The organism is Maribacter sp. 6B07 (assembly GCF_002700155.1).
Taxonomy (GTDB): Bacteria; Bacteroidota; Bacteroidia; order Flavobacteriales; family Flavobacteriaceae; genus Maribacter; species Maribacter dokdonensis.
The window spans coordinates 778,122-893,464 of the sequence record NZ_PDUT01000001.1 but is presented as its reverse complement, the minus strand read 5'-3'; the positions used below and the strand labels follow the sequence as shown (position 1 = coordinate 893,464).

Here is a 115,343-nt window from a genome sequence, read left to right as displayed (position 1 = left end):
GTCTGAGGAAACTATGGATCTTATGATCAAGCATAATACTTTTATGGTGCCTACCATTTCTGCCGGTCAAGAGGCTGCTAGGTTAGCCAAAATACCTAACTATTTGCCGCCGGTAGTGGCTAAGAAAGCCTTGGAAATAGGACCTAAACTCAATGAAACTTTTGCAAAAGCTTATAAGAAAGGGGTAAGTATAGCCTTTGGTACAGATTCAGGGGTGTCTCCCCATGGTGATAATGCTAAGGAATTTGTTTATATGAACAAGGCGGGTATGCCCGTTATTGAGACATTACGTTCAGCTACAATAACCAATGCTATGCTTTTAGGCGAGGCTGATTTAGGACAAATTAAAGAAGGGTATATTGCTGATATTGTTGCTGTAAATGAAAACCCTTTAAATAATGTGGAAACCCTTACAGATGTAGTTTTTGTGATGAAAGAAGGGGTCGTTTATAAACAATAATGGTATAGAAGGTTTGGCTAATTCTTGAAAATAAGCTTTGCATGAAAATCAATGTTGATACTAGTAGGCAGTTGGTGCAAATAGCATTAGGTGACTCCCTTTTTGAAAAATTGGTTAAACAAGTGGAGAAAGATTTCATTCTTGCCAATAATCCATTGAAAATCACGAAAACTATAGATGGCGTTAGCTTCATTGCCCTTATTCGTGAAAAGGTCTATTACTTAATGATGGAGCATTTCGCAGAATACCTTAATCTTATGTATATCATAGATATTCCTGAAAAGGAGTTTGAGCATATTCAAATTACGGATACTGTAGATGTAGCTGATCAAATTACTTTTTTGATTTTAAAGAGGGAATATAAAAAAGTGTGGTACCGTAACAGGTATCAATAAGATGATATCAAGATTACACCTTTATATAAATGCCTTTTTTATCCATGATATAACCTACTAACCAACAAGTGAACATTATCCATAAAGCAAAGAATAACGAGCCAAAGTAGTCACCTGCTATTTGTATAAAGATGTTATCTGCAATCCAGTTGTAGGCGGTTGTGCCCTTCATTGATATTTCTGCCAAACTGATGATAAAAAGTTCAGATAATAGGTAGATAAACAGTGTATTTCTGCCAAATACTTCAAAGAAATAAGTCCATTTTCCAGGTTTGGACATATCTAATAAGTAAATAAGAATGGAGATTATAAAAATATCTATTCCAATGGTTAGCAAAACAAAAGAACTGGACCATAGTTTTTTATTGAAAGGGAATGTGAGGTCCCATGCAAATCCTGCTATTATGAGAAGTCCGCTAACCATAATCAATTTGGCAATGGTCTCAAAATTCTGACCGTTCTTTTGAATGAATTTACCAGTAAAGAATCCGGCTATAACATTTACAATGGCAGGCAATGTGCTTAATAATCCTTCTGGGTCAAAAGCAACACCGCCATTTCCGTGGTACATATGGTCTGCTCCAATAATGAATTTGTCAAGTTTTAATACGGCATTCCCGGTTAATGATAAATCTCCGAATACCATTAGGATAATATGATAACCAATAAGAGCAATGGCGCTAAAGATCAAAACAGATTTAGTCTTGAAATAATGTAATAAGATCGATGCAAATAGGTAACAGAGGGCAATACGCTGCAGTACACCAAAAATTCTGGTTTCTGCAATTGGTTTTAAACTCCCATTTTCAAAAAATGGGAACCAATACATTAAAAACCCTAATAGGAAAATAATGGCAAAACGTTTAAAAACCTTTTTTAAGAATTCAGAACTTGCCACATTTTGGTATTTTTTCATGCTAAAGCTCATAGCGTTTCCTACTACGAATAAGAAAGTAGGAAATACTAGATCCGTTAACGTAAATCCGTTCCAGACCGCATGTTTTAAAATGCCAAAACTGGTATCGCCATTTCCGGGGGAATTCACAATGATCATTAAAGCGACATCCATGCCTCTAAAGACATCTAATGAAAGATACCTGTTTTTCAATGTATTCATGTTGGTTAGTTTGGTATTGGTAAGGTAGTAATTTTTAGAAGTACACGCGTACAAATGGCATTAGTGCATTTCCGTATATGCTTTTGTTGTCGTCGTACAGTAAATCATATCGCAATCCCATAGTAACGTTTCGGGTGCTGTAACCCGCACCTATGAAAAATGCAGGTAGCCAGTAGTTATCTTCAATATCTATAGTTGAGGTCGCAATTGTTCTGTTGATCCTAAGTTGTTCAAATTCTGCGGACATTTGAAGTTGGGGAATAGGGTTAAAGAGAGTAAGAACACTCCCACCGTATGCTAGAAATTTGTCTTCATCAAATTTGGCATAGTTGAAACTTAAACTGGCACCAGAAGCAAATTGCTCATTAAATTGATAAATGGCACTTGGGGAAATAGACCCATTGAATCCGTTATTTGTAAATCCTAATCCAATACTTCCACCAAATCTTACGTTATTCCAGAAATCAGAATTGTTCCTAGTGGTTTGGGCCAGTGAAAAGGTGATATTTAATGTGATAAAACCAATGAATATCATTTTTTTTAAGCTCATAGGGCGATTTTGTTTTAAAGTTTCATTTTTTTCAATAATACTTGGCATTCTATCGTTAGATATTGTAAATGTTGTATTTTTGTTAGAAATTTATTCTAAAGATACAGAAAGTAATTCATGGATAAATATTCCTTTTTGAATACCGCTCATACCTCTTTTTTTTCAGAGTTATACGATAAGTATTTAGTAAATCCGGATAGTGTAGAACCAAGTTGGAGAGCCTTTTTTCAAGGATTCGACTTAGGGATGGAAAGTTCATTAGATGAACTTGAAATTGATGAGAACAGAACTACTGTTGTAGTAAACGGTAATAAGAGTGAAATGCCAGAATCCTTGCAAAAAGAGTTTCAGGTAATCAGACTTATTGACGGTTATAGAAGCAGAGGTCACTTATTTACGAAAACAAACCCGGTTCGTGAGCGAAGACATTATGAGCCTTCATTGGAAATAGAAAATTTCGGACTTTCATCGTCTGATCTTGAAACCGTTTTTAATGCAGGTGATATAATTGGTATAGGTCCAAGTGCCCTCAAAGAAATTGTTAGACATTTACAAAGTATCTATTGCGATGCTATTGGTGTTGAGTATATGTATATTCGAAAACCAGAGCGTGTAAAATGGATTCAAGACTGGATTAATGTCAATGACAACCATCCTGATTTTGAGCCGGATAGAAAAAAGCATATTCTTAAAAAGTTGAATCATGCCATTTCTTTCGAGACTTTTTTGCATACAAAATATGTAGGTCAGAAAAGATTCTCCTTAGAAGGGAATGAATCATTGATACCTGCCTTAGATGTAATTGTTGAGCGTGCCGCAGAAATGGGCGTAAAGCAGTTTGTTATGGGTATGGCACACCGTGGAAGATTAAATGTTCTAACCAATATTTTCGGAAAATCGGCTAAAGATATTTTTAGTGAATTCGATGGTAAGGATTATGAGCAGGAGATTTTTGATGGCGATGTTAAGTATCACCTAGGCTGGACTTCAGATAGAAAATCTGATAACGGAAATAAAATTAACATGAGCATTGCACCAAATCCTTCTCACTTAGAGACTGTAGGTGCAGTGGTTGAAGGTATTGCAAGGGCAAAGCAAGATGCGGACTATCAAGATGATATTTCAAAAGTGCTTCCTATTGTAGTACATGGTGACGCCGCCATAGCAGGTCAAGGTTTGGTATATGAAGTTGTGCAAATGGCCGGTCTTGATGGTTACAAAACCGGAGGTACTATACATATTGTAGTAAACAATCAAATTGGATTTACCACTAACTATCTAGATGCTAGAACATCTACCTATTGTACAGATGTAGCCAAAGTTACTTTGAGTCCAGTATTGCATGTTAATGCTGATGATGCCGAGGCTGTGGTACACGCATCACTTTTTGCATTGGAATATAGGATGCAATTTGAGAGCGATGTATTTATAGATTTGTTAGGGTATAGAAAGTATGGGCATAATGAAGGTGATGAGCCAAGATTTACCCAGCCAAAACTATACAAAGCTATTTCCAAGCATAAGAACCCAAGGGATATTTATGCTGAAAGACTAATTCAAGAAGGTGTTATTGACGATACCTATGTTTCTGAATTGGAAAAACAGTATAAAGATTCATTAGAGGAAAAACTTGAAGATTCACGTAAGGAAGATAAAACTGTAATAACCCCGTTCATGGCAGATGAATGGAAAGGTTTTGAAAATGTTCGTGAATGGGAAATGATGGACCCGGTGAATACCAAGTTCACCAAGACCAAATTAGATAAAATTGCCAAAGTAATAACTGCGTTGCCAAAGGGTAAAAAGTTTTTACGCAAAGTAGAAAAACTAGTCAAAGATCGCTACAATATGTATTTTGAAGCGGATAATTTGGACTGGGCCATGGGTGAATTATTGGCATATGGTTCTCTTTTAGAGGAAGGTTATGCTGTGCGTATGTCCGGACAGGATGTTGAACGTGGTACTTTCTCTCACCGTCATGCCGTCATGAAGGTTGAAGAGAGCGAGGAAGAAGTAATCTTGTTGAACCAGCTTTCTGATAAGCAAGCAAAGTTTCAGATTTATAATTCACTTTTATCGGAATATGGTGTTGTAGGTTTTGATTATGGTTATGCCATGGCCAGCCCTAAAACATTGACGATATGGGAAGCTCAGTTTGGGGATTTCAGTAATGGGGCCCAAATTATGATAGACCAATATATTTCTGCCGCAGAAGATAAGTGGAAACTTCAAAATGGTTTGGTAATGCTCTTGCCACATGGTTATGAAGGTCAAGGTGCAGAACACTCTTCCGCTAGAATGGAACGTTACTTGCAATTGTGTGCAAAAGATAATATGTACATAGCAGATGTAACTACACCAGCGCAAATGTTCCATATTTTGCGTAGACAAATGAAGGCTAATTTTAGAAAGCCATTGATCATTTTCACTCCTAAAAGTTTGTTGAGACATCCAAAAGCTGTGTCTAAAATAGCGGATTTAACAGGTGGTGGTTTCCAAGAGGTCATAGATGATGAGACTGCGGATGCTAAAAAAGTAAAATCATTGGTATTCTGTACAGGTAAGTTCTATTATGATCTTTTAGCTGTCAAAGAAGAGAACAGTAGAGATGATGTTGCATTGGTAAGAGTAGAACAATTGTTCCCTATTCCGGAAAAGAAAATGAAGGAAGCCATTGCAAAATATAAGAATGCAGACGATATTGTTTGGGCTCAAGAAGAACCTAGAAATATGGGTGCATGGAGCCATTTATTAATGCATTTTGACGAAGCTAGAACTTTTAGGGTTGCTTCAAGGCGTTTTTATGCAGCTCCGGCAGCAGGTAGTTCTGTGCGTTCAAAAGCACGTCATCAACAAGTTATAGATTACGTTTTTGATAAAACGAAGGACAATATGTCCAAACCAAAAAAATAAAATAACATATCAAATTATAGAAAGAATGATTCTAGAAATGAAGGTCCCATCGCCGGGAGAGTCTATCACAGAGGTGGAAATTGCAGAATGGTTGGTAGAAGATGGTGATTATGTAGAAAAAGATCAAGCGATTGCAGAAGTAGATTCAGATAAAGCTACTTTAGAATTGCCTGCTGAAGCAAGTGGTACAATTACTTTAAAAGCAGAGGAAGGTGATGCTGTTGCAGTAGGTGCCATTGTTTGCTTAATTGATACGGGTGCGGCCAAACCAGATGGTGAAGCCAAAACCGCAAGCGCACCAAAAGAAGAGAAAAAAGAGGAGCCTAAAACAGAAAAAGCTCCGCAGCCAGCTCAAGCTAAAGAAACTTATGCTTCTGGTGTACCATCACCTGCAGCAAAGAAAATCTTAGATGAAAAAGGTGTGGATAGTAGTGCAGTTTCCGGTTCAGGTAGAGATGGCAGAATTACCAAGGAAGATGCTGTAAATGCAGTGCCTTCAATGGGGTCGCCTACAGGTGGTAGTCGTGGGGAATCTAGGTCTAAACTATCAATGTTGCGTAGAAAAGTTGCCGAAAGATTGGTTTCTGCAAAAAATGAAACAGCAATGTTGACCACTTTCAATGAAGTGGATATGTCAGCAATTTTTGAGCTAAGAAATAAGTATAAAGAAGATTTCAAAAGCAAACATGGGGTTGGTTTAGGTTTCATGTCATTTTTCACAAAGGCTGTAGTTAGAGCCTTGGAAATGTACCCTGCCGTAAATTCTATGATTGATGGTAAGGAAATGATTTCTTATGATTTCTGTGATATCAGTATTGCGGTATCGGGTCCTAAAGGTTTAATGGTGCCTGTTATTCGTAACGCTGAAAACTTAACCTTCAGAGGGGTAGAGGCAGAAGTGAAAAGATTGGCTATTAGAGCTCGTGAAGGTGAAATTACCGTTGATGAGATGACTGGTGGTACATTTACTATTACTAATGGTGGTGTATTTGGTTCTATGTTGTCTACCCCTATTATCAATCCACCGCAAAGTGCTATATTGGGTATGCATAATATAGTTGAAAGACCAATTGCACGTGACGGGGCTATTGCTATTGCACCAATTATGTATGTTGCATTGTCATATGATCACCGTATTATTGATGGTAAAGAATCTGTAGGGTTCTTGGTGGCAATTAAAGAAGCAATAGAAAATCCGGAAGAAATATTGATGGACAATAACGTTAAGAAAGCTTTGGAAATGTAATTTGCTAAAACTAGAATAAAGTTAAAAGCGTTGAGGTAACTCAACGCTTTTTCTTTTTTAAATAGATGCATTTTTTACCGTAGTCGATAATTGCTTTGGATTTTTTAAGAATATCGGCACCTATAATTCCGTCTACCGGCTCTGCATTATGTGCGGTAAGGGCTTCGTTTACATGTTTTAAATCGAAAAGTACAATTTCAAGATTGTGAAATTTCCATGAATTTAAATTGATGGTGTTGCTCTTAGAGACTAATGTTTCCATATTCGTGGCTCCGGCACCGGCAGCTTTTATAACAGACTCTTCGGAAATTAATTTAAAATGCTCAATTTTATCCATACCAATACAGGTATTCGATGCGCCTGTGTCCAATATAAATCTGCCTGGCACCGAATTTATTTCGGCATAGATTTCAAAATGATCGGTTGCGGTTAACTCTAAGGGAATGCGTACGTAATCTTTATCCTTCAAAAATTTTTTGAGGGTACTCATAATTCATTTTTTTCAAAGATAAGCCTATTTTTGCCGCATGATTATAACAGATACGCATACGCATTTATATAGTGAGGCTTTTGATGAAGATAGAAAAGAAGCGATTGAGAAAGCAATTGATTTAGGAGTGGAAAGGTTTTTTATTCCCGCTATAGATTCTTCCTATACGGAAAGCATGTTGGCACTTGAAAAGGATTTTCCAGGACGCATGTTTTTGATGTCAGGATTACATCCTACACATGTAAATGAGAATTTTGAGCAAGAGCTCTTACATGTAGAGGAAATGCTTGAAAAACATACCTATTATGCAGTGGGTGAAATTGGTATCGATTTATATTGGGAAAAGAAGTATTTAAAAGAGCAGAAAATTGCTTTTAAAAAGCAGATACAACTGGCTAAAAGAAAGAATTTGCCTATTGTCATACATTGTCGTGATGCTTTTGATGAGGTATTTGAAGTATTGGAGGGGGAAAAGGGTAATGGACTAAGAGGTATTTTTCATTGTTTTACCGGTACGCTTGAACAGGCGAAAAAAGCTATTTCGTATAATATGAAATTGGGTATAGGTGGTGTGGTCACATTTAAGAATGGTAAAATAGATACATTTTTAAAGGAGATAGAATTAAAGCATATTGTACTGGAAACAGATTCACCCTATCTGGCGCCAACTCCATATAGAGGGAAAAGAAATGAAAGTGCGTACATCATCAATGTACTGGAAAAAATGGCTGATGTTTATGGGGTTTCAAATGAAGAAATTGCGTTAGTGACCACTAACAATTCTAGAGAAGTGTTCGGTATTTAAAGTTGAATGAATAATAGGTAGTTGTGATATGGATAAAAGAAGTATTTTATTGATTTATACAGGTGGTACGATCGGAATGATGAAAGATTATTCATCTGGAGCGTTAAAGGCTTTTGATTTCTCGCAATTACAAAAAAATATACCAGAACTTAATCAATTAGATTGTACGATATCAAGCTTTTCGTTTGATTATCCTATAGATTCATCCAATATGAACCCTGGTCATTGGATCGCTATTTCAGATATTATCGCTGATAAATACCATGAATATGATGGTTTTGTAGTGTTACATGGTAGTGATACTATGAGTTATACGGCGTCTGCTTTAAGTTTTTTGTTGGAAAACCTTTCAAAGCCGGTAATTTTAACAGGATCTCAATTGCCTATTGGAGACTTAAGGACAGATGCTAAAGAAAACCTTATTACTGCTATTCAAATTGCAGCTTTGTATGAAAAAGGAAAACCTGTAATACAAGAAGTAGGGTTGTATTTTGAGTATAAATTGTATAGAGGAAATAGAACTACTAAAATAAATGCGGAACATTTTCAAGCTTTTGCTTCTTTGAACTACCCTCATTTAATAGAATCGGGAGTGCATTTATCGGTTTTTAAAGAATATTTACTGCCCCAAAAACGAAAATTGCCGTTAAAATCACATAAAAATATGGATGACAATGTGGCTATTTTAAAAATTTTTCCGGGAATTAATGAAAATATTATCGACGCAATTTTAAACGCCAATAATTTAAAAGCGCTGGTTTTGGAAACTTATGGGTCGGGAAATGCTCCAATGGAAGAATGGTTTTTAAAGAAATTAAATAATGCAATAAATAAAGGAATTCATATAATTAATGTCACCCAGTGTTCTGGTGGTGCGGTTATGATGGGGCATTATGAAACAAGTTCCAGATTAAAGAAAATGCAAGTGGTTAATGGTAAGGATATTACGACTGAAGCTGCTATAACCAAGGCTATGTATCTATTGGGTAGTGGTGTTTCCCATGACCTGTTTAAAACCGTTTTCGAAACCTCTTTGCGTGGAGAAATGCTGTAAATTTAACAGTAGTTTAATTTCGATAACTAATATTTTTTTTGTTATTTGCCCACCCTTAAAAAAGGTAACTTAGAGAGGTGGCCGAGTGGTCGAAGGCGCACGCCTGGAAAGTGTGTATACCCCAAAAGGGTATCGAGGGTTCGAATCCCTTCCTCTCTGCAAGTAAGTTTTACTTTTTTTATATTGTTTTTTTTTTATCTTTAACCCTATTAACTAACTAATTTAAGTTTGAAAAAATGAAAAAATTATTCCCAAGCCTAGCAGTCGCTGGGGCATTTGTAGCAGGTACAAATATTGTAAGTGCAAAAGTAGCAGCAGTAGCGTTGCTAGTTCAAGAAGGAGCTCCTGAAGCGGAAAAAGGATTTACTCAGGTTTTAAAAGAAATGTTTATTACAGGTGGTGCCGGTTTCATGGGTATCGTTCTTTTATGTTTGATCCTTGGTTTGGCAGTTGCTATTGAAAGAATTATTTATTTGAACATGGCAAGTACAAATTCTGCCAAGTTGAAACAACAAGTTGAAGATGCATTGGCGTCAGGTGGTGTTGAGGCTGCAAAAGAGGTTTGTAGAAATACAAAAGGACCTGTTGCTTCTATTTACTATCAAGGTTTGGACAGAGCTGGTGAGAGCATTGAGTCTGCTGAAAAAGCTGTTGTTGCTTACGGTGGTGTTCAAATGGGTCAATTGGAGAAAAACGTTTCTTGGTTGTCTTTATTTATTGCAATTGCACCAATGCTTGGTTTCATGGGTACGGTAATTGGTATGATTCAGGCCTTCCAAAAGATTGCTGCTGTTGGTAACTTAAGTGCATCTCTTATTGCAGGTGATATTCAGGTTGCATTATTAACAACGGTATTCGGTCTTATTACGGCTATTATACTTCAAATTTTCTACAACTATATTATCGCTAAAATTGATAGCATCGTTAATGATATGGAAGATTCTTCTATTACATTGATCGATATGTTGGTAGATCACAAAAAATAAGTTTCACTTTTAATACCTAAAAATTATGCAAAAAATTATTAAAATAGCATTAATTGCTATAGGTGTATTAAGTGCAGTGCTTTGGTACTTGTTACCAAGTGCAGATATGCCGGCAGCTGAAGCTGCTCAAAGTGGAGCTATGAATACTATGTTTATCATTACTTACCTTTTGTTAGGTATTGCTGTTGTGGTTAGTTTAGTGTTTACTTTAAAAAACTTATTTTCTAACCCACAAGGTCTTAAAAAGACATTGTTTGTAGTAGGAGGTTTTTTATTGGTAGTTGGTGTTTCTTATGTCTTGGCAAGTGGAACGGATGTTGATCCTGAATTCTTGGCAATGGAAGATGAGAGTACGATTAAAAAGATTGGAATGGGATTGAATGTATTCTTTATTCTAACTATTATCGCTGTACTTTCTTTGGTTATACCAGCTGTTAAAAATATGTTTAGTAAATAAAAAATAGAAAACTATGGCTAGAAGAGCAGGAGCACCAGAAGTAAGTGCCGGTTCCATGGCGGATATAGCTTTCCTTTTACTTATCTTTTTCTTGGTAACAACTACTATTGAAACGGATGCAGGATTGGATCGTATGCTTCCACCAATTGAACCGCCCGATACGGATGTAGTAATTAAACAAAAGAACATCTTTCAAGTAAACATCAACAAGAACGGTCAATTATTGGCTGATGATGAGTTGATTGAGCTTAAAGACCTAAGATCAAAAGCCATGGCTTTTTTAGATAATGGTGGTGATGGTACATGTTCTTATTGTCAAGGAAGAAAAAATGCTGAATCTTCAGATAATCCTTCTAAAGCGATTATCTCTTTAAAGAACGATCGTGAAACAAAGTATAGTACTTACATAACTGTGCAGAACGAACTTGTAGGAGCTTACAACGATCTAAGAAATAGAGAGGCACAGCGTTTATATAAGAAGAACTTCGTTGATATGGAAGCTGAATATCTTAACCCTGAAACTGATGACGATGTAAAGGAAGAGTTGAAGGAAAAGGTAAAGAAGATTCAAGATTTGTTTCCACAGAAATTGTCTGAGGCCGAAACTTCAAGTGATTAATTAATTAAAATAAAAGTAACACTATGTCAAAATTTGCAAAGAAAAAAGATGGAGAGGTACCTGCGGTATCAACAGCTTCCCTTCCTGACATTGTATTTATGCTTTTGTTTTTCTTTATGACGGTAACCGTGATGAAGGATAGTTCTTTGAAAGTAGAAAATGTACTTCCTAACGCTAGTGAAGTAAAGAAGCTTGAAAAGAAGGATCGTGTAATTTATATTTATGTTGGTAAGCCAACTAAAGAATATGAGAAATTATTTGGTAGTGAGCCAAAGATTCAATTAAACGATAAATTATCTAGTCCATCTGAAGTTGGTGATTACATTTTGATGGAAAGGGCTAAAAAGCCACAAGAACTTCAAAACGTTTTGACCACGGCACTTAAAGTCGATAAGAACGCAAGTATGGGATTAATATCCGATATTAAACAAGAGTTAAGAAAGGTTAATGCTTTAAAGGTAAATTATACTACCTATGAAGGTGATGCTTTCAATAATCTACAATAGTTAGTTAGTAGAATATTACTTATTTTAAAACGCTTCAAATTTATTTGAAGCGTTTTTTATTTCATTAACTTTACTTTATGCGTTTCTGTATTGTTTTATTCTTGGTGGTAATACAATCTAATGCCCAAGAGGTTTTAGATACATTGGATAACCCCCGATATTTTGAGGATCAATTCTATGTTGGTCTTTCGTATAATTTCATTTTAAACCATCCGGAGGGGTCTAATCAACGTAATTTATCATATGGTCTGCAAGGTGGTATTATCAAAGATATACCTTTAAATAAAGCCGGAACTAAGGCTATAGGGGTAGGAGCTGGTTTGGCGTTAAACAGTTATTATTCAAACTTGGTTGCAGATGTTCTAAACGATGATATTAGTTATAGTATCAATGATGATATAACTAGAAGTAAGTTAGAAACACACCTTTTGGAATTCCCATTGGAATTTAGATGGCGGAATTCCACCGCAGATGAATACAAATTCTGGCGTATTTATGGTGGTATCAAGGCCGCTTATATTTTAGGTGCTAGGTCAAAGTATGATCTTGGTGATATAAGTGAGGGTTTTAAGAATACCGATCTTACCAAATTTCAGTATGGACTAACCTTAAGTTTTGGGTACAATACCTTTAATTTACATGCGTATTATGCGCTTACCGAACTATTTAATGGCAATGCATCTGTTAATGGAGAGGTGTTGCAATATAGACCTTTACGTATTGGTCTGATCTTCTATATTCTATAGCCAAAAGCGTACGGTAAGTAACTGAGATAATAAGCCAATTAGTAGACCCATTATGACTTCAATACCTGTATGGGCTTTTAAATAAAGACGCGCTGTTATAATTGCACCTGTTAGTAATATAAAGAAGCTTATTGCCAATATTAAATTGATTTCAAAGTGAATGCTCAAATTCAAAAGGTACATTAAGAGACCGCTTATACCAACGGTATGTAAACTTGTTTTAAAGTTAAAAAACAGTAATAATATACATGCTATCGTAGCTCCTAATAATCCGGTGAAATAGAAATATAGCTCGCTTACATAATTATTGGGTATCACTTTATATAAGATTAACAGCAAGATGCTAGCGTGAATGTAAAGTGGGTATTTGCGTTCTTTAATAGAACTTAACTCTATAGAGTTTACTAAACCTAAATTTTTTAATATCAGATAAGTTACTACTGGAATTATAACAGTAAGAATGAATATAGGCAGTATACTGGCACTTTTTATTTCTATTGGTGTATACTTGGGTGTAATGAGAAAATAAGCTACAGTGCCACCAATGGGTATAAATAGGGGATGAAGTAAGTATGAGGTAAATTGTGAAAAAACCTTCATTAGATTTCTTTTCTCATGCGTGCAACAGGAATATTCAATTGCTCTCTATACTTGGCAACAGTTCTTCTAGCTATGGGATAACCTTTTTCTTTTAAAATAGCCGCTAATTTATCATCGGTAAGCGGTTTCTTTTTGGTTTCGTTTTGAATAACCGTTTCTAAAATTTTCTTGATTTCCCGTGTAGAAACATCTTCTCCTTGTTCGTTTTTCATCGATTCTGAGAAGTATTCTTTAATTAGTTTGGTACCATAAGGTGTATCTACATATTTACTATTGGCAACCCTAGAAACCGTAGAAACATCCATTCCTATTTCATCTGCAATATCCTTAAGGATCATTGGTCTTAAATTACGTTCATCTCCAGTCAGGAAGTATTCTTTTTGATACTGCATGATGGCGTTCATAGTGAAGAATAGGGTTTGTTGTCGTTGTCTTATAGCGTCTATAAACCACTTTGCGGCATCTAATTTCTGCTTTATGAACATAACCGTGTCCTTTTGAGATTTAGATTTGTCCTTGGCTTCTTTATAGCCTTTTAGCATATTGCTGTATTCTCTAGACACATGTAATTCTGGAGCATTTCTACCATTAAGGGTAAGCTCTAGTTCTCCCTCGGTTATTCTTATTGCAAAATCCGGAACTACATGTTCAACTATTCTATTATTTCCGGAATAGGATCCACCTGGTTTAGGGTTTAATTTTTCTATTTCACCGATGGCATCCTTCAATTCCGTTTCGGTGATATTGTGTTTTTGAATTAATTTTTGATAGTGTTTCTTTGTGAAGTGTTCAAAAGACTTTTTTAAGATCTCTGTTGCAAGTTCAATACTTGGAGTGACATCTTTTCGCTCTAACTGTATTATTAAACACTCCTCTAAAGTACGTGCACCTACACCTGGTGGGTCTAACTCTTGTACAATAGATAATATTCTGGTAATGGTTTCTTCGTCAGTATAAACATTTTGGGTAAAAGCCAAATCGTCCATGATATCGGAAATTGGTCTTCTTATATAACCGCTTTCATCTACACTACCTACTAAAAATTCTGCGATGTTCCATTCTTCATCAGAAAGGTAAACAGTATTCAATTGATTTATTAAATGCTGATTGAAGGATATTCCGGCTGCGTAGGGTACACTTTTTTCCTCATCATCAGAACTGTAATTATTAGCTTTGGTTCTGTAATCCGGGATTTCATCATCACTTAAGTAATCATCTATATTGATGTCCTCAGTGTTTATGGTTTCGCTATCGGCATTGTCATCATAAACATCATCATACTCATCAACAACGTTATCCAAATCTTCCTTGCCGGTCTCTAGTGCCGGGTTCTCCTCTAATTCTTGTTTAAGTCGTTGTTCAAACGCCTGTGTAGGCAGCTGAATTAACTTCATCAACTGAATCTGCTGAGGAGATAATTTTTGGGATAATTTAAATTGTAGATGTTGTTTTAGCATTACTTTCTTCTAGTACTTGTAAAAGTAACCAAATCTGCTTAAAATTCGGCATTCTGTGGTGTTCTAGGAAACGGTATTACGTCTCTAATGTTGCCCATGCCTGTAGCAAAAAGTACCAATCTTTCAAATCCAAGACCAAATCCACTATGTTCGGCCGTTCCAAATTTTCTTAAATCTAAATACCACCAAAGTTCTTTTTCGTCAATACCTAAATCTTTTATTTTTTCCTTAAGCACATCTAAACGCTCTTCACGTTGAGATCCTCCTACGATTTCACCAATACCCGGGAATAATATATCCATTGCCCTAACGGTTTTGCCGTCTTCATTTAAACGCATGTAAAAGGCTTTTATCTTGGCAGGGTAATCAAAAAGAATTACCGGACACTTAAAGTGTTTTTCTACCAAGTAACGCTCGTGCTCACTCTGTAAATCTGTACCCCATTCTTCAATTGGATAGGTAAATTGCTTCTTTTTGTTCGGTTTACAATTTTTAAGAATTTCAATTGCTTCGGTATAGCTAACCCTTTTAAAATTATTGTCTACAACAAACTTTAATTTCTCGATCAAGGCCATATCACTACGTTGGGCCTGTGGTTTGCTCTTTTCTTCGTCCAACAATCTTTTCTCTAAAAACTCAAGGTCTTCTTGACAATGGGTCAACGTGTAAGATATTACATTTTTGATGAAGTCTTCGGCAAGATCCATATTTGCATCAAGATCAAAGAACGCCATTTCTGGTTCAATCATCCAAAATTCGGCTAAGTGTCTTGAGGTGTTTGAATTTTCTGCCCTAAAAGTGGGACCAAAAGTGTAAACTTTGCCTAGGGCCATGGCATATGCTTCTGCCTCTAATTGGCCAGATACGGTCAAATTGGTTTCTTTTCCGAAGAAATCTTCTTTATAATTTACATCACCTTCTTCTGTTAGCGGTGGGTTTTTATCATCTAAGGTAGTTACACGAAACATTTCCCCAGCACCTTCCGCATCTGACCCTGTAATTATAGGTGCATGAAAATAATTAAATCCGTTTTCCCTAAAGTAATTATGAATGGCAAAAGATAAGGTTGACCTTACGCGCATTATGGCAGAAAAGGTATTGGTTCTAATTCTTAAGTGAGCTTTCTCCCTTAAAAATTCCAGTGAATGTTTTTTGGGCTGAATTGGGTATTCATCTGGATCAGCTATACCAAGTATTTCTAATTGGCTAACTTGGATTTCAACAGACTGCCCTCTGCCTTGGCTTTCTACCAATGTACCTGATATTTTTAGGGCGGCACCAGTATTCACTTTCTTCAATAATTCTTCATCAAAATTTTCAAAATCAACTACACATTGAATTGTACCTAAAGTTGAACCATCGTTCAAAGCAATAAATCTGTTGCTTCTAAATGTTCGTACCCACCCCTTAACGGTTATTTCCTGTAATAGGTTTTTACTTGAAAGTAGTTCTTTTATTGTGACTAAACGCATGATGTTGAATTGAAAATTAAAGTTCCAAAGATAGGATTTTGTTAAAAAATAAAGAGACTATACCGTTATATAAACTTTGCCTTAAAATGAAAATTGATCAATTGTTGTTTTCTTCTTGAGGCAAGATATCTATTTGTGGTTTTTTAAGTGTCTGTTTGTTAGCTATACTCTTTTCCAGCGATAACAATAACGAGGGTAGTAAAATTAAATTAGCCAACATTGCAAGTAATAAGGTAGCCGATACTAATGAACCCAAGGCTACGGTGCCGCCAAAATTAGAAATAACAAATACTGAAAAACCGAAAAATAATACAATTGATGTATAAAACATACTAACACCTGTTTCTCTAAGTGCATTGTAAACCGATTTTTCAATACGCCATTTATTCGCTGTAAGTTCTTGTCTGTATTTGGCTAGAAAGTGAATGGTGTCATCTACAGAAATACCAAATGCAATACTAAATACCAGAATTGTAGATGGCTTTATAGGTACGCCTACAAATCCCATAATACCCGCCGTAATTACTAAAGGTAAAAGATTAGGGATCAGTGATATAACGATCATTCTGAAAGAACGGAACAAGTAAGCCATAAATAAAGCGATCAACGCAATGGCAAGAGCAAGCGACATGATCAGGTTTTTTACCAAATATTTAGTTCCTTTTAGGAATAAAAGTGCGCTACCGGTCATATAAACATTATAACGTTCTACCGGAAAAATCTTAGTGATATTCTCAAGTAAACGTTGCTCTATTTCTTCCATACGGCTTGTGTTTACATCGCGCATGAATGTAGTTATTCTAGCGGTTTGTCCCGTACTATCCACAAATGACTCTAATAGATTTCCGTTGTCAGATGATTTACGGGCAACGTCCATTATAAAAGTGTTTTCTTGACTTGTAGGTAATTGATAGTATTTTGGTATGCCGTTGTAAAAGGCCTGTTTGGAATATTTTACCAAATTTACTACTGAAACGGGAGAAGAAAGTTCTGGTATTTCATCGATTACTTCTCCAAGTTGATTCATACGCTTAAGTGTAGCGGGCTTTAAAACACCTTTTGGAGTTTTAGTATCCACTACGATTTCAACAGGCATTATTCCTTTAAACTCTTTCTCAAAGAATCTTATATCATGAAAGAATTCTGCATTTTTAGGCATGTCTTCTATAGGACTGCCAGAGATTCTAATTTGGTAAATACCAATTATGCTTAAGACCAATAGTGATATAGAAACTATATAAACCGTAATTCTTCTATGTCTTACGATGCGTTCCATCCAATTAACAAATGCATCTATCCATTTTTTGTTCAAGTGTTTTAAATGCTTTGTTTTTGGTAATGGCATAAAACTGTACACTATAGGAATAATCAAAAGCGATAAAATGAAAATTCCAATGATGTTGATAGAAGCTACAATACCAAACTCTTTTAAAAGAGTACTATCGGTTATGATAAAAGTGGCAAAACCAGAGGCAGTGGTAATGTTGGTCATTAACGTAGCATTTCCTATTTTGGAGATTACACGTTGCAACGAAAGTGCTTGGTTACCATGTTTTTTAACCTCTTGCTGATATTTGTTGATCAAGAATATACAGTTTGGTATACCTATTACAATAATTAGTGGAGGAATAAGGGCGGTAAGTACCGTAATTTCATATTGTAAAAGTCCTAGAAAACCAAAAGCCCACATTACCCCAATGATAACTACACACATTGAAATGAAAGTGGCTCTAACGCTTCTAAAGAAAAAGAAGAAAATTAAGGAGGTAACGCCTAGCGCTGCCAATATAAACTTTCCTATTTCATCTATGATGTTTTGTGAGTTCATGGTCCTCACATAGGGCATACCGGAAATATGAACATCGAGATTGGTTTCCTTTTCAAAATTACGAACCAAGGTGTTGATGTCCTGTAGAATAAAATCTTTTCTAACAGTGGTGTTAACTATATCCTTATCTAAATTGACAATGGTACGTATTGTCTTGCTCTCCTTGTTAAAAAGTAGATTTTCATAGAAAGGTAGATCATTAAAAAGATGATCTGTTATACTATCTATTTCTTTTTTGGTCTTTAATTCACCGTTGATTAACGGCAACATTTCAAATTCTTGCTTGTCGTTATTTTTAACCAACTCTTTTAAATTGTCGGTCGATATAACGAATTCAACTTCTGGAAAAGCGGCAAGTTGTTTGCTGAGCCTATTCCAACGGTTAAAATTAGTAGGTTCAAACAAAGCACTATCCCGTATGGCAAAAACAACAGCATTACCTTCTTCGCCAAATTTGCTTAAAAAATCCTGGTATTGTATGTTAACCGGGTGATCATCTGGTAAAAGGTTGGTTTGTGAGCTAGAAAATCGCATGTATTGCCATTGCCAGCCCATGAAAATGGTAAAACCGGTAATCAATAGTAAAATTAGGATTCTGTTGCGTAGAATTATGTTTGCCGTTTTAGGCCAAAATCCTTTCGTAAGTTTCGCTACCATAACTGTTTTTGCAGGTGGCAAAGGTAACTATTAGCTACAATTGTTCCTAGATTGAAAAGTTTAAATTTTATACAAATAAAAAAAGCTACCTTATTCAGGTAGCTTTGTGATCCTATATTTTGGATAAACTTTAAACTTTCATGATTTCAGCCTCTTTTTTGCTCAAGAAATCATCAATCTTTTTAGTGAATGCATCGGTTAGATCCTGTACATCTGCGGTTGCGTTTTTTTGAAGGTCTTCAGAAATATCCAAATCCTTTATTTCTTTGTTCGCATCTTGTCTTGCACTTCTAACTCCTACTTTTGCATGTTCTGCTTCGGCTTTAGCCTGCTTGGTCAACTGTATTCTACGCTCCTCTGTTAAAGGCGGTACGTTGATGATGATCATGTCGCCATTATTCATAGGATTAAAGCCTAAATTGGCATTCATAATGGCTTTTTCAATTTCTTGAAGCATACCTTTTTCCCATGGTTGAACAGAAATTGTTCTACCATCTGGCGTGTTGATATTGGCTACTTGAGCTAGTGGAGTTTGTGAGCCATAATAATCTACCAATACAGAAGATAACATGGTAGGACTGGCTTTACCTGCTCTAATTTTTAAAAATTCACGTTCTAAATGCGCTATGGCAGCTTCCATACCTTCTTTTGTAGCGTCTAAAACAAATTGTATTTCCTCGTTCATATAATAAGTGTATTACTATCGCAATAACATTAATTGTACCAAAAATTATAGGTTGACCGTGGTACCAATGGTTTGCCCGTCAACAATTTTCAATAGGTTTCCTTTTTTGTTCATATCAAAAACTACGATTGGTAGTTCGTTCTCTTGACTTAGGGTAAAGGCAGTCGTGTCCATTACTTTTAGTCCTTTTGTAAGTACATCTTGAAAAGAAATAGTGTCAAATTTTGTGGCACTTTTATCTTTTTCTGGGTCGGCAGTATATATACCATCTACTCTTGTACCTTTTAAGATAACATCTGCTTCTATTTCAATAGCTCTAAGAACTGCAGCAGAATCTGTTGTAAAATATGGGTTACCTGTACCGCCGCCAAAAATTACAACTCTACCTTTTTCTAAATGCCTCATGGCACGTCTTCTAATGAAAGGCTCGGCTACTTCGTTAATTTTTATAGCAGTTTGCAATCTGGTCTGTACACCACTCATTTCTAAGGCGCTTTGTAAAGCTAACCCGTTGATAACGGTAGCTAACATACCCATGTGGTCTCCTTGTACGCGATCCATACCTGTGGCTGCACCTGTAAGGCCTCTAAATATGTTTCCGCCACCAATAACAATGGCAACTTCAATTCCTTTTTCAACTACCTCTTTTATCTCTTCCGCATATTCATTTAGGCGGTTAGAATCTATTCCATATTGCTTTTCACCCATTAAGGCTTCACCGCTTAATTTTAGAAGAATTCGTTTGTAGTGCATTCTAGTTTTAATTTGCCATCAAAAATAATGAAAATTTTTGATGGGCGTGTTCAATATTTTATTCTGGTAAAAGATAGGTGTCAAGATACTATGGTTACTTATTCTCTATCTTTGATATATCATTATTTTAAAAATTAACAATTGAATATTTTATGAAAAAATACTTATTAATTATTTCAAGTGCTCTTCTATTATATGCTTGTGGAGCCGTTAAGCAATTGGCAGCTATTGAGAAAAGCCCTGTTCTTACTTCAATAGATTTGGTCAATGTGGTAGAAGATAGGGTTCAGGTGATTGTAGATCCTGGTGCTTTTGCTTCTTCAACGGTTATTTTTAGAATTCCTAAAACGGTGCCAGGTACATATAGTAGCGATAACTACGGACAGTATTTGCAGGATTTTGAAGCTTTGGATTATAAAGGTAATCCATTGCAGTTTGTTAAGCTTGATGAAAATTCTTGGAGTATTTCTAATGGAACACAGCTTGATAAAGTAAGTTACTGGGTAAACGATACCTATGACATGGAAAATGAAGTGGTTAATGCAGTATTTTCCCCGGCAGGTACAAATATTGAGAAAGACAGTAATTTTATGCTGAACCTACATGGTTTTGTAGGCTATTTTGATGGGTTTAAAGAGGTTCCTTATGCTATTCATATTAAAAAGCCAGTGGACTTAATTGCAACAACAACCCTTTCTGATCAAATTGACCGTAAGCCTGATCCACTTTGGGACGCTTTTCTTGCCAATAGGTATTTTGAAGTTATTGACAACCCTATAATGTACGCTAAACCTAATACTGAAAGTTTTGAAATTAATGGTATAACGGTAACATTGAGCTTGTTTTCACCAAATAACGTGTACAAGGCTTCTGATTTAAAGAATAGAATGTTAAAAATGATGGAGGCTCAGAAGAAGTTTCTTGGTGATGTAGATAGTACTAAAGAGTATAATATTCTTTTGTATTTGTCTGATGTAAATAAGCCCGATGCTCATGGTTTTGGAGCTTTGGAGCATCATACTTCTACCGTGGTAGTTTTACCTGAAGCTATGGATATTGGTCGTTTGGAGCAAGCTATGGTAGATGTGGTTTCGCACGAATTCTTTCATATTGTAACACCATTGTCCGTTCATTCTAAAGAAATACAATATTTTGATTTTAATGACCCAAAAATGTCACAACATTTATGGATGTACGAAGGTACTACGGAGTATTTTGCCAATTTATTTCAGGTACAGCAAGGTTTAATTTCTGAAGAGGATTTTTATGAGCGCATGTTGGGTAAAATTACCAACTCTAAATTTTATGATGATAGCATGTCTTTCACTGAAATGAGCAAGAATATTTTAGAGCAACCTTATGAGCCTAATTACGCTAACGTATATGAGAAAGGTGCTTTAATAAATATGTGTTTAGATATTATATTAAGAGAAAAGAGCAGCGGCGAAAAGAGTATGCTTTGGTTGATGAAAGAGCTGTCTAAAAAATATGGTTCGGATGTGCCTTTTGAAGATGAAGTTTTATTCGGTGAGATTGTTCAGATGACCTATCGGGAGGTGGATACTTTTTTTAAGGAACATGTTATTGGAGATACACCTATAGATTATGATGTTTATTTTTCAAAGGTAGGTTTAGCTACAAAAGATGTTGAAGAGTCTACAGGTTACTTTTTTGATGGGCAAGTACCTTATATGGATGTTGATGTGCAAAATGATAGTGTTGTTTTTATACGTGAGAATATAGAGTTGAATTCTTTCTTTGATGATTTAAAACTACAGGGAGGTGATATTTTTAAGGTGATAAACGGACAGGAGATTAATCTTGAGTCGCTTAGACCAATTATTGGGGAAAGTTTTAGTTGGACGCCAGAAACTGTAGTAAGTATGACTGTCGAAAGAGATGGTGAATTGGTTTCGGTTGAAGGTAAGGTAGGGCAACCGGTAAAAAAGGTAAAGAAGATTGTTCCTTTAGAAAATGTAGATCAGAAAATTATAGACTTACGTAAGGCTTGGTTAAAAGACTAAGGTTTAATAATGATGCTAAATAAAAAAACCGCCTACTTTGCAGTAAGGCGGTTTTTTATTGAGTTAGTTGTATTGTAATTAACCTAATGCAACTCTTTTAAATCCTGTTACTTCTAAATTAGAATCAACTGATTTTACATATTGAGCAACACTTTGTTTGCTATCTTTAATGAAATCTTGGTTTACTAAAGTATTGTCCTTAAAAAAACGCTTTATTTTACCTTTAGAGATATTGTCTAGCATTGCTTCTGGTTTTCCTTCTTGACGTAATTGATCTTTTGCAATTTCAATTTCTTTGTCGATCACGGATTGGTCAACACCATCTTCGTTTAATGCTACAGGGTTCATAGCGGCAGCTTGCATTGACACATCTTTAGCAACTTCTTCAGCACCTGGTACAGAAGCGGAAAGACCTGTTAAAACAGCTATTTTGTTTCCTGCGTGAATATAAGAACCTACAAAAGGAGCACTTAACGTTTCAAAACCACCTATCTCAATTTTCTCACCGATAACACCTGTTTGCTCAGTAAGTTTTTCTTGAACGGTCATACCTTTATAATCAGCAGCCAAGAAAGCTTCTTTAGAATCAAAGTTGATTGCCAAGTCTGCTAATTCTGTAGCCAATGTTACAAAAGTTTCGTTTTTAGCAACGAAATCGGTCTCACAGTTCAAAGAAATAATAACACCACTAGTGTTGTCATCATTTACTTTAGCGATTGCTGCACCTTCAGAAGAATCTCTGTCAGCTCTTTTTGCTGCAACTTTTTGACCTTTTTTACGAAGAATTTCGATTGCACTTTCAAAATCACCTTCAGCTTCAACCAAGGCTTTTTTGCAATCCATCATTCCTGCACCAGTAGTCTTTCTTAATCTATTAACTTCTGCAGCTGTAATCTTTGCCATTTTTTTTACTTTTAATATACCCGTTTTAAGGGGTCGTTAGATTTATTTTTATAACAAATGTAGTAACTTATTCTACACCACCTTTAACGTTGTCTTGCCATTCTTTAAGCTCGTCCCACTTACCTTCAGCAGCCATTTTAGCTTGCTTTGGCCAAGAAGTTGGATCTAAATGAGCCATTCTAGAACTTGCCTCTGTCAAAATTTCCTTGATTTTTTCAGCATCTCCGTTAGAAAGATCTTCGTAAGTAGCAATACCGGCAGCAACTAAAGCTTCAGCAGCTTTTGGGCCAATACCTTCAACTTTTGTTAAATCATCAGCTTCTGCTTTTGTATCGTTCGCAACAGCTTCTTTAGTAGCTTCAACGTTTACTTCAACATTTGGTACTTTGTCTACAACTGGTGCAGGTTTAGTGTCAACTTTTTCTGGAGTTGGCGCTGGTTTGTCTGCAACTGCTTTTTTCTTGGCACCTTTATCTTTTTTGTCAGATTTACCTTCAGAATCACCTTTTTCAGCTTTACGCTCAGCTAAACCTTCGGCAACTGCATTGGTAACTTCTGTCATGATAATATCAATAGACTTAGAAGCATCATCGTTAGAAGGTATAAGGTAATCTACATCTCTAGGATCACAGTTGGTATCTACCATTGCAAAAATTGGAATATTCAATTTTTGAGCTTCTTTAACTGCAATGTGCTCTCTCATTGTATCAACGATGAACAATGCACCTGGCAAACGTGTCATTTCAGAAATAGAACCTAAGTTCTTTTCTAATTTTGCACGTAAACGGTCAACTTGCAATCTTTCTTTTTTAGAAAGTGTAAGGAAAGTTCCATCTTTTTTCATTCTATCAATAGAAGCCATTTTCTTAACGGCTTTACGAATAGTAACAAAATTGGTTAACATACCACCTGGCCATCTTTCAGTGATGTAAGGCATGTTTACATTTGCTGCTTTTTCTGCAACGATGTCCTTAGCTTGTTTTTTGGTAGCTACGAAAAGTATTTTTCTACCTGACGCTGCAATTTTTTTAAGAGCCTCGTTGGTCTCATCTAATTTTGCAACTGTTTTGTAAAGGTTGATTACGTGAATCCCATTACGCTCCATGTAGATGTAAGGAGCCATGTTCGGATTCCATTTTCTTGTTAGGTGACCAAAATGTACACCTGCTTCTAATAATTGTTTTACTTCGACTCTCGCCATTTTAAATTTAGTTTACGTTCTTTTGAATTAGCAATGACAAAGTGGTATCTCGAATTATAATATCAAGAAGCCTTCATCATTTAGATGCTAAACTAATCTTACCTTCAATTTTTTGGAATTAAAGGATTTTTAATTGTCCTTAACGGACTTTCAATGAACTTGTTAATAATCTGGTTTCCCAGTGTGATAAAATATAAAAATAGGCACCCAAAAAGGGTGCCCTGTACTCTTGTAATCTCGAATTAACGTTTCGAGAATTGGAATTTTTTACGTGCTTTCTTCTGACCGAATTTCTTACGTTCAACCATTCTTGGGTCTCTAGTTAATAGACCTTCTGGTTTTAAGATTGATCTGTTCTCAGCATCTATCTCGCACATTGCTCTAGATAAAGCAAGACGAATAGCTTCTGCTTGTCCAGTAATACCACCACCGTAAACGTTTACTTTTACGTCGTAAGTATCTAAGCTTTCAGTTAAGCTGAAAGGTTGCTTTACTTTGTATTGAAGTGTTGCAGTTGGGAAGTATACGCTTAAATCTTTATTGTTAATGGTAATGTCACCATTTCCATCAGAAAGATATACTCTCGCTACAGCGGTCTTTCTACGACCAATTTTATGAATTACTTCCATCTTATTTAATATCTTTTAAATTAACAACAGTAGGCTTTTGAGCTTCTTGTCCATGCTCCGTACCTGCGTAAACTTTAAGGTTTCTAAAAAGTTCTGCACCCAATCTGTTCTTAGGTAACATTCCTTTTATTGCTTTTTCAAGAATACCTTCTGGATTTTTATCCAACAATTGTTTTACGCTAGTAGTACGTTGTCCACCTGGGTAGCCAGTGTATCTCATATATGATTTATCAGACCACTTGTTTCCTGTAAGAACAATTTTCTCTGCGTTGATAATAACAACATTATCACCACAATCAACATGAGGGGTGAAACTAGGCTTGTGCTTTCCTCTTAACAAATAGGCGACTTTTGAAGCCATGCGTCCTAATGTTTCTCCTTCGGCATCTACCAATAACCACTCTTTGTTTACAGTTGTTCTGTTGGCCGAAACGGTCTTATAACTTAATGTATCCACTACTGCTATTTTTAACTATTATTTTAATCAATCCCGTGAAAGGGGCTGCAAATCTACAATTATTAACTTGAATTGCAAATACTTGTTTCTTATTTTTTTACATTTTTTAATTAAATGTAATTTCTAACCGGTTTATAGCCATCGTAGTACTGTTATTCTTATTGATTTTATTACCGATTCTGTAACAATTTAAAATATTCATTGTCTCTTGTAATAACCGATCAATCAATCAAAGGACATATTATGATGCGTAAATGCTTAGTTACAAGTATTTTATATTTAATAATTTCAGCTACTGCTTTTTCCCAAACAGTTACAACAAAGGTACAAAAAGTATATACTACACAAAAAGTAAATTTAGGTGAGACCATTGCTATTGATGGTTTGCTGACCGATTTGGCTTGGAACAGCGTTCCTTGGGCCAGTGATTTTACCGTATTTGACCCTAATAATGGGGAAAAACCTAGTCAATCAACAAAGTTTAAGATTACATATGATGAAAAATTTCTTTATGTGGGTATTCGTTGTTACGATAGTGTACCTTCTAAGATAGAAAAGAGGCTGGCAAGGCGTGATAATTTTTCGGGTGATTGGATAGAAATTAACATTGATAGCTACAACGATAAAAGAACGGGTTTTTCGTTTAATGTTTCTGCTGCCGGTGTAAAAGGGGATGAATTTATTTCTCAAAATGGTGATTTTTGGGATGCTAGCTGGAATCCTATTTGGTATACCGCTACAAAGATTGATCATGAAGGATGGTCGGCAGAAATGAAAATACCTTTTAGTCAATTAAAATTTGGAGAACAAAAAGAGCAAATTTGGGGGCTTCAATTGAACAGACGTTTCTTTAGGGAAGAAGAACGATCACTTTGGCAACCTGTGTCATTAGATGCTCCTGGTTGGGTTAGTGAGTTTGGAGTGTTAAGAGGGCTTATTGATATTCAGCCTCAAAAACAGTTGGAAATTCAACCATTTTTGGTAAATCAGTATGATGCTTATCCGTCACAAGCGGGCAACCCTTTTCGTGATGGTAGTGATTATGGTTTAAATGTGGGGTTAGACGCCAAAATAGGTTTGACCAATGATCTTACTCTAGATTTAACGGTTAATCCAGATTTTGGACAAGTAGATGCTGATCCAGGAGCTATTGCATTGGACGGATTTCAAATCTTCTTTGAAGAACGTAGGCCGTTCTTTATTGAAAACAAAAATATTTTCGATTTTGAATTTGCCGATGGTAATGATAATATTTTTTACAGTAGAAGAATTGGTAGAAGTCCACAAGGGTTTGCAAACAGTACTGAAACGGAATTTGTAGATCAACCTACAAATTCAACCATACTAGGTGCTGCAAAATTTTCAGGTAAAACCAAAAATGGATGGTCTTTGGGCTTATTGGAAAGTATTACGGGCAACATGTATGCAGATATAGAGGATCTTGCAGGAAATGAAAGATCAGAACTTGTAGAGCCGCTTACAAATTATATTGTGGGTAGGGTACAAAAGGATTTTAACGAACGTAATTCTTTTATTGGAGGAATATTTACTGCAACGAATAGAAATATTCCTGATAATCTCGATTTTTTAAGAAGTAGTGCCTACACAGGTGGGGTAGATTTTAAACATAGTTGGAAAAACAGAAATTATTATGTTGAAGGAAATATTGTAGGTAGTCATATTACGGGCAGTCAACAAGCTATTGAACGAACACAGAATAGTATTACGCACTTATTTCAAAGGGTAGATGCTAGTCATGTTGATGTAGACCCTGATCGTACCTCTTTAACGGGTAGCGGTGGTAAGTTGGCACTCGGAAAAGCAGGAGGTGGGAATTGGCGATATGATGGCGGAGTTATTTGGAGGTCTCCAGAATTGGAACTCAATGATATTGGATTCTTAAGGCAGGCAGATGAAATTAAGCAAACGGCTAACGTTCGTAGGTTGTTCATAAAGCCTACTAATTTTTATAGACGTGCAAACTTAGGGTTAAGTCAATACTCTACGTTTGACTTTGATGGAAATTATAATAGAATTCAATATGAATTCCAGGGTTTTATTAACTATAAAAATAATTGGTGGACAGAGGTTGGTGCTGCCCATAAACCCCGTATTTTTTCAAATACCGTTCTTCGTGGCGGACCTCGTTGGCGTTGGTCTGATGAAAACTTCGCTTATCTTTTCTTTGGCTCGGATAGTAGAAAAAAAATGAGCTTTACTTTAGGGTATGTGAATAGCCAGGCGGCAGAAAATAACTTTTCTTTAAAGCGATATGTGTTTAGATTATACTACCAACCTTATGATGCTTTTAATCTTTCTATCTCTTCTGAGTTTGAAGAAAACCCTAATAAAACGCAATATGTGACGGAAACTAGTTTTGATGGTGATGCAAGGTATGTTACCGGCAATATTGATCAGAAAACATTTAGTACTGCTATCCGCTTTAATTATAGTATAAATCCAAACTTATCCATTCAATATTATGGTGAGCCATTTATTTCTAGGGGAACTTACACTGATTTTAATTATGTAAATAACCCTATTGCTGAGAACTTGAGCGAACGTGTAACGTTATTTTCCGAAAATCAAATATCAGGATCAGCCGACACCAATAATTATTTGATAGATGAAGATATTGATGGTGCCATAGATTATCAAATAGAGAATCCTAACTTTTCGTACGTTCAATTTAGATCAAACCTTGTATTAAGATGGGAATATATACCTGGTTCGGAAATCTTTTTGGTATGGTCTCAAGGTGTTGTGGGTGCAGGTGATCCCAGTGAAACATTGGGTAGAAATTTAGATCGACAAATACTAGGGCAGAAAAAGGATAATACAATTTTGCTCAAAGCAACTTACAGGTTTATTCTATAAAGAATTGGTTCTTGAAGGTATCCATTTATTGGTTTTTGAAATAATACCTAGTTTTTTTCGTTTTTAGGGGTGTACAACCAATAAAACAAAAAGATGTATAAGCATATTTTATGTATTGCAGGAGCAGTGTTAACACTAATTTCCTGCAGTTCGGATAAGGATGAAACACAGAATGAAGCTGAAGTTCAAAGCACGGCCATAATTGGTACATGGGATGCTACTGAGCTAGAAATAGATAATGAGACAGCAAGTGATGATGCAAAATTTGGAAAGCAAATATTGGATTTTCTTACAGCTGATAACTGTTTCATTATAACATTACAGTTTAATGACGATTTAACGGCAAGCGCATCTAATTCTGCTAATTATATTGAAGTAAATGCGACCGCTACAGGTTTGGATATTCCTTGCCCTACAGATTCGGATGTTAATGAAAGTACCTATACCTTTGACGGTGAAACGGTCACAACTATTGATGAAAATGGCGATGAGTTGGCAATAGGTGTTTCTATAGAAGGAAACATTATGACGGTTGATGCCAGTGATTTGGATATTCCAAATTTTTCAGAAGACGGACAATTGATATTTGTAAAACGATAAAAGTTTGCTAAGTATAAAAAAAATAAGACCCTTGTCAATTGACAAGGGTTTTTTATTGCTTGTAGAATTTTGTTTTTATATTCTGATGTTCAGATTGTATGGTAATCATGTACAAACCTTTTTCTAGGTTAAAAACAGGTATGTTCAATGAGTTTCTTTTAATGTCCCATTGGTGAAAGATTACTTGGTTGCCATAGCTATCCCTAACGGTTATAACGGCATTCTTGTCATTTTTTAGACCAAGTACATTGATAACGTTGGTTGCCGGATTAGGAAAAACTTTAACATCTTGTGCCGCTAATTGGGTAGCGCTAAAGATGATAAAAGCTAGAATGATTAAAATCCTTTTCATGAAAAATAGCGTACCTCATGAGAGAAGTACGCTATATGCTAACGTTCTAGAAATGTATTTTCGTCTCCCTTTAAATAAACTTTAACTTTCTAGAAGGTAAAATAGGTTTGGCTAGTAGACGTATTGTCATTACTATCTTTAGAAATTACCTGAACATGATACTGTTCTCCTGCTGTTATGCTATAGTTGATGTTCAGGTTTGTGGTGTTTTCTAGAATTAATTCCAAATTTCCAAAAACGCCAATGTATACATCATAATTAACAATGTCATTATCCAGGTCTTCGCCTATCCATGATACGGTCACAGTACCGTCATTATTTTCGGAAACTGTGATTTCTGCAGGGAACGGTGCAAAATTCTCTGTGCTTGTACCTTCGGAATAGAAATTCCAAGTATCACTTGCTAAAGATTTATCTTCAAGAATTGCTGTAACTTTCCAAGAGAATTGAGTTCCCTTTGGTAGACCTACTTCCAATGAGGTTGCATTTACGGTTCTTGTATCGGTCGAATTGTTTTCTTGGTTCGTGATTTCCAAATCATAAGATGTTGCATTAGAAGAGGCCGACCATTGAAATTCAATATTTACACCATCGGTTCCATTGTCTTCTCCTTCGGTACAAATTAAATTGTTGTCTGGAAAAATTAGATTAAAGGAGCCTAGTTCTTTTTCTATAGGTGGAGTGGTGGTATCATTATCTTTGCCGCCGCAAGAAGCTACTAGAATTCCTGCCAAAATTAATTTTATAGCTAATCTCATTTTTTTACAAATTTTAAGTTGATTTCTTTATCTCCCTCTATAATGGTAAGCATATATATGCCTGGAGATAAGTTAGAAATATTCATTTCTAAAGTGCCGTTGCCAATCAAGCGATATTCTTGTAATAAGGTAACTCCGCTTAAGTTTGATAGAATTAGTTGAGCATTGGTCATCAAATCCAAGCCGTCAACCTTTAATATATCGGCAACCGGGTTAGGTGATAAAATGGCATTACTAATTACAACACTATCATTGAATACTCCTTGGCAAATTTTATCGGTTTCTATGGAGATAACATTCGCCCCTTGATCTAGTGGGAATGATAATTGGTGATTGTCAACATTCTCCACTTGAAAAGAATATGTTTTGTCATTAACCAAAACCTGATAATTTTTACTGCCTGAAACTACAATGCTTGCTTTTTTAGCGGTATAATCTATTACCGTCTTCCCTGAAATGAATTCTTCTGGGGTTTCAATATTCAAACTAAATTCAACATTGGGTGCGCCAACTAGTCGACCGATTTCTGAATTGGCAACAATGGTATAAGAACCTGGTTCTAGATCAGTAACCATAAGTGTACTCCCGTTCTGTTGTGTATAGTTAGCAGAGAAATTATTTGGCCCAGTTATCGCTAGTATATGTGTTTGATTAACTTTAAACTCAACAGTAAGCATCCCGTTTGCGGTGTCTGGGCAAGAAGTGCTCGTAGCTTTTGCAGTAAAATCATCTGGTTTTGGCACTAAAATATCTTGGTAGCTACAACCAGTGCTACCAACTACAGCGCCAATAGGAGTATTTTCACAAACATCAATATCATTAGGTACACCGTCATGGTCATCATCATTATCTGATAATTGACTTTCTGAACAACCATATGCATTTACGTCTTCATCACTTGGAGTATTTGGGCAAATATCATTTGTATTGTCAACCCCATCTTTATCGTCATCTAATTGGCTTTCTGTGCATCCATTAGCATTTACATTATTTCCTATGCTTGTATTTGGGCAAAAATCATTAGAATTCTTAACACCGTCGTTATCATCATCTGCTTCACCATCAACACCATTTATACTTATAGTGATTGTATTTCTATATAACGTTAAGCCAGGTACACTAGAATTGGTAATTACACAATCATAAACCCCAATATCGGTTACTGTTGATGAAAGTATAGAAAATGTAGCACTTGTTTCGTTTGGTAAATTAGTTCCATCTTTTCGCCATTGAAATTGATTGATGGCATGTGATAGACCGGTAACAGCTAAGTTTGCTTCATCACCTAGTTCTAATTCTATTTCTTCTTCATTATTTAAATTACGCTGCGGTTGTATGCTAAACGTAGTATTTATAGAATTTATAACTGAATTGTCTAAATCACTGAATGTTAGGTTGTTGTTTTTAAGAACCACACTTTTTGAAAGGCTTGAACTAAAAATAGGAATGTTTCCAGATAAGCTGCAATTTTCACATCCAAAAGCTCTTAGTTGTGCTAAATTTCCAATTTCCGCAGGTATGCCTCCAGTTATAGAATTATTACTAAAATCTGCGGTGCCTAAACTACTCATGTTACCCATTTCACTTGGAATGGTACCTGTTAATTCATTAGTATTTAGAATTAAAAGTTCTAGTTGGGTAAGGTTTCCTATTTCGGGCGGAATGGAGCCAGAAAAATTGTTGCTGTCAAACCATAAAGTTTTTATTGAACTTAGGTTGCCAATACTTGCAGGTATGCTTCCGCTTATTTGATTGTTAGATAGATAGAAGTTTTCTAAAGATGTAAGATTACCTATCTCAGAGGGTAAACTACCAGAAAGATTGTTTTCTCGCAACCCAATCTCTTTTAGAAGTGTTAAATTTCCAATGCTTGACGGGATACTTCCAGAAAAATTATTGTTATTCAACCTTAATTTTTCAAGTTTTGTTAAGTTGCCAATTTCTTGTGGTAATGGTCCGGAAAAATTGGATCGGAACAGGGCAAGGTCTTCTAATTGAGTTAGATAGCCAATTTCTGGGGGTATACTGCCTGACATTTGCGTGTCACCTAACCTAAGAAAAACTAATTTAGTAAGGTTGCCTATTTCTGTTGGAATTGTACCTGTAATGTTTGTAGAGAATAAATTTAATTCTAAAAGTTCGGTAAGATTATAAATTTGAGATGGTATTTCGCCGGTTAAATCATTATTCCCGAGTACTAAATTTTTAAGATTAGTTAAGTTACCTAGTTCTTGTGGAATAGTGCCTGTTAGTTGATTGCCGTAAAGACTTAAATAGGTCAATGAGGTTAAATTCCCTAAGAATACTGGTATGGGACCAGATAATTGATTTAAGGTAAAATCCATTTGTTGAATTGAGCTTAAATTACCAAGGTCTATTGGTAGAGCACCGGTAAGATTGTTAGAATTTAGAAGTAAAATTTCTAAATTTGATAAATTGCCTAATTCACTAGGAACATTCCCCGTTAATTGATTTGTGCGGAGATTTAGTCTTTTTAATTTTAGTAAATTTCCGAATTGTTCGGGAATTTCCCCTGTAAGGTTATTTCGCCCAAGGTCTATCCATTCTAATTCTGTAAGATTGCCAATTTCACTGGGAATTTCTCCGGTTAAATTACGACTATCTAAAACTAGTGTTCTTACCCTACCTTCTGTATTTAATATTATTCCTGCCCAAGTGCTGATATCTGCATTTAAGTCCCAAGAAACGGTCCAGTTGTCGCCGTCCGTAGCATTGTATAGTGCAATTAAAGCATCGCGGTCAAGATTAGTAGTTGTGTCGTCACCCAAAACTTTTAAATTGTCTACTATTATTGAGCTTGCAGGACTTGTGTTGGCTCTAAACATTAACTCAAACGCATAATCTTCTTCAGTATCCGTATCAAAATCAAAAGTATAGGTATGCCAACCGCCATCACTTTCTAAAGGAATAAATTCATGAATATATTGTATGGTATAACTTCCTTCGTCTTTAACTATATCTAAATAGGCACTTAGATTATTACCTGCTTCTGTACTTACTTTGTAATCAAAGGAAAAGGTATGGTTGGTGTTTGGTTCTAAAACTATACTGCTGGCATTCCAAGTGCTTAGTACGGTTTGGTTTACTAGAGTGTTGTTCAAACCTAGTTCCAGGGAGAAGTTACCTTCTGTGGCATCTGAACTTTTGTTAATGTCATTTTCATTGGTAATACTCCAATTTACTGGTGATTCTGGACTTCCGGACCAACTTTCAAAGCTGGCATTTTGTAAATAATTCGTTTGCGATAATCCTTTAAAGCAAATCAAAAAGAGGGCTGCCAAAAGCAGCCTAGGGTAGATTTTAATCATAAAAATATCTGGTTAGTAAAGCACTAATATAAATATTAGCGTTTTCTTAACAGCATATTTTCGTTAAAATACCGCAGTAACTTTCTTACATTTTCTGGTGTATTAGTGTAGTCCCTGTATTTTAATGGGCTACCAACCAATTATCACCTAAGCCAACTTCAACATCTAAAGGAACTGCTATTTTGTATGCATTTTCCATTTCTGATTTAATCAGTGTTTGCAATTCTTCTAATTCTGGTTTGTAGATATCGAATACCAATTCATCATGTACTTGCAGTAACATTTTAGATTTGTAATTGCCTTCTTCTAACTTTTTATGAATGTTGATCATGGCAATTTTAATGATATCTGCCGCACTACCTTGAATAGGTGCGTTTACGGCATTTCGTTCTGCAGCGCCACGTACTATTGCATTACTGCCGTTTATATCCTTAAGGTATCTTCTTCTGCCCAACACTGTTGAGACATAACCGTTTTCACGTGCAAAATCTACCTGCTCGCTCATGTAGTTTCTTAGCTTAGGATAAGTCTTGTAGTAGGTGTCTATCAATTCTTTTGCTTCTTTTCTTGATAGGTCCGTTTGGTTACTTAATCCAAATGCTGATACGCCATAGATGATACCAAAGTTCACCGTCTTGGCATTGCTACGTTGTTCTCGTGTAACTTCATCCAATGGTACATTGAATACCTTAGATGCTGTAGAAGCATGAATATCCTCTCCATGTTTGAAAGCCTCAATCATGGTGGTTTCTTCACTTAAAGCTGCAATTATACGTAATTCTATTTGTGAATAATCTGCCGCTAACAACGTGTAGTTCTCATCTCTTGGTATAAAAGCTTTTCTTACTTGTCTTCCACGCTCTGTTCTAATTGGAATGTTTTGTAAGTTAGGGTTGTTGCTACTTAACCTTCCGGTAGCTGCAACGGTTTGCATATAATCGGTATGCACTCTTCCAGTAGAAGGCTCAACCTGTTCTGGCAATGCATCTACATAGGTGCTTTTTAATTTGGCAAGACCTCTGTAATCCAATACATTTTGTACAATTTCATGGTCTTTAGCCAAAAAGGATAATACATCTTCCGCGGTAGAATATTGACCTGTTTTGGTTTTTTTAGGTTTGTCTACCAGTTTTAGTTTGTCAAATAAAATTTCACCTAATTGCTTTGGAGACCCTATATTAAATTCTTCACCGGCAACTTCATAAATTTTCTTCTCAAGGTTTGAAATGTCGTTATTCAAGTCTTCGGAGAGTGAATTCAAGAATTCCTTGTCTAAATTGATTCCTTCTAGCTCCATATCCGCTAGTACACGTAGTAGGGGAATCTCAATATCATGAAATAATTTTTCTGTATTTGCCTCTTTTAGTTCTGGTCTAAAATGTTGTGCAAGTTGAAAGGTAATATCCGCATCTTCTACTGCATATTCCGTTTGTTTTTCTAACGGAACATCGCGCATACTCAATTGATTCTTGCCTTTTTTGCCAATAAGTTCAGTAATGGATACTGGAGTGTAATTTAAATAGGTCTCTGCCAGAACATCCATATTATGACGCATATCCGGATTAATTAGATAGTGGGCCAACATAGTATCGAATAAAGGTCCTTTGACATCAATATTGTATTTATCCAATACCTTAATATCATACTTTAAATTCTGACCTATTTTTTCAATTTCTTCGGCTTCAAAGAAAGGGCGTAACTCTTCTAAAAGTGCCTGTGCTTCTTCTTTGTTATCCGTAAAAGGAATGTAAAAACCTTTTGTTGCTTCCCAAGAAAAAGCAATTCCTACCAACTCAGCGGTCAACGGGTCCAAACCTGTAGTCTCGGTATCAAAACATACTGAAGTTTGCTGCATTAAATTTTTTAAGAAAAGCTTCATTGCCATACCAGGAGCTACACTTTGGTATGAGTGTGCTACATCTGCAATGGTTTTTCTACTAGAAAAGTCTTTTACGGTTGCTCCGGCATCTGCAGAACCCCCAAATAAGGAGAATTGCCCTGACCCCGCATCTTGTTTTTCTTTTTTAGCAGTTGCTGTGCTGGTAACCTGTGTAACGGTTTCTTCTGTTTCTTCCGAGAATATTTTAATGAATTGATCCTTTAATCTTCTAAATTCCAATTGTTCAAATATCTCTTGTACCTTCTCAAAATCAGGTACTGAAAGTTCATAGTCCTTAGCGTTGAAAGTAACGTCGCAATCAATGCATATGGTGGCTAATTTTTTAGAAAGTATACCCAATTCTTTGTTTGCTTCTACTTTCTCCTTCATCTTACCTTTCAACTGATCGGTATTTGCCAATAGATTTTCCATAGATCCAAATTGGGCAATGAATTTTTTTGCAGTTTTGTCTCCCACACCTGGTAATCCGGGTATGTTATCACTGGCATCGCCCATCATACCTAAGTAATCTATTACCTGCTCCGGTCTTTCTACACCAAAACGTTTTTGAATTTCTGGAATTCCCCAAATTTCAATACCGTTACCCATTCTCGCAGGGCGGTACATAAATATGTTTTCGGAAACCAATTGTCCAAAGTCCTTATCTGGGGTGACCATAAAAACTTTGTAGTCTTCCTTTTCAGCTTGTTTGGATAATGTGCCTATAATGTCATCTGCCTCCCAGCCTTCCAATACCACACAAGGTATGTGCATAGCCTTAAGTATATCTTGTATATAGGGTACCGCTATCCTAATGGCATCTGGGGTTTCATCTCTGTTAGCCTTATATTCGGCAAACATCTCAGTTCTTTCCACACTGCCGCCTTTATCGAAGCAAACGGCTAAATGATCGGGTTTTTCACGGCGTATTACATCGAATAAGGAATTCATGAAACCCATAATGGCAGAGGTGTCCATGCCTTGAGAGTTTATTCTTGGGTTTTTTATAAGCGCATAGTAACCACGAAATATAAGTGCGTATGCATCTAGCAAAAAGAGTCTTTTTTGATCTGCCATTTTTGAGTATTGTATGAAAAAGGATAAAAGTACAAATTGATAGGGAAACTATAGGTGAGAATTGCCTATTGCTTATATCTAAAATGTTGTACGGTTCAATTAACTTTTTAAATAACTATCTGAAGGATTATTTACATGACCTTCTTTGGTATATGTTCTATAGGTAAACCCTGGGTGAATACAATATCCGCCAGTTTCTCCTTTTTTATTGATGGCGATAAAGCCTATTTGAAAGTCTTGCTTGTCCTTATTTTTTGCAATAATTCTTTTTACGCCTTCTTCGCATGCTTCTTGTGGCGATTTTCCTTGGCGCATTAATTCTACGATCAGAAAACTACCAACGGTTCTTACCACTTCTTCGCCAACGCCTGTTGCTGTTGCGCCGCCAACTTCGTTATCTACGAAAAGTCCAGCGCCAATAATAGGGGAGTCGCCAACTCTACCTGCCATTTTATATGCCATACCGCTTGTGGTACATGCACCTGCAATGTCTCCATCGGCATCAATGGCCAACATGCCTATGGTATCATGATTTTCAATATTTATTATTGGTTTGTACTGTGATGTTTTTTTCCATTCTTCCCATGCTTGTTTGGATTCTTCAGTTAAAAGATTTGTCTTATCAAAACCTTGCTCGTATGCAAATTGCTCAGCACCTTTGCCGGCAAGCATTACATGAGGCGTTTCTTCCATCACTTTTCTGGCCACTGAAATTGGGTTTGCAATGTTCTGCATAGCCAATACTGCCCCACATTTTCCATCTTTGTCCATAATACAAGCGTCTAGGGTAACATTACCATCCCTATCCGGTCTTCCGCCATTACCTACGGTACTATTGCTTAAATCGTTTTCTTCGACCATAACACCTTGGTGAACTGCATCAAGAGCGTTACCTCCTTTTTCAAGAACTTCCCATGCTTTGGCGGTGGCGTTTCCAAAATTCCATGTACAAATAGCAATAGGTAGCACTGGTGTATTGTCTGTTGTACCTACCGCAGGGATTTCTTTGTACGATGATAATATAGGTGCAGAAACGATACCGGCGGCAACTGTACTTGAATTTCTTAGAAACTTTCTTCTTTTCATGGGTTTGGTTCTTTACTTTTAATGACCTTAAATATAGCAATATGATAGTAGAAGTTTGTGCAAATTCTTTAGAATCTGCCATGGTAGCAGAACGTGCTGGGGCAGACCGTATTGAGTTATGTACAGAGTTGGCGGTAGGTGGATTAACACCTTCTTTTGGGTTGTTAAAAGCGGTTAGGGAACAGGTTTCTATTCCCGTCCATGTATTGATAAGGCCTAGAAGTGGAGATTTCACCTATTCTGATGACGAATTGAATATAATGATATCTGATATTGAACTTTGTGCAGAATTAGGTTTTGATGGTGTTGTGTCTGGAGTGCTTTTGAATAATTTTACCTTGGATATTGATCGTACGCATAAACTTAAATTGGCGGCCGGTAGTATGCACTTTACATTCCACAGGGCCTTTGATTGGGTTAAGAACCCGAAGGAAGCATTGTTGGAACTGGAAAGAATGCAAGTGAATAACATTTTGTCATCGGGTCAACAGCGTTCAGCTCCAGACGGAATAGACTTTTTGGTAGAATTAAAGGCTCAAAATACGGTAATTGAAATAATGCCAGGTTCGGGCGTAAATGCTGGCAACGTTCAAATGTTCAAGGAGCAGGGTTTTAAGGCAGTACATTTATCGGGTACCGCTATGAAACAGAAGTTGCCATCAAAACCATTGATTTCCATGAATTCTGAGGGTTTTTTAAGTGATGACCATATTGCCGTTACTCAATTTGAGAATATTAAGACTGTGGTGTCCAAGGTTAAATAAAATGTAAATGAGCGCACATACCACTGTTATACAGATATCTTTGTAAAAAAAAAGAACATGATTCGTTGGCTTATTTTCGTTTTGGCATACATTGCTTTAAGTTTTTATGTACTTCAGGCATTAAGAACCATTTCAAAACAGCCTTGGTGGTCTTGGCTTTATATAGCAGTTTCACTGGCTGTTATGTTGAATTTTATATATCAATTTACTGCTGGTGAAGAAACGGGGCGTGTTTTAAGTATACCTAAAAGTTATGCCTTTGGTTTTTTGTTGACCATGCTAACCTTCAATATTATTACTATTCTATTTTTGTTTTCAGAGGATATTTATCGGCTTATTTCGGGTTTATATCAAAAATTATATGGGGCGGAAAAACAATTTGGCTTGCCTGCACGTAGGCGATTTTTAAGTTTGTTGGCTTTGGGGATCGCAGCTGTGCCCTTTGGTGCTCTTTTGTACGGTATGTACAAGGGTAAATACAATTTTAAGGTATTGAAGTATAATTTAGAATTTGATGATCTTCCAGATAGTTTTGATGGGTACCAGATTACACAAATATCTGACATACATAGTGGAAGTTTTGATGATAGAAAAAAAATTGAATATGCTGTAGACTTGATCAATCAGCAAAAAAGTGATGTATTGCTTTTTACTGGCGATATGGTGAACAATATGACCTCTGAAATGGAACCCTGGGCGGATTTGTTTAGCACGCTAGATGCTAAAGACGGAAAGTTCTCTGTGTTGGGCAATCATGATTACGGAGATTATATACCTTGGGAAACGGAAGAGTTGAAGAGTAAGAATTTAGAGGATCTTAAAGCTTTGCAGAAGCAAATGGGATTTGACCTTTTGCTCAATGAACATAGGTATCTTAAAAAAGGAGAGGATAAGATTGCTTTAGTAGGTGTGGAGAATTGGGGAAAAGGCGGATTCAAGAAAGCCGGAGATTTAAAAAAAGCAGCTTCACAGGTCAATGTAAATGATTTTAAAATATTAATGAGCCATGATCCTTCGCATTGGGAAATGGAGGTTATTAAAGATGCTTACCACTATCATTTAACGTTAAGCGGCCATACTCACGGTATGCAATTTGGTATTGAAATACCGGGGTGGATCAAATGGAGTCCGGTGAAATGGAGATACCCATATTGGGCAGGTATTTATAAAGAGATGGGGCAATTTCTGAATGTGAACAGAGGATTTGGTTTTTTAGGATATCCTGGTAGAGTTGGAATTTGGCCAGAGATTACGGTGATAACTTTGAGAAAAAAGGCATTAACATGATTTTAACCCTTTTACAGGGCTACAAATAGATAGGCAAGAGTAGTATTTTAACAATTTTTACTACATTTGGCTAACATAGAAAAGTATTTTATATGTCCAAATTTGGTGAACTAATAGATTTAAAGGTACCCGTTCTTCTGGATTTTTATGCAGAGTGGAACGAACAGTCAACTGCAATGCACCCTGTGCTTAGAGATGTAGCTGCGGCTTTAGGTGATAGAGGTAAGGTTATAAAAATCGATGTGGACAAGAACAAAGAACTTTCACAGGCCTTACGGGTTAAAGGTTTGCCTACGCTAATGATCTACAAGAAGGGCGAAATGGTTTGGCGCCAAAGCGGTGAGCAAGACGCTAACACTTTAATTGGTATTCTCAAAGAATACGTGTAATCTATCTCTCTTCATTTCATTTCTAAAACACTTTGGGCTTTCGCCCAAAGCTTATTGTTGTGTAGAAATATCTATTGTATCTTCTAATATATCCGTTTTGGTATTATCTGGTAGTATAGTATCGGATATTGGCATGGTATCCATCATGTCTGGATTAGAATCCAATACATCTTGCGGCATACCCATATCATCTTCGTCCTTATAGAAGTGTTGAAACTTGTCAATATACTCATTGAATATCAATGTTTCTTTTTCTGCAGTATCCTCACTGTCATTTGTGATTACAATATCAATATTGCGCCTGTAAGCTTCCATATCGGCTATAATATCGTCAATGTTATTATATTGTTCGTCTAAGCTGGTAGAGGCATAATATTCCAATCTTTCTTGATACTTTTTCTTAAGTTTTTCAAAAAGCTCACGGGCTTTATTGCTTTCACCAACTTTGTAATAACCATCAATAAATGGTTCTACTAAAGTGTAATAGCCAAACTTGTCTACGGGCATATTAGTCAATGATATTTCAATAATATCCTTGGCCTTGTCCATTTTGTTCTCCTTGATCAGCCCTTCGGTTAAGCGCGCCAAATTGCCTCTGAACGAAACACTCTGTATACGTGTTTGCGTATCATGGTAAATATCACCACCAGAGTTGCCCCAATCCCAACCGGTTACAATGTCATACATTAAATCGGTATCTATTCTGCCTAATTCAAAAGCATTAGGTCTTTCTGTTCTTATAGGTACTAATTTATAGGCTAAACCATCTAATTGTAAGTAGTCTTTCATCCAAAGATATTCGGCATCATCAAAACTTCCTCCAGAAAAGTACAAAGGACGTTTCCAGTCGTTGTTCGCCAAAATATCAAGCATCATCATGCTTTTCTTGGTAATGGCGCCAGGTAAGTCTATATCAATATAATCTACAATTAAATCGGCATCTTTTTCCTTCACCAAACCACTACTTAATACATTCTGTTTGTTGACGGGAACCCTAATTTTGTTGGTAGGGTAGTAAACTATGTTTTGCGTATCTTCAGAATATTGACTTAAATCTGCCCCATTCTGCTCAAATAAATACTTAAGTTTAGTTCTTGGTTTATCACTATCGATCCAATTGATAAAATCTTTAATTGGCCATCTATTCTCGGTAATGCTTTGGTGGTACAATACGTCCCTAGATCCCCATCTGTATTTTTCATGGGTTATTTGAGAGGGTATAGGTGCGCTCTCATAAGCCGCCGCTTTCATTTGATCTACATACCAATCTGTTTCAAAAAGGCTGGTACAAACTATGCGCACATCTGTTCTATAATGTTCTATTTCTTGGGCATACCAAATAGGGAAGGTATCATTATCTCCAATGGTGAACAATATAGCACCAACATCTTCTTGACAAGAATCTAAATATGCTTTTGCTGATGAATTCGCTGTAAATCTATTTGACCTATCGTGATCATCCCAGTTTTGTACCGCCATAACCGTTGGTACGGCAAGTAAGGTAGCAACGACTACAACAGGTGCCAATATTTTTGGTGTGATCCAATCTTTGAAACCATCATAAAGACCATACACTCCAATGCCTATCCAAAGGGCAAAAACATAGAACGACCCTACTAAGGAGTAGTCGCGTTCACGTGGCTGAAAGATGCCTGGATTGGTGTAAAATTGAATTGCCAGCCCTGTAAAAAGAAAGAAAATCAGCAGCACCCAAAATTGTCTTTTGTCTTTAGATACTTGAAAAATAATTCCAATAATTCCTAGAATCAATGGTAAAAAGAAATAGGTGTTTCTGCCAGGATTGTTTTGTATGTCACTAGGTAAATTGTCTTGACTACCTAAACGCCAGCTATCAATAAAATTGATTCCGCTCAACCAATTACCATTTTCATTATAACGGCCCTGAACATCATTCTGTTTTCCAACAAAATTCCACATAAAATAGCGTAAATACATGTAGTTGAACTGAAACTCGATCATGTATTCTATGTTGTCCCACAAAGTTGGTGGTTGCACTTCTATGTATTCATCAAAACGTTTTAAGAAACTGATGTATTGATCCGCCCCGATTTCGCCATTTGCAAAACCTATTTTAACCTGCTCTGCCGCTTGTCTTAATTCTTGGTTGGGCTGGGTAATCCTGAAATCCAAGGCTCCAAAATAGCGCATGTAATTCTCTGCATTTTGAGAGCTCCACATTCTAGGTAATAAACCTTGGTGCTTTGGATTTGGACCCTGAATGGCATCTTTGTATTTATTTACAATTATATATTTACCTAGCGTATAATCTTTTTCATATTTTGGTTTGCCGTCTTGATCTTCGCCTGGTGCTGCAAACATATCGGAATAATAGGTGCCGTAAACGGGACTATCCACACCTGGGTATTGCTCCCTGTTATAGTACGCTAAAAGAGCTCTCGCATCTTCAGGGTTGTTTTCGTTAATTACAACCTTGGCATTTGCCCTTATGGGCAACATTAGCCATGAAGAAAATCCTAAAAACAAAAACATCATACATAAAACAATGGTGTTTGCTGTTTTGTAATTGTTCTTACGCGTATAGTTTAAGCCAAAATAAAAAGCGGCAATAAATAACAGGCCAATGATTATTGATCCAGAATTAAAAGGTAAGCCTATACTGTTTATAAAAAAGACTTCGCCCCATCCAAATAATTTTAATACGTAGGTCAATGAGAATTTATAAACCAACATTAAAATGGCAATGACGATAATGTTAGCCAGTAAAAAATTCTTTACCGTTGTTTTTTTGTAGGTTTTAAAATAGTAAAGTAGACCAATTGAAGGTATGGCCAAAAAGCCCATAAATTGAATACCGAAAGTAAGGCCTACAACAAAAGAGATCAGTATGATCCATCTATTCCCCCTAGGGTCGTCTAAATTATCTGTCCATTTAAGACCTAACCATAACAAAAGTGCCATAATGAAACTGGCCATGGCGTATACTTCTGTTTCCACCGCGTTGAACCAAAAACTATCGGAATAGGTAAATGCAAGGGATCCTACTAAAGCACTTCCAAATACCGCAATAGCCTTACTATTGGTAAAAGGACCATCTTTATCTATCAGTTTTCTGGTAATATTGGTAATGGTCCAGAACATGAATAGAATGGTAAATGCGCTAGATACCCCAGATACTAAATTTACCATCATAGCTACTTGATTGGGTTCCAATGCGAACATGGCAAAGAAAGCACCGATCATTTGTAATAGAGGTGCCCCCGGTGGGTGACCAACTTGCAATTTGGCAGCGGTAGCTATATATTCACCTGCATCCCAAAAACTATTAGTGGGCTCAACGGTAATATAATACGTTATAAGGGCTATAAAAAATACGGACCATCCTAGTATGGTGTTCCACTTTTGGTAGTTGTTTGAAAACATGAAGCTTGGGTTAAACCTAAGTGGCGAATTTACTAATTAATATAGAAAGGAATAAACTATTTTTATAAACCTTTAACATGAGGCAATAAAGATTTTTTCAATTTTTACTTTAAAAAATATTTGGTGAAACCAAACTTTGTTTTAAATTTGCAGCCTCTTAAAAAGGTATTGGCCCATGGTGTAATGGTAACACTCCGGTTTTTGGTACCGTCATTCAAGGTTCGAGTCCTTGTGGGCCAACAAAAGAGTTCCCCAGTAATCTGTAAATCAGGTCACTGGGGTTTTTTATGCTCTATATGTACGTGTAATTGTCATAACAGTTAGTGTTTTTGTTGGCTTTTTTCTATTTTCAATATAAGTTAAGTTAGATTAGCTTTAAATAAGTGTGACCAAACCTAAATATTATATCCTTGAATAAAAAAGACTTATCTGAATCTGACATAAAGGCGAAATTTATCACACCTGCGATTTTGAAATCAGGTTGGGATGAGCAAACACAATTAGGACGTGAGATTTTCTTCACAGATGGTCGAATCTATGTGAAAGGAAAGCTGACTGCAAGAGGAAAACGAAAATTTGCGGACTATATTCTTTTCTACAAACCGAATGTTCCGATTGCCATAATTGAGGCAAAAGACAACAAACACAGTGTAAAAAGTGGAATTCAACAAGCTCTTGGCTACGCCAACACCTTGGATATTCCTTGTGTGTTTAGTAGTAATGGAGACGGATTTTACTTTCACGACAAAACGGCAACAGACGGAGAAATTGAAAAAGAACTGACTTTAGACGAATTTCCAAGTCCTGAAATTCTTTGGCAGAAGTACAAAAAGTACAAAGGAATTGAAACCGAAGAAGTTGAAGAAATTGCAAAGCAAGAATATTTTCAAGATGGTTCTGGTCGTAGTCCAAGATATTACCAACAAATTGCAGTAAACAGAACAATTGAAGCAGTTGCAAAAGGTCAAGACCGAATTATTTTGGTTATGGCAACTGGAACAGGAAAAACTTACACAGCTTTTCAAATCATTTATAGGCTTTGGAAAAGTGGAGCAAAAAAGAGAATTCTATTTTTAGCGGACAGAACTGCATTAATTGACCAAACAGCTCGTGGAGATTTTAGACATTTTAAAGATGCTCTAACAATCATAAAAAAGAAACAAATTGACACAGCTTACAATATTTATTTAGCATTATATCAAGGTTTATCTGATAGTCAAGGAGCAGATGCATACAAACAATTTAGTCCAGACTTTTTTGATTTAATCATAATTGACGAGTGCCACAGAGGAAGTGCAAAAGAAGATAGCAAATGGCGTGAGATTTTAGCTTATTTCGACAAAGCAACTCACATTGGATTAACTGCAACACCAAAAGAAACAACCGAAGTTTCAAATATTGATTATTTCGGAGAACCGATTTACACCTATTCTTTAAAACAAGGAATTGATGATGGTTTTCTTGCACCTTACAAAGTTGTAAAAGTGACTTTAGATATTGATGCCGAAGGTTGGCGACCAACACAAGGTTTTGTAGATAAAAGCGGAAATCCAGTTGAAGATAGAATCTACAACAGAACGGATTTTGACAAAAATATAGTTGTTGACGAACGTAGAAAATTAGTTGCAAAAAAGATAACAGAATTCTTAAAAGGTTATGACAGATTTGCAAAATCAATCGTTTTCTGTATTGACATTGAGCACGCAGAAGGAATGCGTTCCGCATTGGCTAACGCCAATGCCGATTTATTTGCTCAAAATAATAAGTACGTAATGCAAATTACAGGCGATAACGAAGAAGGAAAACGCGAGTTGGATAGTTTTATCAATCCAAGTGAACCTTATCCTGTTATTGCGACAACTTCAAAATTAATGACAACAGGAGTTGATGCTCAAACTTGTAAACTCATTGTTTTAGATAGCAATATTGGTTCAATGACCGAATTTAAACAAATTATTGGTCGTGGAACGAGAATAAATGAGGAATATGGTAAAACCTATTTTACCATTATGGACTTTAGAAATGTAACCAACTTATTTGCTGACCCAGATTTTGATGGCGACCCAGTAATGATAAAACAAGTTGGTGAAGATGATGATTTATCTGGAGCAGAAGATGAAACCACAGATGAAGTAATCACAGACATTTTGGATGGCGAAGAAGTTGATTTTCCAGACATTCAAGGTGGTGGATTAATTGAAGAAGATACGAGGCGAGAAAAAATTCGAGTAGATGGTGTTCAAGTTAAAATTGTAAATGAACGCGTGCAATATTTAGGTAATGATGGTAAAATCATAACGGAAAGTCTAAAAGACTATACCAAAAACAACGTAACCAAACAATATCAAAGTTTAGAGAAATTTCTAAATTCTTGGAACAATTCAGAGAAAAAAGAAGCTATTATTAAAGAATTAGAAGAACAAGGTATTTTCTTTGATGCTCTAAAAGATGAAGTTGGAAAAGAATTTGACCCTTTCGATTTAATCTGTCACGTAGCTTTTGAAGCAAAACCCTTAACAAGAAAAGAAAGAGCAAACAACGTAAAAAAGAGAAACTATTTTACCAAATATGGAGACAAAGCCCAAACGGTTTTAAATAGTTTACTTGATAAATATGCAGAAGATGGTTTATTAACTATTGAAAGCACAGAAGTATTAAAACTTGACCCTTTAAATAAATTAGGTACACCAATGGAATTAATCAAAGCTTTTGGTAGCAAAAAAGTTTATTTACAAGCGTTAAAGGAATTAGAAACAGAATTATACAATACCACAGCATAAATGGCAAACGTAGCAGCAGTAGTAAGCAGCATAAGAAATATAATGCGTCAAGACAGAGGAATTTCTGGTGATGCACAACGATTAGAGCAATTAGGTTGGATGCTCTTTTTAAAAATCATTGACGATAAAGACCAAGAATTAGAAATCTTAAAAGACGATTATCAATCTGTAATTCCAGAGAAATTTCAATGGAGAACTTGGGCAAGCGACCCAGAAGGAATTACAGGAGACGATTTATTAGAATTTATAGATAGTAACGCACAAAGCAACAGAGGTTTGTTTGCAACGTTGAGAAAATTAACAAGCGTAACTAACCCAAAACGTGCTGCCATAGTTAAAGAAGTGTTTGATGGTTCTAATAACTATATGAAAAGTGGTTACGAAATGCGTAAAGTCATTAACAAACTCAATGAAATTGACTTTAACAATTCTGACGACAAACACATTTTCGGAAACATTTACGAAAGTATTTTACAAGAATTGCGTGATGCAGGAAACAAAGGTGAATACTACACACCAAGAGCAGTAACGCAATTGATGACACAAATGACTGACCCAAAATTGGGAGAAAAAGTACTTGACCCAGCAGCTGGTACAGGCGGATTTTTAACAGCAGCAATTGATCACGTTAGAGAACATTATGTAAATACTGTTGATGATGAACATACGTTGCAAAATAGCATTACAGGTTGGGAATTAAAACCTGTGGCTTATGTTTTGGGTTTAACCAATTTAATTTTACACGAAATGGATATTCCAGACTATCATTACATTGATAGTTTAAAAAAGGAATACAATAGCATTGGTAGAAAAGACCAAGTAGATGTTATTTTGGCAAATCCACCTTTTGGTGCGAGTATAGCAGATGGTGTAGAAACCAACTATCCTGCAACATATAGATGTAAAGAATCTGCCGATTTATTTGTGATTTTAATGTTACAACTCTTAAAACCAAAAGGACGTTGTGCTATCGTGTTACCTGATGGTTCAATTACTGGAGATGGTGTAAAATCAAGAATTAGAGAAAAGTTATTGACGGATACTAATTTGCACACGATTATTCGTTTACCACAGACTACTTTTTTTCCTGCCACAGTAAGTACTAATTTATTATTCTTTGAAAAGGGTAATAAGACCAAAGACATTTGGTATTACGAACATAAATTACCCGAAGGACAAAAAAGCTATTCTAAAACCAAACCTATACAGTTCAATGAGTTTGAACCAATAATTAAATGGTGGAATAACCGAGAAGAGAACGACCAATCTTGGAAAATAAATATTAATGATTTAAAAGATTGGGATTTAGATGTTAAAAATCCTGTTCAGGAAGAGGAAGAAGAATTAAAAAGTTCAGATTTTATCCTAAAGGCTTTGAATAAATCTTTTGATAAATCGAAGGAACTTACAAATGAAATAAAGCAGAATATTTATGGCTAAAAAGTATTTTGATAACCATAAGCTGCAAATTGCATACGATTATTATTTCTCAAATATAGTATGTAATACTTGGGAAAACATTCATTCTGTTTTGGACATTACGAGTGGTGATAATTTACCGAAAAGAAAAATGATAAAAGGCAAGTATCAAGTCTATGGAGGTGGTGGAATAACAAACAATTCACACAATGAATTTAACATTGATTATGAGACAATTGGTATTGGTCGTGTTGGTGCTCGCTGTGGGTGCGTTTTCAATATTAAAAAAAACTCGTGGGTAACTGATAATGCTTTATTAGTGCAAAGTTTTGACGACAGGTTAAGTCTAAATTTTTTAAAGCATTATTTGAACTATCAAAATTTAGGACAATTTGCTAACAATGCAATGCAACCTGTTATAAGTAAAACAAGAATTTCGAGTATTAAACTACCTATAATTGATTTAGTTGAACAAAACAAAATTGCCAACAATCTTGACATATTAGAAAACAACACCCAAGATTATAAAGATTTAGATAATGATTTATTGAGTAAAATTAGTGTAGTTGACAAATGGAAAGAATTAACTTTTGAAGTACAAACTCAAAAGCAGCTACTTGACGATTTAAAACAAGCCTTTTTACAAGAAGCTATACAAGGAAAACTAACCCAAGAATGGCGAAAGCAAAATCAAAATACAGAACCTGTAAGTGAATTATTAGAACGCATAAAAGGAGAAAAAGAACAGCTCATAAAAGACAAGAAAATTAGAAAGGAAAAACCCTTTCCACCAATCACAGAAGAGGAAATTCCTTTTGAAATTCCTGAAAATTGGGTTTGGTGTAGAATTCCTCAAGTTTTAGCTTTAACTAAAAATCCACTACGTAGAGGTCCATTTGGGAGTTCGTTGAAAAAAAATATGTTTGAACCAAAATCAAGTTCTGTAACCAAAGTTTATGAGCAACAAAATGCTATAAAAAAGAATTATAGTCTAGGCAATTATTACATATCAACTGAAAAATACCCTAATCTTAAATCGTTTTTAGCAGGTCCTGGAGACATTATTGTTAGTTGTGCTGGAACAATAGGAGAAACTTATAAACTTCCAAGTGATGCACCAATCGGTATAATAAACCAAGCACTATTGAAGATAAAACTTAATAATTCAGCTATTTTAGATTCCTTTTTTCTTATAATGTTTAAGTCTCAATTAAAAAGCAAGGTCAATTCTGACGCAAGAGGTTCGGCAATGAAAAATATGGGTTCTGTTAAATACTTACAAAATGAACTCGTATTTGGTCTACCGCCATTTGAAGAACAAAAAGCGATAGTAGAAAAAGTAGAAACCTTAATGCAAAAATGTAATGCGTTGGAGCAAGAAATAACCCAAAGTGAACAACATGCCAATATGCTAATGCAAGCAGTTTTAAAAGAAGCGTTTGAGAGTAAAACAGAAAATAAGGATGAATTTGATAATCATTATATAATAAAGTCGGTGTAGCAGGCTAAAGCTTGATGATATATAAGGGTTTTTACGAATGTATTTTGTTTGAAATAAATTTATTGTAAATGATTTTAGGTAAGTTTTTATTTATTTTTTTATTAGTAATTATTGGTTTTTTGATATCAATATTCAGTATTTATTTTACTGAAATAATGAATGTTTTTATAAAAAAAACACCAAAGTATGACCCTACTATAGAAAATAATATAAGTGATTTGTTATTTTACATTTTTCTGCTATATATACCTTCTGCTTTTATTTTTTATGTTTATTACGTACCCAATGTTTACGTAATAAATGGTTGTGATTCTTATGTAGCCCAGGTTCTTGTGTTTCCCAAAGAGAGTGCTAATTTAAAAATGAAATTGGATAGTGATTATTGTTATATTTTGAATAAGAGCAGCTCCCCGATTCATATTTCTACATTAGTCTACGATATGAGTCAATCAGATCTTAATAAGAAACTTTTACAAGAAGCGCGAGGTGAAAAATATGAGCATAAGAAAATCACTGGATATATTTACGATGGAAAATATGTAAATGGTATTATTGGTCCGAATGAAGAATTGAAATTATATAATGAAGAAGTGCATTATGTTTTCGCTGAGCCGGAAAAGCGGGTAAATGTAAAATATAAAGGGAAACTAAGGTATAAATTATCTTGTAGTGGTTAAGAAAGAAACTTATTTTTTCTCTCATTGATTAGTATAAGATAAATTTTAATGAGTTTGAAAACTACAGAGAAAGATTGATTTAAGTATTGAGAATAGCAATGATGATTTTTGTTTAAGGAATACCTATTTGTAAATAAATATGGCAGATATCAAATTATACAGTATTAAGGACGGGGTGGCTTCATCTAAGACTCCTGTTGATTTTAAATTTGAACGACAAATTCAATCACTATGTGAGCGAAATCTAGATACGTTTTTTGGTATTCATTTTTTGGCATCTGAATATTCCACAGGTAATAAGCACAAAGGCAGAATTGATAGTTTAGGCATTGACGAAAATTATTGTCCGGTTATTATAGAATATAAATTGGATAGTAAGGAGAATGTAATTAATCAAGGTTTGTTTTACTTAGATTGGTTAATGGACCATCAAGCAAATTTTGAGTTACTATGCATGAAAAAAAATGCATTACCTAGCGGTAAAGAAGTGGATTGGACTAATCCAAGATTATTATGTATTGCTAAAGACTTCACCCGTTACGATGATTACGCAATAGGTCAGATAAATAGAAATATAGAGCTTATTAGATATAGGGTTTTTGATGGTAACAGTATTATTTTCGAATTAGCAGGTACTTCTCAAAAGCAAGAAGCTGGACGTAGTGCTAGCCTAATACCTATTAAATATAGGGATATGGATGACGCTATAAACGCTGCTTCAGATGATTTGCTAGCACTTTATCAAGAACTAGAGGATTATCTATTCTCTTTAGGAGATGATGTGCAAAAAAAGGAGCTGAAGTATTACCACGCCTTTTCTAGAATAAAGAATTTTGCTTGTATTGAAATAAAAACGAAAAAAAAGGAAATAGTTGTCTATCTAAAACTAGATTATACCGAGATTCAAGAGCCTAGGCGGAATATACGTGATGTCGCTAATATAGGTCATTACGGTACAGGTGACACTGAGGTAATAATTAAAACTTTGGAAGATCTGGATAGTATTAAATTGCTAATAGAAAGCTCATACAACAATAGTTAATAATTATGAGTCTCCGTAATGATATTGAAAGAATTGTATGGCATGAAATGGGGCATTTTGTTATAGATGTTCATAAGCCTAAACATCATCCTGATTATTGTGTAAATGAAATAGTAGTGGAACACAACAAAAGAAGTGATAGCTATACATCATGGTCAGGTTATGTAAAGATGCTGCCTACAAAAAAATACGCTCTGATACCTGAAGATCCTTCGTTTATGTCTTACTCATTAATAAGCTTAATTTCAGGATGTATTTTCGAAACAATTTATTTTGCTGACATTTTAAATGTTGCCAAAGAAATAGATGATTGCTTCTCGTTCAAACCCAGTGCTATGGGAAGTAGGGATTATAACTCATACTATAACATAATTACCCATAGCAGATCCAGATATGAAAATTTCAGAGGGAATAAAGATGTCAATGCATTTTTAGAATTTGATTTTAAGGATTTAGTGAAAAATGAAATTAGCAAAAACAAGGACTTTATTTTGTCAATTAAAAATGTAATAGATAGTGTTGTCTTAAGAATTGAGAAGGATTTTTTAGCAAATAATGAACCATCACCATATGATTATAGAATTTCAGAGGAGGCACTGGATGAATTAAAAGCGGAAGTTTTAGAAATTTCAGGGGATAAAGGCTTTAGTGAGTTAATTGTGAAATTGCGTGATAATTTTACTGAGCAATACACAGGCTTTATTGAAAAGTACAATTCTGAAAATGATGATTAGTTAAGTAAAATTATATTCCTTTATGAAATACGAAGAATCATTAAATAAATATAGAAGAAAAGGAAGTTTCATTTTTACCGTTGAGGATAATTTTGCAAAAGTATGTAATGCTCCAAGAGACTTTGCTGGTATTTATTTGATATATGAAGGCACTTCAAAAACTAAGAATTTAATATACATAGGTATTAGTGGCAGACGTGGTGTTGATGGAGAGATTATTGTACGCCAAGGTGGTCTCTATGATAGGCTTGTAAATGGTTACCATCCTAATAGGTTTGGAGAAAGTAAAAGAATAAAGCGAAGAACAGCTTTTCCGTTACAAATGAAAAGTTGTGGTATTCAATCAATAGAAGTTAAATGGTGGGTCACGTATGACCAAATGTTTAAAGATTTTCCGAGTGATGTAGAGGGAGAGTTATTAGAAAAATATTTACTTGAAAATGGGTGTAAACCTAAGTGGCATAGTTAGATTTTGTTACTTGCCGTAATACATTTAAATAAATAAAATCTTGAAATGCAATTTTATGGTATTAGGTTTAAAATAATGGTTGATTCTGTTAGTTAGAGGTTGAGTGTTATTATTCTTTTACACGATATGAAACTTGCGGAATTTTATTTTTTTTATAGGATATCTATTTTAATATTTTGCTTAGCCTACCCTGATATGCTATTTTATCAACCTTAACCAACCATGTTCTACCCCATTACCTACCCTGACTAAGTGTTTTTCTGCCCTAGTCAACCATTTTCTACCCAATCGCCTACCCTTTTGGTATAAAACACTTTATTCTTTTATTTACCCTCCCTACCCTCCTTTAGTTTTCAGAGGAGGGTAGGGAGGGTGCTTTTAGTTGTATGATTTTTCAACATGATATAATGTTGAACCACCTGTCTTCTTTTTCAAGTAATTTTCTTGAGCAAGTGCTTTGCCCATATTAACAGGTCTTAGATTCAATTTAGTGTAGCCCATTAGGTAGTTGACAATGTCGGTAGAAGTCATAAACTCGCCTGACTTGATAGTGTCAGGTTTTTTGAAAAATTTAATTAACATTTCATGCTCGGCAGTTAAATCTTGGAATTTTTTATTTCGAAATTCATTACGTAAAATATCATCTGGGGTTATTCTTTCGTCAAATGTTTTGTCTTGGGACAAAGCATGTGCTTGACTCCATAGATTATCCATATTGAACTCTTTGCTATAAGCATAGTTAATTGATTCAACAACAAAACACAGCCACCTTACACTACCTGTTTCATCTTGCAAAAAGGTAGATTTATTTGTAGATCCAATAAATGACGCAACCCTATGTAAAATAGAATTTTTTCTGTCGTAGGGTAGGCGTTCATTTATTTTATCTTTAGAAAGTTGAGACTTTAATTGATTGATTTCTTTGCGGGCAAGTGCAGCCAATTCATCAAGGTTGATTAAAAAGTTTTTGCATAGAAGTAGTCTAGAGTCTTTATCGGATCCTCCCATGTCCTCGGCTATGTAATTTTTTAAAGCTTCAGGACAAAGATTTCTACACCATGTTGATTTTCCCATATTTTGCCCTTTACCATCGTCTGTAAGAATGAACGCTTGTTTATTGAAGTAACCATCAATTGTAGCACATTTTACCGCTCTCACGCACCATTTCTTAAAGTGATATATAAATTGTTCTTGATTTTCTTCTGGAGCTAATTTTATGTAATTGGCATATTGCGCTATATAGTCAATCTCACCTGTCCAAGGTTTAAGAGAATTAAAATATGATTTTAACGGATTGAAATTTGGTATAAACTCACTTTTTAAAATTGAAATAAGATTACTCATAGATACGGGAATATTTGCTTTTCTCAATTCTAGATATAAGCTATCTTCGTTGCAAACAGTAAAAGCGGTTTTCTCTTTTTTTGATATTTCTATATCTAATGATATTGTATTTCTACGTAAATCATAATTCTGGTTCAAATAATTTTCTACTTGATGAAAAATAGTAGTTCCTGATGGTTCGTTTAAGTCCTTTTTTTTAATTGTTTTATATGCCATATAAAAAAGTGTTTATTTGTCTATTAATACCGGACTCAACTTCTTGTGAAGTCCAACTTTTTCCATTGAAGATTTTTTTGTTGCCTTCATGTTTTAATAATTCATCTAACCTGGTTACAGCAAGTTGCTTTGATGCCCTACATTGACTTACAGGATGAATGCTTAACCCATATTCAGCTAATTCTATAAGTTTATATTGGAGCCGAGAATTCATTTGTGAAGTAAAATCCTCAATTAAAAAGTTCAATGGAGTATTTAGTAAGTTTTTGATTTTAATATTTATCAATTGGTTATCCAGGTTGATGTCGTATTTATCGGTGAAATTTTTTAAGGTAGAAACATAGAGTTTTGAAAAATGTGGATGAATATCTGGCTTCTGAGTTTGAAGGTTATTAATGTACCCGACAACTGCATTTAAAGCATCTATGTCATTGTTGTTTACTATTATTTTATCAAATTTTTCAAACCTCCAGATAATTCTTTTTATAGCGTTATCTATACTCATAGTGATTAATTTTTAGAATGAATATTGTGAAAAATCATGTTCTTTAGACTCAAGTCTGACATAAACTTAGTTAGGAGGTGTTTTAAAGATTTAGACTGGCTAGAACGCAAGTCAGGGTTTTCATAGAACCCATTTTTTGGGTATATTTGTTTTGAATATTTCATGGAAAAATATTTAAAGTTTAGGAGGGATAGCGCCAACTATCCCTTTTATTAATTTTCTAAAATTTCTTGGATGTCTTTAGTGGAGAATCTTACTCTAGTACCTATTCTTTTTGGTTTGAGGATATCTTTTTTGCACCATTCGTGTATAGTAACCAAAGAGACTCCTAATAATTTTGCTACCTCCTTTCTTGTTAAATATGTTGGAGATTTTTTTGATTCAAGATTTTGTTGAAATTGATTTAGCTTTTCTTGGACACCTAGAAGAATTTCGTTTTTAAATTCTTCTGGACTGATGTTGTGAAGTTGTACTACGTTAGATTTCATTGCATTGTATTTAAGATTACGATGCAATTATAATTAAGAAGGATAAGGTTTTAGTAATTGAGGTGACCCCTAATCCCACCCCAACTCTTTTAGTTTTTTAAGAGTTTCTTCTTGATCAGCGATTTGTTTTGGTCTTAATTGAGACCGCTTTTTTTCTAGTGTAGCTAAATGCTTTCTGAAATTACTGGAATCGTGTCCAGTTATTAACGATAGTAATTCAGCAGCTACTGATTGGTTAGGTTTGCCAAGATGGTTTAGAGGTAGTCTTTCAAATGCACCCATTAAATCTAAAATTAAAACTTTTTGATATACGGTTGGAAAATTGCTTTTATTGTTAGTTTCTGAAGGCGAATCATATTGAATTTGAAGTTCTCTCCATTTTGTTATAGTATTAACTTCTTTATCTCCGTTTTCATCTTCAAAGATTTCATCAACTTTAAACGGTATAAGATTGTTTGACTTCAGCTTTTTAACAATAAATTGATGTTTTTGTTCAGTACTTCTAATATCTAAAGCTAAAAAATCAAGATTGCTGAATCCAAATATATCGGGATGTAGGTCTGTTAAACTACATATGGTGAAGTATTCTTTTTTTAAAAAATCAATTTCATCATGATCAACATGATTAGATAAGTAATTTTCTAAATTCAGTTCGTAATGAGCTTTATATGTTTGAAGAGAACAATGTTGCCAGTAATGTGATTTAACTACTCCTGGTTGAAAATATAGTTGTTTGAATAAATCATTAAGTTTTATGGAAGTTTCTTTTATTTCTTTAAGAATAGCTTGATCCGCTATTAGTCTGTAGTGTTCTTTAACTAAATACCAGAATTCGTCTTCTAACTGTTGTAAATTATGTGTGTTTTTCAATTTGAGAATATATTGTTTTTGGTTTAATTTGTGTTAGCTTTATACTTAATTAAAGAACTTGTGTTTAGCTGTCTTCCTTAAAGCATCTAATTGGCTAATCTGTATATATCGGTAAAAAGTTTTTTCGGAAGTATGACCTGAAATAGCCATTATATCATAGGTAGCCATGCCTGCTTTATATGCATTTGTGCAAAAGGACCTTCTTGCGGTGTGATTTGTAATTAAATCAAACTTATCTTTCTCCTCTATAGTTTTCTTACCGCCTTTAGTTTTTTCAATTCTTACTTTTTCATTTATCTTGGCATCTTCTCCAATTTCTTTTAATAACATATTTATATTTTGCTCAGGCATTTTTGGTGGTGGATTACCGTCTCTTTTGTTTAGAATTTTTTGAACTATTGAGTTAATTGGTATTACCACTGTTTTGCCTGTTTTTTTTGTTTTTATTTCGATGTATTTAATGTCTCCATCTTGCATTATGTTGTCTTTGGTCAACCTAGTAAAGTCACTAACTCTTAATCCTGTATATGCAGCTATTATAAAGAGATCTCTAGCATTATCCCTTCTGCCTTTTAATTCGAGTTTACAAATTGCTTTTAGTTCGTTTTCGTTAAGATAAATGCTATCGACATCTTCTGAAATCTTGGTAAATGCTTTTGACTTAAATATTACATTATTGTGAAACTTTTGTTCCCAGGCGTAATTCATTATTGTCTTAAGCATTTTTATATGATTTGATATATAATTATTGGAAAAGTTTCTTCCTTCCAAGTAGCTTATAAAATCATAATAAAAATCCATGGTGATTTTATCGTAGGTAATAGGGTATCCTATTTTGTTGAATTCTTCTAAAACTTTAAAAGCTGATTTATATGATTTAATTGTGCCTGCAGATAGCGGCTTTTTTGTTGATGGTATTGGGTATTTTTCATAATGTTCGTAATACCATTTATAGCACACTAATAAATTTTTATATGTGCTTGATGTGATTTTGCTTATTTTTTTTCCTAGAAAAATATCTAACTCGTGTCTAAGAACATCATTTGTAATTTCCGCTTGAGATAATGTTAGTTCTTCGTACCGGTTTTCAAAGAATGTATGGATGTCTCTGAGTTTTTCATTTATCTTAGACGCATTTGGTTCCTCTAAAACGTTTTTGACTTGCTGCTTGTCATGATTCCAGTTCTTAATGTTTTTAACTGCATACCCTGTGGAGTATCTCAGCTCTTTTTTTCTGCCGTAGCTAAAAATTAAATATATAGAACTGCCTTGTGTCTTACCTTTTCTGATTTTAAATGAAATTGTTGCCATAATAATATTGTACGTTCAAATGTACGTACAAATACTTTATTTAACCTCATTTTACTTTATTTAACTTGATATTGTAGTCTTGTGCTATTTGCTAAATAGTAATGTTTGTAGGGTGTTTTTATATATTTGATAAATTTGAGTAAAGATATCATTGAACCTTGTGGGCCAACTAAGAGAACAAATAAAGTCCTAATGTCAATTGATGTTAGGATTTTTTGTTTTTATGACCTTTGTCATTTCTCTAGTGGTAAATTTGTGCAAAATTTGGCAAATGATACAATTTAGGTGCCCTAATGTGAAGAAATGGTTAACAGTGTGTCAGTATTTTTGTACATTTAATCTAATAACGTTACAAATTCATCGGAAAAGAAACCATTTCGGTGTTGTTATTACATACTTTAGTACCCTAAAGAACTTAACCTTATGAAACTCTCTCCAAAAGTTTTAAAGATATTATTGGTCGTTGTTGTGCTTGGATTTGGAATAGGATTCTATTTGCAAGATGTAAAACATGAAGAAAGTACTGCTCATGCCTGGAAGGCCAATCGTTATAACTTAGAGCGGTTCAATAAAATCATGGAGTATAATAATAAAATGAACTCTAGTAACTGGCGAGTGCTAAAAGATAGCATTGATCAAGAATTAGATACTTTAATGATACTTCGTTTTCGTAAAGAGGTGGATAGTTTAGAAAATACCGAACCACAAGCTTACGGTGAACACCAAGAACAACATGCTTCTTTTGGACCTCAATAAGAAGCGGGGCTTGTGTTTTAAGATTTAACGGTTATTTTCAAATATGTCCGTCTGGGGGTTTTCTCCTTCACTTTCGGTAGGTGCGATGGCTTCAGAAGCCCTTATAGCATCTTCTGTTAAATTTCTTTCAGTAATTTCTTCATCTATTTCGTCTAGTAAAGTGCCCATTTTTCTTTTGTCCTTTATCATTGCCCAAGTCATTACTAAACTTGTTGCAATAATCACGAACAGCAATATGCCAGATTCAAACCCTTCAATTTGAGCTTCGCTAGGTATGGCATAAAATAGAAGAACTGTTATAAGGCCTCTTGGAGCAATAAATAATTGTGGTAGCATATCCTTCCCTACAAATATCATTAAAACCAGAAAACGTATGGCGTAGATAGATGCGATAATGAGTAGGCTAACAATTGCGACATTGATACTTAACAGAGATGCAAGCACAATGGTGATTCCAAATATAACAAAGAAGAAAGTCCGTACTACAAAAGCAGTTTCCAATGTTACTATATGCAGCTCGTGATATATTTGTTGCATTCGTTCAGACTCCAAGAAAATTTTGGTCTTACCAGGAAAAAATAAGTTTACATTCTTTACGATGAGTCCAAAAACGAGGATGATTATTAAAGAAGACAAATGCATTTTTTTACCGATGGCGTATAGTAAAAGAAGTACCGCTATGAGAAGGAATAGTTTAGCTTGACTTTTAATTTTTTGGAATACCAATATTATGGTGTAACTGGCTACTAGGGCAATAACTATGGTAAGAACTAGGTTTAGGGTAAAACCCGAGACGCCTGTATCTTCTGCGGGGTTTAATTTACCGGTTAAAAAATAGAACATCATTATGCCCATTATATCAGAAAATGTGCTTTCATAGATGTGAAATTCCTTTTTTTCTTCAGCTAATCCGCCTACGCTCGGAATAATTATGGCGCTGGATAATATGGATAAAGGGGTTGCGTAAAGCCATGCGGATTGCATGGTCATGTTCGGTGTAAATTGGTGTAAAATCAATGCTGCTACATATGCAGAACCCACTAAGCCAATTAATGCAACGGCCATAGATTTAATTATGGGCCATAACTTTTCTCTTTTCAGTTCTAGTTCTAAAGCTGCCTCAAGCACTATCATAATGAGGCCCACAGTACCTAAAATTTCTAAAGAGCCTTTAAAGTCTGGTATTTCAGGAATGAAAAATTCAAGCGTTATTTTAATAAGTATGCCTAATACAATGAGCATTAATACCGCTGGTATGTTCGTTTTCTTGGAAATTCCGTTAAAAAAGAATGATAATACTACAATTAAGGATGCTGAGATAATAAAATCGTAAGTGGTAAATGCTTCCATGTGTACAATATTGAATGTCAAAGATAAAAATTTAGAGAGTATGTTAATTTTGGTTTTTTTATGTAATACTTGATGTCTTTTTTTTTTATTTTTAAAGAAAAGTCTTACTTATTCTAAAATAATTCCTAATAATGAAAAAAATATTACTTTCGGTTTTTGTTGCAAGTTTTATATTGTTCGGTTTTATTCCTCAACCTACAAGCCCTTCGGTTCAAAATAATATTATTGAGATAATTAAGAAGCTAAATTATTACAGTCATCTAGCTAGCGAACGTACAATAGTCTACACAGATAAAGATTATTATCAAAAAGGTGAAACAATTTGGTTTCGTGTCTTTTTAACTAACGGATTAGCTAATTTAGAAAAGCCAAATAGTGGTGTAGTTTATGTAGAGGTATTAAATGAAGCAGGAAGTATAGTTGAGAAAAGAAAACTTAATGTTTTGGATAATGGTTCTTATGGTGATGTAGCTATTACCAATAAATGGAATTCTGGTAAATATTATTTAAGAGCGTTTACTAAGTTGATGCTTAATAATAATAATCCTAGAGCAATTATAAAACCTATTGTTGTTGAAGATGATTTTTTAGAGGCTGGAAATGTTATGAGTGCTCCAATTATTTCTGTTGTGCCTGAAGGGGGTGTGCTTGTTAGTGGGGTAAATGCTGCTGTTGGAGTCAAAGCCTTAAATAGCAAAGGTGAAAGGCTTGGGGAGAAGGGTGTTATTTTGGACAGTAGAGATAATGTGGTAACTGATTTTGAATTGATTTCTCCTGGTTATGGTAAAGCTTATTTTACTCCAGTTGTTGGTGAAAACTATAGGTTAAGAATAGATACAGGTATAGAGATTTATGAAAAACCATTACCTAGGGTTGAGGCTCAGGGGTATTCCCTAAATGTAAAAGAGAGAGGTGGTTCTATAGTGGTAGGAGTGACTGGTCTGGAAGAAAATAATTTAAAAGGTTGTGTGCTCTTAGTTCATAAAGGAGAAATTCCATTATCAACATATGAATTAGGTAATCAAAGTGGTGATGCGGCTAAATTTTTAAAAATTAACAAAGAGGATTTAGGTAATGGTGTAGTTTCTTTTTCTCTTTTCAATCAAATTGGCGAAGCTAAATGTCAACGCTCTTTGAATCTGTTTAGTGAGGCATTCTTTGTGAATTTAGAAGTTGAAAAAGATGTTTATCGAGTTGGGGAACCAATTCGTTTGCGCGTTAATGGTTCTGATTATTTAAAAGATAATTTTTCTTTATCCGTTGTACTAAAAGATAGAGTGCGGCAGACTTTGGCGGACGCTTCATTAAGCCAAAAACACCACCTATTGAGCGATCAGGAACGTAGAGAGGCAATAGATGCGATGATGATCGTGGATGAAAAAGGTATTGTTGATTGGGATCAGATAAATCAATTTGAGGTAGATGATTTTCGGTATAAGCCGGAACTTGGAATAATGGTATCGGGTAATATTGCCTTAAAGGGAAATGTAGAGATACCAAAATCAAAAATATCGTTAACGGTTAACGGAGGTATTCCGTTTCAAGAAAGTAAAATTGCAAATTCTAGTGGTGATTTTGATTTTGGTCCTTATTCATTTTACGATTCTTTAAATGTGTTATTGCATGTAAGTGATATAGGTTCTAAAGTGATGTTAAAAGACGGTGTTGATATAGAATTGTTTAATAACTGGCCAAAGTACAGTAGTGGATTTACAGACTCTAATAAGCAAAAAAATAGTATAGATGTACATGGGATAGAGGAAAGTAAGGATGATGATGCTGTCAGCAACGAAGGGGTCACAAAATTGGATGAAGTTGTAGTAAAGTCTGATGTAATGTTTGACGAATTGGTTAGGGATAGAGAATATGGTAAATTGACTCCTTATTTTAACTATAGTAACCGCGTTGTGGCCGATTCTTTAAAACATAATTACGGAGCGGTAAGTGCTTTGGATCTGTTGATACAAACACCAGGTGTTAATATTACTGGAATTTATCCAGATCAAAAAGTCTTTATTAGGGGGGTGGGTAGTATTAATGAATCCGTGTCGCCACTATTTCTAATTAATGGGGTGCCTACGTCTGCTCAAGCTGCAAAGCAATTATTGGCTGAAGAGGTAATGTTTGTCGATGTAATTAAAGGCGGAAGAGCTGCGGCTTTTGGCGCTAGAGGAGGTAATGGCGTAATTGCTTTCTATACCAAAAGAGGACAAAAACACGCCTCTAGTCCAATAGAGTCTATAAATTGGGTAAATGCAACAATACCCGGCTTTTCAAAAACCAAAAAGTTTGAAGATTATGTGAGCTCTAGGTCTCGGATAAATGACCCAAAGAAAAACTTGGTGTATTGGGCTCCTAATTTGGAAATTGATAAGGATTCGGTATTAGAAATTAGGGCGAGCAACAGAATGGGCGAATATTCTATAGTGCTACAGGGACTTGATGAAAATGGGTATCCTTTGAGATTAGAGAGGACTATTGAAATTGTTGAATGATTGTAATTGAAAATTAGGACATTAATCTTAAAATTTATTATATTTGCAATGCTGAAAGGATATAAAAGTATTCATGAGGGGACAATTAGTCCCCTCTTTTATTACTTATTATTTATGCTAAAGGAAAAAGTAAAAGAATTATTGGAACAAGGTCTTCAAGAAGATCCCTCCCTGTTTTTAATCGATTTTACAATGGGTGCAGATAATAGCATTCATGTGGTAATAGACGGTGACCATGGGGTTACGGTCAGTGATTGTATTAAGATAAGTAGGGCTATTGAACATAATTTAGACCGTGATGAACATGATTTTTCTTTAGAGGTTGCCTCTGCTGGAGCGGCTGCACCTTTGGTTATGCCTCGTCAATATTTAAAAAATATTGGACGTAAGCTGGAAGTTCGTACCAACGATGATAAATTTGAAGGCAATTTAACTGCCGTTAATGATGAATCTATTGTGTTGGAGTGGAAAGCTAGGGAGCCTAAGCCAATAGGTAAAGGTAAAGTGACCGTTCAGAAAAAAGAAGAAGTAAATTTTTCAGATATTATTAAAGCAAAAGTTGTATTAAAATTTTAATTGTAATTACCAATGGAAAATATTGCGTTAATTGAATCTTTCTCAGAGTTTAAGGACGATAAGTTCATAGACAGGGTAACATTGATGGCCATTTTGGAAGATGTTTTTAGAAATGCGCTGAAAAAGAAGTTTGGTTCAGATGATAACTTTGATATCATTATTAACCCAGATAAAGGTGATTTGGAGATTTGGAGAAACCGTATCGTTGTTAATGATGGTGAGGTTGAAGAGCCGAATGAGGAAATTTCATTGTCCGCTGCTCGTAAAATAGAGCCTGATTTTGAAGTTGGTGAAGATGTTTCTGAAGAAGTAAAGTTAATTGACTTGGGTAGAAGAGCTATTTTGGCATTGCGTCAAAATTTGATATCTAAAATTCATGAGCACGATAATACAACGATTTACAAGCACTTTAAAGATTTAGAAGGTGAGATTTATACTGCAGAGGTTCATCATATTCGTCATAAGGCAATAATTTTGCTTGATGATGAAGGTAATGAGATTATACTTCCAAAGGATAGACAAATTCCTTCGGACTTTTTTAGAAAAGGGGATAATGTTAGAGGTGTTATTGAAAGTGTAGAATTAAAAGGTGCCAAGCCTACTATCATAATGTCAAGAAGTTCTCCTAAGTTCTTGGAGCAATTGTTTTTCCAGGAAATACCAGAAGTTTTTGATGGTTTGATCACGGTTAAGAAAGCGGTTAGAATACCTGGAGAGAAAGCTAAAGTTGCTGTGGATTCTTATGATGACCGTATTGATCCAGTAGGTGCCTGTGTTGGTATGAAAGGTTCAAGAATTCATGGAATAGTTCGTGAATTGGGCAATGAGAATATCGATGTTATCAATTGGACGGCCAATCCACAGTTATTGGTGACAAGGGCATTAAGCCCTGCAAGAGTATCTTCTGTAAAATTGAACGATGAGAAAATGACGGCTCAAGTTTATCTTAAGCCAGAAGAGGTTTCTAAAGCAATTGGTAGAGGGGGGCATAATATTAGATTGGCCGGTCAATTGACTGGTTATGAAATAGATGTATTCCGTGAAGGTGTAGAGGAAGATGTTGAGTTAACAGAGTTCTCTGATGAAATCGATGCATGGATTATAGAGGAATTCAAGAAAATTGGATTTGATACAGCCCGTAGCGTCTTAGAGCAAGATGTAGACGATTTGGTGAAACGTACGGATTTAGAAGAGGAAACAATTTTAGAAGTTGTGCGTATCCTAAAAGAAGAATTAGAAGATTAGCTATATATTAGCACTTAAATAAAAGAACGGGAATCAGTATTTATGGCAGACAATGCAAAAATAAGGCTTAATAAAGTTCTTCGTGAACTTAATATTTCCTTGGATAGGGCGGTGGACTTTCTTAATGGGAAAGGACATGATGTGGAAGCGAGGCCTACCACTAAAATTTCCGATGATGTTTATCAGGTTTTACTTGACGAGTTCCAGACGGATAAGAGTAAAAAAGTTGCATCTAAGGAAGTTGGAGAGGAAAAACGTAAGGAAAAGGAGGCAATTCGAGTTCAATTGGAAAAAGAACAGGAAGATCGTCGCTTGGCCCGTGAGCGAAGAAATTCTGAAGCTGAAGACAAAACTTTGGTTGGTAAAGTTGAATTGGCCGGACCTAAAATGGTTGGTAAAATTGACTTGAATCCTAAGAAAAAAGTAGAGGAAGAGCCGGTGAAGGAAACTCCTAAAGCTGAGGAGAAAGTTGCTCCTAAGGTTGAAGAAAAAGCTGCACCAAAGGTAGAGGTTAAAGAAACTAGAAAAGTGGTTCTGCAAGGACCCAAAATAGTTTCTCAACCTGTTCAAAAAACAGAGGATAAGAAAGAAAGTCCTAAAGTTGAGACGCCTAAAGCCGAACAGCCAAAAAAGGAAGCGCCTAAGAAAGAGGAGGTTAAAACTACTGAAGCAGAATCTGCTCCAGAAGATGATACACCAAAAACAATAGAGACCCAATATCAAAAATTATCAGGTCCTAAAATTGCAGGCGAAAAAATTGACCTTAGTAAGTTTGAGAAGCCTAAGAAGAAGAAAGAAGATAAAAAAGCTGCAGACAAATCTAATACTGACCGTAAAAAGCGTAGAAGAAGAATTGTAACTAAGAATACTTCTGGGCCTGGTCAAAATAGAAACAGTGGCTCTGGTGACAGAAACAAAGGTAGAGGAAGGTTTGCTCCTGTGGCAAAAGTTGAGCCTACTGAAGAAGATGTTCAAAAGCAAGTACGTGAAACCCTAGAGAAACTTCAAGGTAAGTCTAAAAAGGGTAAAGGTGCTAAGTATAGAAGAAGTAAAAGAGATCAGCACCGTGAGCAAACGGAGAAGGATCTTGAAAAACAAGAATTAGAGAACAAAATTCTTAAGGTAACCGAGTTCGTTACCGCTAGTGAGGTGGCTACCATGATGGGGGTTTCTACTACCGAGATAATCTCGGCTTGTATGTCTCTTGGTATAATGGTAACCATGAATCAGCGTTTAGATGCTGAAACATTATCTATCGTAGCTGAAGAATTTGGGTATGAAGTAGATTTTGTTACTGCGGATATAGAAGAAAGTATCGTAGAAGAGAAAGATGCTCCGGAAGATTTGGAACATAGGGCTCCTATCGTTACTGTAATGGGTCACGTTGATCACGGTAAAACATCTTTATTGGATTATATCCGTAAGGAAAATGTTATTGCCGGGGAAAGTGGTGGTATTACCCAGCACATTGGTGCATATGGGGTAACCTTAGAGAACGGTGAGCGTATTGCATTTTTGGATACTCCTGGTCACGAAGCGTTTACCGCTATGCGTGCTAGAGGTGCACAAGTTACCGATATAGCAATTATTGTGGTTGCGGCAGATGATGACATTATGCCACAGACCAAGGAGGCTATTAGTCATGCGCAAGCAGCAGGTGTTCCTATTGTTTTTGCTATAAACAAAATAGATAAGCCAACTTCTAATCCAGATAAGATTAAGGAAGGTTTGGCCCAAATGAATTTATTGGTAGAAGATTGGGGTGGTAAAATTCAATCTCATGATATTTCTGCCAAAACAGGTTTAGGGGTAAAAGAATTATTGGAGAAGGTATTGTTGGAGGCCGAGTTGTTAGAGCTTAAAGCTAACCCAGATAAGCTTGCTACCGGTACGGTTGTTGAGGCATTCCTTGATAAAGGAAAGGGTTATGTGTCTACAGTATTGGTTCAGTCGGGTACTCTTAAAATTGGAGATTATGTATTGGCCGGTACCACAAGTGGTAAGATCAAGGCAATGCAAGATGAAAGGGGTAACAATATTAAAGCGGCAGGTCCGTCTACTCCAATTTCAATTTTAGGTTTAGATGGTGCATCTCAAGCAGGTGATAAATTCTACGTATTGGAAGATGAGCGTGAAGCAAAACAAATTGCATCTAGAAGATCTCAATTACAACGTGAACAATCTGTTAGAACACAACGTCACATAACGTTAGATGAAATTGGACGTAGAATTGCACTAGGTGATTTCAAAGAGCTTAACATTATACTTAAAGGTGATGTTGATGGTTCTGTTGAAGCACTTACAGATTCTTTCCAGAAATTGTCTACAGATGAAATTCAGGTAAATATTATACATAAGGCCGTAGGTCCTATTACTGAATCTGATGTGTTATTGGCTTCGGCTTCTGATGCGGTTATTATTGGTTTTAACGTAAGACCAATGGGTAATGCAAAAGCAATTGCTGAGAAAGAGGAGATAGATATCCGTATGTACTCTATTATTTACTCTGCGATCAATGACCTTAAAGATGCAATGGAAGGTATGTTGTCACCTGAAATGAAAGAAGAAATTTCTGGTACAGCTGAGATTAGAGAAACCTTTAAGATTTCTAAGGTAGGTACTATTGCAGGTTGTATGGTAACAAGTGGTAAAATCTTTAGAAACTCTAATATTAGATTAATACGTGATGGTGTGGTAATCTATACTGGTACGTTGGCTTCTTTAAAACGATTTAAGGATGATGTTAGAGAAGTTGCAAAAGGATATGACTGTGGACTTCAGATAAAGAACTATAATGATATTATTGAAGGTGATATTGTTGAAGCGTTCCAGGAAGTTGCGGTGAAGAAGAAACTAAAATCTAAATAAGAATTTGTTTAAGGAATTAGTTTTGCTCTTTTAAGATAAGGCAAAAAAAAAATCGACCTATTTGGTCGATTTTTTTGGTTTTAATAACATTGCATTAGGATACTTGACTCTTACTTCGTTGAACTTTCTTTCTGCATCCAATTTAGAAGTAAACCTCCCAACCCTAACCCGATAGGTTGGTGAGTCAAAATCTATTTTTGACACCAATTCAGGAAAGTCCTCCTCAACATTAGCTTTTATTTCTTTCGCTTTGGCGTAATTGCCAAAACCTACTTGTATTCTATAGTACTCATTGTTGCTTAAAGATGTTTTATAAACCTCTAGAAGTTGGTCTATCTTTTGGTCTTGCTGTATGGTTACTTTTGCACCCTGTGCGTAAGTAAATTGAGTTATACATGCAAAAATTACGAGGGTACTTAGTGTTTTCATAATCTTTTTAAAGTTTTATTTTCCTTCTGTGCAAAAGTAATTTATTAAGGTTCAAACAAATAAATCATTGTTTATTTAGAATATTTCTAAATTATAAATTATAGATACATTAACATTTTTCAAATAAAGTCTATGTCGTATTTTTGTCTCCGATTTAGGCATTTGGTGGATTTTAATTTGGTTTCATCTATGACCAAAATCATGCCAAGATTCCGATAGAAATATTCGATATATGAAAAAGGTTCCGAACCGAAATCAGTTTTCTAAAATTTTAGGATTATCCCTAATTGCATTTTTGTTTTTTGCAAGTCCGTCAATAGCGCAGGATGAAGCTGCTGCTGAATCTGCGACTACTGAAACCGCAGGTGGCGGAGACGCTAAAAAGGGTAAAGCTTTGTTTAATCAGAATTGTGCTGCTTGTCATGCGTTAAATCGTAAGATGACAGGTCCTGCATTGCAAGATGTGGAAAGCAGATTGGCTGAAGATGAAGGTTTAGATAGGGAGTGGTTGTATGCTTGGATTAAGAATAGCCCAGGTGTAATTAAGTCAGGTGATGCTTATGCTAATAAAGTATATGCTGAGTACAACCAAGCTGCAATGACCGCTTTTCCCACATTGACAAATAGTGATATAGATAATATTTTGGCGTATACCGCTGCGCCACCACCGGCTGCTCCAGCTGCTGCTGCCGGAGGTGCAGAAACTGCATCTGCTGGTTCAGGTGATGCTTCTGGTGTTTCCAATGAAATTATTCTTGGGGCGCTGGTGCTTGTTTTTGGTTTGTTGGTTATAATGTTGTTGTTGGTAAACAAGACATTGCAACGAATTGCTCAGGCGAACGGCATTGTGGTTGAAAAAGAAGCGGCTGCTAAAAGAACTCCAATTTGGAAGGCTTTTGCTCAAAATCAATTTTTGGTTTTGGTAACGGCAATAATCTTGCTTTTGGGTAGTGCGTATTTTGCTTATGGTTGGATGATGCAGGTTGGTGTTGATCAGGGTTATGCGCCTATTCAGCCTATTCACTATTCTCATAAAATTCATGCTAGTGATAATAAGATAGAGTGTAAGTATTGTCACTCTTCTGCAAGGGTTTCAAAAACATCAGGTATTCCTTCTTTGAATGTTTGTATGAATTGTCATAAATCTATATATGAGTATACGGGTAATCCAGAGGGTCCATCTCAAGATGATTTGGCTAATGGGTATACTAATGAGTTTTATACTGGTGAGATTAAGAAATTGTATAAAGCTGTTGGTTGGGATGAAACAAACCAAAAGTATACAGGTGAAAGCCAGCCGGTAGAGTGGGTTCGTATTCATAACTTACCTGATTTCGCTTACTTTAATCACTCTCAGCACGTATCGGTTGCTGGTGTAGAGTGTCAAACTTGTCATGGTCCGGTAGAGGAAATGGAAATTATGTACCAATATGCTCCATTAACTATGGGATGGTGTATAGATTGTCATAGAGAGACCAATGTAAAGGTTGAGGGCAATGAGTACTACGAGAAAATTCACGCAGAACTTTCTAAAAAGTACGGTGTTGAGAATTTGACAGCAGCACAATTAGGTGGTCTGGAATGTGGTAAGTGTCACTATTAATAATAATTTAAGAAGCTAATTACAGATAATACGTATGGCATCAAACAAAAAGTATTGGAAGAACGAAGCGGAGTTAAATCCTAACGATTCCATTGTTGAGGCGCTTAAGCAGAATGAATTTGTGGAGCAGATTCCTGTTGATGATTTCTTGGGTGATAAGGAAACATTGTCTTCTACAAACACCAATCGTAGAGATTTTTTAAAGTATGTTGGGTTTAGTACCGCAGCAGCTTCTTTGGCGGCTTGTGAAGGTCCGGTTGTAAAATCGATTCCTTATGTGGTTTTGCCGGAAAATATTGTACCTGGAGTTGCTAATTATTACGCAACTACAATTGCTAATGGTTTTGACTTTGCAAGTATATTGATAAAAACGCGTGAAGGTCGTCCTATAAAAGTGGAGAATAACACTTTGGCTAAAATAGGGGGTGCCGCAAACGCAAGGGTTCAGGGTTCTGTTCTTTCTTTGTACGACAGTACAAGATTGCAGGGACCTATGGCAAACGGAGAGCCTGTTGAGTGGGATGTGTTGAAGGCTACGTTAAAATCTAAAATGGGGGCTCTTAAAGGTTCTTCAAAAAAGATTGCCGTACTTACGCAGACGTATGCAAGTCCGTCAACTGACCGTTTAATGTCTGATTTAGTTGCGGCTAATGAAAATGTTGTTCATGTAACTTACGATGCAATTTCTGAAGATGCAGCTTTGACCGCTTTTGAAAATAAGTATGGTGAAAGGGCTTTAGCTGATTATGATTTTGAGAAAGCTGAAGTAATTGTTTCTTTTGGTGCTGATTTTATTGCTGATTGGCAAGGTGGTGGTTATGATGCTGCTTATTCAAGAGGGCGAGTGCCAAAGAACGGTAAAATGTCTAGGCATATTCAAGTAGAGGCAAACATGTCTTTGACTGGTGCCAATGCAGATAAGCGTGTAGCTATGAAGCCTAGTGCGCAGAAAGTGGTATTAGCTAAGTTGTACGGTAAGTTAAATGGAACTTCTGTGGGTGGTAATACATCCGAATATGATGCATTGGTAGATTCTATTGCTATTGAAATCAAGAAAGCGGGTTCTAATGCAGTTGTGGTAACTGGTTTGGATGATGTAAATGCCCAGTCCGTTGTATTGGCGATAAATGAAATGTTGTCTAGTAAGGCATATGACGCTAGTGCTCCTAAGTATATTAGAAAAGGTAATGTGAAAAGCGTAAATGCCTTAATTTCTGATATGAAGGCCGGTAGAGTAGGTGCTTTGTTAATGGATGGTGTGAATCCAATGTATTCGCTTCCAAATGCTGCGGATTTCAAGGAAGGTTTGTCTAAAGTGGATCTTAGTGTTGCTTTTTCGACAAATTGGAACGAAACTACTGAAGCCGTGCAATATGTCGGTGCTGCAAATCATTATTTAGAATCTTGGGGTGATCTTCAGGTTAAGAAGGGGCATTATAGTTTAATGCAACCTACAATTAAAGAATTATTTGATACTAAGCAATTTCAGTCGGTTGTTTTAGAATTACTGGGAAGTGAGCAAACGTATTATGATTATATAAAAGATACTTGGTCCAGCAGTGTGCTTAATGGTGCAAGTTGGAACCAGGCATTGCAAGATGGTGTCTTTACAGCTGACACCATGGTTGTTGGTGCTGAAGGCGTTGTGCAAGATGTTAATGTAGTTGAAGATGAGGCAGAAATTGCACCGAATTCTTCTTTGGCATCAGCGGTGCGTAGTTTAGCGAATACCACTAGTGAGGGTATGGAGCTTACTTTGTATTCTAAAGTAGGTATGGGTGATGGTCAGCAGGCAAGTAACCCTTGGTTGCAAGAATTCCCTGATCCGATCACAAGGGTTTCTTGGGATAACTATGTGACTATTTCAAAAGCCGATGCTGCTGAGTTAGGTGTAGAAAATGTAAATGTTGCTAACGGTGGAATGGATGGTAACTATGTTAAGCTTACCGTTAACGGTGTTAGTCTTGATAAAGTTCCTGTGGTTGTTCAGCCAGGGCAGGCAAAAGGTACTGTAGGTCTTTCTTTTGGTTATGGTAAAACTGTAGGTTTGAAAGAGGAAATGCAGACCGGAGTAAATGCTTTTAAGCTTTATGAAGGGTTTAGTAACATTCAATCCGTAAGTGTTGAAAAAGTTGCAGGTAATCATGAGTTTGCTTGTATTCAATTGCATAAAACCCTTATGGGTAGAGGTGATATCATTAAAGAAACTACTTTAGAGATATTTAATACAAAAGATCACGCTGAATGGAATGAAGTTCCGGTGGTGTCTTTAGATCACCAAGAGGTTCCTGCTACATCTGTTGATTTGTGGGATAGTTTTGACCGTACAATAGGGCATCATTTTAACATGTCTATCGATTTGAATGCTTGTACTGGTTGTGGGTCTTGTGTTATTGCTTGTCATGCTGAAAACAATGTTCCTGTTGTTGGTAAGGCTGAAGTAAGAAAATCTAGGGATATGCACTGGTTGCGTATTGATAGATATTATTCTTCAGAAGAAACTTTTGAAGGTGACAACGCTAAAAAAGATGGCTTTGATGGTTTGTCTGGTGATAATGGTTCATTAGGTGGTTTTGGTGAGTTGGAAGATCCTTCCGCTAATCCTCAGGTAGCATTCCAACCGGTAATGTGTCAGCACTGTAACCATGCTCCTTGTGAAACTGTATGTCCTGTAGCGGCAACTTCACATGGTAGACAAGGTCAAAATCAAATGGCTTATAACAGATGTGTAGGTACAAGATATTGTGCAAACAACTGTCCATATAAAGTACGTAGATTTAACTGGTTCTTATATAATAATAATGACGAGTTTGATTTCCACATGAACAATGATTTGGGTAAAATGGTATTGAACCCTGATGTTAACGTTCGTTCAAGAGGTGTTATTGAGAAATGTTCTATGTGTATTCAAAAAACACAAAAAACAATTCTTGATGCTAAAAGAGATGGTCGTGTTATTCAAGATGGAGAATTCCAAACGGCTTGTTCTTCTGCATGTAGTAATGGAGCCATTGTATTTGGTGATGTTAATGATGAGAAGAGTAAAGTATCAGAATTAAAAGCGAGTGACCGTATGTATCATTTATTGGAGCATGTAGGAACTCAACCAAATGTTTTCTATCACGTTAAGGTTAGAAACACCAACGAAGCATAAACAATAGTAGAAAGTAATTATAACAAAAGTCTATGGCGTCGCATTACGAAGCACCTATACGTAAACCCCTAGTAACTGGAGACAAAGGCTACCACGATGTAACTGTGGATATAGCTGCTCCTGTAGAAGGTAGAGCTAACAAGCACTGGTGGATAGTTTTTTCCATTGCATTAGTAGCATTTCTTTGGGGAGTAGGTTGTATTATTTATACGGTCTCTACCGGTATCGGTACTTGGGGTCTTAACAAATCTGTAAACTGGGCTTGGGATATTACCAACTTCGTTTGGTGGGTAGGTATCGGTCATGCAGGAACTCTGATTTCTGCAGTATTATTATTGTTCCGTCAAAAATGGAGAATGGCTATTAACCGTTCTGCAGAGGCGATGACAATCTTCTCGGTTGTTCAAGCTGGTTTGTTTCCAATTATACACATGGGTCGTCCATGGTTAGCTTACTGGGTACTTCCAATTCCAAACCAATTTGGATCATTGTGGGTAAACTTTAACTCTCCGCTTCTTTGGGATGTATTTGCGATTTCAACATATCTTTCTGTTTCATTAGTATTCTGGTGGACAGGTTTGCTCCCGGATTTTGCAATGATTCGTGATAGAGCGGTATTGCCTTTTCAAAAGAAAATTTATAGCTTATTGAGTTTTGGATGGAGCGGTCGTGCAAAAGATTGGCAACGTTTTGAGGAAGTGTCTTTAGTACTTGCTGGTTTGGCAACTCCTTTGGTACTATCTGTACATACCATTGTATCTTTTGACTTTGCTACTTCGGTAATCCCGGGTTGGCATACAACAATCTTTCCACCATATTTTGTTGCAGGGGCTATCTTCTCTGGTTTCGCTATGGTAAATACTTTGTTGATCATCATGAGAAAGGTGTGTCACCTAGAAAATTATATCACGGTTCAGCATATTGAATTAATGAATATCGTAATCATGTTAACTGGTTCAATTGTGGGATGTGCCTACATTACCGAGTTGTTCATGGCATGGTATTCTGGTGTGGAATATGAGCAGTATGCATTCTTGAACAGAGCAACCGGTCCTTACTGGTGGGCCTACTGGTCAATGATGACTTGTAATGTGTTCTCTCCACAGTTCATGTGGTTCAAGAAATTAAGAACAAGTATCATGTTCTCTTTCTTTATTTCTATTGTGGTAAACATAGGTATGTGGTTCGAAAGATTCGTAATTATCGTTACGTCATTACATAGGGATTATCTTCCATCATCATGGACAATGTTCTCACCAACATTTGTTGATATAGGAATATTTATAGGTACTATTGGTTTCTTCTTTGTATTGTTCTTATTATATTCTAGAACATTCCCTGTAATTGCTCAGGCAGAAGTGAAATCTATATTGAAATCTTCTGGTGAAAAATACAAAGTGTTAAGAGATGCTGGTAAACCTCTATATCAAATCTCAACGGCTAAAGTGGAGGTGAAGGAAACAGTAACTGATGATGTATTGATGGGTGAAGTTGTACCATCCGTCGGTGATAAAGTTGGTGTTTCTGATTTGTTGAGTGCTGTGGGTACTTTTGATCCTGCTACACAAGAAGCGGATGATTTAAAGAAAGTTAAAGGTATAGGGCCGCAAATGGAGGCTACTTTAAATGAAATAGGAATCTATACATTTGCTCAAGTCGCTAGAATGACTGAAAGCGAGTATGATCTTTTAGATTCAATTACAGGTTCTTTCCCAGGTAGAGCACAACGTGATGACTGGGCAGGACAAGCATCAATTTTATTAAATAACAAAAGATAAATATGGCATCTAAGGTTATACATGCTTTTTACGACGATGATGATGTGCTAATGCTTGCCGTTAAAAAGGTTAAAGCGGCAAAGCTTCATATAGAGGAGGTTTATTGTCCTTTCCCTGTACACGGTCTTGATAAGGCTATGGGTTTAGCGCCAACTAGAATAGCTATCACTGCTTTTTTATACGGTTGTGTAGGTTTAACAGTGGCGGTTTTAATGATGAACTTTATCATGATTGAAGATTGGCCTCAAGATATAGGTGGTAAACCAAGTTTTAGCTATTTGGAGAACATGCCGGCTTTTGTGCCTATTATGTTTGAATTGACGGTTTTCTTTGCGGCTCACTTAATGGTAATAACTTTTTACCTAAGAAGTAGATTGTGGCCTTTTAAAGAAGCAGAAAATCCAGATATAAGAACTACGGATGATCATTTTTTAATGGAGATTGAAATCCATGACAACGAGCAAGAATTAAGAGATTTATTAATGAATACTGGTGCAGTTGAAATTAGTATATCAGAAAAAAACAGTCATTAAATATGAACAGTTTTAAGAAATTAGCATTAATATTCGGTCTAGCTATTGTGGCAACTTCTTGTCAAGATGATAGTGTTCCTAATTATCAGTATATGCCTAACATGTATGAGTCTGTAGGTTATGAGGCTTATAGCGAGGCAGATTTTTTACCAAACCAGTCCGAAGCTATGTTGCCGCCGGCGAATACAATTAATAGAGGGTGGTTGCCATATGAAATTGAAAACTCGCCAGAGGGCAAAGAATTGGCTAGGCTTCAGTCAAGTCCATTAGATTCTATGAATGTAGAAAAGAACTTGGCGAAAGGTGGTCAACTTTACACTATTTATTGTGCTATTTGTCATGGAGATAAAGGTGATGGGCAAGGTACACTTGTAAAAAGAGAAAAAATATTAGGTGTTCCTAGTTATGCGGACCCGGTAAGAAACTTGACGGTTGGATCTACGTATTATACAATCCATTATGGATTGAATTCAATGGGGTCCTATGCTTCTCAAATGAATACTGAAGAGATGTGGCAAGTATCGGAATATGTGATGAAATTGAAACAAGATTTAACCAAATAATAGGTAAGCAATACTATGTATACGTTTTCAAATAGACTTAAAATAGCTTCCATAGTTCTAATGATAGTAGGTGCATTAGGAATTATTGGCGGATTTGTTATGGCTCCTGGAACTATAGCAGAAGCGAAAGAAATGGTAGCAAGTCATGATGAAGGTCATGGTGATGCACATGGAGCTGAAGCAGAACATGCAGTAAAAGAAAATGATCATGCTGTTGCAGATTCTCATGGTGAGGAGCACGATGCTTCTCATGATCAGCATTTGTTAGATCAATTAAAAAATAGACCTTGGTCAGCTTTATATGTTGCAGCTTTCTTCTTTATGATGATCGCTCTAGGTGTTTTGGCTTTCTATGCTATACAAAGAACAGCGCAAGCAGGTTGGTCGCCATTACTGTTTAGGGTAATGGAGGCAATTACGGCATACCTAGTTCCTGGAGGAATTATTGTGTTCGTTATATTGTTGCTTTCTGTATTACATATGAACCATTTATTTATTTGGATGGATGCAGATGTAGTTGCTCATGATCACTTATTGCAAGGTAAATCTGGATATTTGAATCCAACATTCTTTTTAATAAGAGCTGCAATTTTCTTAGCAGGTTGGATCGGATATAGAGAATACTCTAGAAGATTATCTTTAGCTCAAGATGAGTCTGATGATAACGCTAATTTTAAATTAAATTTTAGAATATCTGCAGCTTTCTTGGTATTCTATCTTATTTCTGAGTCAATTATGTCTTGGGATTGGATTATGAGTGTAGAGCCACACTGGTTTAGTACCTTGTTCGGATGGTACATATTCGCAAGTATGTTTGTATCTGGGATTACAGTGATTGCAATGGTTACCATTTATCTTAAATCAAAAGGTCTTTTGCCAGATGTTAATGATAGTCACATTCATGATTTGGCTAAGTTTATGTTCGGTATTAGTATTTTTTGGACCTACCTGTGGTTTTCACAGTTCATGTTGATATGGTATTCTAATATACCGGAAGAGGTTACTTATTATGTAACTAGAATAGCTGATTATAAACTACCTTTCTTTGGTATGGTTGCTATGAACTTTTTGTTCCCAGTACTTTTGCTAATGAATAGTGATTACAAAAGAATTAACTGGTTTGTAATATTAACAGGTATAGTAATTTTGGCAGGACATTATATGGATATTTTCAATGCTATCATGCCATCAACAGTTGGTAAGAACTGGTACATTGGTATTCCTGAAATAGGATCTGTATTGTTTTTCGCTGGATTATTTATATTCTGGGTGTTTAGAGCGCTTTCTACAGCCCCTTTACAACCAAAGAGAAATCCGTTTATTGAAGAAAGTAGACACTTTCACTATTAATTGATTAATAAGTAAAGTATAACATTTATATATACGATGACGACATTATTGACTTTAGCTGTTCTTGTTCTTGTAGCAATTGCCATTTGGCAATTGACTAAAATCTTTGAATTATCACAGCTTAAAACTACTAAGTACGAGATAGCTACTGATACCGATAACAAGAATAACGGATATATGTTATTTGGGTTCTTGGTCTTCATATACGGAATTACCATTTTCAGTTTCTGGAAATATGGTAAATTTTTATTGCCTGAAGCGGGTTCTGCACATGGTGAAGAGTATGACAACTTAATGTTGGTTTCCTTTATTATCATTTTTATTGTACAAACAATAACTCAGGCGTTACTTCATTATTTTGGATATAAATATGCTGGTAAGGAAGGTCAAAAAGCTTTGTTTTATGCTGATAATGATCGTTTAGAATTTATATGGACAATAATTCCTGTAATAGTTTTGGCAGGTCTTATTTTGTGGGGTTTATATACTTGGACCACTATAATGGATGTAAATGATGAGGATGATCCACTAATCGTTGAGTTATATGCGCAACAGTTTAATTGGACTGCTAGGTATGGTGGCGATGATAATGTTTTAGGTGGAGCAAATGTTAGAATGATCGATATTGACAAGGCTAACGTATTAGGTTTGGATGAAGCTGATACATATGCACATGATGATGTTATCGTTAAAGAACTTCACTTGCCAGTTGGTAGAAAAGTGAATTTTAAAATGCGTTCACAAGATGTACTGCATTCTGCATATATGCCACATTTTAGGGCGCAAATGAACTGTGTTCCTGGTATGATAACGGAGTTTTCTTTTACACCAATTTATACTACTGAGGAAATGAGAACCAATCCAGATGTCATGGATAAGGTGAAAAGAACAAATAAAATACGCGCGGAGAAGGCAGCTGCTACAGGTGAACCTATAGATCCATGGCAATTTGATTACATTTTGTTATGTAACAAGATTTGTGGTAAATCTCATTACAATATGCAAATGAAGATTATCGTAGAGACCGAAGAGGAATATAATGCATGGATGAAGAGCCAATCAACATTTGCCGAAACGGTGATGAAAGATGAATCTAGTCCAGAAGTTCATTCATTAAGCGCAGTATCAGTAGGAGAATAATCTTTTATTCTTAAGTCATTTTAGCTATTTAAAGAAAATTAATAAAAAATAAGATTACGATTATGTCAGCAACAGCACATGCACATGTAGATGATCACGGACACGACGATCATGGACATCATCATAAAGAAACTTTTGTAACAAAGTACATCTTTAGCCAAGACCATAAAATGATTGCTAAGCAATATTTTATCATGGGTGTATTGGTAATGGGTTTCATTGGTATTGCAATGTCTTTATTGTTTAGAATGCAATTGGCTTGGCCAGGTGAATCTTTTCCGGTATTTGAGGCATTATTGGGTAAATGGGCTCCAGGTGGAGTTATGGATGCTGATGTTTACCTTGCATTGGTTACAATGCACGGTACAATCATGGTGTTCTTTGTACTTACGCAAGGTTTAAGTGGTACATTCAGTAACCTTTTAATTCCATTACAAATTGGTGCACGAGATATGGCATCAGGATTCCTTAACATGGTTTCTTTTTGGATGTTCTTTGTATCTAGTATTATAATGATTATTTCATTGTTTGTAGAAGCAGGACCTGCCGCAGCTGGTTGGACAATTTATCCTCCATTAAGTGCACTGCCAATGGCGCAACCAGGTTCTGGTATGGGTATGACATTGTGGTTGGTGTCTATGGCAATATTTATTGCGTCTTCCCTTATTGGTTCGTTGAACTATATTGTAACCGTAATTAATCTTAGAACAAAAGGAATGTCAATGACTAGATTACCTTTGACTATCTGGGCATTCTTTATCACAGCCATAATTGGTGTGATTTCCTTCCCTGTTCTATTGTCAGCAGCATTACTTTTGATCATGGATAGAAGTTTTGGTACTTCGTTCTTCTTGTCAGATATATTTATTCAAGGTGAAGTGTTACACTACCAAGGAGGTTCTCCTGTTTTATTTGAGCACTTATTTTGGTTCTTGGGTCACCCAGAGGTGTACATTGTATTATTGCCGGCATTGGGGATAACCTCAGAAGTAATGTCAACTAATGCTCGTAAACCAATTTTTGGTTATAGAGCTATGATTGCCTCAATTATGGCAATTGCTTTCTTGTCTACCATAGTTTGGGGTCACCACATGTTCATATCAGGTATGAATCCGTTCCTTGGATCTGTATTTACGTTTACAACTCTATTAATTGCTATACCATCAGCGGTAAAAGCGTTTAACTATATTACTACTTTGTGGAAGGGTAACCTTCAGTTGAATCCGGCTATGTTGTTTTCAATTGGTTTGGTATCCACCTTTATTACGGGTGGTTTAACGGGTATAGTATTAGGAGATAGTACTTTGGATATTAACGTTCATGATACGTATTTCGTTGTAGCTCACTTCCACTTGGTAATGGGTATATCTGCACTTTATGGTCTTTTTGCCGGAGTTTATCACTGGTTCCCTAAAATGTTTGAAGGAAAATTAATGAATAAGAATCTTGGTTATGTTCACTTTTGGGTAACTGCTGTTTGTGCTTATGGCGTTTTCTTCCCAATGCATTTTGTCGGTATGGCTGGTGTTCCAAGAAGGTACTATGAAAACACTGCTTTTCCTATGTTCGATGAGTTAACTAATATTCAAGTATTGATGACTGTTTTTGCTATTATTGCAGCAGCAGCTCAATTGGTATTCGTTGCTAACTTTATCTATAGCATATTCTATGGTAAAGTAGGTCCTAAAAATCCATGGAAATCCAACACATTGGAATGGACAACAGATCAAAAGCATGTTCATGGTAACTGGGATGGACCAATACCTGAAGTACATAGATGGGCTTATGATTATAGTAAGGTCTATGAGAACGGTGAGTATATCATTGCTGGTCAGGATTACGTACCACAACATATTCCTTTGCAAGAAAATGAAGAGGAATTAAATCACTAGAAAATATCATATTCTATATAAAAGCCCAACTATACTTAGTTGGGCTTTTTTTTATATTACTATGAGGATATTATTAAGTTGTTCTATTATTGCATAAATTTAAATACCTTCATTTAAAAATATAGTTATATGAAAAAGTTCGCTATTCTGTTTGTAACATTAATAGTTGGGGTTACAAGCTATTCACAACGTAAGCCTAAAATTAAAGGTAATAAGAATGTTATTGAGGTTAGAGAGGACCTAGAACCGTTTTATGGAATTGAGTTGGCAGATGATTTAGATATTGTTATTCAAAAGGCATCACATGAAGGTTATGCCCTAGAGCTTGATGACAATCTGGTAGATGTACTGAAGTTTAAGGTGGATAACGGGGTGTTAAAAATTTCTTCATTCTACAATATTACCTCTAAGAGAAAATTGGAGATTACCATCTTTTTTCAAGAGTTGAACAGTATTAAAATGTTGAACGGTAAAATCAGTATGAAGGATGTTATTTCTACGGATAAACTTAGGGTGCAGACTTTTGGCACTTCAAGATTGGAATTAAACGCTACTGCTGATATTATTGATGTCAATATGGAGGAAATTAGTTCTGGTGATTTTAATTTGGCAAGTGATTCTTTAAATATCGTTTTAAAGGATAGAATAGATGTTAAGTTATATACCACCGGTGAAAGCAATAATATTTATATGTATAAAAATGCCTCTGCTAAAGTTGAAGGAACTTCAGATTTTTTAATGGCGAAATTATATGGAAATAGTGCCCTTAAAGCTTCTAACTTACAATCAAATGATGTGTTGGTAATTGCCGAAGATTCACCTGATGTTGAAGTTCGTGCCTTAAATACCATACAACTTAGTTCTAAAGGTGCTACTAGAACTAAGTTATACGGTGATGCGGAGATTACCATTTTGGATTTTTTAGATACTTCTAGATTGGAAAAGGAGAAGAACTAATTGGCAATTGGTGCGGTCATAAAGTGGTCTGGTATGCCAAAACCGTCTATTAAGGTGTTTAAATGAGGTCTAAGTTCGGTACATAGTCGTTCTACTCTTTGGCGTATGGCTTTGGATTTTGTTCCTCCCAGGTAGCCTTGTTCTAGATACCATGATGCATCTTTTCTAATTTCATATAAAGCATGCAATGTTCCAATTTTTTCAAAAAGTGTTTTATAGTCAGGATCCGTAATTGTGTTGGTATGCTCTAAGAATGATTTATAGGCCAATTCTGCACTGTAAGCCTTACCAAGTGTCATTAAATGTGTCTGCACCTTTAAGAACGCTTGGTAAGAGGGTATTCCTTTTTTAATATATCCTCTAATGCGCATAGCAAGCGTATAGGTTAATCTTCTTGTTCTATACTCAAGGGCATGTACATGAAATTTAGGATTGTATAAATGATCCTTGTCGGTTTTATTGGAGTACATTGGATTTATGGTCGATAGTTTATCACTTAATTGTGAGCTTAAAAGTTTCAAAACGGTAGAAAATCCTGCGCTATTGAATTCGGCTTTGAAATCTGATAAAACCCCTTTTGCGGCGAGCTGTAATAGCACATTGTTGTCGCCTTCAAAAGTGGTGAAAATATCCACATCGCCTTTCAAGTCTGCAATACGATTTTCTATAAGATAGCCTTTGCCACCACAAGCCTCTCGGCATTCTTGTATAGTGTCATTGGCATACCAGGTTATGATAGATTTCAAACCAGCAACTTGCGTCTCAATTTTTCTCTTGTCCGGTTGAGACTCGTCACAATATAACGACATCATTTTATCTAAGGTAAAATGGTAAACGTAGGCACTGGCAACTAATGGGGTTAAGCGTAATTGATGCGAGGGATAATCCATTAAAAGGTCTTCCTGTATTTTTACACTATCATTGAACTGTCTTCTTTTTAAAGCATGTTTTATGGCGACGGTCAAAGCAAATTTAGCACCGCCAAGTCCGGCTCTCGCAACGCAAATTCTACCGCCAACCAACGTTCCCAGCATGGTAAAGAACCTTTTATTCGGATTTTTTATCTCTGAGTAATATTCACCGTTCGCTAGAATAGTACCATACTTGTTCAGCAAATTTTCTTTAGGCACTTCTACTTGATCAAACCATATTTTGCCATTATCTACACCATTTAACCCTAACTTATAACCATTGTCTTCTACGGTAATGCCTGGTAAAAGCTCATGTGCTTTATTTCTTAATGGTACCAATATGGCGTGTACCCCTTCATTTTTTCCGTTAACGATCAATTGGGCAAAAACAGATGCCATTTGTGAGTGTAGGGCATTGCCTATATACTCTTTATTGTCATTTCTACCCGGTGTGTGTATTACAATGGTATCTTTTTCCTTGTTGTAGGTTGCTGTTGTTTTAATACCGCGTACGTTGGATCCATGACCGGTTTCCGTCATTGCAAAACATCCTAACAATGATGCTTTACCGGCTTTTGCTAGATACGTGTTGTGATGTTTTTTTGTGCCCAGTTTTTGTATGCTACCCCCAAATAGACCGAATTGGACACCAAATTTTATGGCTAAACTTCCGTCTGCCCAAATCATATTTTCAAAAATATGAGCGTAACCTTCCATATTATCGGTTCCGCCATAGTCTTCAGAATATGCCATAGCGCCATAACCTTTTTGTGCTAGAAATTTCACTTGTTCTAGAACGTGCTGTCTAAAATCTTCTTTGTTTCTTCGTATCTGCCAAGAAAAAATAGGGTCTTTTAATGTAGACCTAAATTGGTCTATCGTTTGGACATGTTCACCTTTTAAAATGGAGTCTATATGCTTTGCTAAATATTGTGCCGATTTTGGATCTAGGTCAATTTGAACATCAAAAAGATGGTTGTAGTGATTGGGTTGTATACCCAAATTGACCTCAATATTTTTTATGCATTCATTAAATGGTATTTCCCCTTGATAGTGTGTAGCCACTTTCTCGCTGAATGCGGTTAAAGGATAGGTGTTGTGCTCCACCAATTTAACACCGCTATTGGCAATTAATTGTTTCCAAGATTTAAGAACACTATCCTTGGGAGGATTATTAACATCTAACCAAGATTTTAATAGTTTCTTGTCGGCAAGTGTTAGTGAACTATCTTCTGAAATGGCATTTTCTGCCACGTTAATTTCCGATGCAGATAAAAGATCATCTGACCAAATAATATAAAATACAGGTATGTACTGTAAAACCGATGCGGTATAAATTTCTGTTGTCATACAATGAAATTACAATTTTTACTTGATATTGAATTCATCTGAATAGACAATACCTATGTTCTATTTTAAATATTACAGATGGTATGTCTTCATTTTGATGGGGCTGCTTTTAAGTTATTTTAGTTTGGTTAAAATCCTATTTAGGAAAATGATTTGGCTCAAAGTTACCGCGTGTTTGTCTATCTTTGTTAGTGTATGAACGAGTATTTAGACCCATCTGCGGAAGGTTTCTCTAATGAGGAGCTTGATATTGAAAGAGCATTGAGACCTGTAAATTTTGATGATTTTACTGGTCAGGAACAAGTGCTCGAAAATCTTAAGGTGTTTGTTGAAGCTGCCAATAGAAGAGGTGAAGCATTGGATCACACCTTGTTTCACGGTCCTCCGGGATTAGGTAAAACAACCTTGGCAAATATTTTGGCAAATGAACTTGGTGTTGGGATCAAGATTACCTCTGGTCCTGTATTGGACAAGCCTGGAGATCTAGCAGGGTTGTTGACCAATTTAGAGGAAAGAGATGTATTGTTCATTGATGAAATACATAGACTGAGCCCCATAGTAGAAGAATACTTGTATTCCGCAATGGAAGATTACAAAATAGATATCATGATAGAAACAGGCCCAAATGCCAGGTCTGTTCAAATAAATTTGAATCCGTTTACCTTAATTGGTGCTACAACGCGCTCAGGTTTGCTAACAGCGCCTATGCGAGCTAGGTTTGGCATTCAAAGTAGGTTACAGTATTATTCTACAGAACTGTTGTCCACTATAGTAGAACGAAGTGCGGAAATTTTACGGGTTCCTATTTCTCAAGATGCTGCTATAGAAATTGCCGGTAGAAGTAGGGGTACTCCTAGAATATGTAATGCCCTTTTGCGTAGGGTACGAGATTTTGCGGAAATTAAAGGCAATGGTGCTATTGATATGGAAATTTCTAAATTCAGTTTAAAAGCTTTGAACGTAGATGCCCATGGGTTAGATGAAATGGATAACAAAATTCTTACGACCATTATAGATAAGTTTAAAGGTGGTCCTGTTGGGATAACAACTTTGGCGACCGCTGTGTCTGAAAGTGCCGAAACTATTGAAGAAGTATATGAACCCTTTTTAATTCAGCAAGGGTTTATTATGAGAACACCCCGAGGTCGAGAAGTTACAGAAATGGCTTATAAACATTTAGGAAGAATCAAAGGTGGAATTCAACCAGGATTATTTTGAGTATAGATATCAAATCTAAATGGACCAATAGTATTAAAACCGAAGCCAAACGCCTCGGTTTTTTATCATGTGGTATATCTAAAGCGGATTTCTTAGAGGAAGAAGCGCCAAGATTGGAAAAATGGCTCAACAACAATATGCATGGGGAAATGAGCTATATGGCAAATCATTTCGATAAAAGATTAGATCCGCGAAAATTGGTGGAAGGGTCTAAGTCTGTCATATCCTTGCTTTTAAATTATTTTCCTGAAAAAACCCAACGAGAAGATTCTTACAAAATTTCAAAATATGCTTACGGTCAAGATTATCATCACATCATAAAAGGCAAACTTAGGCAATTACAAGAATTCATAACGGAAGAAATAGGCGAGGTCCATGGCCGTGCTTTTGTAGATTCTGCTCCAGTGCTCGATAAGGCTTGGGCAGCAAAAAGTGGTTTGGGCTGGGTTGGTAAGAACAGTAATCTTTTAACGCAGCAGGTTGGTTCCTTTTACTTTATTGCCGAATTGATCGTAGATATTGATTTAGAATATGACAATGCTGTTACCGATCATTGTGGTACCTGTACTGCGTGTTTAGATGCTTGCCCCACACAAGCTATAGTTGAACCATACGTGGTAGACGGCAGTAAGTGCATTTCTTATTTTACGATTGAATTAAAAAATGAGTTGCCTAATGAAATGAAGGGGTCTTTTGATGATTGGATGTTTGGTTGTGATGTTTGTCAAGATGTTTGTCCTTGGAACCGATTTTCTAAACCACACAATGAGCCTTTATTCAATCCTCATCCAGAGTTGTTAAGCATGACCAAAAAGGATTGGGAAGAGATAACAGTGGATGTCTTTCAAATGGTCTTCAAAAAATCTGCTGTTAAACGAACAAAGTACGGCGGACTTACTAGAAATATTGAATTTCTAAAATAATTTCATTTCCTCAATCGTTTTCGTAGGCATTTCCATTAGATAATCATGCGCAACAGGTTTATTTATATTATATTGGTTGCTACTTTAAATTATGTTTTTCTGAGTTATTACATGATTTTTATGTGAATATGTTAAAATAAACCAGTAGATTATAAACGTTAGCCCTAATGAAAATAACTAAACCAAGTCTTAGTTTTTGGCAAATATTCAATATGAATGTTGGGTTCTTAGGAATTCAATATAGCTTCGGATTACAGCAAACAGCAATAAACCCTATTTTTCTTTATCTAGGCGCACCAGAAGATATGTTGCCAATTTTAAATATCGCTGGGCCTGTAACGGGTTTGATCGTACAACCAATTATTGGAGCCATGTCAGATAAAACTTGGTCTGCACGTTGGGGTAGAAGAAAACCCTATTTTTTGATTGGGGCAATTTTGGGTAGTTTGTGCCTTTTTGCATTTCCTACAAGTCCGGTATTATGGTTTGCGGTTGGACTTTTATGGATTTTAGATGTGGGTAACAATATGGCAATGGAGCCTTATCGTGCTTTTGTGGGTGACAAGCTACCTGAAAAGCAGTTAAGTTTAGGCTACCAAATGCAAAGCCTTTTCGTTGGGGCTGGTATTCTTTTGGCAAACGGGTCAATAGTGCTGTTTCAGTATTTGTTTGGTGGCGAGTCTGTAGAAGTGGCGGGTACTATACCTACGTGGTTATATTACTCGTTCTATATTGGTGCAATTCTATCAATTACTACAATTCTTTATTCGGTATTAAAAACTCCCGAAATTCCTCCGTCTTCTTTAGAATTGGAGGAGATAAATGCGGCAAGGGCCAAACCCTTAATGGATCGGATAATGTTTCCTTTCAAAGAAATTGCAGAAGCTATAAAGAGAATGCCCAAATTTATGTGGAGGGTTGGAGCGGTTTATTTATTTCAATGGTATGCATTGTTTATTTATTGGCAATATACTACCCCATTATTTAAGTTGACCATGGGATATTCAACAGGAGAGGCAGCATCTCAATCTGCACAAATGAGTTTAACCTATAATGTCGTTACCATGGTTGTAGCTTTGGCGCTAGTGCCTTTGACCTTAAAATTTGGGGGTAAAAAAGTATATGCGTTGAGCTTGTTTGGTACGGCCTTATCATTATTCACCATACCTTTTATTACGGATCCCATATTGGTTTTGGTGCCAATGGTCCTATTTGGTATTGGCTGGGCGGCAATGATGGGAATACCGTATACAATGGTGTCTAAAGTGGTGCCGCAAGACAGAAGGGGGGTATATATGGGGATTTTGAATATGATGATCGTAATACCCATGGGTATAGAAACTTTGACATTTGGTCCAATCTATAAATATGTACTTGGAAATAATGCAATTAATGCAATGTTGTTCGCAGGAGCTTTCTTTGCAATTTCGGGTATTTTGGCACTAAGACTTAATGTTAGAAGTAAGGCTGCGGTTATAGATTTGTAGAAAATTGTCCGCTTTTTTCTTTCCTAAGGAAAACTATTTAATTTGTTTGCATAAATACTGTTACTATTCACTCTTTTTTGAAGAATACCTTTAAATTTGATCTTTTAAATTAGAACTTATGAGCAAGGAGAAGCAAAGAAGGGAAGCATTGGTGTACCATGCTAAACCTCAACCAGGTAAGATTAAAATAGTTCCTACAAAACCATATAGTACCCAAAGAGATCTTGCTTTGGCTTACTCGCCAGGTGTGGCAGAGCCTTGTTTAGAAATTGCAAAGAATAAGGATAATGCCTATAAATATACTTCTAAGGGGAATTTGGTAGCTATTATTTCTAATGGTACTGCGGTATTGGGATTAGGTAATATTGGTCCTGAGGCTTCAAAACCGGTTATGGAAGGTAAAGGTCTTTTGTTCAAGATCTTTGCAGATATAGATGGTATCGATATTGAGGTGGATACTGAAGATGTTGATAAATTTATTGAAACGGTAAAGATGATCGCCCCAACTTTTGGCGGTATTAATCTTGAAGATATTAAAGCTCCTGAAGCTTTTGAGATAGAGCGTAGGTTAAAAGAGGAGCTTGACATTCCTGTAATGCACGATGATCAGCACGGTACTGCTATTATTTCTGCGGCAGCGTTGTTGAATGCTCTTGAAATTGCTGAGAAGAAAATAGAAGAGGTACGTATAGTTATTAGCGGTGCCGGCGCAGCAGCAGTATCTTGTACAAAGCTTTATAAGGCTTTTGGAGCAAAGGCAGAGAATATTGTAATGCTAGATAGTAAGGGCGTTATTAGAAAAGATGCTGAGAATCTGTCGGCAGCGAAGAAAGAATTTGCAACAGATAGAAAAATAGATACCCTGGATGAGGCAATGGTAGATGCCGATGTTTTTATCGGACTTTCCATAGCTAATATTGTATCTCCTGAAATGTTGAAGTCTATGGCGCCAAATCCTATTGTTTTTGCCATGGCGAATCCTGATCCGGAGATAGCATATGATTTGGCAATAGATACCCGTAAAGATATAATCATGGCAACGGGAAGGTCTGATCATCCTAACCAGGTAAATAATGTTCTTGGTTTTCCATTTATATTCCGTGGAGCTTTAGATGTAAGGGCTACGGCAATTAATGAAGCTATGAAAATGGCTGCGGTAAAAGCTTTGGCCGAATTAACAAAGCAACCAGTGCCGGAACAGGTAAATATTGCATACGGTGAAACTAGATTAACATTTGGCAGGGAATATATAATACCAAAACCTTTTGATCAGCGACTTATACATGAGGTACCACCTGCCGTGGCCAAGGCGGCAATGGATAGTGGTGTGGCAAAAGCGCCTATTTCAGATTGGGATAAGTATAAAGAGGAATTAATGCTTAGATCCGGTAACGATAATAAAGTGGTTAGGCTGTTACATGGTAGGGCACGTAGTAATGCGAAGAAAATAGTTTTTGCCGAAGCGGATCATTTAGATGTGTTGAAAGCGGCACAAATTGTTCATGAGGAAGGCATTGCCGAACCTATTCTTTTAGGAAGAAAAGACATTATTCTGGAGCTTAAAAAGGAGCTGGAATTTGATGCTGATATAGCTATAATCGATCCAATGTCCGATGAGTTTGATGAACGTCATGTACGTTATGCTACCAAGTATTGGGAAAGTAGAAAAAGAAGCGGGGTTACATTTTACAGTGCAAAGATAAAAATGCGCGAGCGTAACTATTTTGGTGCAATGATGGTACTTGAGGGTGATGCTGATGGTATGGTCTCTGGTTATTCTAGAGCTTATCCTACGGTAGTAAAACCTATTTTAGAGGTTATCGGTAGAGCTTCCGGTGTAAAGAAAGTAGCTACGGTAAATATTATGATTACCGAAAGAGGACCGTTATTTTTGGCGGATACCTCTATTAATATAGAACCAAATGCCGAAGAATTGGCAGATATTGCAAAAATGACGGCTAATGTAGCGTCAACGTTTGGTTTTGATCCTGTATTGGCAATGTTAAGCTATGCCAATTTTGGTTCTTCAACACATCCTAACGCAACAAAGGTGAGAGAAGCTGTACGTATTCTTCATGAAACTGCACCAAATTTGGTAGTCGATGGGGAAATTCAAACAGATTTCGCCTTGAACAAAGAATTACATGAAAGTAAATTCCCGTTTTCTAAGCTTGCCGGTAGAAAGGTGAACACTTTGATCTTTCCTAATTTGGAATCATCGAACATTACGTACAAATTGTTGAAAGAGTTAAATGGAGCGGATTCAATTGGTCCTATAATGGTAGGTTTAAGAAAGGCAGTTCATATTATGCAACTGGGTGCTAGTGTAGATGAAATCGTAAACATGGCAGCTGTGGCCGTAATAGATGCTCAAGAAAGAGAAAAAAGAAAAAAGGCAAAAGGATCTAAATAAAAGTTTAATAATAGAAAAACATAAATGGGGAAATAGGTAGGCATACTTTTTTCCCCTTTTAATTTAAAGGAACATGATACACCACTTAAAAGGAAAATTAGTAGAGAAAAACCCAACTCATGTTATTATTGAATGTGGTGGGGTTGGTTATTTTGTAAATATTTCTTTGAATACTTTTTCAAAGTTGCCGGAACAGGAAAACATTTCTGTATTTACGCACCTACAAGTGAAAGAAGATTCTCACACACTCTTCGGTTTTGTTGAAAAATCAGAGCGTGAGATTTTTAGATTGTTGTTATCGGTTTCTGGTATTGGCTCAAGTATAGCAAGAACCATGCTTTCTTCAATGTCACCTTCTCAAGTAAGGGATGCTATTGCCAATGGTGATGTTGCTTCAATACAAGCTGTAAAAGGTATTGGTGCCAAAACTGCCCAGCGTGTAATTTTAGATCTTAGGGATAAGGTCTTAAAAGTTTACGATATAGACGAACTTTCGTTAAGTACAAACAATACAAATAAAGATGAAGCGTTATCTGCTTTAGAAGTTCTAGGCTTCGCACGTAAACAATCAGAGAGGGTTGTCGATAAAGTGCTTGGTCAAGATGCTTCGCTAAGTGTCGAGAATATAATTAAACTCGCGCTCAAAAATTTGTAATAAGTTTGAAAAACGGGGTAACTAAATTTCTTAAAATTTCTTTTAAGCACATCTTTGTATTCTTTATGTTTTTGGGTTCTATAACTTCGGTTGTGGCTCAAGAGACTGAAGCGCAAGAGATTGATTCTGTGAAAACTGGGTTTGATTTGGGTAGAATCCTAATTGAGAATCCAGATAGTATTGTATCTAGATATATTTACGACCCTAATTTAGATCGCTATATCTACAATGAAAGTGTTGGCGAATTTAATATTGGTTATCCGATTATTCTTACACCGGAACAGTATTTTAAGCTGATCGAAGAAGAAGGTATTAAGTCTTACTTCAAAGAAAAATCAGACGCTTATGCCGGTAAAAAAGAAGGTAGTGAGGAAGCCCGAAAAAATCTTCTTCCTAATTTTTATGTAAATAATGATTTCTTTTCTACCATTTTTGGCGGTAATACTATTGAGATAATTCCACAAGGATCCGTTGCAATGGATTTGGGGGTTATATGGCAAAAGAATGATAACCCATCTTTATCACCTAGAAATAGAACTAACCTTTCGTTCGATTTTGATCAGCGTATTAGTCTTAGTATGCTAGGGAAAATTGGAGAGCGTTTACAAGTGACGGCCAACTATGATACGGAGGCAACTTTTGATTTTCAGAATATCGTAAAATTGGATTATACCCCAACGGAAGATGATATCATTCAATCTATAGAAGTAGGTAACGTTAATATGCCACTTAATAGCTCACTGATTTCAGGAGCGCAAAGTTTATTTGGTGTAAAGACCAAATTGCAGTTCGGTAAAACCTCTGTAACGGCTGTTTTTTCAGAACAACGTTCGCAAAATAATACGGTAGTTGCCCAAGGTGGTGGTACAGTAAATGAGTTTTCTTTATCTGCGTTGGACTATGATGAAAACAGACACTTTTTCTTAGCGCAATATTTTAGGGATAACTATGATAATGCACTTTCTTCTTACCCTTATATACAGAGTCAAGTACAAATTACCCGTATAGAAGTTTGGATTACCAATAGAACCCAACAAACCTTGAATGTACGTAACGTGGTGGCCATACAGGATTTAGGTGAGGCAGATATTACCAAGACCAGGGTTGGTCAAAACAATGGTAGTGCAAGTGGATTTTTCAAAGGTCCGGCAGATGTAAGACCAAGAAACAACGCCAATGATTATGATCCTGCTTTAATTTTGAGCGGTAATGGTGCATTGAACGATAACATAAGAGAAATTGCAACGGTAGAAAGTGGTTTCAATGCCGGTAGTTTTGCAGGCGGTTACAGTCCTAATCAAGGGTTTGATTATGCATATCTAGAAAATGCCCGAAAGTTGGAACAAGGCAGGGATTTTGATTTCAACTCTCAACTGGGGTACATTTCTTTAAACCAACGCCTAAGTAATGATGAGGTTTTAGGTGTTGCTTACCAGTATACTTTTCAAGGTCAAGTATACCAAGTAGGTGAATTTGCAAATGGAGGTATAGAAGCTACTACGGTTACACAAGATGTAAGTACGGTAATTGAAAACAATACTTTGATTCTTAAGCTTCTTAAAAGTAATATTACCAATATCACTGATCCAATTTGGGATCTTATGATGAAGAACATTTACGCAACCGGAGCTTACAGTTTAAGCCAAGAAGATTTTAAGATGAATATCTTATATTCTGATCCTACTGCAAGAAACTATATTACGCCTATTGAAGAAGGTCCTGGTTCTGGTTGGCCAGAAGGTTTAGAAGAACGTATTCTATTAAATGTATTCAACTTAGATAGGTTAAATGTCTACAATGATATTCAGCCCGGTGGAGATGGTTTTTTTGATTTTATCAGTGGCCAGACTATCGATATACAGAACGGTAGAATAATATTTACCAAAGTTGAACCTTTTGGGGAGTTCTTATATGAGCAATTGGAAAATGGTAATAGTGGTCAGTACGATGTAACCTCTGGCTATAATGCCAACCAAGAGCAGTATGTATTTAGAGATATGTATGCTTTGACCAAAACGGCCGCACTGCAAGACCCTGAAAAAAATAAGTTTTTATTAAAAGGTACGTATAAATCAGAAGGTAGTAATGGTATTTCTATTGGAGCTTTTAATGTTCCGCAGGGATCCGTAACGGTAACCGCCAATGGTAGAACATTACAAGAAGGTATAGATTATACGGTAAACTATCAATCGGGTACGGTTCAAATTTTAGATCCAAGTTTAGAGGCTTCCAATGTGCCTATTAATATTTCAGTAGAAAACAACGCGGTATTTGGACAACAAACACGTCGTTTTACAGGTGTTAATGTAGAGCATCAATTCAATGAAAAATTTGTTTTAGGGGGTACATTGTTAAACTTGAACGAAAGACCCCTAACCCAGAAATCTACATACGGAGTGGAATCTGTGAACAATACCATTTTTGGGTTGAACACTAACTTTTCTACTGAGGTTCCTTTTTTAACCCGTATGGTAAATAAGCTGCCTAATATAGATACAGATGTGCCTTCTAATATTTCCGTAAGGGCAGAAATGGCCGCTTTGATACCAAGTTCACCTAAAAACGCGGATTTTGAAGGGGAGACCACTACTTATCTAGATGATTTTGAAGGTGCGCAGGCCTTAATAGATATTAGAGCTTCGCTTGGTTGGTCTTTAGCAAGTATGCCTTTGGAGTTTGGTAATGATGATCAATCTTTTGGTAGTTCTCCAGATGATCCAAATAATTTATTAAATGGTTATAATAGGGCAAAACTATCTTGGTATACTATTGATCCAATTTTCTATACTACGCAAAGGCCTTCTACTATTAGTGATGATGATATCTCTACTAATGCTACACGTAGGGTGTATATAGATGAAGTTTTTCCAGAGACCGATGTGGCACAGGGGCAGACCCAGGTGCAGTCTACTTTGGATATGGTATATTACCCATCGGTAAAGGGACCGTATAACAATAATCCAGATTTTGAAAACGAAGCTCCTACAGAAAAATGGGGAGGAATGATGCGTTCTTTGAGCAGTACGGATTTTGAACAGAGTAATGTAGAGTTTGTTCAGTTTTGGGTGATGGATCCTTATGTAGATGGTATTGCAAATGGGGCAGGTGAATTGGTACTTAACTTGGGTAATATATCTGAGGATATTTTACGTGATGGTAAAAAGCAGTATGAAAACGGTTTGCCTGGTGTTGATAGTAATGATTTTGTTTCCCCTACTTCATGGGGTGAAGTGCCGGCAACACAATCTTTAGTGTATGCTTTTGATGCCGATGAAAATAACAGGGTATTACAGGATATTGGTTTTGATGGTTTGGATGATGCACGTGAAGTAGACGTATATACCAACAATGCTGGTGATGACCCTGCATTGGATAACTATGTATATTATTTAAATAGGGAAGGTAGCATATTAGAAAGATATCAAGACTTCAATAATCCACAAGGTAACTCACCTGTTTCGGTAACAAATACAGATAGAGGTTCTACAACCCTACCTGACGTAGAAGATGTTGATAGGGATTTAACCATGAATACGGTGAATAGTTATTATGAGTATAGAATTGCCATAAAGCCAAATACTACAATTAATGACGAGTATGTAACCGATATTATAGAAGGTACCGCTAGTGGGGATTTTAGAATACCTAATGGAGACGAGGTTAATTACCGTTGGATCCAATATAAGATTCCGTTAAGTGACTTTACCGATGCGGTGGGTGGTATTACGGATTTTAGGTCTATTAGTTTTATGCGTATGTATATGACCGGTTTCAATAGTCCTACTGTTCTACGTTTTGCTACTTTGGATTTGGTTAGGGGAGATTGGCGTACATATACAAATACGCTGCAAGATCCAGATGTGGATAGTGATCCTTCTGATGACGGTACTACTTTAGATGTAAACACGGTAAATATTGAAGAGAATAGTAGTAGAACTCCAATTCCATACGTTCTGCCTCCGGGCGTTATAAGGGAGCAGTTAAATAATAACAATACTATTATTAGACAAAATGAGCAATCTCTCTCCTTGACGGTATCTAACCTAGAGTCTGAAGATTCACGCGGAGTATTTAAAAACTTGAATGTTGACATTCGTCAATATGAGAAATTGAAAATGTTTATTCATGCCGAGAAGATTGTAGATAGTGATTATGCAGATACATCTACACCATTGGTTGGTTTTTTAAGAATGGGTACAGATTTTACCCAAAACTATTACCAAATAGAATTGCCTTTGGAATTCACTCCTTTTACAGCAGCTTCAGATGAAGAAATATGGCCGGAAAATAATGAAATGAACATTGTACTTAGTGATTTAACCAAGGTGAAATCGCAATGGATCGCGGATGGTGATCTTAATGATGTTCGTTTCTTTGAAATTGAAAACGGGGAAGTTATTCCTGTTGGTGAGTTCGATGTGCGTACGCCCGGCAGGTTACGTATTGGTATAAAAGGTAATCCGTCTTTGGGTAGTATACGTACTATGATGGTGGGTGTAAAAAACCAAGATATACTACCGGCAAGAGGTGAGGTGTGGTTCAATGAACTTCGTTTAGCAGGTTTGGACAATAATGGAGGGTGGGCAGCTATTGCCGCTGTAGATGGTAATATTGCAGATTTTGCCAATTTTAGTGCAACAGGTAGTAAGAGTACTTCTGGTTTTGGCTCTATAGATCAAATGCCAAATGAACGTGCCCGTGAAGATGCGGTTTCGTATGATGTGGTTACCAATGTTAACGTTGGTCAATTGCTGCCTAAGAAATGGGGTATACAGCTACCTTTTAATTATGGTGTTTCTGAACAATTGATTACACCGGAATTCGACCCTGTTTATGATGATTTAAAATTAGAGGATAGAATTGCTGCAGAAGATACCCAAGAGGGTAAAGATGAAGTTTTGGAACAAGCTGAAGATTACACTAAGCGTACCAGTATCAACTTAATTGGGGTTAGAAAGGATAGAGGTGAAGAGGCCGATGCCAATTTTTATGATATTGAAAACTTTACCTTTAACTATAGTTATAATGAAACCGATCATAGAGATTTTGAAATTGCAGAGTTAAGGGAACAAAGTGTAAATACCGGTTTTGTATATAATCATAGTTTTGACCCTGTAGAGGTAGCGCCTTTTGCTAAAAAAGATTCCCTTTTTACAGGCAAATATTGGAAATGGTTAAAAGATCTTAATTTAAACCTGTTGCCATCAAATATAGGGGTTACTTCTAATATCAATAGGCAATTTAATGCACAGCGTTTTAGGGATGTGTATACTGATGGTGAAGATAGACTTGAGTTGCCAGAATTGCAGCAGCGTAACTATTTGTTCAATTGGCAATATGCGGTCAATTATAATTTGACCAAATCGTTACGTTTGAATTTGACCGGCTCTAACAATAATATAGTTAGAAATTATTTGAACGAAGATGAACCTTTAGAGTCAACGGATAGAATTAATAATGAGTTGGGAATGTGGGACGGCTTCTTTGATGTTGGTGAACCTAACAGGCATTCTCAGCAAATGCAGTTGAATTATGATGTGCCTTTTTCCAAAATACCTGCATTGGATTTCATTAGTACACAATATTCATATACCAGTAATTTTGATTGGCAAAGAGGTGGAGATGCGTTGTTTGAAGTAGCGGGAGAATACATTAATACGGTACAGAATGCCAATACGCATACTATAACGTCATCATTGACCATGCAGAAGTTCTATGATATGCTTGGGCTTAAAAAGCGCGAAGCTCCAAGGGCAGGTGCAAGAGGACCTATCCGAAGAGACAAATCCGGTGCATTGGCAGAAGATCAAGAAAAAATAAAAGGTAAGACCAGTGATTTGTTCAATACCGTAGTAGATATTGTAACTATGGTTAAAAGATTGAACCTGAACTATAGTGAGAACAATGGAACGGTGCTTCCGGGTTATACACAATCTGTTGGGTTTGTTGGTACTACCAAACCTACCATTGGATTCTTGTTCGGTAGTCAGTCAGATGTCCGTTTTGAAGCTGCTAGAAACGGTTGGTTAACTGGTTTTGAAGATTTCAATGAGCAATTCATCCAAAGAACAAATAAGCAATTGAATATTACCGCTACGGCACAACCTACTAAAGATATTACGATAGATTTAGTAGCGGACCGTCAATATTCGGATAGTTACCAAGAAAACTTTAATGTTGTTGATCAAGAGTATAACCTACAGTTGGGTAATAATTATGGTAGTTTCAGTATCTCTACAATGATGATCGGTACAGCCTTTGGTAAGAGCGATGAGTTTGATTCAAGTACTTTTCAGCAGTTTAAGGATAATAGAATTACAATAGCCAATAGGTTGATCGCTGATCGATCTCAACCTGTGGGTGATCTAGATGAAGATGGTTTTCCTCAGTTATATGGTAAAACTCAACAAGAGGTATTGTTACCAGCGTTCTTTGCGGCATATACAGGGCAAGATGCTGAGCGTGTAAACTTAGATACCTTTAGGGATATTCCTATTCCTAATTGGAACATTAAGTATACCGGACTAATGAAGAGTAAATGGTTTAAAAAGAAATTCAAACGTTTTTCTTTGAGTCATGGATATCGCGCATCATATAGTATAAACTCGTACCAAACGAATTTAGAAAAGGTGCAATTGGTTAAAGATAATCCGGGTGAGTTTGCAATAAATGAAGAGAATTTAGATCTCTTGCCAGATTTGATATTAAATAACGTTGTTCTTACAGATCAGTTTAATCCGTTGATCCGTGTAGATTTTGAAATGATCAACTCGGTAAGTGTCTTAGCAGAAGTTAGAACAGATAGAGCCTTATCATTAAGTTTTGATAATAATTTAATGACAGAGATCAATGGTAAAGAATATACGGTTGGTTTGGGCTATCGCTTTAAAGATGTAAAATTCGTTACCAATATTGGTGGTAATAAAACAAGGTTAAAAGGTGATTTAAACCTAAAAGCCGATGTTACCTTAAGAGATAATATTACCATCATTAGAAATTTGGATATTAATAACAATCAAATTACTTCGGGTCAAAATTTAATGTCATTGAAGTTTACGGCAGATTATGCATTGAGTAAAAGCTTGAACGCCCTGTTTTTTTACGATCATTCATTCTCCAAATTTGCTGTATCAACTGCCTTTCCACAAACTACGATTAATACAGGTTTTACACTTCGTTATAATTTTGGTAATTAATACGGTTGTTTCGTAAAAGTATGCCCCAATAATTATGTAGGCTTTTAAACAAATCATTACATAGGTAAATATTTTGATAACCTAAGTTGAAAACTTTACATTTGCCGAAGTAAAAAATAATAATAGATTACAATGAACATACCAGCTGAATTAAAATATACAAAAGATCACGAGTGGGTTAAAATAGACGGTGACATTGCTACGGTAGGTATTACAGATTTCGCACAAGGTGAATTAGGTGATATTGTTTATGTAGAAGTAGACACTTTAGATGAAACCTTGGATCGTGAGGCTATCTTTGGTACTGTTGAAGCTGTTAAAACGGTATCTGATTTATTTTCCCCATTATCAGGTGAAATTATTGAGTTCAACGAAGGTTTAGAAGATGAACCTGAAAAGGTGAATTCTGATCCCTATGGAGAAGGTTGGATGGTGAAAATTAAATTTAGCGATGCAAGCGAGCTAGATGATTTGTTGAGTGATGCTGCATATAAAGAGATAATTGGTGGTTAAAAACACTATTTTCAAAGTACTTTTCATAAGCTGGATGATGTTCGTAACATTTTTCAGCTTATTTTCTTTATCAGGTGTTGGTACTTCTAGGTTCAACATACCGCATATGGATAAGGCCGTGCATTTTACCTTTTACTCCGTTATGGTGGTCTTAGGTTATTTGGCAATGAGGAGCAAAACAGTCCAGCAGGCTAAGCGTTCTAAGTTGTTGTGGTACATAGTTTTATTTGCTGTAACATACGGCATAATTATTGAGGTATTACAACATGTATTGACGACTGATCGTCACGGTGATCCTTTAGATGCACTTGCAAATTCAATAGGGGCTTTTGTAGGAATGTTTGTCATAAGATTTCTATTTTTTAGAACCCCGTCGTTAAAATGAAAATTTTAGTTGCATTTTTATGGATTAATTAGTTAAATTAGCAATCACTAAATTGAATATATATGGAACCTAAAAAGAATCCAAAGGCGGATTTAACAAAGAACAGCAGTCTTTATTTCGTTATCGGTTTATTTGCAGTAATGTTATTTACTTATGTAGCATTTGAGTGGAAAACTTATGATGAGGTAAACGATTATGATATTTCTATGAATGTGGATGATCTTTTAGATGAAGAAGTTCCAATGACAGAACAGATCAAAACTCCACCACCTCCACCGCCACCAGCTGCACCAGAAATTATTGAGGTTGTTGAAGATGAAGAAGAGGTTGAAGAAACTGTAATAGAGTCTACAGAAACCAGTCAAGAAGAGGAAATCGTTGAGGTTGAAGACGTTGTTGTAGATGAAATTGAAGAGGATGTAGATGTACCTTTCGCAGTAATTGAAGATGTACCTGTATTCCCAGGTTGTGAAAATGAAAGTGATAAAAGAGCTTGTTTCAATAAAATGATTCAAAAGCACATTGGTAAAAACTTCCGTTACCCAGAAATTGCTCAAGAAATGGGTGTTCAAGGTAGAGTTAGTGTAATGTTCGTAATTCAGAAAGATGGTAGTATCGGTAACGTAAGAATGCGTGGTCCAGATAAAAACCTTGAAGCTGAAGCTGCTAGAATTATCAACAAGTTGCCTAAAATGACACCGGGTAAACAAAGAGGTAGAGCGGTACGTGTTCCTTTTAGTATTCCAATTAACTTTAAGTTACAGTAACAATATATTAGAATTTATTTGTAAAAAGATCCTGAGTTAAGCTCAGGATTTTTTTTGTTTCAACTTTTTAGTGAATATCAACGTAAACATTAACGTTGATCAGATTTAATTGGAATTTTATTTAAATGCAAATGGTGACATTTTCAATAAATCTAGAAATAAAGGTTTTAGGTTGCAGAAATATGACTGGGGCGTTATCTTTGCAGACCTATTTTAAAAAGTATGAAGACGGCCGTTGGTTCGGTAAAGAATAGTGCATTTGCATTGATTTTTGCCGATTTTAAGGAGATTACCAAAGCTAGATTAGCTATTAGTGTCGTTTTTTCTTCCTTAGCAGGTTATTTCTTGGGTGCTTACGAAATACAATGGGGGCAAGTGCTTCTTTTGGCTTTTGGTGGTTATTGTATGGTAGGTGCCAGTAATGCCTACAACCAGGTCATTGAAAAAGATTTGGATGCCTTAATGAAGCGTACTAAGAATAGACCAATTCCCGCTGGGCGTATGTCTGTTAATATTGCCATGGCAGTGGCTATAGTACTTACTTTATTGGGTGTATTGTCTCTATACCTTCTGAATCCAAAAACTGCCATGTTTGGTGCTATATCCATATTCCTTTACACTAGCGTATATACACCTTTAAAAACAATAACCCCGTTAGCGGTATTTGTAGGTGCAATACCAGGAGCAATACCTTTTATGTTGGGTTGGGTAGCTGCTACAAATGATTTTGGAATAGAACCGGGAACTCTATTTATGATTCAGTTTTTTTGGCAGTTTCCACATTTTTGGGCCTTAGGTTGGATGTTGGACGATGATTATAGAAGCGGAGGTTTTAAGATGCTTCCCACAGGTAAGAAAGATGCAGCTACCGTACTTCAAATAATAATGTACACTATTTGGATGATGGCGGTATCTATAATACCGGTATTTGGTATAACGGGTAGATTGCAATTGTCTATAGTGGCAGCTGTTGTTATTTTCTTGATGGGTGCGGTTATGCTAGGCTTTGCTTTTCAGTTATATAGAAATAGGGATAACGTTTCCGCAAGAAAATTAATGTTGGCAAGTGTTAGTTATATAACATTAATGCAAATAGTGTACGTAATAGATAAATTTTTAGCTTAAATATGGATTTAACACAGGGTACGGAGGCAGAGAAAAAAGCTAGGGCGAAAAAAATGATGCTTTGGTTTGGTATTATTAGCCTTCTAATGAGTTTTGCAGGGTGGACAAGTGCTTACATAGTTAGTCGCTCTAGAGAAGATTGGGTTAGTGAAATTCAATTGCCAAATGCTTTTTTGTATAGTACGATCGTTATAATCATCAGTAGCGTTTCATATATGTTGGCAAAAAAGGCTATTAAAGATGGAGAAAAAGCCAGTGGTACTAAATGGCTTTGGATAACGTTAGGTTTAGGGATATTGTTTGTGTTGCTTCAGTTTTCTGGATTTTCAGAAATGGTGGCCAAAGGATATTATTTTACAGGGCCAACAAGTGGTATTAAGGTTTCCTTTGTATTTTTAATTGCAATGGTCCATGTAGTACATGTGGTGGCGGGTATGATATCATTATTAGTGGTGTTATACAATCAAAACAAAGGAAAATATAGTCCGGAAAACTATTTAGGTGTTACCTTAGGGGCTACATTTTGGCATTTTTTAGATTTATTATGGATCTATTTGGTGTTATTTATGTTCTTTGTAAAATAAAATGTGAATCAAAATTAGTTTTGGTGCAAATTGCGTTTTTAAATAGTTCAAAAAGATGTAAATTTGCTAAAGTTTTATTAAAACGATAAATAATTATATGAATTCTACGGTGACTACGGGAACGGAAACAAGCGTATGGGGTGGAGGTAATCAACCCTTAGGAGCAAGCTATGGTAAAATGATGATGTGGTTTTTCATTGTTTCAGATGCTTTGACTTTCTCTGGATTTTTAGCAGCTTATGGCTTTTCAAGATTTAAGTTTATTGAAACATGGCCCATTGCGGACGAGGTGTTTACACACGTTCCTTTCTTTCATGGTAATTATCCCATGATTTATGTGGCTTTTATGACGTTTGTTTTAATTATGTCATCTGTAACTATGGTATTGGCTGTAGATGCAGGACATAAAATGAAAAAGAATGCCGTTATCTGGTACATGTTCGCTACGGTTATCGGTGGTATAATCTTCGTTGGTTCTCAGGCATGGGAGTGGGGAACTTTTATCAAAGGTGATTACGGTGCTTTAGAAACAAAAGGTGGTAGAATTTTGCAGTTTGTTGATGCTGGTGATACCGAAAAGAGAGTTGCATTGTCAGATTTTGCAACTTCTATTCCAAGTGAAAGAACTGAGCATGAGAGAAAGAATGGTGTTTGGTTTTATCAAGAACCAGGACTTACAAGTGTTTCTTTAAATGAGGTTGTAGAAGGTTTTAAGGCTAATCCTAATATTTTGATCAGAACTGAATTGATCAATGAAGAAGGTAAGAAGACCGTATTGGATAGAAAGGCTTCTTTGGCTAAATTGGCAGATGCTACACAAGTTGTGGAAGGTGCTAACCTAATTCATAATGAATATGGAAGCAGATTGTTTGCAGATTTCTTTTTCTTTATCACAGGTTTCCACGGTTTTCACGTTTTCTCAGGGGTAGTGATCAATATTATTATTTGGTTTAATGTTATTCTTGGTACTTATGAAAGAAGAGGACATTATGAAATGGTGGAAAAGGTTGGTTTATACTGGCACTTTGTAGATTTAGTTTGGGTATTTGTATTTACCTTCTTCTACTTGGTATAATCCTTTTAACAATAAACAGCATTACTGTAAATAGAATTTTAGATTAAAGTAACATGGCAGACGGACATAAATTAGAGATTTTTAGAGGGCTTGTAAAGTTCAAATCTAACACACAGAAAATCTGGGGAGTATTGGCATTTTTGACCTTAATAACTGCAGTAGAGGTAGTTTTAGGTATCATTAAGCCAGCATCATTAACCGATACCTATATATTGGGAATGAAACTGATCAATTGGGTGTTTATCATATTAACCTTGGTAAAAGCGTATTATATAGCTTGGGATTTTATGCACTTACGTGATGAAAAATCTTCTCTAAGAAGAGCCATAGTTTGGACACCAATATTCTTGGTCATTTATTTGACGTTTATCCTTCTGGTCGAAGCTGATTACATTTATAATGTTTATAAAGATGGTTTTATAAGTTGGAACTTCTAGGGTATAATTAACAATATTAAAAGACGGTTATATAACCGTCTTTTTTATTTTTGTATACTTTGTATTTAACAATTGTTTTATGAAGATCTGTTGTCTGTTTCAATAGATTGCTTTACTAATATATGAAAAAGACCTTTGTTCTTGTTGTCTTGTTTGTGCTGCCTATTGTAGCGTATATGTTCTTTGCGTCTGGTGTAACCAATTTTGGTAAATTATCTCAACTTACTAAAAATGTTCAGGAGTTGAACTTTGCACCTGAGACCCAATTAAAGAATAAAATAACCGTATTAGGTTTTTTGGGTTCCAATGTTGAAGGTAGAAAAGGGAATGCCTTTAATTTAAATCAAAAGATATATAAACGCTTTTATGAGTTTAACGACTTTCAGTTTGTAATGTTGGTATCTCCTGAAGATGAATCAAAAGTAAATGAACTGAAAAAGGAATTGGCGACCTTGGCAGATAACGAAAAGTGGAAGTTTGTGTATGCAGATACAGAGCAAATTAATTCACTGTTTACTAGTTTAAAAACAGATATTGAGCTAGATTCAGAAAATAGTACTCCTTATGTTTTTATAATTGATAAGGATTTAACTTTAAGAGGTAGGTCAGATGATGAAGATGATGGTACCAAATATGGTTTTAATTCTAATTCGGTAGCTGATCTTAACAACAAAATGGTTGATGATATTAAGATCATTTTAGCAGAGTATCGTTTGGCCTTAAAAAAGAATAACGCAGATAGATCTAAATAATGAATAAAAAATATACATACGTTTGGGTTTCGTTAATTGTTCTGATTTTTGGAATTATTGTGGTTCCAAGAATAGTCAATAGATTGTCTGATGGTTCGGTGGTTGAGAATGATCGTTTGAATACCTCTAGTAAAATCGATAACGAAAAACTTGGCTATATTTTATTGAATGGAAAACGAAGAAAAGTACCTTCGTTTCAGTTTTTGAACCAAGACAGTATTCTAGTTTCTGAAAAGGATTATTTAGGTAAGGTCTATGTTGTGGATTTCTTTTTTACAAGGTGTCCTAGTATTTGCCCTGTAATGACGACCAACTTGGTAAATATTCAGAAACATTTTAAAGGTGAGGATAACTTTGGGATAGCTTCATTTAGTATAACGCCTGAATTTGATACGCCCAAGGTATTAAGGGAATACCAAGAAAAGTACCATATACAAGACCATAATTGGAATTTAATGACCGGGGATCAAACAGCCATTTATGACCTGGCCAATGCCGGATTCAATATTTTTGCGGCAGAAATGCCAGATGCGCCTGGCGGGTTTGAACATTCCGGGTTATTTGCTTTAGTAGATAAGGAAGGCTTCTTAAGATCTAGAATTGACGAGTTCGGTAATCCTATCGTATATTATCGCGGAGCAATTTTAGAAGAAAAGGGCGTCAATGATCATGGTGAAACGGAAGAAATAGGCATACTTAAAGCCGATATTAAAAAGTTGTTGGAAGAATAAGAGTACAGATATGCAAGGTAAGGTTCAAGACGAAAAAAAATTCAATAGGCTAATTGCTATAGTTTCTATAGTTATACCTGTAGTTGTTGCAGCTTTGTTTGGGGTTAAATTACCCAATGTTGAACCTCTGTCATTTTTACCACCAATTTACGCTGCAATAAATGGTTTAACGGCGGTTCTACTTCTGGCAGCTGTTTGGGCTATTAAGAATGGTAATGAAAAATTACATCAGAATTTGATGACTACAAATATTGTACTGTCCTTATTGTTCTTGGTAATGTATATTGCCTATCACATGACCTCGGATTCTACCAGTTATGGGGGTGAAGGCGCAATCAAATATGTATACTATTTTATTTTGATTACCCATATTATTTTATCCATTGCGCTAATTCCGTTAGTGCTACGAACCTATGCAATGGCTTATTTAGGAAAATTTGAAGACCATAGAGCTTTGGCAAAATATACTTTTCCTATTTGGTTCTATGTTGCGGTTACCGGTGTTGTGGTTTATTTAATGATATCTCCGTATTATGCATACTAAATATTTATTTTTAATATTGATTTTTTTAGTGCTTTTAACACCAATGGATTTGGAGGCTCAATGTGCAATGTGTAGAGCCGTGCTAGAGAGTGAATCCACCGGCAAAGCAGCGGAAGGTATAAATAATGGCATAGTTTATTTAATGGCTGTACCATATGTTTTGGTGGCAGGACTTTTCTATTTTATTTACAGGAAGATGAGGGCATAATGCTCATTTTTAATTTTTTTTCAAAAAAACTGTAACATTCTTTCAATTGGTTAGTCTTATGATTGTGTGGCACTTGTGTTGCATTCATCAATCAATCATACTAATCAATCAAACTTATGTTCGATCTAGAACGTTGGCAAGAAATTTTCGATACTATTCGTAAAAATAAATTACGAACTTTTCTTACCGGACTTTCCGTTGCTTCTGGCATTTTTATACTAGTCATTTTATTGGGTTTTGGTCAAGGCATGCAAAATGGAATTGCTAAAGAATTTGAACAGGATGCTGCTACAAGTGTTTGGGTGTGGCCAGGAGTAACCACTGTTGGTTATAAAGGTATGAACCCAGGTAGGCCTATTCAGTTTAGAAATGAAAATTATGAAATGGCCGGTGTTTTGTTTCAGGAACAAATAGAGAATGAATCTCCAAGGTTATTCGTTAGAGATGTATTTGTCAACTTTGGTAGTGAATCATTGGCATATAATGTTCAAGGGGTTTCGCATCAATTTCAATTTATTGAGAATGAGTTTATGACTCTTGGGAGATTTCTAAATCAACAAGACGGTGACTCTAAGGCCAAGGTTGCCATTATCAGTAATAAGATCAATAGGGAAGTATTTCATGAATTGGAAAGCCCTATTGGTGAGTATTTAGATTTGTCCGGAATTCCATTTAAAATCGTTGGGGTTTATGGTGATATAGGCGGAGAACGGGAAGAAGATCGTATTTATATACCCATAAGTACGGCACAACAGGTTTTTAATGGTGCGGATTATTTGAATAACCTTGCGTATACCCTTCCTCCAAAAGAAGATTTTGAAGCAGCTGTACAACAATCTATTAAATTTAAAAATGAGCTTAAATCATATTTGCAAAAGGCACATACGGTAGCGCCAGAAGATACTAGCGCCATACAAGTGTATAACCCTATGGAAGAAGCCAAGCGCTTTTATGCTTTAATGGGGGGAATAAAATTTTTCTTTTGGTTTGTTGGGGTATGTACCATTATTGCGGGTATAGTGGGGGTAAGTAATATTATGCTAATTGTAGTTAAAGAACGTACTCGAGAAATAGGTATTCGTAAGGCATTAGGAGCAAAACCGTGGTCTATTGTAGGTATGATATTGCACGAAGCCATTTTTATTACGGCAATAGCGGGTTTTACCGGTCTTATTTTAAGTATGGGATTGTTGGAGATCGTAGGTCCGCATGTAGAGGTAGATTATGTTTTGAATCCGTCGGTAAATTTCAATGTGGCCTTAACAACCGTATTTGTATTAATCATTGCCGGAGCCATAGCTGGATTTTTCCCGGCATGGAGAGCTGCTAAAATTCATGTGATAGAAGCTCTTAGAGATGAATAGTTGTAAAGGAGTAAGTATAATAATTAAGCAATGACCCATGTTCAATAGAGACCGGTGGAAAGAAATTTTGGAAGTTTTGTCTAGCAATGTTTTTAGGACATTGGCTACTTCCTTTGGCGTAGGTTGGGGTATATTCATACTAATCATTCTTTTGGCGGCAGGTAAAGGCTTGGAGAACGGTATTAGGGCAGATTTTGGTGACATTGCTACAAATACCATGTTCATGTGGTCTAGAAATACAACAATGCCCTATAAAGGATTGCCAAAGGGTAGGCGATTTAGTTTTAAGTTAGAAGATGTTCAGGCCATTAAGGACAATGTACCTGATCTTCGCTTTATTTCTCCTCGTAATCAATTAGGAGGTTTTAGAGGGGCAAATAATGTGGTCCGCGGATTAAGAACGGGTGCATTTAATGTTTATGGGGATTATCCTGAAATCATAAAACAAGAACCTATGACGATAACCTCGGGTAGGTTTGTGAATCATAATGACATACAGGATAAAAGAAAGATTGCGGTAATAGGCGACGGTGTTAGAAACGAATTATACGATCAGGGTGAAACCTTAATTGGGACTTATATAAAAATACAAGGTGTCAACTTTATGGTGGTGGGTACCTATCAAAAGAAAGATGACGGTGGTGGTGAAGAAGGTCAAAAAGAAATATATGTGCCGTTTACGGCTTTTTCACAAGCATTTAATACAAGTAATGATGTAGGGTGGATGGCCATTACCGCCAATGATGGTAGTTCTATTTCCGATTTGAAAGAGAAAATAGTTGGCGTTGTTAAGGAAAAAAGAAAAATTCACCCAGATGACAAACGTGCCGTAGGATATTTTGACCTTTATGAGCAGTTTAATCGTGTAGAAAGTTTGTTCGGTGCATTGCGGTGGGTGGCCTACTTTGTTGGAGTATTGGTTTTGCTGTCCGGTATTATTGGGGTAAGTAATATCATGCTGATCGTTATCAAAGAACGCACAAAAGAAATTGGAATTAGAAGAGCATTGGGCGAAGCACCTTGGTCCATAAAAAAACAAATTTTAATGGAATCTATTTTCTTGACAATAATATCGGGTATGATAGGTATTGTTTTCGGGGCGGCATTTATTTATGGCGTAAATGCAGTGTTAGATTCCGTAGGTCCAGTAGATATGTTCATCAACCCAAGTGTAAGTTTAGCGGTTGTGGTAAGCGCACTGATCATCTTGGTATTTTCAGGCTTGTTGGCAGGTTTTATTCCTGCCCAAAGTGCCATAAAGATTAGACCTATAGAAGCATTAAGAACAGAGTAAATCATCAACAAAATTTAATCGATCATAAAATGAAAAAGTCAACAACTATTATTGTACTCCTATTAATTGTTTTCGCCTTTGGCGGATCAATGTTCTATCTCTATTCCAAAAATGCAGAAGACCCTGTTGTTTATTTAACGGAGGAACCCTCTAAACAGACCATTATCAAAAAGACCATGGCTACGGGCAGTATTTTACCATTGGAAGAAGTGTTGATCAAGCCAAACATTTCTGGTGTTATAGAAAAGATTTTTGTGGAAGGTGGGGATTATGTGAAATCTGGAGATCTATTATGTACAATAAAGGTAGTGCCTAACCTTAGTGCGTTAAACGATGCCAGGAATAATATAGATGAAGCCAAAATTAATTTAGATGATCAATTGCGAAATCTAGAACGCCAAAAAGGATTGTTTTCTAAAGGAGTGATTTCAAAAGTAGATCTGGAACGCGCCCAGGTTAGTTACGATCAATCTAAACAATCATATGCCGCCGCAAACAAACGCTATGATATAGTAAAGACCGGTACAACCTCTGGTTATGGTAATGCTGCAAATACACAAATAAGGGCAACGGTCAGTGGTATGGTCTTAGAAGTGCCGGTAGAGGTAGGTAATCAAGTTATAGAAAGCAATAATTTTAATGAAGGGACTACCATAGCCGCTATCGCTGATGTTGATAAAATGATTTTTGAGGGCAAGGTAGATGAGTCCGAAGTAGGTAAGATAAAGGAGAATCTGCCTCTTGAAATAACTGTAGGAGCCATTGAGGATAAAACCTTTGATGCTGTTTTGGATTACATAGCCCCAAAGGGAAACGAAGAAAATGGTGCCATACAATTTGAAATAAAAGGAACATTGAAGAAGCAAGATTCTGTATTTATAAGAGCTGGGCTAAGTGCCAACGCATCCATTATTTTGGCACGTGCAGATAGTGTTTTAGCCGTAAAGGAAGCTTTGGTGCAGTTTGATGACGAGACTAAGAAACCCTTTGTTGAAATAGCTACCGGTGATCAACAATTTGAAAGACGAAATATAGAACTTGGTATAAGTGATGGTATTCATGTTCAAATAAACTCCGGTATAAATGAAGGGGAAAAAATTAAGGTGTGGAACGAGATAAAGCCCGATGAGCTTGCCGATAATGAATAAAATTGAAAATATATTTTAATTGATGTAACAAATTTATGACTGCATAGTCTAATGATTAGACAATGTAAAAATTGTTCAAAACAACAACCAACATGATTCAAATAAAAGATCTTCACAAGTCCTATAAAATGGGCAAGAATTCACTTCACGTTCTAAAAGGCATTAATTTTAATGTTGAAGAAGGGGAGTTAGTAGCTATCATGGGTTCTTCCGGTTCTGGTAAATCAACCTTGCTAAACATACTAGGTATGTTAGATAGTTCTGATTCCGGAGAGTATATACTGGATAATGTTCCAATCAAAAATCTAAATGAAACCAAGGCGGCTAGATATAGGAACAAGTTTTTAGGCTTTGTTTTTCAATCTTTCAATCTGATCAATTATAAAAGTGCTGCAGAGAATGTTGCATTGCCATTATATTATCAAAAAGTTCCAAGAAAAGAGCGTCAAGAAAAGTCACTTAAATATTTGGAGCAGGTTGGCTTAAAAGAGTGGGCAGGTCATTTACCAAGTGAGCTGTCAGGTGGTCAAAAGCAACGTGTTGCCATTGCTAGGGCATTGGCGGCAGAACCCAAAGTGTTGTTGGCAGATGAGCCAACCGGTGCGTTGGATAGTAAAACTTCTTATGAGGTTATGGATCTGATCCAGAAAATTAACGATGCCGGCAATACTATTTTGATAGTAACGCATGAACCCGATATAGCAGATATGTGCAAGCGTATTGTTCACTTAAAGGATGGGGTAATCATTGAGGATAAGAAAATAGAACAAGTTAGAGCCGAGCAATATGTTTGATAGAGACATTTGGCAAGAAATATATCATAGTATTAGCAACAACAAGCTTAGAACTTTCTTGACGGGATTTTCGGTTGGTTGGGGAATATTTATTCTTGTATTGCTATTGGCTTCGGTAAAAGGTATGCAGAATGGTTTTACATTACAGTTCAGTGATGATGCTACAAATTCCATTTTTGTGAGGACCGGTACTACATCTTTGGCTTATGGCGGATTTGAGGCGGGTAGAAGAATTCAAATGACCAATGATGATATTGAATATATCAAAAGAAGCTTTCCAAATGACATTGAATATATAAGTCCTAGGGTTTATCAAAATACATCGGCACGCTATAAAAGTGAAACGGGTAGTTACAATATTCAAGCGGTTTACCCGGATCATCAAGCTATAGAAAAGACCATAGTCAATAAAGGTAGGTTCATTAATACCAATGACTTGATCAATGCGTCTAAAGTAGCTGTAATAGGAAGAAAGGTAGAAGAAGATTTGTTTAAGAAAGAAGATGCCATAGGAAAATTCGTTGAGTTCAACGGTTTGCCTTTTAGGGTCATCGGTACATTTACAGATGATGGTGATGACAATGCAGAACGCAATATCTATGCGCCAACCAGTACCTACCAGAAAATGTACGGTCAAACAGATCATATTGATCAAATTGCATTGACCTATAACCCAAATTATGATTTGACCGAGGCTTTGGCTTTTTCAGATAGATTGGAAAATGTTTTTAGAAGAAGGTTCAAAATTGCACCACAAGACCAAGCAGGCATTAGAATTTTTAATTACGCAGAGGTTTTTGAAGACATCAGCAACTTTACGGGAGGTTTGGACATTGCGGTAATCATCGTGGGGCTTTTGATCCTATTGTCAGGTATTGTAGGTATCGGTAATATCATGGTGTTTATTATTAAGGAACGTACCAAAGAGATCGGAGTACGTAAAGCTTTGGGAGCAGAACCTTGGTCCATTATAAAATTGGTGTTGTTCGAATCTGTATTTATTACCGCTTTATCCGGATTCATAGGTTTAGGAATTGCAACAGGATTATTGGCGGCAATTGGTCCAAGTATTAAAACCGGGGCTTTTGCAAATCCGTCGGTTAGTATGTCTATGGTAGTTACCGCCACAGTGATATTGGTTGTAGCGGGCGTACTTGCAGGATTGATTCCGGCAATGAAAGCGGCGAAAGTGAAACCAATTGTAGCATTAACAGATAAGTAGTATGTGGATATTTGATAGAGATTTATGGTCAGAGATTTTTGCCACATTGGGTAAGAACTTGTTTCGTACTTTTTTGACAATGCTTGGTGTAATTATAGCCATGATTATTTTGGTATTGTTGTTGGGTGGAGCAAACGGAATGAGTAACGGTTTTCAAAAGATTTTTGCAGGTACCGCATCTAACAGTTTGTTCGTGTGGAGCCAAAGTACTTCTGAACCGTATAAAGGTTTTGAGAGAGGTCGAAGAATTCAGTTCAAGTTAGAAGATGCCACAATCTTAAAAGAACAAATTCCAGAGATAGAAGTGCTAGCGCCAAGAATTGAATTGGGTAGTCATAGGGGTGTTGTTACTGTATATAGAAACGGACTTACAAGTGGTTCATCAGTTTATGGTGATTACCCTAACATTGACGATATCATGAAAAAGAAACTGGTAGAAGGCAGGTTCTTGAACGAAAATGATATGACCGAGTCAAAAAAGGTCTGTGTTATTGGTGAAGAGACCTATAAATTGCTATTTGAAAAAGGAGAAAATGCAATTGGTGAAGATGTACGTATTAACGGGGTGTTCTTTAATATCGTTGGTATTTATAAGCCAAATCAGAATATCAATATTGACGGTGAGAATTCGGTTTATATTCCGTTCTCTACATTTCAAAAAGCTTTTGGTTCCGGTGACAGAATGGGGTGGATGGCAATTTCTGTTCAGGCGGACACTAAGGTGCCTGTAGTTGAAAGTCAGATAAAGAGATTGTTGAAGAACAAATATGATATCAATCCTACAGATGAACGTGCTATTGGCAGTTTTGACATGTCTGAAGTGTTTAACAATGTATCTGCCTTTACGGGTGTATTACAAGGGGTGTCATTTTTTGTAGGGATCTTGACATTGCTTGCCGGGGTTATTGCCATTAGTAATATTCTTTTGATCACGGTTAAGGAACGTACCAAGGAAATAGGAATTAGACGTGCATTAGGTGCAACACCAAGTGTGGTAAAGAGACAAATTGTTTTAGAGTCAATAGTAATTACGGTATTCGCAGGGTTTGTTGGTTTTGCCATTGCAATAGGCTTTTTAGCATTGGCAAATAATATGATTGGCGAGAATAGCGATATGCCATTTTATAACTTAATGATCAATATTCCCCAGTTTATAGGTTCTTTTATTTTAATGGTAGGGTTAAGTGTTTTAATAGGTTTAATACCTGCGAACAGAGCCATTAGAATTAAACCAATAGACGCACTAAGAGAAGAGTAACAGACCAAATAATAAAAGTAAATAACAATCAAATAGTTGAGCATGAACAAGTATGTAAAGTACGCATTAATAGGAATAGCAGTTATAGGTATACTGGCTGCGGTAGTCTATTTTCTAAAGAAGAATAGCACTCCTTTAAAAACATATGAAACGGAAACCGTTGAAAAAAGGGATATTACCAATAAGGTTGTTGTTACCGGTAAGGTAATTCCGCAAGATGAAATTGAGATCAAGCCTCAAATTTCGGGAATTATTCAAAAGGTGTACTTGGAAGAAGGTGTTCAAGTAAAAGCGGGAGATTTGATTGCGACTATTAAGGTAGTTCCAAATGAGCAATCTTTGAACCAAGCTCGTGGTAGGGTCAATAATGCAAAAATAGCGTTGAACAATACCAAGATAGAGTATGACCGTAACAAATCCTTATTTGATAAAGGTGTGATTTCCAGTCAGGATTTCAATGCATTGCAACTACAATACGATCAAGCTACGCAAGAGTTGCAAAATGCGCAGGCAGATTACCAAATTATTAGAGTTGGTTCAGCCGGTGGATCCTCTAGTGCCAATACGAATATTAGAGCAACTGTAACCGGTACATTATTGGAAATTCCTGTTGAAGAAGGCGATCAGGTTATTGAAAGTAACAATTTTAACGATGGTACTACCATTGCCTTTATAGCCGATATGTCTAAAATGATATTTGAAGGTGAGGTAGATGAGGCTGAAGTAGGTAAACTTAAAGTTGGTATGCCTTTAGAGATTAGCATGGGAGCATTACAAGATGAAAAATTCAATGCCAAATTAAAATTCATAGCTCCCAAGGGAGTTGAGGAAGAAGGTGCTGTTCAATTTAGGATAGAGGGAGATTTAGCTGTATCGGATAGTACAAATATTAGGGCTGGCTATAGTGCAAATGCTGCAATAGTTTTAGAAGAGAAAAAAGACGTGCTTTCTATTAAAGAAGCTTTATTGCAATTTGATAAAGAAACCAACAAACCTTATGTAGAGATTGAAATAGGAGAGAATGAGTTTGAAAAAAGAGAACTTGAACTTGGGGTTAGTGATGGTATAGACGTGGAAATAATCTCTGGTATAGATGAAAATTCTAAAATAAAAATTTGGAACAAGCTTGAAGCCAAGAGTAATGGCGATGCGCCAAATGAGGACTAAGAAAAATCAATCAAATCAAAAAACGAATCGAACAACCTTTTATTGGTTGGTTTAAAAAAGAAGAACATGAAAGTAAAAATCACGGGATTACTACTATTATTTTCTGTTGTAATAGGTACGGCACAACAAAAGAAATGGACATTGCAAGAATGTGTTGCCTATGCTATAGAAAATAACCTAACGGTAGAGCAATATCAATTAGATCTTGAGAATGCTAAAATTGATAAATCTGATGCAATTGGAGCACTTCTGCCAAATTTAAATGGCTCTATAAGTGCTTCGGCAAATACAGGTCTTGCTTTAGATCCTACTACAAACAACTTAGTTTCGGCAACAATTTTTTCTGCTTCAGGTAATATGACCTCGTCCGTTACTTTGTTTGATGGACTTAGAAATTTTAATAGAATAGAAAGAGCAAAGCTGAACAGTATTGCCAATCAATATCGTTTAGACGATATAAAAGATGATATCAAACTTAATGTTGCCAACGCTTATTTACAGGTGCTATCCAATAAGGAATCCTTAAAGGTTTTTAAAGCACAGTTGGCGGTTACTGAACAAGATTTAAAGCGTACCAAGGAATTGGTGGAATCCGGTGTAGTGGCTCGTGGCGATTTGTTGGAAATTGAAGCAACTGCTGCAGGTCAAGAACAACAGATAATCAATGCCCAGAATTTGATATTGATTTCCAAGTTAAATTTAGCACAGTTACTTAGTATAACCGACTATGAGAGTTTTGAAATTGCCGAAGAGGAGTTCGATATTCCGCCATCTGATATTTTAAATAATTCAGCGAAGGTTATTTTCAATACCGCATTAACTTTTAGAAATGATATAAAGTTGGCAATGTCCGGTGTAGAGCTGGCTCAAAAAGATTTAGAAATAGCAAAAGGAGAAAAATATCCTACGGTTGGTGCGTTCATTAACTATAACACTAGATATTCGGATCAAAACAATGATCCTTTTACAGGTGAGGCAATTCCATTTAAAGACCAGCTCTATATAAATGATGGTATTTCATATGGGGCGCAAATGAATATTCCTATTTTCAATGGATGGAGCGTTAGAAATAATATCAAGCGATCTCAAATAAGTGTTGACTTAGCGCAGATTGAGTATGAAAGAACCAAACTGCAATTAGAGACCGATGTAAATCAGGCATATGTAGATGTAACCAGTTTTTATAAAGCTTATGAAGCTGCCCAAAAAACCTTGGAGGCCAGAAGTCTTGCGTATCAATATTCAAAAGAGCGATTTGATGTGGGTTTAATGAATTCCTTTGATTTTAGTCAAGCTCAGGCACGAGTAGATAATGCTGAAGCAGAGGTGATTAGAACAAAATATGATTATATTTTCAGATTAAAAATATTAGAATTCTATTTTGGTATTCCAATTTCTTTAGAATAGATAAAAGTAATTTATGATTATTAAGCCTGTAGCATTCTAGTGTTACGGGCTTTTTCATTTTATGTAATACCTTTGCATTATGGGAATACTATTAAACCTAGAGACATCATCTACAAATTGCTCTGTCTGTGTTGCTAAAAACGGAGAAATACTAGCAATAAAGGAATTGAATTCTGCAAACTATTCGCATGCAGAAAAGCTACATTTATTTATTGAAGAGGTATTGCAAAAGGCTTCTCTAAAAATGGCAGATTTAGAAGCTGTAGCGGTTAGTAAAGGTCCGGGGTCTTATACAGGACTGCGAATTGGGGTTTCTGCCGCAAAAGGCTTGTGCTACGCTTTAGGTATACCCTTGATATCGGTTTCTACTTTAAAGAGTATGGCCACGCAAATTAAAATTAAAGAAGATGAGGTGTTGATACCTGTTTTAGATGCAAGGCGTATGGAAGTGTATTCTGCAGTGTTTGATTCACTAGGTAATGAAATTAGGGAAACGAAAGCGGAAATCGTTGATGAAAACTCATTTAACGAGTTCATAAAAACTAGTACGGTTCATTTCCTAGGAAGTGGTGCAGAGAAGATTAAAGAACTTTTTACCGACGAGAAGATAATTTATCATTGTGATGTTGTGCCATCCGCTATAGAAATGGCTAGCCTATCTTCTGCTAAATTCAATGCGTCTAATTTTGAAGACGTAGCTTATTTTGAACCATATTATTTAAAAGATTTTGTGCTTCAGACCAAAAAGACAAAGGCATAAAAAAAAGCCCTTGATGTTTCAAGGGCTTTTTTAATGGTATTCATTATGTAATTAACCTTTCATTTGCGTAATAACACGTTGAGGGAACGGAATTTCAATTCCGGCAGCATCAAATCGATATTTTATTTCTTCCATAACGTAGAAGTGTGCGGCCCAAAAATCTGCATTGTTCGCCCAAAAACGTAAGGTAAGATTTACCGAACTATCACCTAATTCACCAACATATACTTCAGGGGCTGGGGTTTTGTGTATGGTATCGCGATCATTACAAATCGCTAAAAGAATTTCCTTTGCTTCTTTAATGTTGGAACTATAACCAATACCTACATCAATTTTATCCCTTCTGGTATCCAGAGCATTATAATTGGTAATGGTGTTGTTAGATAGTTGTCCATTGGGTATAATGGCAATCTGATTTCCAAATGTACTTACTTTGGTGGTGAAGATTGATATCTCCTTTACTGTTCCGTCTACTCCTTGGGCAGAAATGAAGTCTCCTATCTTAAATGGTTTGAACAATAGTATGAGCACTCCGCCCGCAAAATTGGCTAAAGAACCTTGTAATGCTAAACCAATGGCTAAACCTGCCGATGCAAGTATTGCTACCAAAGATGTTGTCTGTACTCCCAACTGGGTAATGACCAATACGAACAGAATAATTTTTAAAGCAATACTGATAAAGCTTTGTAAAAATGATTCTAGGGCTAGATCATAATCTTTTCTGGCGAAGAACTTTCGGATCATTTTATTAATGAAACGTATAAGGTATGTGCCCGCAATTAAAAGGAAAATTGCCCAAAGTAAACTTGGTAAAGCGGCCCATATCCATTCTATGGCCTTATCTGCATGTTCTTGTAGGTTTGTGATTTTATCCATCTTTGTATTTTAAATTATTTGTAACGAACTTTAAGATATCGATGATTTTAGAAATAAGGTGTGGTCAATAAACTATGAGATGTTTGTAGTCAATAAATCTAAAGCCTTTTTTGGTTCTTCAACAGGCATTTGACAACTTCCGTGATTACAAACATAAATAAGCGTTTTGTTCATTACATACCTATTCATCAATAAAGGTAAGTTGCTATTTTTTGCGTTTGAAGCCGCAAATATAACGTTTGGAAGATAGTTCTTCATGAGTGTTTTGCAAATGGGTTCAAAATTTTCACCGATAGCGACCATTTCAAAGAATTTCTGATCCATTAGTTGAGCCAAATGAAGCCAATTAGAATTATTTTGAGGGTTTTCTGTTATCGTAGACTTCATTGAAGTCATTATCTTGTTTAAGCGAATATCTAAATTATCCTCTGGAAAATACTTGGAGAGTTTATGTAGATTATGTGCCATAATAGAGTTGGAAGATGGTATTACGTTATCTGCAATTTCCAAAGTTCTTCTAATAAGCCCATCTTCTTTGGAAGATGTGAAGTAAAAGAGTCCGGTTTCACTGTCGGTAAAATGGTCTATTACGTATTTTGAAAGTCTTAAACTGTGGTTAAGCCATTTGTCATCATACGAAACTTCATAAAGACCAATAAAAGCCTCAATGACCGATGCATAATCTTCTAAAAACCCTTTAATGGTGCTATCTCCGTTCTTAAAATTACGATACAGTCCACCGTCCTCAGCAGACATTTTTTCAATGATGAATTGTGCATTTCTTAATGCGAGATCTAAATAGTGAGGATTCTCCAAGTACCTGTAAGCATCGGTAAGACCTTTTAAGGCAAGTCCGTTCCAAGCAGTCAAAATCTTATCGTCTAACCTGGGTTTGTTGCGTTTTTTTCTTTCCTTTTTTAATAAAACAAGGCATTGAGTTATAATTTGCTTCAACTCCTTTTTGGTAATGGAGTGCTTCATTGCTATGTTCAAAGCTTTGCCGTCTCTAATTAGCACATAGTTGTCTTCTTCCCAAAGGCCGTAGGAGTTTATATTGAAATACTCCTCGAAAATTTCAAAATCATCCTTTAGTATTCTTATTAATTCTTCTTTTTGCCAAACATAATACGCTCCTTCTACCAACTTGTCATTTTTGGTTAAACTATCGGCATCTAAAGAAGAGTAAAATCCATTGCTCTTGTCTAGTAGCTCTTCTACTAAAAATGAAATGGTTTTCTCAACGGTACTTTTGTAAAGTTGCTTATTGGTAGCGGCATATGCATTAGAATAAAGACTAATTAATAGACCATTATCATATAGCATCTTTTCAAAATGTGGTACGTGCCACTTGGTGTCTACCGCGTATCTTGAAAAACCACCGCCAACATGGTCAAATATGCCACCCCAAGCCATTCTGGTCAAGGTGGTGTTTACGTACTCATAAATAGTGTCATCATTTTGGGAGTGTGCATAATGTAGTAAACAATTCATGTTTGTAGGCATCATAAACTTTGGGGAGCGTTTGTATCCGCCTAAAAACGTATCAAAATAGTTAGACCAGTCCTGTATTATTTTTTCAATTTCGTTTAATTTAATGAGCTCATCATTACTGGTCTTTGTAATTGAATTGATTTCTTTTAGACCTTGAGCCATATTTTCAGCATACCCTGTAATTTTATTAGGGTCTTCTATGTACAGTTTTTGAAGTTGGTTCAGTACTTGAATCCAATCGGTTTTTTTAACAAAAGTAGCTCCCCAAAAAGGCCTACCATCTGGTAGGGCCAAAATATTTAAAGGCCAGCCGCCGCTACCGGTCATCATTTGAAGTGCATCCATGTAAATGTGGTCAATATCTGGTCTTTCTTCCCTGTCTACCTTTATATTGATAAAATGGGCGTTCATGGTTTCGGCAACCTCTTCATCT

General features: G+C 35.9%; 93 protein-coding genes and 2 tRNA genes (2 of these 95 cut by a window edge). 66 read left to right on the top strand and 29 right to left on the bottom strand.

Translation table 11 applies throughout. The annotated features are described in order from the left end of the window. Both CSC80_RS03790 and CSC80_RS03785 read left to right on the top strand, forming a co-directional pair. Positions 1–460: the final stretch of an amidohydrolase family protein gene (locus CSC80_RS03790; RefSeq protein ID WP_058103988.1), read on the top strand. Its footprint begins 812 nt before the window's first position; only the last 460 of its 1,272 coding nucleotides appear in the window; its start codon lies off the left edge, out of view; it ends in the stop codon at positions 458–460. Positions 461–501: 41 nt separating this feature from the next. Next, a complete protein-coding gene (locus CSC80_RS03785; protein ID WP_099189858.1) occupies positions 502–855 on the top strand; it encodes a hypothetical protein in 354 nt (117 codons plus the stop codon). A gap of 13 nt (positions 856–868) precedes the next feature. On the opposite strand, the gene CSC80_RS03780 is transcribed toward CSC80_RS03785, so the two are convergent. After that, positions 869–1,972, bottom strand: a complete 1,104-nt coding sequence (locus CSC80_RS03780; RefSeq protein WP_099189856.1) for a heparan-alpha-glucosaminide N-acetyltransferase domain-containing protein — start codon at positions 1,970–1,972, stop codon at positions 869–871. A gap of 34 nt (positions 1,973–2,006) precedes the next feature. Beyond that, the gene (locus CSC80_RS03775) at positions 2,007–2,522 is read right to left on the bottom strand and encodes a hypothetical protein (RefSeq protein ID WP_058104326.1); all 516 of its coding nucleotides are present in this window, start codon (positions 2,520–2,522) and stop codon (positions 2,007–2,009) included. A 117-nt stretch (positions 2,523–2,639) separates the two neighbouring features. Between CSC80_RS03775 and CSC80_RS03770 the strand changes: the two genes are divergently transcribed. Both CSC80_RS03770 and odhB read left to right on the top strand, forming a co-directional pair. Then, positions 2,640–5,435 (top strand): 2-oxoglutarate dehydrogenase E1 component, encoded by a 2,796-nt coding sequence (locus tag CSC80_RS03770; RefSeq protein WP_099189854.1) that lies wholly within the window; start codon positions 2,640–2,642, stop codon positions 5,433–5,435. Between the two features lie 25 nt (positions 5,436–5,460). Next, positions 5,461–6,681 (top strand): 2-oxoglutarate dehydrogenase complex dihydrolipoyllysine-residue succinyltransferase, encoded by a 1,221-nt coding sequence (odhB, locus tag CSC80_RS03765; protein ID WP_099189852.1) that lies wholly within the window; start codon positions 5,461–5,463, stop codon positions 6,679–6,681. Positions 6,682–6,721: 40 nt separating this feature from the next. Here odhB and CSC80_RS03760 read toward each other — a convergent pair whose 3' ends face one another. Continuing rightward, complete coding sequence (locus CSC80_RS03760) at positions 6,722–7,171, bottom strand: retropepsin-like aspartic protease (RefSeq protein ID WP_099189850.1); 450 nt, start codon at positions 7,169–7,171, stop codon at positions 6,722–6,724. A gap of 37 nt (positions 7,172–7,208) precedes the next feature. Here CSC80_RS03760 and CSC80_RS03755 point away from each other — a divergent pair, with 37 nt between their 5' ends. From CSC80_RS03755 to CSC80_RS03720, 8 genes are all read left to right on the top strand, one after another. Beyond that, the gene (locus CSC80_RS03755; protein ID WP_099189848.1) at positions 7,209–7,976 is read left to right on the top strand and encodes a TatD family hydrolase; all 768 of its coding nucleotides are present in this window, start codon (positions 7,209–7,211) and stop codon (positions 7,974–7,976) included. 28 nt (positions 7,977–8,004) lie between these two features. Next, complete coding sequence (locus CSC80_RS03750; protein WP_099189846.1) at positions 8,005–9,030, top strand: asparaginase; 1,026 nt, start codon at positions 8,005–8,007, stop codon at positions 9,028–9,030. Between the two features lie 71 nt (positions 9,031–9,101). Continuing rightward, a tRNA-Ser gene (locus CSC80_RS03745) sits at positions 9,102–9,189 on the top strand. 77 nt (positions 9,190–9,266) lie between these two features. Next, positions 9,267–10,016, top strand: coding sequence for a MotA/TolQ/ExbB proton channel family protein (locus CSC80_RS03740; protein ID WP_058103980.1), 750 nt, complete (start codon positions 9,267–9,269; stop codon positions 10,014–10,016). A 25-nt stretch (positions 10,017–10,041) separates the two neighbouring features. After that, complete coding sequence (locus CSC80_RS03735) at positions 10,042–10,473, top strand: hypothetical protein (protein WP_058103979.1); 432 nt, start codon at positions 10,042–10,044, stop codon at positions 10,471–10,473. Positions 10,474–10,486: 13 nt separating this feature from the next. Next, positions 10,487–11,092, top strand: coding sequence for a biopolymer transporter ExbD (locus CSC80_RS03730; protein WP_058103978.1), 606 nt, complete (start codon positions 10,487–10,489; stop codon positions 11,090–11,092). 23 nt (positions 11,093–11,115) lie between these two features. Beyond that, positions 11,116–11,598: a biopolymer transporter ExbD gene (locus CSC80_RS03725; RefSeq protein WP_058103977.1), complete on the top strand. Its 483-nt coding sequence runs from the start codon at positions 11,116–11,118 to the stop codon at positions 11,596–11,598. Between the two features lie 77 nt (positions 11,599–11,675). After that, positions 11,676–12,344, top strand: a complete 669-nt coding sequence (locus CSC80_RS03720; RefSeq protein ID WP_099189844.1) for a porin family protein — start codon at positions 11,676–11,678, stop codon at positions 12,342–12,344. Here CSC80_RS03720 and CSC80_RS03715 read toward each other — a convergent pair. From CSC80_RS03715 to pyrH, 6 genes are all read right to left on the bottom strand, one after another. Further along, a complete protein-coding gene (locus CSC80_RS03715) occupies positions 12,339–12,944 on the bottom strand; it encodes a hypothetical protein (protein ID WP_099189842.1) in 606 nt (201 codons plus the stop codon). The two genes, CSC80_RS03720 and CSC80_RS03715, sit on opposite strands and share 6 nt — an antisense overlap. Further along, on the bottom strand, positions 12,944–14,401 hold the full coding sequence (gene rpoN, locus CSC80_RS03710) for an RNA polymerase factor sigma-54 (protein ID WP_099189840.1): 1,458 nt from the start codon (positions 14,399–14,401) through the stop codon (positions 12,944–12,946). The genes CSC80_RS03715 and rpoN overlap by 1 nt, the downstream gene beginning before the upstream one ends. Positions 14,402–14,439: 38 nt before the next feature. Then, on the bottom strand, positions 14,440–15,873 hold the full coding sequence (asnS, locus tag CSC80_RS03705) for an asparagine--tRNA ligase (RefSeq protein WP_099189838.1): 1,434 nt from the start codon (positions 15,871–15,873) through the stop codon (positions 14,440–14,442). Between the two features lie 97 nt (positions 15,874–15,970). Further along, positions 15,971–18,358 (bottom strand): MMPL family transporter, encoded by a 2,388-nt coding sequence (locus CSC80_RS03700; protein WP_071341237.1) that lies wholly within the window; start codon positions 18,356–18,358, stop codon positions 15,971–15,973. A 130-nt stretch (positions 18,359–18,488) separates the two neighbouring features. After that, positions 18,489–19,043 (bottom strand): ribosome recycling factor, encoded by a 555-nt coding sequence (frr, locus tag CSC80_RS03695; protein ID WP_058103971.1) that lies wholly within the window; start codon positions 19,041–19,043, stop codon positions 18,489–18,491. Between the two features lie 45 nt (positions 19,044–19,088). After that, the gene (pyrH, locus tag CSC80_RS03690) at positions 19,089–19,796 is read right to left on the bottom strand and encodes a UMP kinase (RefSeq protein WP_058103970.1); all 708 of its coding nucleotides are present in this window, start codon (positions 19,794–19,796) and stop codon (positions 19,089–19,091) included. Between the two features lie 152 nt (positions 19,797–19,948). Here pyrH and CSC80_RS03685 point away from each other — a divergent pair, with 152 nt between their 5' ends. After that, positions 19,949–21,820, top strand: coding sequence for a peptidase M61 (locus tag CSC80_RS03685; protein WP_099189836.1), 1,872 nt, complete (start codon positions 19,949–19,951; stop codon positions 21,818–21,820). Positions 21,821–21,898: 78 nt separating this feature from the next. On the opposite strand, the gene tsf is transcribed toward CSC80_RS03685, so the two are convergent. The 4 genes from tsf to rplM form a co-directional block, all read right to left on the bottom strand. Then, the gene (gene tsf, locus CSC80_RS03680) at positions 21,899–22,723 is read right to left on the bottom strand and encodes a translation elongation factor Ts (RefSeq protein WP_058103968.1); all 825 of its coding nucleotides are present in this window, start codon (positions 22,721–22,723) and stop codon (positions 21,899–21,901) included. A 67-nt stretch (positions 22,724–22,790) separates the two neighbouring features. Next, entirely contained in the window at positions 22,791–23,924 is a 1,134-nt protein-coding gene (gene rpsB, locus CSC80_RS03675) for a 30S ribosomal protein S2 (RefSeq protein WP_058103967.1), read from the bottom strand. A 242-nt stretch (positions 23,925–24,166) separates the two neighbouring features. Beyond that, positions 24,167–24,553 (bottom strand): 30S ribosomal protein S9, encoded by a 387-nt coding sequence (rpsI, locus tag CSC80_RS03670; RefSeq protein WP_058103966.1) that lies wholly within the window; start codon positions 24,551–24,553, stop codon positions 24,167–24,169. A gap of 1 nt (position 24,554) precedes the next feature. Continuing rightward, positions 24,555–25,010: a 50S ribosomal protein L13 gene (rplM, locus tag CSC80_RS03665; protein WP_036151839.1), complete on the bottom strand. Its 456-nt coding sequence runs from the start codon at positions 25,008–25,010 to the stop codon at positions 24,555–24,557. 243 nt (positions 25,011–25,253) lie between these two features. Here rplM and CSC80_RS03660 point away from each other — a divergent pair, with 243 nt between their 5' ends. After that, positions 25,254–27,887 (top strand): DUF5916 domain-containing protein, encoded by a 2,634-nt coding sequence (locus tag CSC80_RS03660; protein WP_343224330.1) that lies wholly within the window; start codon positions 25,254–25,256, stop codon positions 27,885–27,887. 93 nt (positions 27,888–27,980) lie between these two features. Then, positions 27,981–28,487, top strand: a complete 507-nt coding sequence (locus CSC80_RS03655) for a lipocalin family protein (protein ID WP_099189834.1) — start codon at positions 27,981–27,983, stop codon at positions 28,485–28,487. Between the two features lie 52 nt (positions 28,488–28,539). Here the strand turns inward: CSC80_RS03655 and CSC80_RS03650 are convergent, their stop codons facing one another. The 5 genes from CSC80_RS03650 to CSC80_RS03630 form a co-directional block, all read right to left on the bottom strand. Beyond that, positions 28,540–28,839, bottom strand: a complete 300-nt coding sequence (locus CSC80_RS03650; protein ID WP_071341242.1) for a T9SS type A sorting domain-containing protein — start codon at positions 28,837–28,839, stop codon at positions 28,540–28,542. Positions 28,840–28,928: 89 nt separating this feature from the next. Further along, positions 28,929–29,597, bottom strand: coding sequence for a hypothetical protein (locus tag CSC80_RS03645; protein WP_099189832.1), 669 nt, complete (start codon positions 29,595–29,597; stop codon positions 28,929–28,931). After that, positions 29,594–32,926: a T9SS type A sorting domain-containing protein gene (locus tag CSC80_RS03640; RefSeq protein WP_099189830.1), complete on the bottom strand. Its 3,333-nt coding sequence runs from the start codon at positions 32,924–32,926 to the stop codon at positions 29,594–29,596. Before CSC80_RS03640 ends, CSC80_RS03645 begins: the two co-directional genes overlap by 4 nt. A gap of 121 nt (positions 32,927–33,047) precedes the next feature. Then, positions 33,048–35,882 (bottom strand): DNA polymerase I, encoded by a 2,835-nt coding sequence (gene polA, locus CSC80_RS03635; RefSeq protein WP_099189828.1) that lies wholly within the window; start codon positions 35,880–35,882, stop codon positions 33,048–33,050. Between the two features lie 99 nt (positions 35,883–35,981). Then, positions 35,982–36,968 carry a N(4)-(beta-N-acetylglucosaminyl)-L-asparaginase gene (locus tag CSC80_RS03630; RefSeq protein ID WP_099189826.1) on the bottom strand — a complete coding sequence of 329 codons (987 nt, stop codon included), beginning with the start codon at positions 36,966–36,968 and terminating at the stop codon, positions 35,982–35,984. A gap of 41 nt (positions 36,969–37,009) precedes the next feature. On the opposite strand from CSC80_RS03630, the gene CSC80_RS03625 reads away from it, so the two are divergent. The 3 genes from CSC80_RS03625 (at position 37,010) to CSC80_RS03615 (ending at position 39,408) form a co-directional block, all read left to right on the top strand. After that, complete coding sequence (locus CSC80_RS03625) at positions 37,010–37,732, top strand: copper homeostasis protein CutC (RefSeq protein WP_099189824.1); 723 nt, start codon at positions 37,010–37,012, stop codon at positions 37,730–37,732. A gap of 57 nt (positions 37,733–37,789) precedes the next feature. After that, positions 37,790–39,019, top strand: a complete 1,230-nt coding sequence (locus CSC80_RS03620) for a metallophosphoesterase (RefSeq protein ID WP_099189822.1) — start codon at positions 37,790–37,792, stop codon at positions 39,017–39,019. A gap of 92 nt (positions 39,020–39,111) precedes the next feature. Next, entirely contained in the window at positions 39,112–39,408 is a 297-nt protein-coding gene (locus CSC80_RS03615) for a thioredoxin family protein (RefSeq protein WP_058103959.1), read from the top strand. 51 nt (positions 39,409–39,459) lie between these two features. On the opposite strand, the gene CSC80_RS03610 is transcribed toward CSC80_RS03615, so the two are convergent. Beyond that, positions 39,460–42,810 (bottom strand): DUF2723 domain-containing protein, encoded by a 3,351-nt coding sequence (locus CSC80_RS03610; RefSeq protein WP_099189820.1) that lies wholly within the window; start codon positions 42,808–42,810, stop codon positions 39,460–39,462. A gap of 169 nt (positions 42,811–42,979) precedes the next feature. Here CSC80_RS03610 and CSC80_RS03605 point away from each other — a divergent pair. The 8 genes from CSC80_RS03605 (at position 42,980) to CSC80_RS03570 (ending at position 51,432) form a co-directional block, all read left to right on the top strand. Next, positions 42,980–43,050: transfer RNA gene (locus tag CSC80_RS03605), tRNA-Gln, on the top strand. A gap of 170 nt (positions 43,051–43,220) precedes the next feature. Beyond that, positions 43,221–45,590, top strand: a complete 2,370-nt coding sequence (locus tag CSC80_RS03600; protein WP_099189818.1) for a DEAD/DEAH box helicase family protein — start codon at positions 43,221–43,223, stop codon at positions 45,588–45,590. Beyond that, entirely contained in the window at positions 45,591–47,030 is a 1,440-nt protein-coding gene (locus tag CSC80_RS03595; RefSeq protein WP_099189816.1) for a class I SAM-dependent DNA methyltransferase, read from the top strand. Beyond that, positions 47,023–48,510, top strand: coding sequence for a restriction endonuclease subunit S (locus tag CSC80_RS03590; RefSeq protein WP_099189815.1), 1,488 nt, complete (start codon positions 47,023–47,025; stop codon positions 48,508–48,510). The genes CSC80_RS03595 and CSC80_RS03590 overlap by 8 nt, the downstream gene beginning before the upstream one ends. A 68-nt stretch (positions 48,511–48,578) precedes the next feature. Further along, on the top strand, positions 48,579–49,187 hold the full coding sequence (locus tag CSC80_RS03585) for a hypothetical protein (protein ID WP_099189813.1): 609 nt from the start codon (positions 48,579–48,581) through the stop codon (positions 49,185–49,187). A gap of 139 nt (positions 49,188–49,326) precedes the next feature. Beyond that, positions 49,327–50,229: a DUF5655 domain-containing protein gene (locus CSC80_RS03580; RefSeq protein ID WP_099189811.1), complete on the top strand. Its 903-nt coding sequence runs from the start codon at positions 49,327–49,329 to the stop codon at positions 50,227–50,229. Between the two features lie 5 nt (positions 50,230–50,234). Continuing rightward, the gene (locus CSC80_RS03575; RefSeq protein ID WP_099189809.1) at positions 50,235–50,963 is read left to right on the top strand and encodes a hypothetical protein; all 729 of its coding nucleotides are present in this window, start codon (positions 50,235–50,237) and stop codon (positions 50,961–50,963) included. A gap of 22 nt (positions 50,964–50,985) precedes the next feature. Then, complete coding sequence (locus CSC80_RS03570) at positions 50,986–51,432, top strand: hypothetical protein (RefSeq protein ID WP_099189807.1); 447 nt, start codon at positions 50,986–50,988, stop codon at positions 51,430–51,432. A 378-nt stretch (positions 51,433–51,810) separates the two neighbouring features. Here the strand turns inward: CSC80_RS03570 and CSC80_RS03565 are convergent, their stop codons facing one another. The 5 genes from CSC80_RS03565 to CSC80_RS03545 form a co-directional block, all read right to left on the bottom strand. Further along, positions 51,811–52,992, bottom strand: a complete 1,182-nt coding sequence (locus CSC80_RS03565; protein ID WP_099189805.1) for a VapE domain-containing protein — start codon at positions 52,990–52,992, stop codon at positions 51,811–51,813. After that, entirely contained in the window at positions 52,982–53,497 is a 516-nt protein-coding gene (locus CSC80_RS03560; RefSeq protein WP_099189803.1) for a hypothetical protein, read from the bottom strand. Before CSC80_RS03560 ends, CSC80_RS03565 begins: the two co-directional genes overlap by 11 nt. 212 nt (positions 53,498–53,709) lie before the next feature. Beyond that, positions 53,710–53,985: a helix-turn-helix domain-containing protein gene (locus CSC80_RS03555; protein ID WP_099189801.1), complete on the bottom strand. Its 276-nt coding sequence runs from the start codon at positions 53,983–53,985 to the stop codon at positions 53,710–53,712. A 69-nt stretch (positions 53,986–54,054) separates the two neighbouring features. After that, on the bottom strand, positions 54,055–54,855 hold the full coding sequence (locus CSC80_RS03550) for a hypothetical protein (RefSeq protein ID WP_099189799.1): 801 nt from the start codon (positions 54,853–54,855) through the stop codon (positions 54,055–54,057). Between the two features lie 45 nt (positions 54,856–54,900). Further along, the gene (locus CSC80_RS03545) at positions 54,901–56,166 is read right to left on the bottom strand and encodes a site-specific integrase (protein ID WP_099189797.1); all 1,266 of its coding nucleotides are present in this window, start codon (positions 56,164–56,166) and stop codon (positions 54,901–54,903) included. Positions 56,167–56,589: 423 nt separating this feature from the next. On the opposite strand from CSC80_RS03545, the gene CSC80_RS03540 reads away from it, so the two are divergent. After that, entirely contained in the window at positions 56,590–56,922 is a 333-nt protein-coding gene (locus tag CSC80_RS03540; protein WP_058103957.1) for a hypothetical protein, read from the top strand. A 24-nt stretch (positions 56,923–56,946) separates the two neighbouring features. Here the strand turns inward: CSC80_RS03540 and CSC80_RS03535 are convergent, their stop codons facing one another. Continuing rightward, the gene (locus CSC80_RS03535; RefSeq protein WP_099189795.1) at positions 56,947–58,272 is read right to left on the bottom strand and encodes a cation:proton antiporter; all 1,326 of its coding nucleotides are present in this window, start codon (positions 58,270–58,272) and stop codon (positions 56,947–56,949) included. Between the two features lie 131 nt (positions 58,273–58,403). Between CSC80_RS03535 and CSC80_RS03530 the strand changes: the two genes are divergently transcribed. The 4 genes from CSC80_RS03530 (at position 58,404) to infB (ending at position 65,456) form a co-directional block, all read left to right on the top strand. After that, positions 58,404–60,767, top strand: a complete 2,364-nt coding sequence (locus CSC80_RS03530) for a TonB-dependent receptor plug domain-containing protein (protein ID WP_099189793.1) — start codon at positions 58,404–58,406, stop codon at positions 60,765–60,767. A 114-nt stretch (positions 60,768–60,881) separates the two neighbouring features. After that, the gene (rimP, locus tag CSC80_RS03525) at positions 60,882–61,343 is read left to right on the top strand and encodes a ribosome assembly cofactor RimP (RefSeq protein ID WP_071341249.1); all 462 of its coding nucleotides are present in this window, start codon (positions 60,882–60,884) and stop codon (positions 61,341–61,343) included. A gap of 12 nt (positions 61,344–61,355) precedes the next feature. Continuing rightward, positions 61,356–62,588 carry a transcription termination factor NusA gene (gene nusA, locus CSC80_RS03520; protein ID WP_058103954.1) on the top strand — a complete coding sequence of 411 codons (1,233 nt, stop codon included), beginning with the start codon at positions 61,356–61,358 and terminating at the stop codon, positions 62,586–62,588. Positions 62,589–62,630: 42 nt separating this feature from the next. Beyond that, positions 62,631–65,456, top strand: coding sequence for a translation initiation factor IF-2 (gene infB / locus CSC80_RS03515; RefSeq protein ID WP_099189791.1), 2,826 nt, complete (start codon positions 62,631–62,633; stop codon positions 65,454–65,456). A 57-nt stretch (positions 65,457–65,513) separates the two neighbouring features. Here the strand turns inward: infB and CSC80_RS03510 are convergent, their stop codons facing one another. Continuing rightward, entirely contained in the window at positions 65,514–65,885 is a 372-nt protein-coding gene (locus tag CSC80_RS03510) for an SPOR domain-containing protein (RefSeq protein ID WP_058103952.1), read from the bottom strand. Between the two features lie 232 nt (positions 65,886–66,117). Between CSC80_RS03510 and CSC80_RS03505 the strand changes: the two genes are divergently transcribed. The 9 genes from CSC80_RS03505 to CSC80_RS03465 all read left to right on the top strand — a co-directional run bounded on the left by CSC80_RS03505 (position 66,118) and on the right by CSC80_RS03465 (position 78,855). After that, positions 66,118–67,488, top strand: coding sequence for a c-type cytochrome (locus CSC80_RS03505; RefSeq protein ID WP_099189789.1), 1,371 nt, complete (start codon positions 66,118–66,120; stop codon positions 67,486–67,488). Positions 67,489–67,522: 34 nt separating this feature from the next. After that, positions 67,523–70,642, top strand: a complete 3,120-nt coding sequence (locus CSC80_RS03500; RefSeq protein ID WP_099189787.1) for a TAT-variant-translocated molybdopterin oxidoreductase — start codon at positions 67,523–67,525, stop codon at positions 70,640–70,642. Positions 70,643–70,674: 32 nt separating this feature from the next. Then, a complete protein-coding gene (nrfD, locus tag CSC80_RS03495; protein ID WP_074671963.1) occupies positions 70,675–72,420 on the top strand; it encodes an NrfD/PsrC family molybdoenzyme membrane anchor subunit in 1,746 nt (581 codons plus the stop codon). 2 nt (positions 72,421–72,422) lie between these two features. Then, the gene (locus tag CSC80_RS03490; RefSeq protein ID WP_099189785.1) at positions 72,423–72,953 is read left to right on the top strand and encodes a DUF3341 domain-containing protein; all 531 of its coding nucleotides are present in this window, start codon (positions 72,423–72,425) and stop codon (positions 72,951–72,953) included. A 2-nt stretch (positions 72,954–72,955) separates the two neighbouring features. Further along, entirely contained in the window at positions 72,956–73,516 is a 561-nt protein-coding gene (locus tag CSC80_RS03485; RefSeq protein ID WP_099189783.1) for a cytochrome c, read from the top strand. A 15-nt stretch (positions 73,517–73,531) separates the two neighbouring features. Continuing rightward, positions 73,532–74,866 carry a quinol:cytochrome C oxidoreductase gene (locus CSC80_RS03480; protein ID WP_099189781.1) on the top strand — a complete coding sequence of 445 codons (1,335 nt, stop codon included), beginning with the start codon at positions 73,532–73,534 and terminating at the stop codon, positions 74,864–74,866. Between the two features lie 36 nt (positions 74,867–74,902). Continuing rightward, positions 74,903–76,006, top strand: a complete 1,104-nt coding sequence (locus CSC80_RS03475; protein WP_099189779.1) for a cytochrome c oxidase subunit II — start codon at positions 74,903–74,905, stop codon at positions 76,004–76,006. A 62-nt stretch (positions 76,007–76,068) separates the two neighbouring features. Further along, on the top strand, positions 76,069–77,898 hold the full coding sequence (locus CSC80_RS03470; RefSeq protein ID WP_058103945.1) for a cbb3-type cytochrome c oxidase subunit I: 1,830 nt from the start codon (positions 76,069–76,071) through the stop codon (positions 77,896–77,898). Between the two features lie 129 nt (positions 77,899–78,027). After that, the gene (locus CSC80_RS03465) at positions 78,028–78,855 is read left to right on the top strand and encodes a DUF2807 domain-containing protein (protein WP_099189778.1); all 828 of its coding nucleotides are present in this window, start codon (positions 78,028–78,030) and stop codon (positions 78,853–78,855) included. On the opposite strand, the gene CSC80_RS03460 is transcribed toward CSC80_RS03465, so the two are convergent. Next, complete coding sequence (locus tag CSC80_RS03460; RefSeq protein ID WP_099189776.1) at positions 78,852–81,116, bottom strand: acyl-CoA dehydrogenase; 2,265 nt, start codon at positions 81,114–81,116, stop codon at positions 78,852–78,854. The genes CSC80_RS03465 and CSC80_RS03460 overlap by 4 nt on opposite strands. Before the next feature lie 195 nt (positions 81,117–81,311). Between CSC80_RS03460 and ruvB the strand changes: the two genes are divergently transcribed. From ruvB to tsaB, 26 genes are all read left to right on the top strand, one after another. Further along, entirely contained in the window at positions 81,312–82,334 is a 1,023-nt protein-coding gene (gene ruvB, locus CSC80_RS03455) for a Holliday junction branch migration DNA helicase RuvB (protein ID WP_071341258.1), read from the top strand. Positions 82,335–82,336: 2 nt separating this feature from the next. After that, positions 82,337–83,257: a tRNA epoxyqueuosine(34) reductase QueG gene (queG, locus tag CSC80_RS03450; protein WP_099191396.1), complete on the top strand. Its 921-nt coding sequence runs from the start codon at positions 82,337–82,339 to the stop codon at positions 83,255–83,257. Between the two features lie 167 nt (positions 83,258–83,424). Further along, the gene (locus tag CSC80_RS03445) at positions 83,425–84,744 is read left to right on the top strand and encodes an MFS transporter (protein ID WP_099189774.1); all 1,320 of its coding nucleotides are present in this window, start codon (positions 83,425–83,427) and stop codon (positions 84,742–84,744) included. A gap of 118 nt (positions 84,745–84,862) precedes the next feature. Further along, positions 84,863–87,157, top strand: a complete 2,295-nt coding sequence (locus CSC80_RS03440; RefSeq protein WP_058103940.1) for an NADP-dependent malic enzyme — start codon at positions 84,863–84,865, stop codon at positions 87,155–87,157. Positions 87,158–87,230: 73 nt separating this feature from the next. Continuing rightward, positions 87,231–87,812, top strand: a complete 582-nt coding sequence (ruvA, locus tag CSC80_RS03435; RefSeq protein ID WP_058103939.1) for a Holliday junction branch migration protein RuvA — start codon at positions 87,231–87,233, stop codon at positions 87,810–87,812. 65 nt (positions 87,813–87,877) lie between these two features. Then, on the top strand, positions 87,878–95,008 hold the full coding sequence (gene sprA / locus CSC80_RS03430; RefSeq protein ID WP_099189772.1) for a cell surface protein SprA: 7,131 nt from the start codon (positions 87,878–87,880) through the stop codon (positions 95,006–95,008). Between the two features lie 132 nt (positions 95,009–95,140). Further along, positions 95,141–95,521 (top strand): glycine cleavage system protein GcvH, encoded by a 381-nt coding sequence (gene gcvH, locus CSC80_RS03425; protein WP_099189770.1) that lies wholly within the window; start codon positions 95,141–95,143, stop codon positions 95,519–95,521. Continuing rightward, complete coding sequence (locus tag CSC80_RS03420; RefSeq protein ID WP_156894561.1) at positions 95,514–95,906, top strand: VanZ family protein; 393 nt, start codon at positions 95,514–95,516, stop codon at positions 95,904–95,906. Before gcvH ends, CSC80_RS03420 begins: the two co-directional genes overlap by 8 nt. A 62-nt stretch (positions 95,907–95,968) precedes the next feature. Further along, the gene (locus CSC80_RS03415) at positions 95,969–96,673 is read left to right on the top strand and encodes an energy transducer TonB (RefSeq protein WP_058103935.1); all 705 of its coding nucleotides are present in this window, start codon (positions 95,969–95,971) and stop codon (positions 96,671–96,673) included. A 222-nt stretch (positions 96,674–96,895) separates the two neighbouring features. After that, a complete protein-coding gene (gene cyoE, locus CSC80_RS03410) occupies positions 96,896–97,798 on the top strand; it encodes a heme o synthase (RefSeq protein ID WP_099189768.1) in 903 nt (300 codons plus the stop codon). A gap of 2 nt (positions 97,799–97,800) precedes the next feature. After that, positions 97,801–98,382: a cytochrome c oxidase subunit 3 gene (locus CSC80_RS03405; protein ID WP_074672003.1), complete on the top strand. Its 582-nt coding sequence runs from the start codon at positions 97,801–97,803 to the stop codon at positions 98,380–98,382. A gap of 97 nt (positions 98,383–98,479) precedes the next feature. Continuing rightward, positions 98,480–99,457 (top strand): cytochrome c oxidase subunit 3, encoded by a 978-nt coding sequence (locus CSC80_RS03400; RefSeq protein WP_058103932.1) that lies wholly within the window; start codon positions 98,480–98,482, stop codon positions 99,455–99,457. 53 nt (positions 99,458–99,510) lie between these two features. After that, the gene (locus tag CSC80_RS03395; RefSeq protein WP_058103931.1) at positions 99,511–99,894 is read left to right on the top strand and encodes a cytochrome C oxidase subunit IV family protein; all 384 of its coding nucleotides are present in this window, start codon (positions 99,511–99,513) and stop codon (positions 99,892–99,894) included. A 122-nt stretch (positions 99,895–100,016) separates the two neighbouring features. Continuing rightward, entirely contained in the window at positions 100,017–100,646 is a 630-nt protein-coding gene (locus CSC80_RS03390) for a hypothetical protein (protein ID WP_099189766.1), read from the top strand. Then, the gene (locus CSC80_RS03385) at positions 100,646–101,377 is read left to right on the top strand and encodes an SCO family protein (protein ID WP_099189764.1); all 732 of its coding nucleotides are present in this window, start codon (positions 100,646–100,648) and stop codon (positions 101,375–101,377) included. Before CSC80_RS03390 ends, CSC80_RS03385 begins: the two co-directional genes overlap by 1 nt. Positions 101,378–101,387: 10 nt before the next feature. Continuing rightward, positions 101,388–101,921: a DUF420 domain-containing protein gene (locus CSC80_RS03380; protein ID WP_099189762.1), complete on the top strand. Its 534-nt coding sequence runs from the start codon at positions 101,388–101,390 to the stop codon at positions 101,919–101,921. After that, a complete protein-coding gene (locus CSC80_RS19640; RefSeq protein WP_099189760.1) occupies positions 101,911–102,129 on the top strand; it encodes a hypothetical protein in 219 nt (72 codons plus the stop codon). Before CSC80_RS03380 ends, CSC80_RS19640 begins: the two co-directional genes overlap by 11 nt. A gap of 116 nt (positions 102,130–102,245) precedes the next feature. Further along, a complete protein-coding gene (locus CSC80_RS03370; RefSeq protein WP_058103926.1) occupies positions 102,246–103,493 on the top strand; it encodes an ABC transporter permease in 1,248 nt (415 codons plus the stop codon). Between the two features lie 37 nt (positions 103,494–103,530). After that, entirely contained in the window at positions 103,531–104,787 is a 1,257-nt protein-coding gene (locus CSC80_RS03365) for an ABC transporter permease (protein WP_099189758.1), read from the top strand. Between the two features lie 29 nt (positions 104,788–104,816). After that, complete coding sequence (locus CSC80_RS03360) at positions 104,817–105,935, top strand: efflux RND transporter periplasmic adaptor subunit (protein ID WP_074672020.1); 1,119 nt, start codon at positions 104,817–104,819, stop codon at positions 105,933–105,935. A gap of 92 nt (positions 105,936–106,027) precedes the next feature. After that, entirely contained in the window at positions 106,028–106,729 is a 702-nt protein-coding gene (locus CSC80_RS03355) for an ABC transporter ATP-binding protein (RefSeq protein WP_058104323.1), read from the top strand. Beyond that, complete coding sequence (locus CSC80_RS03350; protein WP_099189756.1) at positions 106,722–107,951, top strand: ABC transporter permease; 1,230 nt, start codon at positions 106,722–106,724, stop codon at positions 107,949–107,951. The genes CSC80_RS03355 and CSC80_RS03350 overlap by 8 nt, the downstream gene beginning before the upstream one ends. Before the next feature lies 1 nt (position 107,952). Next, positions 107,953–109,209, top strand: a complete 1,257-nt coding sequence (locus CSC80_RS03345; RefSeq protein WP_058103922.1) for an ABC transporter permease — start codon at positions 107,953–107,955, stop codon at positions 109,207–109,209. 42 nt (positions 109,210–109,251) lie between these two features. Next, positions 109,252–110,376: an efflux RND transporter periplasmic adaptor subunit gene (locus tag CSC80_RS03340; RefSeq protein ID WP_071341278.1), complete on the top strand. Its 1,125-nt coding sequence runs from the start codon at positions 109,252–109,254 to the stop codon at positions 110,374–110,376. Between the two features lie 66 nt (positions 110,377–110,442). Then, positions 110,443–111,783 carry a TolC family protein gene (locus CSC80_RS03335; RefSeq protein ID WP_071341279.1) on the top strand — a complete coding sequence of 447 codons (1,341 nt, stop codon included), beginning with the start codon at positions 110,443–110,445 and terminating at the stop codon, positions 111,781–111,783. Positions 111,784–111,862: 79 nt separating this feature from the next. Continuing rightward, the gene (tsaB, locus tag CSC80_RS03330; RefSeq protein WP_099189754.1) at positions 111,863–112,543 is read left to right on the top strand and encodes a tRNA (adenosine(37)-N6)-threonylcarbamoyltransferase complex dimerization subunit type 1 TsaB; all 681 of its coding nucleotides are present in this window, start codon (positions 111,863–111,865) and stop codon (positions 112,541–112,543) included. Between the two features lie 51 nt (positions 112,544–112,594). Here the strand turns inward: tsaB and CSC80_RS03325 are convergent, their stop codons facing one another. Together CSC80_RS03325 and CSC80_RS03320 are read right to left on the bottom strand one after the other, a co-directional pair. Continuing rightward, positions 112,595–113,419, bottom strand: coding sequence for a mechanosensitive ion channel family protein (locus CSC80_RS03325; protein ID WP_058104322.1), 825 nt, complete (start codon positions 113,417–113,419; stop codon positions 112,595–112,597). Positions 113,420–113,491: 72 nt separating this feature from the next. After that, positions 113,492–115,343, bottom strand: the 3' portion of a protein-coding gene (locus CSC80_RS03320) for a thioredoxin domain-containing protein (protein ID WP_099189752.1). Its footprint extends 203 nt past the window's final position; 1,852 of the gene's 2,055 nt are visible here — the last part of the coding sequence; the start codon falls outside the window, past its right edge — the gene reads right to left on this strand; its stop codon occupies positions 113,492–113,494.

Coding starts and splice junctions, on each gene's coding strand:
- CSC80_RS03540 (WP_058103957.1), top strand. CDS start 56,590: ATGAAACTCTCTCCAAAAGTTTTAAAGATATTATTGGTCGTTGTTGTG.
- CSC80_RS03640 (WP_099189830.1), bottom strand. CDS start 32,926: ATGATTAAAATCTACCCTAGGCTGCTTTTGGCAGCCCTCTTTTTGATT.
- CSC80_RS03580 (WP_099189811.1), top strand. CDS start 49,327: ATGGCAGATATCAAATTATACAGTATTAAGGACGGGGTGGCTTCATCT.
- CSC80_RS03750 (WP_099189846.1), top strand. CDS start 8,005: ATGGATAAAAGAAGTATTTTATTGATTTATACAGGTGGTACGATCGGA.
- CSC80_RS03655 (WP_099189834.1), top strand. CDS start 27,981: ATGTATAAGCATATTTTATGTATTGCAGGAGCAGTGTTAACACTAATT.
- CSC80_RS03610 (WP_099189820.1), bottom strand. CDS start 42,810: ATGTTTTCAAACAACTACCAAAAGTGGAACACCATACTAGGATGGTCC.
- CSC80_RS03760 (WP_099189850.1), bottom strand. CDS start 7,171: ATGAGTACCCTCAAAAAATTTTTGAAGGATAAAGATTACGTACGCATT.
- CSC80_RS03445 (WP_099189774.1), top strand. CDS start 83,425: ATGAAAATAACTAAACCAAGTCTTAGTTTTTGGCAAATATTCAATATG.
- CSC80_RS03400 (WP_058103932.1), top strand. CDS start 98,480: ATGAATTCTACGGTGACTACGGGAACGGAAACAAGCGTATGGGGTGGA.
- CSC80_RS03325 (WP_058104322.1), bottom strand. CDS start 113,419: ATGGATAAAATCACAAACCTACAAGAACATGCAGATAAGGCCATAGAA.
- CSC80_RS03755 (WP_099189848.1), top strand. CDS start 7,209: ATGATTATAACAGATACGCATACGCATTTATATAGTGAGGCTTTTGAT.
- CSC80_RS03595 (WP_099189816.1), top strand. CDS start 45,591: ATGGCAAACGTAGCAGCAGTAGTAAGCAGCATAAGAAATATAATGCGT.
- gcvH (WP_099189770.1), top strand. CDS start 95,141: ATGAACATACCAGCTGAATTAAAATATACAAAAGATCACGAGTGGGTT.
- nrfD (WP_074671963.1), top strand. CDS start 70,675: ATGGCGTCGCATTACGAAGCACCTATACGTAAACCCCTAGTAACTGGA.
- CSC80_RS03485 (WP_099189783.1), top strand. CDS start 72,956: ATGAACAGTTTTAAGAAATTAGCATTAATATTCGGTCTAGCTATTGTG.
- CSC80_RS03535 (WP_099189795.1), bottom strand. CDS start 58,272: ATGGAAGCATTTACCACTTACGATTTTATTATCTCAGCATCCTTAATT.
- CSC80_RS03740 (WP_058103980.1), top strand. CDS start 9,267: ATGAAAAAATTATTCCCAAGCCTAGCAGTCGCTGGGGCATTTGTAGCA.
- CSC80_RS03480 (WP_099189781.1), top strand. CDS start 73,532: ATGTATACGTTTTCAAATAGACTTAAAATAGCTTCCATAGTTCTAATG.
- asnS (WP_099189838.1), bottom strand. CDS start 15,873: ATGCGTTTAGTCACAATAAAAGAACTACTTTCAAGTAAAAACCTATTA.
- CSC80_RS03700 (WP_071341237.1), bottom strand. CDS start 18,358: ATGGTAGCGAAACTTACGAAAGGATTTTGGCCTAAAACGGCAAACATA.
- CSC80_RS03460 (WP_099189776.1), bottom strand. CDS start 81,116: ATGACAACAGAAATTTATACCGCATCGGTTTTACAGTACATACCTGTA.
- CSC80_RS03585 (WP_099189813.1), top strand. CDS start 48,579: ATGATTTTAGGTAAGTTTTTATTTATTTTTTTATTAGTAATTATTGGT.
- CSC80_RS03390 (WP_099189766.1), top strand. CDS start 100,017: ATGAAAAAGACCTTTGTTCTTGTTGTCTTGTTTGTGCTGCCTATTGTA.
- rpsI (WP_058103966.1), bottom strand. CDS start 24,553: ATGGAAGTAATTCATAAAATTGGTCGTAGAAAGACCGCTGTAGCGAGA.
- CSC80_RS03570 (WP_099189807.1), top strand. CDS start 50,986: ATGAAATACGAAGAATCATTAAATAAATATAGAAGAAAAGGAAGTTTC.
- CSC80_RS03590 (WP_099189815.1), top strand. CDS start 47,023: ATGGCTAAAAAGTATTTTGATAACCATAAGCTGCAAATTGCATACGAT.
- CSC80_RS03500 (WP_099189787.1), top strand. CDS start 67,523: ATGGCATCAAACAAAAAGTATTGGAAGAACGAAGCGGAGTTAAATCCT.
- CSC80_RS03490 (WP_099189785.1), top strand. CDS start 72,423: ATGGCATCTAAGGTTATACATGCTTTTTACGACGATGATGATGTGCTA.
- CSC80_RS03650 (WP_071341242.1), bottom strand. CDS start 28,839: ATGAAAAGGATTTTAATCATTCTAGCTTTTATCATCTTTAGCGCTACC.
- nusA (WP_058103954.1), top strand. CDS start 61,356: ATGGAAAATATTGCGTTAATTGAATCTTTCTCAGAGTTTAAGGACGAT.
- CSC80_RS03625 (WP_099189824.1), top strand. CDS start 37,010: ATGATAGTAGAAGTTTGTGCAAATTCTTTAGAATCTGCCATGGTAGCA.
- CSC80_RS03575 (WP_099189809.1), top strand. CDS start 50,235: ATGAGTCTCCGTAATGATATTGAAAGAATTGTATGGCATGAAATGGGG.
- tsaB (WP_099189754.1), top strand. CDS start 111,863: ATGGGAATACTATTAAACCTAGAGACATCATCTACAAATTGCTCTGTC.
- sprA (WP_099189772.1), top strand. CDS start 87,878: ATGTTTTTGGGTTCTATAACTTCGGTTGTGGCTCAAGAGACTGAAGCG.
- CSC80_RS03345 (WP_058103922.1), top strand. CDS start 107,953: ATGTGGATATTTGATAGAGATTTATGGTCAGAGATTTTTGCCACATTG.
- CSC80_RS03630 (WP_099189826.1), bottom strand. CDS start 36,968: ATGAAAAGAAGAAAGTTTCTAAGAAATTCAAGTACAGTTGCCGCCGGT.
- tsf (WP_058103968.1), bottom strand. CDS start 22,723: ATGGCAAAGATTACAGCTGCAGAAGTTAATAGATTAAGAAAGACTACT.
- polA (WP_099189828.1), bottom strand. CDS start 35,882: ATGGCAGATCAAAAAAGACTCTTTTTGCTAGATGCATACGCACTTATA.
- CSC80_RS03350 (WP_099189756.1), top strand. CDS start 106,722: ATGTTTGATAGAGACATTTGGCAAGAAATATATCATAGTATTAGCAAC.
- CSC80_RS03545 (WP_099189797.1), bottom strand. CDS start 56,166: ATGGCAACAATTTCATTTAAAATCAGAAAAGGTAAGACACAAGGCAGT.
- CSC80_RS03395 (WP_058103931.1), top strand. CDS start 99,511: ATGGCAGACGGACATAAATTAGAGATTTTTAGAGGGCTTGTAAAGTTC.
- CSC80_RS03365 (WP_099189758.1), top strand. CDS start 103,531: ATGTTCAATAGAGACCGGTGGAAAGAAATTTTGGAAGTTTTGTCTAGC.
- CSC80_RS03360 (WP_074672020.1), top strand. CDS start 104,817: ATGAAAAAGTCAACAACTATTATTGTACTCCTATTAATTGTTTTCGCC.
- infB (WP_099189791.1), top strand. CDS start 62,631: ATGGCAGACAATGCAAAAATAAGGCTTAATAAAGTTCTTCGTGAACTT.
- CSC80_RS03510 (WP_058103952.1), bottom strand. CDS start 65,885: ATGAAAACACTAAGTACCCTCGTAATTTTTGCATGTATAACTCAATTT.
- rpoN (WP_099189840.1), bottom strand. CDS start 14,401: ATGCTAAAACAACATCTACAATTTAAATTATCCCAAAAATTATCTCCT.
- CSC80_RS03405 (WP_074672003.1), top strand. CDS start 97,801: ATGGATTTAACACAGGGTACGGAGGCAGAGAAAAAAGCTAGGGCGAAA.
- CSC80_RS03730 (WP_058103978.1), top strand. CDS start 10,487: ATGGCTAGAAGAGCAGGAGCACCAGAAGTAAGTGCCGGTTCCATGGCG.
- CSC80_RS03470 (WP_058103945.1), top strand. CDS start 76,069: ATGTCAGCAACAGCACATGCACATGTAGATGATCACGGACACGACGAT.
- CSC80_RS03340 (WP_071341278.1), top strand. CDS start 109,252: ATGAACAAGTATGTAAAGTACGCATTAATAGGAATAGCAGTTATAGGT.
- CSC80_RS03645 (WP_099189832.1), bottom strand. CDS start 29,597: ATGAGATTAGCTATAAAATTAATTTTGGCAGGAATTCTAGTAGCTTCT.
- ruvB (WP_071341258.1), top strand. CDS start 81,312: ATGAACGAGTATTTAGACCCATCTGCGGAAGGTTTCTCTAATGAGGAG.
- CSC80_RS03370 (WP_058103926.1), top strand. CDS start 102,246: ATGTTCGATCTAGAACGTTGGCAAGAAATTTTCGATACTATTCGTAAA.
- CSC80_RS03715 (WP_099189842.1), bottom strand. CDS start 12,944: ATGAAGGTTTTTTCACAATTTACCTCATACTTACTTCATCCCCTATTT.
- frr (WP_058103971.1), bottom strand. CDS start 19,043: ATGAACGAGGAAATACAATTTGTTTTAGACGCTACAAAAGAAGGTATG.
- CSC80_RS03720 (WP_099189844.1), top strand. CDS start 11,676: ATGCGTTTCTGTATTGTTTTATTCTTGGTGGTAATACAATCTAATGCC.
- CSC80_RS03335 (WP_071341279.1), top strand. CDS start 110,443: ATGAAAGTAAAAATCACGGGATTACTACTATTATTTTCTGTTGTAATA.
- CSC80_RS03725 (WP_058103977.1), top strand. CDS start 11,116: ATGTCAAAATTTGCAAAGAAAAAAGATGGAGAGGTACCTGCGGTATCA.
- CSC80_RS03475 (WP_099189779.1), top strand. CDS start 74,903: ATGACGACATTATTGACTTTAGCTGTTCTTGTTCTTGTAGCAATTGCC.
- CSC80_RS03775 (WP_058104326.1), bottom strand. CDS start 2,522: ATGAGCTTAAAAAAAATGATATTCATTGGTTTTATCACATTAAATATC.
- CSC80_RS03560 (WP_099189803.1), bottom strand. CDS start 53,497: ATGAGTATAGATAACGCTATAAAAAGAATTATCTGGAGGTTTGAAAAA.
- CSC80_RS03465 (WP_099189778.1), top strand. CDS start 78,028: ATGAAAAAGTTCGCTATTCTGTTTGTAACATTAATAGTTGGGGTTACA.
- CSC80_RS03440 (WP_058103940.1), top strand. CDS start 84,863: ATGAGCAAGGAGAAGCAAAGAAGGGAAGCATTGGTGTACCATGCTAAA.
- CSC80_RS03380 (WP_099189762.1), top strand. CDS start 101,388: ATGCAAGGTAAGGTTCAAGACGAAAAAAAATTCAATAGGCTAATTGCT.
- rpsB (WP_058103967.1), bottom strand. CDS start 23,924: ATGGCGAGAGTCGAAGTAAAACAATTATTAGAAGCAGGTGTACATTTT.
- CSC80_RS03505 (WP_099189789.1), top strand. CDS start 66,118: ATGAAAAAGGTTCCGAACCGAAATCAGTTTTCTAAAATTTTAGGATTA.
- CSC80_RS03785 (WP_099189858.1), top strand. CDS start 502: ATGAAAATCAATGTTGATACTAGTAGGCAGTTGGTGCAAATAGCATTA.
- CSC80_RS19640 (WP_099189760.1), top strand. CDS start 101,911: ATGCATACTAAATATTTATTTTTAATATTGATTTTTTTAGTGCTTTTA.
- CSC80_RS03620 (WP_099189822.1), top strand. CDS start 37,790: ATGATTCGTTGGCTTATTTTCGTTTTGGCATACATTGCTTTAAGTTTT.
- CSC80_RS03615 (WP_058103959.1), top strand. CDS start 39,112: ATGTCCAAATTTGGTGAACTAATAGATTTAAAGGTACCCGTTCTTCTG.
- CSC80_RS03735 (WP_058103979.1), top strand. CDS start 10,042: ATGCAAAAAATTATTAAAATAGCATTAATTGCTATAGGTGTATTAAGT.
- rimP (WP_071341249.1), top strand. CDS start 60,882: ATGCTAAAGGAAAAAGTAAAAGAATTATTGGAACAAGGTCTTCAAGAA.
- CSC80_RS03780 (WP_099189856.1), bottom strand. CDS start 1,972: ATGAATACATTGAAAAACAGGTATCTTTCATTAGATGTCTTTAGAGGC.
- CSC80_RS03385 (WP_099189764.1), top strand. CDS start 100,646: ATGAATAAAAAATATACATACGTTTGGGTTTCGTTAATTGTTCTGATT.
- CSC80_RS03555 (WP_099189801.1), bottom strand. CDS start 53,985: ATGAAATCTAACGTAGTACAACTTCACAACATCAGTCCAGAAGAATTT.
- CSC80_RS03660 (WP_343224330.1), top strand. CDS start 25,254: ATGATGCGTAAATGCTTAGTTACAAGTATTTTATATTTAATAATTTCA.
- CSC80_RS03770 (WP_099189854.1), top strand. CDS start 2,640: ATGGATAAATATTCCTTTTTGAATACCGCTCATACCTCTTTTTTTTCA.
- CSC80_RS03415 (WP_058103935.1), top strand. CDS start 95,969: ATGGAACCTAAAAAGAATCCAAAGGCGGATTTAACAAAGAACAGCAGT.
- pyrH (WP_058103970.1), bottom strand. CDS start 19,796: ATGCACTACAAACGAATTCTTCTAAAATTAAGCGGTGAAGCCTTAATG.
- odhB (WP_099189852.1), top strand. CDS start 5,461: ATGATTCTAGAAATGAAGGTCCCATCGCCGGGAGAGTCTATCACAGAG.
- CSC80_RS03355 (WP_058104323.1), top strand. CDS start 106,028: ATGATTCAAATAAAAGATCTTCACAAGTCCTATAAAATGGGCAAGAAT.
- CSC80_RS03685 (WP_099189836.1), top strand. CDS start 19,949: ATGAAAAAATACTTATTAATTATTTCAAGTGCTCTTCTATTATATGCT.
- ruvA (WP_058103939.1), top strand. CDS start 87,231: ATGATACACCACTTAAAAGGAAAATTAGTAGAGAAAAACCCAACTCAT.
- cyoE (WP_099189768.1), top strand. CDS start 96,896: ATGAAGACGGCCGTTGGTTCGGTAAAGAATAGTGCATTTGCATTGATT.
- CSC80_RS03530 (WP_099189793.1), top strand. CDS start 58,404: ATGAAAAAAATATTACTTTCGGTTTTTGTTGCAAGTTTTATATTGTTC.
- CSC80_RS03565 (WP_099189805.1), bottom strand. CDS start 52,992: ATGGCATATAAAACAATTAAAAAAAAGGACTTAAACGAACCATCAGGA.